This window comes from Paenibacillus phoenicis, assembly GCF_034718895.1.
In the GTDB taxonomy this organism is placed as follows: Bacteria; Bacillota; Bacilli; order Paenibacillales; family Paenibacillaceae; genus Fontibacillus; species Fontibacillus phoenicis.
On the sequence record NZ_JAYERP010000001.1, the window covers coordinates 3,252,843 to 3,368,185 of the forward strand.

Below are 115,343 nucleotides of genomic sequence, written 5' to 3' on the forward strand. Positions count from 1 at the left end.
CGCTCGGCTTAACCGTTGTTGATCGCGTACATCTCCGATTAAGAAACGCAGTTGCCCCGCATATTCTTGTAACTCCTGTCCCATCTCAAACTGCTTGTATTCGTCGCGGCTAAAAATACGAATAACCGCCGGCTTTTCTTCCAGTAATCTTCTTGTTAGATGCGATCCGATCGTTCCTGTGCCGCCGGTAATAAGTATCTTCTTTCCTTCATACATCTTATTCATTCGATCCTCCCAGTAATGCCGTTCAAGTCTCCAGCCAGCGTCTCCAATCGTTCAATAGAGTCGCTTAGCAAGCTTTTCAGTTCAGGTCCAAAGGCTAGAAGTTGATCCACCAGTTCGCCTAAATGGGCGACAATCAGTTCTGCTTTCGCCAAGGGATTTTGGGCCTCGACAATCGCTGGAACATGCTTCATATAGCTATTTACAAAATGAGACGTGCCGAATGAATAAAATAAGAAACTCTCATTGGCAGTAATGACTTGCCAACGCTCATTTACTCTAACTAGCCCCCGACTGACGGAATTAAGATTTCGATAGTTTCGCTCTCTTTCCAGTTTTTGAACCTCTTTGCGAAGATCTCGAAGCAGTTTTTCTAATTTCTCAGCTTCCTGCAAGATTCGTCTAAGCTTATCCATCATAGATTGTAGAAGTTCCCATTGTTCCGATTCCGTTCTGGCTTGCATCAGCTGACGAATATCCAGATCCATGTCTGGTAATCCCATCATTTCCTTGGATATAACATCCATCGGGATCCAGTCAGTTCCTTCGATTACCGCCCCACCACGTGAAGAGTTAATGACCCTAATCCCTTTCAGTTCCAGCGCTTTGATGTTCATCTCGATATTTTTCCTTGTGAGGGTCATCACTGGGGTACTGCGATTTTTCCCACCATGCACGTTGTCAACCCAGTCATTGGCCACTTTCAGAGCGTTACTTTTCGTCGCCTCAGACAGGTGATTTACCCCTGCGCTATAAAACTTTCCTTCGGGATAAGACAGATCTTGACCAATCATGATAATCTGTTTAGCACCCAAATAATTGGCCAATTGTAAAGCTGTTCCCGTTACCGAAGCTGTCGCTCGAAATCTCGGCACCCCTTGATCCCTGTAAAGATACTCGCTTACCGGGTCTTCTACAAAGGTGGCAAAAGCCAAATCGTTGTGATAAGAATCAAGCACTTCAAAATAAGTCTGTGTAATAAACACAAGCGGAGATCTCGTACTATCTACCCTGCGAAAAACCAATGAGTTCGCACGACCGCCGTCCATCGTTACGACCAGATCCGGATCAATTTCAAAATGCTGAAGCGCTTGAATACTGGATCCTGCTGCAATAATAAAACACTTCTTCTTTAAATCCTTCAGATAATGCACGTCGATTTCAAGCGAAGGTCCCGAACCAACGATAACGACATTTCCGCCTTTCAGGACATTTTTGAGCGATAATACTGATGGGTACTTTACAGTAAACGGAATATTACGGAGTATATTCTCAAGCCAGGTTTTCTGGAACTTCTCAAAAGTTTGGTTATTCGATAAATCATTAATGACAGATTCCTGGACTTTTTCTCTTAACGACTTTAACTTATCTGGGTGCAGCCGCTGGTAAACAGGTGGAGCAACGATAGAAAGTTCCCCTGACATCGTTTTGGTGATCGTCTCTGCGAGTTCCGCCAGGATCAGTTCATGGTCACCTACTGCCATCAATTTGATTTTGTCATCAGAGAGTAAAGTTTGGAGATTTCGATGACGAAGCAATGCATTAAATGCTTGGACATCCGGTTCAAGAACGGTAATCCGCTTGACCTCCTGACTTCCAAGCAGCGCCTCAAGAAAATATCCCATGCCGATCCCAAACAGAAGAACCTGATCCGTAAGGGTGCCGTTGTTTGACAAATTCGTTATCCACTTCTCAGCTTCGATCTCCGGATCATATTTACTGTGTAAGTAATTTACTGTCTCGCCCCTTTGTACTTTCAAATTGGGCATCCCGTTTGCAGTTGGGACTACTTCATATGAGGAATCCATTGCGTCGTTTAAAACGGCATTCAACAGATTGGGGTACATTTCCTTAAGATAGATCAGATTCTGTTCAAACATATTCACGATAATCCACTCATTTTATTGCGGTTTTGGAATTGTTGCAATGCAGGCACCACTTCATATTGCAGTAAATCACTTACGCCAGTAAAGTCATTGTTTTCAACGGCTTCCATGATTTCTTGCAGAAGCTTCTCTAATGTACTCAACGTAGACGTTAGGAAATCCGGACTCGCATGATACTCAGCCATGGCATACAATTCACGGTCAAATTGCATAGACTTCACAATCCACTGAAATCCCTCCAGCAATTGTCCAAAAAGTGGCTGGTTTTCGAGTGTCAGTCCACCATACAATTGATCAGCTACGTCTAATGCCCCCGGCACAAATCTCTCCAAATATTCGTCAAGAGCTTGTTCCGTGTCTTGAATGCTCTCCATCGCCGAAAGCGTATGGATATTCACCTCTTTGACTTCTTGAATATTCTGTACGATATATAATTCATAGGCCTCATAAATCGCCTTTCCGTTCACTTCAACAAAGTGAATCAGTCTCCGATCCTGATAGATTCGACTAGTGGAGCTTTTCCACCATTGTTCAATCTCATCAAGGTTATTCTCGATCCAATCTACCTGTTGCCCGTCTACGGCCACTTTCATTTTGCCACGTCCTCACCTGTAATCTAATATACCTAGTATATCGGATAAAAGCCGGAGGGAATGTATAGAGAATAAAAGGCAAAAGGCCCCCAAATAATGGGAGCCTTTTATGATTCTTCTGATAATTAGCCCAACAGACGCAATACTGCTTGAGGTGCAGAATTGGCTTGAGCCAGCATTGCAGTACCAGCTTGTACAAGAATTTGGTTTTTCGTGAACGCCGTCATTTCTGTAGCCATATCAGCGTCGCGAATCCGGGATTCGGAAGCGGACAGGTTCTCAACCATTACGCCCAGGTTGTTAACCGTATGCTCCAGACGATTTTGCACGGCACCAAACGTTGCACGTTGCGTGGACACTTGGCTAATCGCACTCTTAATCAGAGCAATTGTTGTATTTGCTGCAGTAGCAGTGGAAACGCTCAAGCTGTCAAGACCCAAATCGCTAGGTTTCATGCCAGCCAAGCTTACGGAAATCGACGTATTAGCATCGGAACCAATTTGGAAAGTTACGCTACCGGAAGCCTTCAACAGATCAATACCGTTGAAGTTAACTGTAGCAGCGATGTTACTGATTTCACCAATCAGTTCGTTAACTTCCAATTGAATCTTCGCACGGTCCGTAGCATCGTAAGTTCCGTTCGCTGCTTGGTTAGCCAGCGTGTTGATCCGTTGCAGCATGGAGTGTACTTCAGTCAAAGCACCTTCAGCCGTTTGGATCAAGGAAATGCCGTCTTGAGCGTTGCGTTGCGCTTGCGTCAAACCGTTAATTTGGAAACGCATTTTCTCGGAGATTGCCAAGCCAGCAGCATCGTCCGCAGCACGGTTGATCCGGTAACCGGAAGACAATTTTTCCATTGTCTTGCCCATTTGCGTGTTGTTGAAGTTCAGGTTGCGGTTAGCGTTCAACGCGCCAACGTTGGTGTTAATAAACATTCCCATCTTAAATCATCCTCCATGATTGGTTTGTATTGGCTACATCCTTGTGGCCTAATCATTATATCGGCAGGTAAGAAATACAACTTTATACCTAAAATAAATTATTTTTTCTCATCGAAATAGTAAGCATGACTTCCCCTGCGGTCCATTCCATAATACGCATTCATCAGCTTCTGCTGATCTTTGACTGTTTTCAAGCCTGTTCCTGCTTCACCAACGCTTTGCTGCAGCTTGTTATCGACCTCTCTTAAGCCAATGGCGATTCTCCTAATTAAATCTTGAAGGTAGCCGTCCGAATCCTTTAACTCCTCGGGCTCCGGTTGTTTCAAGCGATCAATTTGAGCACGAATTTCATCCCACCGGGCGGACAATTGCAAAAAAGAGTCAGCGATATGCTCCCATGAATCGCCCGATGACAGCAAATCGCACTGCGCATTGGTGCAAGCAAGCAGTTCCTCGTACAATTCCCGTCTTCCCGCCTGATCTGAAACTCCGTTCCTACCCAAGGCTGACCTCCTTACCGATTTGCTCCCATGCCGACTTCAACTCGTTTAAATGTCCAATGATTTCTTCGATGTAATCCGGATTTTTTTTGATATTCGCTTGAATCAGGCGATCGATAATATATAAATAGAGATTTTTTAAGTTACGAGCCAGTTCTCCTCCTTCTTTCTCGTTCAGAGAGCTGATTAACTCGTATAGAATGGCTTGGGTTTTCTGAATATATTGGTTAGTCTCTTTAACATCGCCACTTTGAATCGCCCTCTGAGCACGCATTGCATATTGCACGGCCCCATTGTAGAGCATGAGAATCAGACGGTGCGGGGAGGCTGTCTCATATTTGTTTTTCTGATAACTCTGGTAGGCGGCCATATTTTGAGAAGCCATAAATCATTCATCTCCTATTGGAAACTAATTAAAAACTAATTTTACTTATTATGAAGAAGACGACATAAGCGCACTCAGTTGACCAGACAACCAGCTTTGCTGGCTTTGAAGTTTGGACATAGCCACCTCAAGTTGTGAAAATTGTTTATTTAAAGCTTCTTCTTTTAAGGAAAGTCTAACACTCATACTTTCCATTTGCTCCGTAATAAAATCAATATCACTTTGGAGTCCTTCCATTTTGATAGCTATAAGACCGTTGCTGCTCGTCCAGCCATAAAGTCGGTCTTTAGCTATGGTCCCCAATCCATTCTCCCCTTGAAACAACTCGGCGACAGCTTCAGGATTTTCAGCCAGCTTTTTCTTGAATTTATCTTTATCAAAGCTAAGTTCGCCGGTCATTAAGGAGGCAGAAGTGACCCCTTTATCGATTTCCAAGCCAATATCGCTTAATAGCTTTAAATTGTCGCTGCTCCCTATTACACTGTTCACGATATCATACAATTCACTTTGAAGATCTCGAAGGGTCGAATCCCCTTGCAAATTCGTTTTGAAATTGGTATAGGAGCCGTCCGAGCCTTTCGTATTTTCAATTTTCTTCGTATTTTCGCGAATCAATTTGACTACATCGTTGTACGCTTTAACAAAATCGTCAACCTTCGATGCCAACTTATCCGTGTCTTGCTTCACTTCGACATTTACGGTGCTGTTCTCTGCCAGTAATTGCAAGGTTACACCGGGAATGGCGTTGGCTACTGTATTACTCGTACTCGTTACACTTAGGTTGTTGACTTCCAAAATGGCCGGTTGGGCAGCAACTTTCTCCCACATTTTAAAGCTTCCGGTACCGCTGATATCGACCGTTTTACCGGTTTCTTTAGCGGTAATCACCAGGCTCTTGACTCCTTCTGATCTTTGAACAACCGAAGCTTGAACATCCCCGAATTGCTTATTAATTTGACTAGCAATGAGGGACAGCGCTTCGCTGTATGTCTTCCCAGTGAAGTCGTCATCATTTAACGTAATCGATTGGCCGCCAATCTTGATCGACTTGGCCTCCGCCAAAGCGGCCGAAGTAAATTCAATATCTTCTCCATTGGCATCGGTAACCTGCATCCCGGCGGTTGCATTCACCTGTTGCTTCGCCAGTTGGATAACCTTCACGGAATAACTGCCGTTAATGGCGTTTTCGCCGCCGGTAGCCGTCAACTTGGTTGAATCGGAGCTTGTGGCGCTGCTGACATTAAATGCACCAAGGTCGGAGAGCGCTGTGGCTGCGTCCCGCAACGTTTTGAGTTTTAAATTTATATTGTTAAATATCGTTTTATTATTGGTTATTGTCGATTTTTTAGTTTCCAAATTGGTGTAAGGAACCCGTTCCAGTTTCATTAATTGTGTAATCAGCGTAGATGTATCCAAACCGGAAGCCAAACCCGTTAAACTTACTCCCATGATAAGCTCTCCTTCCCGCTAACCTATATTTTCTCGTCCATAAACATGCCGATCATTTCTTTCATCTTAATCGACAAGTCGATTAGAAATTCCGGAGGCAGGCTGGTGACAACCTCTTTCGTTTTGGCATCAAGCACCTCAACATACAGCTGTTCCGCCTCTTCATTGTACTTAAACTTAAGTTCTTTGCCAGAAGAAGCAATAGACTCGTTAAGCTTTTTGACTTGTTCCATCATTTTTTCTTGTTGTTCTTCGGAAATCGACTTTGCCCGTTGATCTTGAATGTTAGCACTATTTTGGGCCAAAGAAGGTGATGCCTTGGCGATTCCCATCTCGCTAAATCTCTTGGTGTCTTGTAAATTAAACTCAGTTCGGTTGATATTCATAGAGCCCACCTACTTTCAAAATTCACATTTTAAAATTTTTCAGCAGGTTCAGGATTTGCTCTTGCTGCAGGTGACTGGTTTGCTCCTTCGCTGCCAAATTTTCAGCGACGATCCCCTGGTATAGTTCCTTCCTTAGGATCGATACCTCTTTAGGGGCTAAAAAGCCTATTTTGATTTGATCCCCTTCGATGCCTAAAATTTGGATTTGAATTTCATCCCCGATCATAACCGTTTCTCCGACTTTTCTTCTGAGAACCAGCATTACTTCCCCTCCTTAACTTGAAGAGGGTGACGAATCGGGAATTCTTGATCTTTAATCACATACTGGCATCCCTTTCTGGAGTGAGGGGCCAACAAAACAGGGGCCATCAAGTTGACATACAGGTTCTCCTCTTGAATGTTGACAATCAACATCACGCCTACATCCTCAGGCGACGAAATTTCCATTAAACTAATGATGTCCTCCGGGATGCGGAAACTGTAGTTTTCAACAACTTCATGGGAGGGAAGCAGAATAAAGCTCACTTGATCTTGCAAAGCATGCAATACATAGAATGGGGTATCCTTCATTGGAAACAAAGCGTACTGCTTAATTTCCGTTAACCCCAATATGCCTGGTTCGAACGAATATATTTGCTCTTCTTCGACTTCAAGCAATCCGTATGCTTGACTTTGGATTTGCATCATTTAGGAAGAGCTCCTCTCGGATTAACATGGATTTCGGGGGGATAAATTCGAAAGTCGATCACAACGCCGTGCTTGGGAAGAGCGTCGATCGTCAGTTCCTTTTGGCCGTTTCGCATATACCGTTCAAAAGCGATTTGCCCAAACACATTCTTCTCGCCCGATTGAATCCGTGCGATTCGGTCGCCTTCCCTCGCCTTTGACGAAATGTTCTCCAGGATGGCGCGTTGATTCTCTTGATTCAGCTCCTTTAATAAGGAACTGGGGCGTTTAAGCCCCAAATCTTCATATACGCCGGTCCAGTCCGTCTCCATTTCAGGCGGGGTTAGGTGAATCGTAAGTTCCGCCGGCCTGTACTTCCCCCAATCGGCTGGCAAATCGGAACCGATCGCTCTCATGTTATCCCCCCTAAAGGTAAATCTTTATCTTAAAAAGTCTACCAACGAGATTTGCATAATTCTCGCACCTGTCGATAAAGCAGCCTGCAGAACATTTTCCTTCATTTTCAGGTCCGTGATCGCTTCCGCAAAATCAACATCAGCCACATTCGAACGTTGCTCCCGCAAGCTCACTTGATCATCTTGAATCCGGTTGATCATTAGATCAAAGCGGTTCATGCGGGCCCCGACTTCGGCCCAGCTTACATTCAAACGGTCTACGGAAGCATCAATTCGATTCACGCTCTCTTGAATGCCGTCAACGTCGTCCCCCTCAAGCGCTGTTGCTAAATCATTTAGCACTTGAAAGACATTATCCGGGGTGTTGGCATTTCCAAACACAACTTCACCCGTGATACTAACGGGGATCTTCACCGATGGGCTAACGTTAAGATAAAACAAGCCAGGATCGGTTGTTGCAGAAGCAGCCCCGCCCACAGTATAAGGGGCTTGATCCGTTTTCTGTCCGTTAAAAAGATATCTACCGTTAAAGGTGCTGTTCCCAATCGTAACCATCTGCTCATAGAGCTGTCTGATCTCAGAAGCAATCGTCCTGCGCTGCTGGTTATCCAATGTCCCGTTGGCACCTTGAAGCGCCAAGGTCCGGGCGCGTTTCAACACATCGCTTGCTTGCTGAAACAAAGAATCCATCGTTTTCAGGATTTCCGTCCCGGTCTGTGCGTTCAGCAGGAACTCCTCGCTCCGCGCCAAATCCGTATCATACCGCATCTGATAACCAACGCCGATCGGGTCATCGCTAGGTTTGCTGATTTTTTGGCCGGTGGCCAACTGTTGTTGGCCGGTCGTTAGCGATGAATTGATATTTCGTAAATTCTTTAGCAGCTGCAAGTTCTGCATCATGCCTGTTACTCGCATTGGTCGAACCTCCTCATTCTCACCTTAGACCGTTATCGGGACTATAGTCCGACGCGTCCCATCGAATTGATGACGCGATCCAACATCTCGTCCACCACCGTCATATTCCGGGCGGCTGCATTATAAGCTTGCTGGAAGCGAATCATATCGGCCAATTCTTCGTCCATGGAAACTCCGCTTACGGATTGACGCAAAATTTGTAAATTATCGGTCATCGTTTGTTCGTTCTCATAATTGCGCTCGGTATTGCTGGCCCGGATCCCCAAATCGGCCGTCAAAGCCCGGAAGTAGTCGTCCGTCGTACCTTCGGAAAGCGAGGTGAGCGCGTCAGGGAACTTGAAGATCGCATCTCTTAAGCCCGCGATCGCATTCGCAATGTCGCTGTTCCCCCGAATCGTCGTATTTACGCCGTTGATCACCTCGTATTGCGAGGAAGCCGCTATTTTATTCGTATCTGCTAGAATGTCGGGATTGACTTTAATATCATCAATGGAGAACGTTCCACTGTCGGATACAAAGAAAGGAATTCCAGTAGAGCTTGGCTTCGTTAAGGAGTAGCCCAGTTGATGTAATCCATTAAACCCTTTGACCATGACATCCATGGAAGAAGTAATCTTGGAGCCGGCCGGGATCACCGTACCTGCGGCTACGGTGCCCATCCCATCAACTGTAACATCATTTAACGCTACAATATCTGAGGACGTAACGTATCCGTTGCTTAAGGTAACTTTGATATCCCCAGTCACCAGGGTGCTGACTAAACCATTTAATTGGTTGCGGATCAAGTCCGTCTCCTGCAGGGATTTGACATATCCGTTTAATTGTCCCGCCGTAGCTGTGTTCGCATTAGCTGCGGTCAGCGGCGTAACAGTGTCACCCGTCAGTACGTTAACCCCCGCCGAGGTGATGTTCACCATCCCATTCTCGTCTTCGGTGTATTGAACATCCACAATCGTCGACAATTGATCCAACAGCAAATCCCGCTGGTCACGATAATCGTTGGCATGATCCCCAAAGCTCTCATTGTCGCGGATCAGCACGTTCAGCCGAGCAATATTATCGAGAATATTGTTGGCCTCCAGCACTTTCTTATCGATATTCGTGTTTATATCATTTCTCAAGTTGTTCAAGGATTCACTAATATGCTTTAACGTATCGACCAGGTTACTGGCCGCGCCAGCGACAGCTACGCGGGCACTCAGCAAGGAAGGATCCCGGTTCAAGGTCTCCCACGAATTCCAGAAATCGTCCATAACAGCGCTAAGCCCGTTACCTGAAGGTTCATTAATGATATTTTGAATCGCGGTCATGCTCGAATTAAGAACTTCCCATGACCCGAGCATCTGATTTTCCCGACGGAATTGCGTGTCCAAGAAAGTGTCTCTCACCCGCGTAATGCTCGTATACTCAACCCCGGTCCCCAATTGTCCAGGCTGTGCACTTTTCGTCATGCCCATTGCCCAAATCGGATTGGCTTCCGTCAGATTCACCCGTTGGCGTGTATATCCTTCGGTGTTCGCGTTGGCAATGTTATGCCCTAGCGTCTGCATGGACACCGTATTTACAAAAAGCGCTCGTTTACTCGTTTCTATCCCATGAAAAGTAGAGGTCATCTTTTATTCCCCTTTACCCTTGCGAATGATTATGCCTTCGTATCAAACATGCTTCTTGCCGATGCTTTCTTATCTTGAGCCAATGGAGGGGAGTACGTCGTGCCTTCGTCTTCGCCGCCAATCATCAAATTCAAGGAGAAATCAATAAAAGAGAGCGATTGTTGAATTAGTTGCTGATTCAGATCGTTTACCCGTTTCAGTTCCATCAGGCGCTCACCAAGCTTCCGTCTAGCCTCATCCAGCATACGCTTCTCTTCCGGATCAAACACGAGCCGGAGAAGCTCCGATACTGTTAATTCCAGCTGAGATCGGATGCCTTTGCTTTGCAGGAAAGTCTGTGCGGATGCAAACAGTTGTTTTTCCTGTTCTTCGATGGCCTTCACCAATTTCGATTCTCGGGACATCACGCGAACCAGTTCTTCATAACTTCGCCCTAATATGGATTGCTTCTTCAATTCCATGACTTCAAGCAATTCGGCGTGAAGATCATCCATCTGCTTCAGAATTTCGATGAGTGGCTGAACTGACATACTAACCTCCTATTTCTCGTTCAGAAAAGACTTGAAGTAAGGGACAAGCTTGTCGGCGAGCTTGCGTGCTTCCACCTGATAGGTTCCTGCGGAAACTTGCGCCTTTAACTCTTCAATCCGCTCGGCCCGCTCGGGATCGATTCCGACCTCCTGCGCTTTCAAGAGTTCCTTGGCTTCCGCCGAAATCGAGACCTCATCCTTGCGGCGAGCTTTGTTATCTGTATCTTTACGTTGCGAATCAATCTGGCGTTGATAGTTATTGATGGCTCCAACCCGTCCAGTTTCATTGATTTTCATAGGGCTTCACCTTCCTTCCAAATAGAAAAAGCCGATAATCTTTACTAAGTTTATCGGCGGCACTGAAATTATTTTTAATAGCGAAGCATTGGATGTTTAAGAATATTATGCCAAAGAATCACGGTTTTAGTCATTGGGGACTACGGAATTTGTCGATGGCGCTGTAAGCCCCACTTCCGCTCTTTTCTCCCGATTCGTTTCTTCTGGAAGTGTCCTCTTTCAGGGCGGAGTTCAAATCCCGAGTCAGCCGGGCACGGCATGAATCGCACATATTCCCGTCACGAATCAAGACACCGCACACTTCGCAAGGATACATCATATTTGGGTTATTGGCGATCGAAATGCGCCCCTCTTTGATGAACTTGGTAATTTGCCGAATGGATACGCCCGTCGCTTCATGAACCTCTTGGATCGTCGCAGACTTCTCCTCACGCAGATACTTCAGGCACTTCTCGTACTCTGCTTCAATATCTTTAATGCAAGAAGGACAAATGTCTCTGAAATTTTTAGCAAACAGTTTCCCGCAGCGTGGACAATTTCCAAGCTCCATCCCCATGCGCTTACAGTCCTTTCTTGAAAACATCATTTGATGTTAGATTACCTTATGACTAGGTCATTCGTCTATAACTTTATCAACAATTTTGAAGAATTTTGTAAAAATTTAGGGTTAGGAACGTGCCCAGGTCAAGCAATAAATTTCGATCCGTTTCCCGATTTGTCCCCCCAATGCGTGCAATACACGAGAGCAGGCCTCCAACGTACTCCCCGTCGTATAGACATCATCGACGAGAAGAATACGTATCGGCTCGGGTGTAGGTTCAGTTAGAGTTCGGGAAAAAGGATCTAGTCCTGCCGCTTGAAAACGCGGGAGTTTCTTCTCTGCAACTTGCGGCATTGTTTGTAACCTTGGCGGATAGGAATCATCCCATGAAACCGCGCCAAACCAAGATGACGCCCAGGAAGAAGTTGAGTTGCGATTCGATTTAACCTCGTTTACTGCAGCCAACAACTTGTCCGCAGCGTGGGCGGTAAGTTGAAATGCATCATGCAAATCATGCAGACGTTCCCAGCGGGTCTTAAAGCTTTGCTTCTCGGTATGACGGGTGCGTTCCAGCAGGTTCAGCAAAGGAATACGCCCAGCGGACGCAGCGCCGTAGGCCAGCCGGGCCGCTTGATTGAACCCCCGTTCCTGCATGCGGTTGTGGCTGACCGGTACAGCCGTCACGGCATGGAACCGGAAAGGGATCCCATTGCGGTTACCAGTTGAAACGGCTTCGTTGATTTCTTTGACCATACGCCGATACGCCATTCCCGTCATCCGGGCAAGAACCGTACCATACGCTTCATTGCCCCGATACTTGTATTGGGCAAGCCACTCCCGCATTAATGGGCTATATATAACCGCGCTTCGGTTCATGACAAAACTGCGGGGCGCTTGTCCCGTCCGGGTGCAGTCCGGGCAGCCCATCGGCCGGCCGCAGATTTGGCAGCGGGGGCTTTTGATCCAGGGGATCGAGAGATAGCAGGACAAGCAGATTTCCGGGTAACCTCGGACGCGTTCGGAAATTGTTTTGCCGCAGGTTAAGCAGGGAATCGCGGGCGGTGCAAGCAATTGCTGCAGCGGAGAAAGCAAGCCCGTCCAGGAAAAAGTGCGTCCCTCATGAAGCCAGCCCGTCCCCGAGGACAAGGAGTTCGAGGTGAAGTCATCCGCAGAATGGACTCCATTCGCCGTTTCCGAGACCTTCCTCGTCGCAGCAAAAGCTTCTCCGTTCGCCTGTTCAAGGCAAGCTTTGCCCCCTAGCCGCTCATAAGGATTTCGCTTAGGACATGGGGATGTTTTCACGCGACTCCAATTTCGGCTCCGCATCCGGAACCCGCCGCTTGCAACGCTCTGGGATGACTTCATCATATTATTGAACCTCCTTTACCTTTATAAAGCCGTTTTTGTAAGCAGCCGCGTTCATCATTCGGATTTGCCGAATCGCGTCACGCTGCGACTTGGTCCACGCCGGTGCGGCAAACACAACCTTCCCGTTCGGATCGTCCTTGGAGCGGCCAGCTCTCCCTGCCATTTGGACCAAAGAGGCTTCATCAAACAATTCGCTGTCCGCATCCACTATGTATACATCGCTTTTGGGTACGGTGACGCCGCGCTCTAGTATCGTTGTCGTCACCAGCATGCGAATTCGTCCTTCCCGGAAGGCGAGCACTTTCTCGCTCCGGTCCGGATCTATGGAAGAGGTCCCCTCAATGGGGAGCCCAGGAAAATAAGTGCGTAAAAGTTCGGTAAAAGCCGCAATCTGGCGAATTCGGGTGACGAAGATAAAGATCTGCGCCCCGCGCTGAACGGAATGCTGCAGAGGGTGAAGCAGAGCAGGGGGCAGAAAGCTGCGGCGGAGGCAAACCTCCACGCTCGCCATGGCGATTCTTTCAGGAACTGGTAACGGGTAGCCGTGATATCTTGCCGGCACTTTAGCGTGTGGCAGCCGGCCCGCCCGGATCTCTCTCCGCATTCGCGCGGGCGGCGTTGCTGACAGGAAAATAAAGCGGCCCTCCGGTTTGCAAGCGGCCTCCGCCGCAAAATTTAACATCGGATCATTGTGATAAGGGAATGCATCCAGCTCGTCGATCACGACCAAATCAAACGCCTGGTAAAACCGCAGCAGCTGATGGGTTGTAGCCAATATCAACCGAGCTTCCTCCCATCGCTGCGGGCTTCCGCCATATAAGACAGCCATCGGCTCCTCGGGAAAAGCCTTCGCCACCCGCGGCGCCAACTCCAGCACGACATCACGGCGCGGCGTTGCGACCAGCACCCGGCCGCCGCTATCCAATGCATAGCGCAGCAGAGGGAAGATCATTTCGGTTTTGCCGGCGCCGGTTACGGCCCAGAGTAGGAAGCGTGGCGGACGGGACCTGGTTTCCGTCCGGCGCAAGGGGGAACGCCGCGAGGCCAGAAGAAGAGCCGGCCTTCCGTGAGCCGTTGCTGCCACTGGCCGCTGCGGAGCCGCTTCCTGCGCTTGCGCCAGGAAGCGCAGCGCCTGCCCCGCCGCGCTGCGCTGGGCGGGGCTCAGCCCCCACCGGTCCAGCAGGGACCCGGTGGGGGCCAGGCCCGCGGCCGTGCCGCCTCCGGCATGCGGCGGCACGGCGCCCGCGCTGCTGCCGCGCAGCAGCAGCGCGCAGGAGCGGCTGCGCCCGAGCGCGAGGCACGCCTCGCAGTAGGCGCAGCCGCGGGAGCCGCACGACCCGCAGGGCGTGCGGCGATGCACCCCGCTGCCGCAGCGCCGGCAGCGGGGGGTTCGGGCCCGGCGCCAACGCGGGCCCGGATCTTGGCGGGCGGAGGCCACGCCCGCCGTGAGCTGCACGCGCCCTTGCAGGTGCGCGTGCTGGAGGGCGGAACGCCAGACCGGGGCAAGGCCCGGCAGGCGTTCCGCCAGCAGCTGCTGGAGCTCCGCCTCCAGCAGCGAGCGGCCCACCAGCGCAGCGGCAAGGCGCTGCGCCGCATCGGCGAGCTCAGCCATCTCGCTACCCGATCCCCCGCGCCGAGAGTCATGCTCGTCGTCCCACTCCCTCACGGTCGGCCCGCCTACTCCATCCATCTGCATGGAGTATTGCCCCTGATCGCACACCTCCGCTTTAGCACCCAAACCTCTATTAATGCTCGATAAGGCTCTTTTTCCCGTGGCCCCGACCTTTTTCTCCATCCACATTCCCGTCCTCATCTCCCTTTCCGTATCCTTTTCTAATTCCAATGTGTCCTCAATCCGTCCCGTCAACCTCATTCCCATCCTGGGATCCCCGCTATTCCCGCTATGTATAAACATCCGTCCCCATGCCGTGACTTGGCCATCCTTCACCAGCCACCCCCGGTGCCGACCTACCAGGGCACCCTCATCTAACGGCTCAGCCGGATGAATCAGCCTAGCCTCCGCTTTGATTTCCTCCTGCAAGGTCCGCATCAAAAAATGATCCCATTCCCGCTTTGCCCACCGATCCATCTCACTGAACGCCTTGAAGGAATCTCTAGCCTCAACCGCCCAACCGAACGGTAACCCTTCCGATAATAAATAGATTGCGTGCGCCTCCCTATCTATCCACCACAACAAGTCAACGTGCAAATCCAAACTCGCACGAAGCTGCCATCCTGACTTAGTGCGTACGGCATACAGACTCCCTCTCACAATTTCCACCGTCCTCCTAATTTCTAACATCTTTATCCATATTTCAACAGTTTTCGGATAATTCCTCTTTTTCTGATCTTAGTTTTTTTCAATTTCAAAATTTCTCCGTTGCTTCGACTTCTTTCACCAAAATCCTCACACCTCATGTCGCATCTTGTACTCTATTAAGCGCCCATATTGAGGTACCCTAATGACCCCGAGATACCTATCGCCCCACAATAGAATTGGCTTCACGTAACGGAACTGAGTGACCTTATTTGCCTATTTCCCGGCTATTTCCCGGGATAACGGAACCTACAGACCTTATCCGGCCAAAAAGAAGGTAAAACTCCCACACATGATGCAAATAAGGTCTCCTCGTTCCGTTAAAATCCCCATTCTTGCAATCCCAGGCAAATAACGCCTCTGAGTTCCGTTAGAACGGCCACCACTTCGAGCCCAGGTGCACATTGCACTTCGCATATACCAGTTAGCTCATGTCTTCTAGGCACTGCTCGTAGCCCTCATTCTCAGTCGTGCTCATTACCCCCAACCAAGCCGCCTCACACCGCTGACCACCACCGTCCACCTCCAATGCCACTTTCTGATTTTCCTATTACAACCTCTTGTTACTGCTCTGCCTCCCACTTCCCGTCACCTTATTTACTCACCTTCACACCCAACCTCCTCAATCCCCCCCAACCGCATCCTTCTCTCCATCCACATCAATCTGGACCTCAGAGCTCCCCGCCGCCCCATCTCGCCTAAAAATGCAAAAAAGCACACTCCTCGGCTACTCGCCATAAAGAGTGTGCTTCACACTTTAACCTGCGCATTGCTGTGCGCCTGCCTGGTCATATGTTGTTGTCCTTCCTGCAGCCACTGTCGTTCTTGAGTTCCGGAACCATCGATTCCAGACAGGGGATTACACGTGGACATATGGAATTTTGTCCGCCTCCCGCGGTACGCGAAGGTCGATGCAGACCGGCGCGTCCTCGGCCACCATGGCCGCATGCGCTTCCACATCCTCTTGCTGCACCACCGCCAAACCGATGACGGTGAGCTCTATCCCGCCTTGCTTTTCGAGCTTACGCAAGATCGCCAGCGTATCGTCCTGCGAGCTTTCGTCCAACACCGTTACCTGCAGGGATAAACCACGCAGCCGCGCATACCACGAGAGCGCCCGCAAATACCATTCCATTTGGTTCTCATGATTGCTCGTCACCAAAATATAATGAATCGCGCGATCCTTCCGTTTTCCCTGCCGAACCATTCCGTGCAAAACATGGACCAACGCCGCAGCCAAGCCGTAGCTGAGAAGGATCCAGCCAATATAAGAAACCACCGTACCCACCTCCCTTATAGCGACAATATATGCCGCCGCCAAGAGGTCGGTTACTGGGCTCGCACGGAAGGAGCCGCAGAGCAAGGTATATCAACAAATCCGTTAGCCTTCCACCAACTATGTATATTGGCCGGTGCCGTTCGTTCGAGAGGCGTTAATGATGCAACCGGGACACCAAATGCTGCCCAGACTCCGGATGTAACGGCAACATCGCCTCACTTTTCAAGATCATGAATAAAATGGTAACCCCGGCCGCAAAGAGCCTCCCGCCCGAATCCCGCCAAGCCCTTCAAAACCAGCCACGGGACGGTTAGGCAATTTCGAGTGACCCAGCCCAGCTATCTTATAGGGTTACCCAGCCGAACTTAATCGCATTAATAACCGCTTGGGTGCGATCATCGACGTCCATTTTTTGCAAAATACTGCTGACATGATTCTTAACCGTCTTCTCACTAATAAACAAATGTTCGCCAATCATCTTGTTGCTGCGGCCTTCCGCCATCAAGCGAAGCACTTCGGCCTCCCGGCGGGTCAGCGGGTTGTCGTCGCCGGCTACGAATTTCACGCCTGCTTCGCGGATCGCGGTATCCTCGGCAATCGCTCCCGTTTCGCTCAGGTATTCCATCCGGCGCAGCTGCTGAATCAATTTGCCCGTCACCTTCGGGTGAATGAACGCATTGCCCTCTGCCACCGTGCGAATCGCATTGATCAGGGACTCCGCCTCCATATCCTTGAGCAGGTAACCCGTCGCACCTTTGCGCAGCGTTTCAAAAACATAACTCTCATCGTCATGAATCGACAGGATGATGACCTTCACATCCGGCAGCGCCTCGCGCAGCTCGGCTGTAGCATCCACGCCGTTCAACAATGGCATATTAATGTCCATCAGTACGATTTCCGGCTGAAGCTGCAAGCAGCTTTCCAGCACCTGGGCGCCGTCGCCGCATTCGCCAACGACTTCGATGTCTTCCTCCATATTCAAAATCCGCTTCAGACCCTCACGAAATAACTGGTGATCGTCCGCCAGGAGAACTTTAATCACTTGTCTGGTTCCACTAGTAAGACTATCCATCCTGGTACTCCTTTCTCTTATCTGAGTTGGTTGGGATATGAATGATGATTTTCGTGCCCAAGTTGGCCGCCGATTCAATTTCCATCCGGCCTTCGAGCAGCTCCACTCTCTCCCGCATGCCAATCAATCCAAAGTGCGTATGCTCTTTCGTCTTCTGTTCCAGTTGGTCCACTTTGAAGCCTAACCCGTTATCTGTTACCACAATACGGATCATTTGTGCCTGGTACGTGATTTCAACGCCCACATAAGTTGGAAAAGCATGCTTCGCCGCATTGGTCAGCGCTTCCTGTACCAGCCGGAAGATCGCTGCCTCCATCGGAGAGGACAACCGGTGCTCTTTGCCCCGGGTTTCAAAGGTTGCTCTGATTTTCGTTTTTTCTTCGTAGTCATGTACATACTTCCGCAGCGTCGGAATCAATCCCAGATCATCCAAAGCCATCGGCCGCAGGTTGAAAATAACCTTCCGCATCTCTTCCAAACTCGAGCGGACCTGCGCTTTCAAATCTACTATTTCGTCCTGCACTAGTTTAAATTCCTGCTTAGCAAGCATTCTTTCTACAATTTCCGTCCTTAGCACTAGATTCGCCAGAAGCTGGGCAGGACCGTCGTGAATCTCGCGGGAGATACGTTTTCGTTCCTCTTCCTGAGCCAAAATAATCTTCAATCCGATCAACTGACGGTTCTTCGCAGATTCCAAAATCCGGGTCACTTGTCCTAATTCACCGGAAAAATACTCCAGCACGACACTCATCTGCGAGCTGATCGTTTCGGCGCGCTCCACCGACTTCTCCACGTTACGTGCACGCTTCTGCAGTTCATCGCGGCGAGCCTTCAGATACATTTCCTTCTCCCGGTAAATGAGCAGGTCGAGCTGGAGCTGGGTTGCTTTTTCATAGGCTTGCTTAATATCTTCTTCAGTATAACGCACGAAGTCCCGGCTGACTTCCGTCAGCCGGATGCGGGATTTTCGGTAGTTGACCTCAAGTTGATCAACCTTCTCTACCGTTTCCGCCGTTTCCTTCATGACATTCTGCAGCTCGTTGTTGAGCGTCTTCAGCTCATTCCGGGCTGAATCTAGTATTTCCAGGATCTGCAGCTTGCTATTTTCCAATACGCTTACGGCGTTATTAATAACGCGATCTATGGCATCCGCTTGAAAATCCACACAATCCTTCTCCGTTTCTTAGTCCGTATAGTCCCAGACTAATCATATCATGATTCGAGGGTAATGGATTTGGTTTTCTTCTCCCAATTTACGCCAATTCCAAGCTGTTCGGAGACCAAACGTAATGGGACTAAAGTCCTTCCGTTAACAATAATTGGAGAAACCTCCGCTTTGGAAGAGACCCCGTTAAGCAAAAATGTCTTCTGCCCCACCGTCAGCTCCAATACCGTAGCACCGCGGGTTACCGTGATTTTTTTGGCTGCCCCGTTCCAAGCTGCGTTCCCGCCAAAGACGTCCAGCACGTACTTGATCGGCACGTAGGTCGTGTTGTCTTTGAGCAATGGCGCAACTTCCAGGTTTTGCTGCTTCCCGTTTACCGTCATCGACTTCTGGCCGATTACCATCACTGCCTTCGCGCTTGGGAAATCTTGGTTGCTGCCGCCGGATGCAGGAGCCGTAAACCGTACATTGTCAAAAGATACGCTGCCTGTCAGCGCCCGTTCGTCCTGGCCTTCTTCGACGTTTACGACATAAAGCCGCTTCAGCTTTGCCGGGAATTTGATGTTACCCGCGGTCAGATCCGCCGTCAGCGTCTTCCAACCGGTGTAATCCATCGGACGCGCGAGGTCGATGTAAACTGGCTTGCCGTCCGCGTCAGACAACTCGGCGCGCACCCAGTTCAGACTCGCATCGCCTAGCACATCCACCGTCAAGGTCGTTGCGTTGTCCGGGATCGCTCTGCCGCTCGTGCCGTTAAATTGGGCATAAGCAAACTTGCTGCCGGAACCGCCGGTCAGATCGTAATCTAGCTTCAACACCTTGGAGTTGGCGCGCTCGCCGGTTCCTTGCACAATGCTTACCGATCCTTTCGCTTCAGCCGGAAGACCGGTGAAGGAAATCGGGTAGGCGACGTTTTCGAAGCTTTCCCAGATCGTTTCGGTGGAAGCAGACAGCACGACCGGTGTTCCGTTAAAGCCGTCATAGGATGGCGTCGCATACGCAAACTTCGCCCCATTGTTCACGGATTGGACTGTCAGCACGCCGCCTTGTACGCTGGCTTTCATACCGCTGAACGTCCATTTCACCGATTCCGCTGGAACGTCAACCGTACGTCCATCCTTCAGCTTGGCGGTTACGGCGACCGTTACGCTGGTTCCTGCTTGCAGCGGAGCAAACGTTGTGCCCGGCGTCAGGCTTTCCAGATCCGTGCCGCCCAGCACCTTCACGTCCATGCTGGTTTTGGCTTGCCCGCTGGTGGCGGTAATTTTGGCGGTGCCCGCCTTCACGCCTTTAAAGCCGCTGCCGGTCCATACCACGTTGCCGTTGCTGGCTTGCCACGAAGCTTGGATGCCGCTCGTATCGATCGGATTGTAGTACGTATCATATCCTTTCAAAGCGTACGGCACAGTTTGCCCGATGAACAACGTGGAGGAGCCGCTGACTTTGAGACCAAGCAGCGAACCTTGCGGTGCCGTCGTAAATACGCCAAGCCCGTTGGCAACCGCACGTTGCCCCGCCGCCCCATTGGACGTCGTAAAAGTGAGCTGCGGTGTCGTTTCTGCCAGCGGCCGCGTGACCATCGTTGTGGAGCCGCCGCCGTCCAGGTTCAAGCCTTTCCAGACACCGATTCCCGTCATGAAGCCTTGCAGCTCCTTCAAGGTGAGGCCGGTGCTGTTGCTGTTTTTCTCGGCGGTAATGATATAGGCCGTTTTCCCGTCTTTGGAGTAACCTACTGCGGTCCGTGCCACGGCGCTGCCTCCGCTGATCGATGTCGTTGAACGGGTAAACGCCGATGCTTTGCCTTGGTCGACCAATAGCGTGTGGCCGCCAATCATCATTTTCAGATCCGCCGGGTCTACGAGTTGCCCGTCAGTCAAAGATTGCAGCTGATAGACTGTATCCACGCGCTGACCGACTTGCAGGTGAGTAGCTACATAGTCCGCCGCCGTGCCATGCGCACGCAAAATATACCCATCCGCCGGCACCGGTCCCGGAATCGCCGCTTTGATGGAGATCTGTGTAATCACGCCTCCTTGCACCAAAACCTCAGTTGGCGTCGTTGCGCTGGCCGCTGGACGTTCCTCCGCTTTCCAGGCACTCGTATAAATAAACATCTTGTTCACGTGGCTATAGGCCTTGTCCGGCTCAGTCATATAGGATTCCTGGTTGATGCCCGCAAGCGGGAACGTCGAACCGTCCTCGGCGAACACCGTACCGCTGAAGCCAAAACGGTCGATCAGCGGGGTCCCGTCATTGCGCACGGCAAAAGCATACATCCCCTGCAGCTGAGCCGGGCTGGTAACAACGGTCCCTTTCGACACCGCCGGTCCCATCGGAACGCCTTGGCCGCCGGTCGCAAAGAAATCACCGTTCACCCCGGCGACAGCCCCGGTTTCCTTGACCATCCCTTCCACGCTTTGTCTCGTCGTTACTTGTCCCCCTTTGCCGGTCATCACGTCCAGCTGGACGTAAGGATTCGTCAAATCCACCTCAATTACATCGGTCAGCACCTTCACCGGTTTGCCCGACCGGGTCACCGTGTACTCGTATTTCACAAGCTTGGCCCCCGACGTGATCATTTCTTCGCTAAGCTTCACCGTTTGGCTTGCTGCTGCTTCCGCAGTCAAAGCCGGTCCCGCGATCGGTCCAATGCCAATCACAGGCTGAATCCATATCAATCCCGCCAGCGTGACAAGTGCGATGCGTTTGCCGCTCTTTGCCACCAGGTGGGCCAACTTCGAGTTTTGACGTTCGACAACTTCCAGATCCATATTCACTTGGATTTGGTTTGTTCCGGTTTCGTCTCTTCTGACTACCATTTTGTTAGACAACTCTCCCATCTGTTCATGCTTCTAACGCGCTTCTATAAAGCTAGTCCCTTATTAATAGACTACTTTTAAGCCGAAAAGTTACGAAATTTAGCAAGATTGTTAAAGGAACCTATCAATTTCTTTAACTTTTGTGGAATATCTATGTGGGTAATGTGGATATTGGGGATAAATTCTGTGGAAAACTAGGATAACTTTTGTTCGTTCCTCTTATCGCATGTGCTTAACTTCTGTGGATAATGTGGATTTGGTAGATAACTTGTGAGCAAAACTTTCCCCGAAGGAAGGCCTCGCTCCGCCTTGCTCAACTCCGAACACCGCACTTATGCACATACGCACTTACTCACAAACACATTTACAATCTGCACGCCCCTTCTCGCACCTTTTTTGCACGATTATCCCTTTCGTTCAGAAAAGAGAGTTCGAGATTCGGTTACCGTGGGAGAGCCGATACATCCCATTTTAACAGTTGCTAGGGGATCTTCTACTGAACAGCTCTATCCGCCCTCCTCCACAACCTGATGCAACGGGATAATCCTCGCAAGAGATCTGGCCGCCTACATTCCCCTCCTAAGTCAAAAAAATCCCGACACCAGGGCTCCTCCCCTAGTGCCGGGAAACATTGTAGATTTAAATGTAGTTCAGTTTATCCAGAACTCGTTTCAGCATGACCGCCGCTTGCGCACGTGTCGCATTCCCCTGCGGCTGGAACGTATTTGTCGTTACGCCCTGAATGATGCCTTCCTTCACGGCTTTGGCCACCGTTTCCTTGGACTGGATCTTGGCCGCGTCCTTGAACTTCGTTAGCGTTGCCGTGCTCGCACCGTTCATCGACGTATTGTAGCCAGCGTATTCCATCGCCCGCACCATCATCAGCGCCATTTGCTCCCGCGTGATGTTGCTGTTCGGCTTAAACGTGCCGTCGGCATTGCCATTGATAATCCCAGCCTTCGCCGCCGCCCCGATATACGCCGCCGTCGTTCCGGAAGAAACGTCCGGGAAGCGGCGGGCACTTGCCTCATCCCCGGCCAGCCCCAGCCCTTTCGCGATGAAGACGGCGAACTCCGCGCGGGTGATGTTTTTGTTTGGTTCGAAGTTCGTGCCAGAGTTAGATCTAGGTTCAACAATGAGCTTGTTTGCAAGTTCAAGGATGTCATTTTTAGCCCAGTGTGTGGTCGTATCGCTAAAATAGCTGTAACCCAATGCAGGACCGATCGTCGTATTTCCCGTGATCGTTCCGTCAAACAATAGATTCGCTCCGCTGCTTGTCACTTTGGATGGAACATGGCTCAAAGCACCCGATGTCGTATCATACTGGACCAAGGAAGCTTGGGCTGCTGCCGAAGCTTGCCCCGCCGCCCGGTAATGCAGTTGTCCGGTAAAATCCAAGCTTCCACTGCTTTGAGCGCCTGAAGCGTTCGTTGCAGACACCGAGATTTGGATAGGGTCAGCAATAGATGAGATGTTGATACCTGCTGCTGTCGTCGGTCTTGGCAATTGGTTCTTCGATACCGGCTCCAATTGGATGAACAGGTTAGCGCTATTGATCGAGCTCACCATTAAGCTTTGGTATAGCTCAGAGAACGGGATTTTCTCAATGGGAAGTTCAAACAGCGTGCTTCCGTATCTCACCGCCAAAGAACCCGTTTTGCCGCTATTATAATATTCCATAAAGCCTGACATCGGAATGACTACCTGAGCAGCCTTCTCCGTTGATGGAACTTCAAATACAAGCATTCGGTTGCTTACATTACTGTTGCTAAAATATTTTAAAGTTTCGGCAACCTTCGCACTATCCAACGTGTATTTATTTACGATGGTGCCATTGGTCAACCGGCTGCTGCTAGTTGTTGCCGAATTGGTCCCTAGCACGTATCCGCTCTTCCCAAAGTCGGAAGTGCTCAATGCAGTAAGGTAGGATGGGACCCCATTAGTTGTACCCGTACTTGTTTCCGTATCCGTCAGATTTTGCAAAGTCAAATCGCTGAAGCCCTTAACTTTAGTACCCGTCGATTGATATAAAGGGGTTGCCCCTTCCATATAGGACAGCTTCACCGTTTGAGACTTCGTCACCGGAGAGCTCAGCTTGATCGTTAAGGTATCTCCGCTGATCGAAGCGCTTTGAATCGTCCGGTTGTTCAAATCTACCGCGACATAGAACTGCGAAATGGATAGATTCGAAATCGGCATTAAGCCTCCATTAAACGTCACCGTAATCGTATCTCCCCGCACGATAGCGGAGCGAATCCCTTCCATCACCAATCCATATGATACAGGTTGCAGATCGATATAACCGGCTAAGTTGCCGTTCAGATCGGCGGTTCCTCCTATACCAGAAACGTAAGACAACGTGACGTTTTGCGTCTGTGTAAAAGAGGAGGCTAACGTCAAAATCACTTGATTATCTTTGATCTCGACATTGGTGACGTAAACAGGTGAATTGTTAACCAATACTGAGAACTGGCTCTTCAACGGGAGACTGGTTGGACTCAAGGCCTCGTTATAGGTTAAGACAATCTTATTCCCGGATCCTTCGATACTCTTAATTTCTGGTGGTTTGGTATCATAACTATTTCGTACATAATAGTCACTAAAAGCTGCAATATTCTGCCCTCGGCTGTCTTGCAACGGATACGAGCCTGGTGAATATGATACCTTCACAACCTCACCATTGGATACACTGCTGGATAAATACAGCGTGACAATACTTCCACTTTGCGAAATACTTTTGATCCCTTTGGAGCGCCCATCTGCGGTGACGGAGAACTGTCGGTAAGCATTACTCGAAACGCTTTTTAAGTCATCTGAGAAATACAGAGTTAAGGTGCTACCGCTAACAAAACCCTCACTAGGCTTGGGCAGTACAGAATTAATGCTGTTTGTTACCTCTTTGGAAAAAGTCGCCGCATTATTACCTGCCACATCACGGATCGGACGAACGCTATTCCCCGAATAGCTGATCATGATCTTCTGACCAACCGCAACCCCGGTCTCTAAAGTAACATATACGCTGTCTCCGGATACATGCGCAGAAGACAATCTCCGCGTTTCGCCGTTCACTGTCACACTAAAACTGGAAGTCAGCAAGCTGACTGAGGAGTCCAGCGCCTCGTTATATTGCAAACGAATCGTAGAATTGCTGTACATCGTTGCACTTTGTAATACGGGAGCGGTCTTGTCCGCTGATACAGTTTGGAACGTCCAGCTTGTAACACCACTGATTCCCGGGTAGTTGGCTCCAGTTGCATAATCCGAAATTGCCCCGTTCGCAATGTCCACATAATAAGTTGAAGCCTCTTGTAACTTCGGATCTGGTTTGATAATGACTTGCTTGTTGTCCGAAGATAAGGAGACATCAGCTCCCACTTGGGTTGCAGATCCTTGTTTATACAGTTTAATGCCAGAGGCATTATTTAGTTGAATCGTCCGATTAAACTTGATCGTTGGTGTAACAGTAACCGCATTGTTTGTACTCCGGTCGGCCGGAGAGAAAGTCGGAACCAATGTGGTCGACGACGAGCTCCCTGTCGTAAAGCTCCAGTTACGGGCTGTCGTAAGTATATTGTGATCGCTGTCTTCAAATAGGCCAGCTGGCACCTTTACCGTATAACTGGTGTTATAGGACAGAGTAGGGAGAGTAAGCGTGATATTACTTGTTCCTCCACCACTAACGTCAGCCGATGTGACGCTATATTCCTTCACAAGAGTTCCGGACGCGTTGTTTAACTCCAATCGAATGCTTCCTGCGATCGGATACACCGGACGTGTAAAGTTAAGTTGAATCGTTCCCGTAACAGGAACTCCGGTCGCATTGTTTGCAGGTACCGTACTGCTCCAGGCAACTGGTGTGCCCTGTACATTAAAGTACCAATCCGATGCACTGCTGATCCCTGCAAAAGGGTGGTCATCGATGTCTTTAAACGCCCCTGAGTCGATTAAGATATAATAGCGTTCCCCTGCAGTAAGCTTGTTCACCGTGAAGGAAGCTGTAGACCCTGAAACGGTAACTTCCGGTTGGCTTACTGCAATCGTAGCAATCGATTGGTTGTTTGAAGCTCTTTTGACATAAATATTGCCTGTTCCTTTTAAGATCGCCTTATCGAAAGTAATACTTAATAGAGTAGATGTTCCACTTACGGTCTGCCCTTTCCCAGGTGACAAAGACACAGGTAAATAGGTCGGATTCGTACTCCCCGCAGCCGATAGAGTGGTGAAGGACAGATTGATTGCCTCAGATACGTTGGTCGAATCGTTGGCATCCACAAAAATGCCTGCGTCTCCTGTGATTTGATACGTTGTATTATAATCAAGCGGGGTTGGCAAATTAATATCGTAGCGGCTGATCGCAAAACTTTGCGGGGTGATCACTTCCGTAGCAATCACTGTGGAATCTGCCGAGTTCCGAACTTCAATCGTCCCCCCTGCCATCTTCACATCCCGACCAAACTCCAATTGGACCTGGCTGGTATCAACCGAAACACCCTTTGCTCCATTTAATGGTTGCTTCAGGCTCACTTGAAATGTTCCGGCAGCCTGTGCCCCCATCATGCCATACATCAAGTTGACGAGCAAAACCACAACAAGACCAATGGATAGTTTTCTACCTAGGCTAGTTCGCTTCATTCTGGTAATCTTCCCCTTTCATGCAATACGAGAGCGATGTATCTGCATTTAGCCGCAAGGCCTCGATGTGCCCATACCTATATCTATTAACGGCAAAAAGGGGTCCCAACTTTAGCCATCTTCCAAAACGAATCTGGGCAAATAAAAACGGGTGCCTGTCTCTTAGAAGACAGATACCCGTTAGTTAATCTTATGAATTACAGCCCTGCTTGCGCCTTCAACAACTCGGCCTTGTCCACTCTTTCCCAAGGCAGATCGATGTCCGTACGGCCAAAATGACCATATGCGGCGGTTTGACGGTAAATTGGGCGACGCAGATCCAGCATGCGGATAATTCCGGCCGGGCGAAGGTCGAAGTTCTCACGCACGAGCTCCACCAGCTTCTCTTCCGGCACTTTACCGGTTCCATACGTATCGACGTTGATGGATACCGGGTTGGCAACCCCAATCGCATACGCCAGCTGAATTTCGACCTTGTCGGCCAGCCCTGCAGCAACCAGGTTTTTCGCTACGTAACGAGCGGCATACGCTGCGGAACGGTCTACCTTTGTCGGGTCTTTCCCCGAGAATGCTCCGCCGCCATGACGGGCATAACCGCCATACGTATCCACAATGATTTTGCGCCCGGTTAAGCCGGCATCCCCTTGAGGTCCGCCAATGACGAAACGACCCGTCGGGTTAATAAAATATTTCGTATCCCCGTCCAGCAACTCCGCTGGTACGACAGGGAGAATCACATGCTCCTTAATATCTCTCTGGATTTGCTCCAAAGTAATTTCCTCGGCATGCTGTGTCGATACGACAATCGTGTCTACGCGTTTTGGCTTGCCGTCAATATATTCAATCGTCACCTGGGTTTTACCGTCGGGACGAAGATAGTCAAGCGTACCGTCTTTACGCACTTCGGAGAGGCGGCGTGCAATCCGATGCGAAAGAGCAATCGGAAGCGGCATCAGCTCCGGCGTTTCGTTTGTGGCAAACCCGAACATTAAACCCTGGTCACCAGCCCCGATATTTTCCGTCTCTTTATCAACTTGAGCCTGATCGCGACTTTCCAGTGCGGCGTTTACGCCTTGCGCGATATCCGCCGACTGTTCGTTCAGAGACGTCAACACGGCGCAAGTACTGTAGTCAAAGCCATATTTGGCACGAGTATAACCGATCTCCTTAACCGTCTTACGAACGATTGCCGGAATATCAACATACTCGGATTTCGTACTGATCTCCCCGATTACCAGCACCAACCCGGTGGCTACAGACACTTCACAGGCTACCCGAGCATAAGGGTCATTTGCCAAAAAAGCATCAAGTACCGCGTCGGAAATTTGGTCACAAATTTTATCCGGGTGCCCTTCAGTGACAGACTCGGAAGTAAATAGGTGTCGCCCTTGTACGGACATAGTTTCAACCTCCCTTGGATAGTATGGCTATAGCCTGTCTATCCAATACAATATAAAGCCCAATCAAAAAATGAACCTTTCCCAAATCGGAAAAGGTTGGATTAACATCCTCAAAGGAAATAGTATCGCATTTGCCAAGTCATGTCAAAATAATTCATGACTTTTGTGGAATAATTTATAGGATAAAGTTCCGTTCAGCATGGGCGATGAGGCGTTTCGTAATTTCTCCGCCGACAGAGCCGTTTTCGCGGGAAGTTAAATGTCCCCAGCTTCCGCCATGGCTTTGCCCGCCGCCAAGAGCACCCAATTCACCGGCGAATTCTGTATCCGCTCCCGCTCCTGTCGCTCCATACCCTACGGGCAAACCAAACTCAGCGGCGATTTCATATTTCCATTGCTGCAAGACTTGACGACTTTCCGGTACGATTTTCCGATTGCCTCTTGCCATAATCCAGACACCTCCTGAGAAATTGGTTTCAGGAGTAGCATAGCCTCACTTTACCTCCATTACGCTCAGGAAGTATTGTCTGTACTGCCCAATCCTGCCATATGGCAACCGGGGCGCCTGCGGACTATTTAATTTGGTACCCGCCCCGTACCATGACCGTTAGGTTGTGAGTATCGCCTTCTTGAACTTGAATCCCTCGGCCTTCTCTTGGGAAAGACAACAGATGGTTATTCGTAACTGTTCCACCGTTCGGAATATCCTTCCCGTCAGTGAGGTCTGCGACACCATTAGCATCCGCACTATATACTACAGCTTTACCTGCGCGAACAATAAACTCCGCCCCTGCAGAGGCAATAAGGATCTTGCCTGGTTTGACTTCCACGATTTTAATTCCTTCGTTGCTGGAACTGCTGTCAGAATCTCCAGCGGAAGGTGCGCTTGGTGAACTGGATCCTCCATTCCCAAGAGCTTGCTGAATGGCTTGATCCACATAGCTCTTCGTAACCACGGGATCATCTGCAGTTCCTGGCGTCGTCCCTGCCCCTTCCGCCTGCATATTCAGCAGCGATCCTGCCCAAACACTGCCGCCAATCAATACCACCGCCGTTGCTATTTTCCAACCCGTCTTCATCATGTTCCTCCTCTATGACTCTGTTATTGTCTATGATAGAGGTTTTGGTAGAAAGGAACAAGCCCAAATCCGGAGGGATTTGGGCTTGTTATCTATTCATCAATCAAAGATAAATAGTAGAAACCTTGACTGCCTAGTTTGACCTTCTGTCCTTGGAATAAATCATAGACGTTTAAGTAGAACGAGCCGGAAGACTTCCCTTCAAATGTAGAATCATTGATGCTAAAAGAAACTGTTCCACCTGAAGTCAGCTTCAGGTCCTTCTCAGGAGAATATTCCTGCTCAAAAGTTCTTCCCGTGCTAGTATCTACAATTTCGAACAAATACTTATGCTCGAATTCGCCGATCGCGTAGTCTAAACTTCTTGTCAAATTGTAATCAAACTGAACATTTACGGAGGAAGAACCGGTAAGGTTGGCACCCACGCTCTTCACTGTCAAATTATACGGCGGTATGTTTAATGCTGTTAACGTATTACTTACAGTCGGTTGAGAAACCGCCAAGGCAAACGATGCAGCATTAACATAACCGGTTGGTTGCTCCTTAACCGGGGTTAGTTTCCCGTCAGTAATACCTTCACCAACAATTAGTTTCATATCACTTGATGGTGTGGTTTTTGGAATTTTTGCCCACAAGGAGACAATACTCTTCTCTTCCGGACCTACAGATGTATCGATCTGACTCACGGTTGCTTTATAGACTTGTCCATTGGCACTTTCATAGGACCCTGCCAATTGGGAAAGATCAAGTTGATGATCCTCCAAGTTTTTAGATTCTAGTTCAGTATAAATTAAATCGTAAGAAGTACCGCCGTAAACAAAAGATCGAAGCACTCTTAGCTCCTGTTCACGACCAGATGTTTCAATTTTATAGGAATGTCCACTTTTAATTTCAGGCAGATCCGGTAGAGACCCTGTACTACTAAATTGTATCCACTGTGAAGTTGCAGATTCACCCAACTTTTCTAGAAGAGAGATCTGCAGTTGACTAAAATCAAGATAACTTGGTACTTTTGAAACTATATATACATCCGTCGACATGCCTGCTCCAAGTAATCCTACCGTTTGTGTCGAAATCAGCTGAGTGGCTGATGTCAATTTCGCAGCATCCACTTTGATTTGTGCCGTTAATTCCGGCAATAGTACCGTTTTATATCCGGTATTATCAATCGTAATCTTCGCAGATACAAGGTCTCCATCGCTCCATGGCAATCGTTGAATTGATGATAATGTCACTCCCAAAATGCCATTGCTTGTCTGAACGAATTGTTTCTGTCCGATCATATTTTGTAATGCCTGCATTTGTGGAAGAGCAAAAATGCCAACCGGATAACTAAATGTATCTGTTGTATTTTCGGCTGCAGGCAAATTCATAAACAGTTGTGGATTACTTGGACTAACGCCAGAAGGTATGGTAACGTGCAAGTTAAGATACTTCTCTTCCAAGGGCTGCAAAACTAAAGAATCCAATGCTTGAGTTGTGATCGGCAACCGATAACCATCCGATGTTTGCACTTCAAATTGATATTTCGGAACGGTTACAGTAGTACCTGTCGTATTTCTCAACTTAAATCGAATCGTTAAGTCGTGCTCATCGAAGCTTTGCAATAGTGTTGAGCTATTTACACTAACCGCAATTTTCCCACTTCCCAAGGAAATATATTTCTCTATATTTGCTTGTACAGCCGCGTTCTTAGTTGATACGGCTGGAAGCTGCAGCGTAGCAATCGGTAATGTCAGTTTTGTCGTTTCATCTTCCTGTACTATTTGGAGCTCTGCACCTGCTATTTTAATACTTTTTGGAATTTCGGCCATTAGGTTTAGTGTTTTATTGGCTTGAGGCTGAATTTTGTAATCACTGCTAGTAGTATCGGCAGACAGTGGATAGCTAGCTCCGTTCGAAGCCTTAATTACAAACTTTACTTTCGGATCTTCGAAAACCTTATAACCTATATTCTGAACATCGACTCCTACATTTAGATAGTTGTAATCTCCCAAGGTATATTGGGCAACTTGACCGATCTTAACTTTTATGGGTGTATCGAAAACCTTTAAAGTCTTAGACTGACCTGTTGGCGTGGAGGTTAAGTATGCAACAGGTACTTTGAATTGTCCCTTTAAGCTTTCATAATTCGTTTGGCTAAAATCCCACTTAATGACCTGAAAAACGAGATCACTGATCTTTGTGGTACTCCCCACTTTAGCCACATAAGTCAATGTTGTTGAAGAACCTGCAGATAACTTCTTCTTTTCTTTATCTTTGGTCATAAGGAAAGTGCTGTATGTCGTGCCACTCGTCGTCTTCACTTTAGACCAGTAATCAAGCAAATCTAACGTCTTATCATCTTTATTTGTGATTGTGAGTGTGTAGGTAAGTATACTTTCTTCATCAAGGGTTAAAATATTAACATCCGTTAATCGAACGGTACTTTTCGTTGCTATTTTTATAGGGTTCAAATTAGCTAACGTATGTACAGTAGCTGGTGTTTGCTTTGTCGTTGTTGCCTTGGTAGTGCTTGTACTTGCAGCCATTGCTCCCGTGGCGTTGGAAGAAAGCAATAATAAGCCAAGCGCCGCGGCGGTCACTGGTAACTTCTTCAATGTTTACCCTCCCATGCAGAAAAGTTCTTACTAATTATAACGATTATGTATGGAAAATGTTTCGCTCTTCACAACAATATTCTTGTTATAGAAAGTTAAAGATACAAAACATAAAACAATCCAATAAAAAATAAAAAGCTGGTAAGGATTAATCCTTACCAGCTTAGGTTAAGAAGTTACTTATGGCTGTACAATGAGGGAACCACGGAATGTGTTAGATCCGGACACTACATTGCTGCCAGAAGCATCAGTAATGAATCTTGCACTTGGGTTGATACGAACTTCGATTGTTTTTCCAACAGGGATGCTAGTAATTGCACCACCAGTTGCACCAGGTGTCACAACAACTTCAACAACACCAGCACTTGTTTCATTTACGATGAAGTCGATACCAGCTTTAGCTGTCTTACCGTCGACTTTAACATCAAAGTCGTAAACGCCGTTTGCACCAAGGACAATGTCCTCAGAGAAGTATACGATTTGAGTAACCGAAGTACCATCATAAACAGCATTTCTGTCAACATTTTTCAGTTCAGGTTTAATTCCGTCTACAACGGTCTGAGTCTCATTCGCAATAACTTTAGCTCCAGCTGGAGTTGTCAGGTTTTTGTTAGCCAAAACAGTTACTGTTACAGGTACACCTTCATAAGTTCCGTCTGCATCCAGTTTATTTTTGTCAGACAGAGTGAGCACTACAGCATCATCGTCAACTTGAGCAGATACAACAGACAATACTTTAGATCCTGCTTCTACTTTGAATTCACTGGTCGAAACCGCACCAGATTGCAAAGTAGCATTGAAGTCAACTTCGATTTTGTTAGTAGCCGTTGCCTTAGGAGCATCACCAAGAGTCAGGGTAGTCGCAGAACCAACTTCTGCATCTGCAAACAGCCCAGACAAAGTTTTGCCACCTTCGCTCTTAACGTTGGATACACGCACTGCTTTAATATCATCAATATTGACGCTCGAAGGGAAGACGATAACTACAGACTTGCCATCCGAAGTGAAGGACATGCTTGCACCGCTAGGAAGAGTTTTCCATTCGCCGCCATTCACAGTTACGCTACCATCTGCGTTAGTCGTTGCAGTAGCACTTGCACCGTAGTAGTACAGGTAATTAGCTTTATCTGTAGCACTAGCACCCATTTTCTTGTCGAATGTAACTACCAATCTGTGAGCCGTAGTCGATTTGTTTACAGCTTGAAGATGTGGAGCACTTACTTCCCCAACTTTGATTGTTGCAGTGTAAGGCACAATTACATTCTTCAAAGTAGTGTCGTCAGCTACATTGGAAATTGTAAGTGTATAAGTTTCGTTTTCATCCAGATCATCATACAAGAAGACCGTTACAACTTTTCCTGTGGAATCCAAAGTAGCTTCCTTATAAGTGGAAACTTCTTCACCTTTAGAATTCTTGATTACATAGTTAGCAGAATCTTCTGCTGTATCTGCATCAAGAACTTTCGTGAATTTGATTTTCAAAGTATCCGCAGAATTGTCATCCAGTTTTGCACTTACAACTTCTGGACGAGTTTGATCAACAACAGGGTTTACAGTGATGCTGGAATCTTTAGCAATTACATTGCCAGAATAGTCAGCAACATCGTTCACGTAAACACTTGTGGAATAAACCAGTTTGTTGTCGCCAGTGAAGTGGAATTTGTATGTGTCATCGGAAACTTGTTCAAATGTATCAGCAGTTCTTTGAGTTGTACCTTGTTTCCAATATACGTTACCTGCTGCTACCGTCGATGGATCAATTGCTTCACTGAATTTCAATGTTACATATTCAAACGATGCGGACTCTACGCTTGCAATTGTAGGAGCAGTAGTGTCTTCTACAACATTGAATTTCAGCTCAGTTTCGATATTAGCCAATCCAGAGTAATCTTTCACATTGCTTACTTTAATAGTGTGTTCACCATTAGCAAGCGTAGTGTATTGCTTCAAGATTACGGAAGAGCCAGAAACGTCAACTGTACCAACAGCAGTTACACCATCGATCGTGAAGCTGTTAGCATCAGTAGCTTTCACAACCGGCTCACTGAATGTGATTTTAATTGCTTTGTTCCCTAATGCTTGAGCGGATTCAGCTACTGGAAGAGCAGCGTCAACTGGAGTGAAAGCAACTTCATCAGCAGTGATTACAGCGCTACCTGCACGAACATTAGTAACAGTCAATTTGTATTCTTTTTGGTTAGTCATACCAGCATCAGTACCAGCCGCATCTTCAACAGTCAAAGTAACGACTTTTTTGTCAGAAGACAAGGAAGCACCGATGACATCAACAGCACGACCTTCATCAGATTCGATTTCATAGTTGTCTGCATCTTCAGCTGTAGCAGCATCAACTTCACCATCGAAAGCAACTTTTACTTCACGAAGGTTATCAGCTTTAACACTTTCAACTTTAGTTGCAGTTGTCACAACATAAGTAACAGTGTATTTCAACACTTTACCGTCAGCTGTAGTGTACTCCAGCTCAGTTGCTTTGTTAGGCTCAAGAGCTTTTTCCAAAGTTACTTCAACAGTTTCGCCGTTCGACAGCGTCAGTTTAACGTGAGTAGCGTCGATAGCTTCTGCTTTCGTTACTTTGAATTGAGCAGCTTCATAAATCGCATAAGCTGCTACAACCGCTTGGGAGCGAGTTGCTTGAGCTTGGTAGTTGATGCCTTCAGCGAGGTAACCAGCGTTAACAGCTGCTGCTACATAACCTTTAGCCCATTCGGACGCAGTGTTGTTAGCGTCAGCAGGAACTTCCAGTTTCAGAGCAGTTACCAGAACTTTAGCCAGTTCTTGTACAGTTACTGCGCCGTTCGGATCGAACAGTTTTTTAACTGCGTCTTTACCATTGAGGATGCCAGCTTGTGTAGCAGCTTCAATGTAAGGACGGCCCCAGTGGTTCGCATAGTTCTTATCGTTGTAAGAAGTAGCGTCAACTGGTTCCAGGCTCAGGGAGTTAACGATGATTTTCGCGAGTTCAGCGCGAGTCAACGTTCTTTCCAAGTGGGACAGGCCGTCTGGGAAGCCAGATACGATACCTGCTTCTTTCAGAGCGTTAAATTGTTGCTCTGGAGTCAGTTTGGCATCAGCACCGAATGCTACGGAAGCAAACATGGAGAATGCCATTGCTGTAGACAAAGCTACGGACAAAATTTTCTTCATAACCTTTTTTTCTCCTCCTTGATTAACTATCACATGAGAATTTTCTTTAAATGAATAGCTCGTGTTACTCATTAGCCATTGCACCCCCTTTCCAGAGCTTGAGCAGGTTTCCTATAAATTAGGTCTGCAGCAGAACTGCAGAAACTTGTAAACGAGAATGAATAGAATGTAGAAATAGACTAGTTTCCTAATCCTACCTAAACATTATACAATGGGTCCCCAGAGCCGTAAAGCTAATTTTTCTAATAGATAGACAAGTTTCCCTATGAGGGAGACCTTGCCATGTCTAAAACAGTCGCCATTGCCAATGCTCTACATCTTAAACGCAGCAGGTTTCAAAAAGTTGCGGGGGATTTAAAAAAAATTGCGAGATTGTAACTTTTTCTAAGATTCCCCTGTGTTACGCCTTTTTTACTCCCTTACCGCCTGACGGAAATTAGTATAACATGCCGAAATATGTCAGTCATTAAGCAACTTTTCCCATTTTCGCGCTATCTCCATTGTATGTGAGCGCACGACAAATAAGACGTCCAATTTTGGACGCCTTATGGGTAAATCTCGTACCCAAGCGGCCGCAAGTTACCTTACTCTCATGGCCAATTGGATAATACGAGCCCGCATTTGCGGATCGGTATTCAGTTTCTCATACATCTCGTCGATGGCTTTTTTGTTATCTTTGTATGTCTTCTCATGCTTCATCGTGTTATGAGACCATTCAATCAGTTCGTTTTCGGCTGCACGCAGCTCGGTGAATGCGTCATGGAAGCCCGTCTCAATTACAAGGCTCTCCATAACCTCTTGGGTTACTTCTTGAAGCTTAGCCGTTTCTTCAATGCGCTTCTCCAATACTTTGGATCTATCCTCAAATTTGCGCTTAGCTTTGGAATAACCCAACTGCGGTTTCGATAGGATCGGTTTCATCTGTTCAAGTTCACCCTTTTGCATAATGTCTATTACTCTGCTTATTTTAACGTAAAGCTCTGGAAAACACAAAAAGATGTAATTGGAAAAAAGAAGCGGCCAAAGTTGATCTTTGGCCGCTCCTTGCCTGTCACGAACTTAGCTAAGATTTTTCGGGAAGAGACTCGTGCTCTTCTTCAGCATCTCTACCGTGATTTTACCGGCTTCTGCACGAGTCATGAAGCCTTTCGGGTTAAAGCTGTATACCGGCTTCTTCTGACCCGGAAGCGTACTTGGCGATCCCGTCATAATCTTCGCGGAATTCACCGCTTGAATTGCTGGACGGGCATAGACGTCGATGCTGCCGGAGTCCACGAAGGCTTTGGCCAGCGTCGCATTTAGCTTCTCATCGTTGACAGCCAGCTTGAGCTTCAGCGCTCTTGCGATCATTACGGCTGCTTGTTCACGGGTGATCGGCATGTAAGGTGAGAACGTCCCTTCAGAGGTTCCTGTTACAATACCGGCCCTTGCCGCCGTTTCAATATATTCATAGCTCCAGGTTTCGGTTCGTGCATTTGGACCAACATCCTGGAAGGAGGACTTGTTGTAATCCCCGTCTTTCGGATAATTCAGAGGAATATTTAATCCCTTGACGAGCAATGTGGCAAATTCGCCGCGGCTGATGCGGTCATCTGTCCCGAAGCTGTCGCCAAACAGATTCGTCATAATCCCCTTCGCATACAAAGCATTCAGAATATTACGCGCCCACGGATGATTGGTGATATCCGAGTAGCCCCTCTTCATCTTCATAACCATATAATAACCAAAATCATCAAATGGCACGGTAATCGTATGGTTCTTCGTATTGACTTCCCCGCCGATGTTCTCCCAGATGCCTTTATCTGTGAAACGGAACACCGTGATGGTCGTTCCCGCTTCATCCACCACGTTTTTGTCGTAAGCCAACGTCAATTCCCCGCGTTGGGATGGAATGACCTTACGGTCCGAAGGGAACATCGTGAAGTATCCTTCAAGCGAATAAGGTGCTAGACCGTTGGTAGCTTTTTGCGTTCCATCTGCAGATTCACCCACCCCACCGCTAATCCAGTACACATGGGAGATCGGTGTGAAGTTATTTCTGCGTTCCGGTTGAGAGAACTTACCGCTCAACTCGATAGGGATATGAATTTCTGGATTCCCTTCCGGATTTGGTCTTTGGCCTTCGATATAGTTCCCGTAATCGTCCCGTTTGCCCACAATCCCATAGACAGGGTCAGCAATACCAAACAAGAGCTTCGTATCCGGGTAATACTGAATGGCATTTAACCCCGGATTTGCGGATTGCATGATGGTTCCTTTCGGGAAAGTCAGCTGAACAGTTTTATTAAAGACAGTATACTTGTTAGAAACCTTCTCAACCATGTACTGGCTGTCGATATCCACAGCCGACGTATAATAAACCTCAATCGTATCTGTGAAGCTGGTATCGGCTCTTTCGATCGTGATTTTGATCTTTGTCGCCTTATCCGGTTTTAACCCCACATAGTCATAGACAAAACGATCCTCTTTCCCCGTTTCTTGACGAGGAGTTGCTTCATCTTTGTCAATCAGAACTCTAGTCGCGCCTTCGGCTTCAATATCAAAATGGATAAAGTTCTTATTGACGACGTATTGATCTCCCACTGTAGGTTGCGGCGAAATCAAACGATACGCTTCAACCGTACGAATAATCTCCAGCCGTTTGCTCGACCGTGAACCTGTGCTGTTTACGAGCTCCAGATTGAAGACATAGCTTCCAGGTACATCAATATCGAGATTATAAACTTGAACAACAAAGTCCTTCTCACTACCTACGAAACTGTAGTACCCTGTCTTCTGACCATTACCGAAATCGTAAGTAAAGTCATTTGAGGTATTTCCTGTAGCCTGATTGCTTTCTAAGTTAAATGTAAATAGCAATTGAGAACCGAAATAAACGTTGGCTCTAGTCGCGCCAGCTCCCCGCATAACTAAGTTAGCGCCTTTTTTGTTCGTCGTATAATTCTGGTTGGCCGCGTCATACGTAAAATCCGTTGAAGGCTTGAACAACGTATTGATCGTTTGATCGAACAGTTGCTGATCCTCAGGATCAACCGTACCAGATACCGGGAACGATATTCTGTTATAGAGATCCACTGTAGGCAACAGGGCTGGATTGAGCGTGGATGCCGGCATGAAAGAAGTAATGGTTGCGCCATTCTCATCCACGATATAAATCAACATTTCCCCTGTAACATAACGGGCGTTGCCGTTTCCGTCTCTAGAGGTGCCGTAGAAGGTAATGCGATTCTCCCCATAATATAATGGCCCGTCAGGTCCAATATCTAACTGGAGGGAAAAATTAAGTGTCCCCGTTTCCCAAACTAAGTCGTCATTTTTCCCGCTGACTCCATTGATTGTAAATTGGGCATCCTCTTTATTAAAATTCTCGAAACCAAGATACTGCCCTTTCAGCGTCAATTTCAGCGTATCCGGATCTTTGGAGTTTACAGTATAAGTTTGCCCATAGATTAGATTCGTAAACGAAATCTTGCTCATGGTGATGTATGAAATCGTTGCATCCTTATTTTCACCCGCCACATACCAGAAACGCACCCGTTGTTGGCCCGTCGAGAAGTTGCTAATTTTATAAATTTTTTGGTTTGCGGCAAGGTTAATGGCAGTAGGTGCTACCGGATCGATCGTCAGCTTCTTGCTGCCTAGCGGCAAATAATCTGCGTTAAGATCGACCGTTGGTGCTGAACTACTCTCAACAAGAATGTAGAATGTGCCGGAGGTTACAGTAGCCCCATCCAGGTTTACTTGCGAAAAATCAGAAATGTCACGAGTCTCTGTACTCGTTATATCAGCGTCAGTAAGCGTCGGCAAATAGGAGAGCTTCGTGATTACCGACTCACCTTGCAAATATTTATACGAGATGTTCTTCGTTGTCGTAAAGCGCGGTGTTGCATCGCTGCCATATTGAACTCTCAAGCTAAATTGATTCGTGCCATTGGCCGGTGTCGGAAGATCAATCATAAAGGTAACCAGACGATACTCTGGGTCACCGTTCGCGTCGGGAATAAGTACATCCTGACCTTCTTCTGTATCTACAGTACCGTCAGCACTAACAGCCTTCATCTTCAATACCTTGAAGGTAGCCGCTGTATAAGGGTCCGCTGGGTCAGCCGTTGATGGCTTCACCCAAACCTTCCCGACTCCTGTGCCGCTAGTCGTATCCCCAAAAGTCCCCTCATCCGGATTAAACGGGATCAAGACTTGTCCAATAAACTTCGGTGTACCTGCCAAAGATTCTGTAATGGTTGGAGTGATGCCTAGAACGTTAACTGCTTTGCTTCCAGCGTTTCCGGAATACACATAGGCTCCAGTAATTTGTTCCGTATCGCTGAAGAGATAAATGGTACGTTCCAATTTCACCGTGTCTGCTCCATTGGTGAGTACAATCTCTAGGTTGTTGACCCCAGGAGACAAGGTCTGTCCTGAAGCATAGAACTTCCCTGTCACATCATCATAAGGTAACGTATCGGTTTTCTTCCCGTTCACAGACAAAGTAATCTTCGTTACATTTCTAGCAGTACCTTCAAGTGACAGCGCACTTACATTGGTGACGACCGGAGTTCCCTCATTCAGGTATTTCGCGGCTGGCCCACCTTCGTACATCTTCAGTTCTTGAAGATAAGGCACCTCATCGTAGAGCACGTAGAAAGACTCAGACTGGGTTACGCCAACCTGTACCCCTGAGAGCGTGATCTTGTTAAATCCAGGGAACAATTTCAAGTCCCGGACAATAAACTTCTGGCCGGAAGCATCTGTAGAATCCAGAGAAACGCTCGAATAATACACGTTGTTTGCATCCGGTACCCAGTTGAAATGTTCATTGCCATCTGCATCCTTGACTGGAACAGCATTTAATCGTTCAACTTTAACCGTCATGCTATTCGATGAAACCTTCGCGAATGTCCCGGTAAAGGTCAACAAGCCTTGGTTGTATTGGTAAACATTATTCCGGTTAATCTGTTCCTTCCCCGTCACATTGTATTCCGTCACCAAACGGAATGTATTTCTTAGTGCCGGATCGCTTGGGATAAAGAATGTCGGCGATACCGAATCCGCCGCTTTCGCCACAGGCGCCAGTCCTGCCGGGAGCAACGTAAAGACTAAAGACAGCAGGGTCAGCCATATAAACGGCTTCTTCAAGCGTTGCATGGATTAATCTCTCCTTTGTCATGTAGTGTGTGTTGATGTCCCCGTCAAAGTTCTGCAGGGACTGCCCAAAAGCGTCACTTACATATGTTATCGGTCGAAAGTTGGAAGAATTTTAGGAAAACTTGAAAGAGAATCCAACGAAAATCCTGGGGCACAAAAAGATGCCGTTTCGGCGTGGCTTGCTCCGGCATAGATCGCTCTTAGATTATCCCGTTCGCTCAGTCTGCCTTTCAGGAATAGTAACCTTCCTCCTCAGCGCACTGCCTCGGCAACCCTCATCCGTCTCGCTAACGGACCGTAATGACCTTATTCGTCGATTTCCCACTCATTTCCCGTCCTAACGGACTACAGAGACCTTATTGAGCTCATTCTGACGTAAAACTTCCGAAGCAGCACGAAATAAGGTCTCCACGGTCCGTTAGAATCCAATTGGCAGCAATCAAGCGCAATTAACGGCTCTGGAGTCCGCTAGATCAGGGGGACTATAAGAGGTGCAGAGCGGTTGAAGGTGCTTCGGGCCGAACAGGGAGGGTACCCGGCTGAATCAAGCACAAAAAAACAACCCCTGCGGCTCATCACCGCCAGGGGTTGTCCTAGTACAAGTAAAGAAATGCATAATTGCCCTGCATTTAGGAATGCTATTATTTCGTACCGCGCTCCTCCGACACCTTCATGCGAAGGCGGGCGAGGAAGTCGAGCACGGGGCGCTTCGTCTTGCCGATCAGGCCGATGACCTCGGCACCGATTTGCAGGAAGAAGACCATCACGCAGATGACGACAAACGTCACCCAGTTTGCATTGTACATTGCGGCCGACGATTGGATCACGGCCAGCACACCGAAGAAAGCGGCGATGCCGTAAATGATCAGCACCGTCTGGCGGTGGCTGAATCCGAGCTCGCGCAGGCAATGGTGCAAGTGCCCCTTGTCCGGCGAGAAGATCGGCTTCTTCTGCATCCAGCGGCGCACGATGGCGAACATCGTGTCCGAGAGCGGCACGCCGATCAGGATCAGCGGCGTCAGGAACGACACAATCGCAATCTGCTTAAAGCCGAGCAGCGACAACAGCGCTAAGCTAAAGCCCAGGAACAGGGCGCCCGAGTCGCCCATGAAGATTTTGGCCGGGTGGAAGTTAAAGTACAGGAATCCGATAATGCTGCCGAGAAGCAACAAGCAGAGCAGGGCCACCATCACATTGCCCATCAGGAACGCCATAACCGCAATCGTCCCGATCGCAATGGCAGAGACCCCTGCAGCCAATCCGTCCAATCCGTCGATCAGGTTAATGGCATTCGTCACGCCAACGATCCACAGAATGGTGAACGGAATGGCCACCCACGTCTCCACTGCAGCATACGTGTGAAACGGAATATTCGCAAACTCAATCCGGATATCGAACACGAACACGACCACGCAGGCCGTCGCAATTTGAATCAGAAATTTCAGTTTCGCCGGCAAATCGAAGCGATCGTCCAAAGCGCCCAGCAATACGGTAATCGTTCCGCCTACCAGGAAAGCTTTGATGAAGTTCACTTCGCGTACCGTGAATACGTCAGGTAAGAATGGAAGAAGCAGAAAAAACGCGATGACAAAAGATAAAAATATCCCTAAACCACCGAGTCTCGGCATAATTCGTGTATGCACTTTGCGCGCATTGGGCACATCCACGGCGCCGACCTTAACAGCGAATTTCTTTACGAGCGGCGTTAGGCCCAAAGCCAAGCCAAGTGAAACGATAAACCCGATGATATAGATCATCAACATTCAATTTCGACCTCCAATTGTTCTGCACCGGAATGATTATACTCCGATTAAGGAGAAACACCAACCCCGCATTTGCGCAAAAAATCACAGTAATTCATGGAAATCGAGACTTTTAGCCCATTTTCGTAAGGTTTTCTTTCTCCCGCAGCACGCGTACGGCGAATTTCGGCAGCGCCAGCATTCTGCGGAAGCGGGTAGGTTCCTTCAACAACCGGTACAGCCATTCCAGCCGAAGCTTCCGGAAGGCCATCGGAGCTCGTTTGGTTCGCCCGGAAATCACGTCGAAGCTGCCGCCGACGCCCATCATGACAGGGACGCGCAGGACGTCTTTGTATTTGGCGATCCAAGGCTCCTGCGTGTCTGCCCCCCGTGCAACAAACAGCAGATCAGGCGCGGCTTTGACGATTTCATCGATCACTTCTTGGTCTTGATTCGGACCGAAGTAGCCGTCGCGATATCCCACGATCGTCGTCCCGGGATATTGCAAGGCCAATCGGCGAGCCGTTTCCTTCACGACGTCCGGCGCTGCACCAAGCAGGTACACCTTCCAGCTGCGGCGTTCCCCTTGCTTCATCAATTCGTGCAGCAGCTCGTACCCCGGCACGCGTTCTGTCACCGGATCACCGCCTTTTTGCGCGGCCCAGACCAGGCCCGTTCCGTCCGGCACAATCAATTCGGCGGTTCTCATCATCGCTTTATATTCCGGATTCTCAATCGCCGCCATCATCATGATCGGATTGGCCGTAATCACATGATGCGGCGTCTTGGCGGTGACCACATCCGTCAAATAGGCGACTGTCTCCTTCATCCCCCATTTGCAGACGGGAACGCCAAAGACCGAAACCGTCGGGATACCTTCCTTGATCATCGTCATCACCTGTTCACCCATCACTTTCGTAAAAATTCAACGATCCGCCGCGCGGGCACCCTTGCTTCCCGCTTCAGTTCCGCGATTTGCGCGGCGTGGGTCTTGCGCCACGTCCCGGCTTCCTGCAGGAGGCGCTCCCCTTCCGCGGCCAAGATCCGCGGATCCAGCTCCTCCGCGGTCCCGACCGGGACGCTTCCGATGCGACCTAAGAAATGGTCGATCTTCGGGTCATACGAGACGCCGAGCAGCGGGACGTTCTGCGAGGCGGCGTAGATCAAGCTGTGCAGCCGCATGCCGATCAGCAGGCTGCACTGGCTGACCTCCCGCAGCATATCCTGCGGGTGCTCCGCCTCTGGCGCGATGCTCACGGTGCAGCCGCGTTCCGCCACATTTCCCAGCCGTTCCATCACGAAACGTGAAGCTTCGTCGTCGCCAGGGAAATGGAAGGGCAGGAAGCGGATATGCACCGGCTTGCGGCGGCAGAGCAGCGAGAGCCCCTCGGCCAGCTGCGTGAGATCGGTTCGCGATGGGTTCCAGAAGCGAACCGATACGCCAACGACCGGCAGCTCGGAAGCGGACTCGCCTTCCTCGCGGTGCCCTTCCGAGGAGCGATCCGCAGGCTCCCGAAGCGTCAGCCCCATCACGGGGTCGGGCACGACCTGGATGGCGTCCTTACCGCGCAGCCCCATGTCCCGGAGCAGGCTGGCCGATTCCGCATCGCGCACGGAAATATAGTCGCAGCGCCGGAACACCGAAGCGATCAAAGGCCGGAACAGCTTGCGGTTCACTGGTCCGATGCCCTGAGCATACACGAAGGTCGGCTTGCCGAGCCATTGCGCCAGCTTGATGATACCCAGATAATACGGGATTGACTTGATCCCCGTCGCATCCTGCAGCAAGCTGCCGCCTCCGCTGATCAATCCGTCGCTGCTCTTTATAGCCTTCCTTACCTCTCCGAGTTTCATCCGGTGTACAGCTTCCACACCATACGTGCGGCTTGTCCACTCCGGATCGATGGACAGCACAACCGGCTTAATGTCCACGCCCGAGGTAAGTCCTTCTTCTTCCAACGCGGTCAGGATGGATTGAAGCACCGCTTCATCCCCGCTGTTGCGAAACCCGTAATACCCCGACAGAACTATGGTTTTAGTAGTCGTGGCGACCATTTATCCCAGCACCTTTCAATGATTTGCCAAACCAGAACGGCAATCAAACCAATCACAAGACCAAGTCCGAGACCCAGAACATCGCGGATCAACGAAAGCACGGCCGGCGTGTGAATATGTGCGAACGTGTCGACCATCGACAATTGGCCCATCACCGCGATAATCATCGCGAACATCGCCCAGCGATAGCGAAACGCGGCAAACAGACCAACGATAAAGAGCGGATGCGCCAGCAAAAATTCTTTGTTCCGCGGCCGAACACCAAATGTGTTCTCCAGGAAAGAACGGAAGGCCGCTTCACCCGGAAGCAACGTTCCAGAATTCCCAGTACGGGACAGGTAGTACAGCGCCGCCACTCCAAGTACAGCAGCAACGACTACCCAAAGCACCGTAATCCGCATGCTAAGCCATTTGCGCAATTCCTCCCAAACCGAGTTCCCCCGATATAAGAAGACATATACGGCGATCAGCAGGATTGGCGCCAAATGCAGCAGGCTGACGCCACGGAATTGATTCAGCACCAGGCTGTACGTAATGTTGTTCAAGAGCGCGATCACGAACGGTACAGCGAATAGGGACAGCAACGATGTTTTGATATACAACACAATCGTATGGGTCAGCCGCCGTCCGCCCGAGAGATTCGGATGCTTCTCTTGAAGCTCCTGCACCTTGCGGATCGCCAATACCATCGCAATTGTCGGCGCGCTGATGGCTACGAACAGAGCCAAGGCTTGCTCAAGCAAGACCGGCTTCAGCACGTACAGTCCAGCCGAACCTACCAGGCCGAGCACAAAAGCTGCCAGTGTAAGCGACGGCAGGAAGCAGGAAATCAGCAACGCTACAAACGCTACGCCTCCAAGGACAACCAGCGCTTTCAGGTATCTCTGCCAGCTAGCGTCGTGAATCGTGAAAGCCTCAGCTTGTCCCAGCTCAAATCCGTTGTTTTCGATCCGCTTCATTGCATTCCCCGGAGCTTGCAGCGAACCAATCAGATTATCGATGGGATTCGTAATCGACGCTTTCGCCACGTCCTTGGAAGCAGAAGCGTTGAGATAAACCATCCGGATGTTCCGGTCTTTGGTCGCCAGAACGAACCGGTCGGCCAGCGTCATCTTATCCTGGGAAGCCTCCGCATCCGACAAGGAATGCAGGCGCACCACGTTATAATCGATCAGGTAAGCCAGTTTGTTAAAGCCTTTTTGCGGAGCCTTCAAATTTTCGATGGCCGCGATGCCGATGTTGTATTTTTTCAGCAAATCCGCAAAGCCCTGCAAACTATGCTTCGTCTGATCCTCGTTAAAGCCTTTCACCGCTTCGCCGTCGAACAGAATGCGATTTACCCCGTTTTCAGCGAAAAAGGCCAGCAGTTGATCCATCTCTTCCTGATCATAAGGGATATTGTCCGAAAGCCGCGGCAAAATCGTAAAGCCTTTCTCCCGCAGCATGTAAAACGCAATCGGATCTAGCGGCATCGGCTTCATCATCGCTTCTTCCATGCCCATACCGATAGCGAGCCCGCCATGATCTTGATACTGCCAGTTTGCCACCGGCACGTCCAGCTTGCGGAATGCCGCTTCGATCATCGGCTTCAACTGCGCTTCGTTCTCCGCACTTGTAAACGCCAGGTAGGTGTAATTGCCGCTATTCGTCACGACGGCACCGTTCAGCTTCGCAACTTCCAGCGAACTAAATACCATAATCCGGCGCGCTTTTACCAATTCGTCCAGCGTGCTTTCAAACATCGCCATGGTGCCCACGCCAGCTTCTTTCAGACGGTCCAGCTGCTCATCCATATACGCCTGGGGATTCGCCTGATACGATGCGATATCCAACAATCCTCGATAATTAAAGACGAACTCCACTTTGTTTGCGGAGGATTCCGTTTGAACCCGCTGCGCGATCACCGGCACAGAAGCCAGGATTCCGACAATCACCAAAACCCACAACAATTTTCGGGAAGCGTTATTCCACCGCTGCCAACTTCGAATCACTAAGGTACCTCCTCAAAAATGCATGAATCCACATCTGTTATTTGTTTCCCCAACCTGCTTGCCGATTATTGATCGACGCGGGCAAGAACGTCTTCTTGAATCCGGTTCAGACGCGACTTGGCATCTTCCGCAGATGTGCCGCAAACGCCAAAATAGAATTTGATCTTCGGTTCCGTACCCGAAGGGCGCAGACAGAACCACGAACCGTCATCCAGCAAAAACTTCAGCACGTTCTCCTTCGGCAATCCGTCCAGGCCATGCGAGTAATCGAGTACTTCGGATACACGCACGCCCCCAACTTCCTGCGGCGGGTTGCTGCGGAAGGCTTCCATCAACGCCCCGATTTGGGCCAGGCCGTCCTTGCCTTTTAACGTACGGGAAGCTAACGTTTCGCGGTAATAGCCGAACTGTTGGTACAGCTCCTCCAACACGTCGATCAAGGTCTTTCCTTGGCGTTTGTAATACGCTGCCGCTTCGCAGATCAACATCGAGGCTACGACGGCATCCTTATCGCGCGCATAGTTGCCTGCCAGATATCCGTAGCTTTCCTCATAACCGAACAAATAAGTATACTCGCCGGAAGCTTCAAATTCGTTCATCTTCTCACCGATATATTTGAAGCCGGTCAGCGTGTTAAACACCACAGCCCCATAGTGGCGGGCAATCGCAGCGCCAAATTCGCTGGTTACAATCGTCTTGACAACCGCGCCGTTGTTCGGAAGCTTTCCTCTTTCCTTCATTTGACTCAATACATAATGAACGAGCAAGGAGCCCGATTGGTTACCGGTAAGAATTTCATATTCGCCGTCCCGCGTGCGCACAACGGCCCCCATTCGGTCAGCATCAGGGTCTGTACCGATCAAGATATCCGCGCCCACTTGCTTGCCGAGCTCGATAGCCATCGTGAACGCTTCCCGTTCTTCTGGGTTCGGGGACTTCACCGTTGGAAAATCACCATCCGGCATTTCCTGTTCCTTCACAATATGCACTTGGGTAAAACCAAGCTTCTCCAAAGCACGGCGAACCGGAAGGTTCCCTGTCCCATGCAGCGGCGTAAAGACAACCACCAGATCTTTAGCTGCTCCGGAAGTCATGAGCTCGCGATTGACACTGGTGTTCGCCACTGTATCCGCAAAGGCTTCATCCTCGTCGGCGCCCAGCCATACGAGCAATCCCTTCGCTTCTGCTTCTTCGCGGCTTAACCGTTTGACTTGGGCGAAGGAAGCGACCTTCTGAATGCGAGCAATAACCTGCTCCGCTTCATGCGGAACGAGCTGGCCGCCCGTCGAGTTATATACTTTATAGCCGTTGTACTCCGGCGGGTTATGACTTGCTGTGATGACGATACCCCCGGTGGCCTTCTGAGCGCGTACAGAGTAGGAGAGCTGCGGCGTTGGGCGCAACGATGGGAACAGCTTGGCCACGATGCCGTTGCCGGCCAGCACCAAAGCAGCTTCCAGCGCAAACTCCGGCGAGAAGTGACGGCAATCATGCGCAATGACGACCGAAGGTGCCCCGGCTTGGCCCGCATGCGCTTCCAGAATATATTCGGCAAACCCTTGCGAAGCACGGGCTACCGTATAACGGTTCATGCGGTTGCTCCCCGCGCCGATCACACCGCGCAACCCGCCTGTCCCAAACTCCAGGTCACGATAGAAACGGTCCTCGAGTTCGGCTGGGTTATTTTCCAAATCACGCAATTCCTGTTTGGTTGCTTCATCAATCGTTGGGTCCTGCAGCCAGCTCGCCAGCTTCTCACGGACGGCATTACTGATTTCAGTCATGATAGGTTCTCCTCCTTAGTGATTACGATTACGCCCGATTAAGACAAGGCGAACATGATGTCTCCCTCGGCAACAATTTTATCGTCCACTTTCGCAATGGCATGGCCTTTACCGATGGAGCCCTTCATCCGGGTCACTTCGACCTCCAAGCGCAGCGTATCTCCCGGGACCACTTGCCCGCGGAAGCGGAATCCATCCAGTCCAGCCAAGAAGCCGATCTTCCCGCGGTTCTCCTCGACGTTAAGGATCGCAACGGCGCCGACCTGCGCGAGCGCTTCCGTAATCAGTACGCCAGGCATTACAGGGTATCCCGGAAAATGCCCGGTAAAGAACGGCTCATTCATCGTGACGTTCTTGATCCCGACGGCGCGTTTGCCTTCTTCCAGCTCAATAATGCGGTCCACCAGCAAAAACGGAGGACGGTGCGGCAGGATTTCCTGAATTTGGTTCGTGTTCAACATATGTAAGTCTCCTTTCGGTTTATGGCATGAGTTTCGGATCGTGCGCATCCCAACTTGAATAAAAATGCGGGTATCCGGTCACACTGTAGTTATCCTTCGCCTCTGCAGAAGCGAAGGTTAAGATAAGGGGCTTATCCGCAAACGACCTTCCGGTCGATTACGGATATAGCCCTTTTGACGGTTTTCCCCACCTAAGTCCCCCATCATTATACATTTTTCGCCTACAAAAAGAAAACTCCCGTCAGCCGAGAGTTTGTGGACATTTTTGTTATTTTCGTTCTGTTTCTTCTATATATATAGAGGCGATCTGATTGGCCTTATGGAGCAAAGACCAGATCAAGTACATGCTTCCAAGTTGCCCAGTTCCAAATATCGGACATATCCTGTTTGCCGAACACGACATACCCTACGACCATACCTGCCGCCAGAGCTGCGACAAGAACGAGCAACACAAGCACGATCTTCAGGATGACGATCCAGGCCGGCCGTTTGCTCACCGGTTGACTGTCTTCACTCATGAAGCATCCCACCTATCCGCGCAAGTTGTTGGCTAGACCCATCATCGTTTCACCCGAGGTTAGCGCACGAGCTGTCAATTGGTAGGCGCGCTGCACCTGGAGCATTTCCGCCATCGCTTCCGTTAAATCTACGTTAGAGGCTTCCAGCGCCCCTTGGCGCAGGCTGGCCCGCTGTTCCTGCGGGAGCGACAAGTTATCCACCATCGCTTCGGCAGGGTCAAGACCCGCTGCTAGAACAAAGAGGTTCCCGTCCTTCTGAACGAGTGCATCCGGCCGCTCCGCCGTCAACAACGCGATTCGTCCCACTTCCGTTGTGCCTTCCCCATTGGTTGCCAGGATATTCCCTTCAGCGTCAATGCTAAGCTTGGCATCGGACGGGAACGTGATCGGTTCACCTTCAGCGTTTAAGACCACATACCCTAGTTGATTCACCAAGAAGGCTGACTCGGCATCATCCGGATCCGGTTGAATGTGAAAATCCCCGCCCCGGGTATAGGCAACGACACCTTCCGGCGTCAACACACTAAACATCGCATTGCCTTGAATGGCCAAATCCGTCAAATTGCCGGTCGCTTGAATCGAGCCCTGAGCATAATTGACGGTGACCTGCGACATTCTGGAGCCAAAACCAAGGGTGAATCCAGACGGTGTAGCCCGGCCCGGCAGATTCAGATCGGAAGTCTGGTTCTGCACCCGGGTCAGCGTGTCTTCAAAGTTGGCTTCTTTTCGTTTATACCCTACTGTGTTCGCATTGGCGATATTATCGGCCAGCAAGTCCAAACGCTGTTGAATGCCGCTCATCGATACCATCGCGCTGATGACGGTGTTATTCATGCCGCACCTCCTGTATTAAGCAAAAGCAACCGCACATGATCATTGTACTTTGCCAATTTCATTAACCGCTTTATCCAAGCTTCTATCATAATATTGAATGATTTTTTGGTTGGATTCATAAGCTCGTTGCGCAGCCAGCAAATCCACCATGGATTGGGCGGTATCGACATTGGATACCTCAAGATAGCCTTGGCGTACCACAGCCCCATCCGCTCCAGCCACCAGCTCACGTACTCCCGCCGCCTCTTCATCCGCAACCCGGAAGACGCCGTTGCCTTCACGGACAAGCTGGTAAGGCTGTTCTACCACTGTAATTCCCAAGGCACCCAGATTCACCAGGGCACCGGTATTATCCACTGCCGTTAAATTTCCGGCTTCATCGCTGGACAACGTGTCCACGGACAAGCCTGCATTCAGGATGATCGGATTGCCGTCAGCGTCCAGCACCCGATAACCGGTGGACGTTCTCAGCTCTCCCGCCGCATTCACCGTGAAGCTGCCGTCCCGGGTATATCGTACATTCCCCTCGTTATCCGCAACGGCGAAAAAGGCCTGCGGCTGATAAATCACTTCGCCGTCCTCTGTGACGAATTTACCGGAAGCGTCAAACGCATAAGGCTCACCCGTTGCCGGGTCATTCAAGCTAAGCTGCGAGATCAAGGCAAAATCGGTATTCTTTCCGGTTTCCTTCAAATCCCCTTGCGTAAACGCCGGCAAGCTCTCTTCCGCAAACACCCCGGTTACCAGCTTCCCGATTTGCTTGTTGTTCCCGGACTGCTTGTCCCCCATCAAGGAAATCAGCATTTCGGGAAAAGAGCGCGCTACGGTATTCACCGACTTGTAGCCCGGTGTGTTGAGATTGGCGATATTCTGCGTAACTGTATCATGCCGCCGTTGCTCGGCGATCATACCGGATGCTGCGGTATAGAGACCTCTTAGCATGACTTACCTCCAGACGCTATGTATTCTAAATGCCCTATTCCTCGGGCAATTCATTCCTTCTTTATATTATCGGACGATTAGAACTTTCTTCTTAGCACCTTGTCCAAATTATCGAGCATAATCCCCGTACCCTTTACCACACAGTGCATCGGATCTTCCGCAATGAGCACCGGTACGTGAAGCTCTTCGGCAAGCAGCTCGTCCAACCCGTTCAGCAGAGCGCCTCCTCCGGTCAAAATCACGCCGCGGTCAATGATGTCGGCGGACAATTCCGGCGGAGTGCGCTCCAGCACCGATTTGGCGGTGGCAACAATGGAGGATACCGGATCAGCCAGGGCCTCCTGGATTTCTTTCGCCGTGATCGTCACGGTCAGCGGCAGTCCGGACACCATGTCCCGTCCGCGGATATCCATCTCCGCCTGCCGTCCGTTCGGGTGCACCGTTCCGATTCCAATTTTGATATCCTCTGCTGTCCGTTCCCCGATCAACAGCTTGTACTTCGTTTTAATATATTTAATGATGGCAGCATCAAACTTGTCCCCAGCGACTTTAAGTGACGAGGCCGTGACGATGTCTCCCATGGAGAGCACCGCCACATCCGTCGTCCCGCCGCCGATATCGACAACCATGTTGCCGCTCGGTTCGAAAATATCCATGCCAGCCCCAATTGCAGCCGCTTTAGGTTCTTCTTCTAAATACACTTCTTTGGCGCCGCTGTGTTCGGCGGCTTCGCGAATCGATTTCTGCTCGACCGACGTAATGTTCGTTGGCGCGCAGATCAGAATTCTCGGATGGCTGTACCAGCTTCGCCCGCCCACCCGGTCAATAAAATACTTCAACATCGTTTCCGTAATTTCAAAATCGGCAATGACTCCGTCCTTCAAGGGACGAATTGCAGTGATATTTCCAGGCGTACGACCTACCATCCGTCTAGCTTCCTCACCGACGGCCAGTACCCGTTTCCCGTCGCTGTCAATGGCGACAACGGAAGGTTCGTCAAGTACGACTCCCTTCCCCTTGATATGAATTAGCACATTGGCCGTGCCTAAATCAATCCCAATATCCTTGCCCATCATTCGATCCCCCAAAGCGTATTTTTGTAAATCACGGAAAGGACGTAGCGGTCCTACCTCATGTGATATGGCAGAAGCGTCCCGCTGACTAGGTGTTGTTTATCGACAAAAGTCGAAGAATATCGCGAAATTTCGGGATAAATGGATGAAAATCCACATCATCTTATACCATATTTAAAAATACCATACTTTAGGGGATTGATTCAATGATTATCGTTCGATGAGTGAACTAAATAAATTCATTACTCATTAATTAACGGAGCTAATCACCTCACGTTTGGATTGACCTTTTTTCTTATACTTGATCTTCGTTGCTTCACCGCCGCGCAAGTGTCTAATCGATTTGTGATATTCGAGAATGTGCTTCACCTGATCCGCTAAATCCGGATTAATCTCCGGCAAACGTTCGGTTAAATCCTTGTGCACCGTGCTTTTCGAAACGCCGAATTCCTTGGCGATCGTCCGAACTGTGTGCCGTGTCTCCACGATGCACCGTCCAATCTTTATCGTCCGTTCCTTGATGTAATCGTGCACGCTCCCGCCTCCCTCAACTCGAGATAGTTTGGTACATTATATGAGGGGCGGGCTTAGATATTCTTTGTTTCCAAGCGTGACAAGCCTTTGCGGGGCCTTTTATTTTACCGTTGGTTACTAAGGGAGTAGCTGCAGCTCGGTTGGACAAGTGAAGTGAAGTGCGTAAAACGGAGTAATGGAGTTACCATCTTCATGCTTCATAAAGGACTTTTTTGGCCTTATTTGGGCGTTCGAGCTTGATCTGCACGAGATAAGGACAAAATAGGCTCTTATTTGTCTCGATCCTCAGGAAAACAAGCCTTATGAGGCTTGGATCAAAAAAATAAGGCCAATATTTTCCCTTATTTACTCGGGAAGCCGGAATTTCCGGTAAATAAGGCCTTTTTGTACCCTTATTGCGAATGAGGACAAAAAAAAAAACGGAGAGCTCTTCGCTCTCCGTCAGGCCTGCTGCCGTAGTCCTCGATGTTTGGATCGGCTGGCAGTGCCTTACATGGGATGGATGGGTTATTGCAAAACGTTAGTTTTTCGGAAGTACGGATTCCGGATTCACCAGCTCGCCATTTTCATAAATTGCAAAATGGACGTGGTTGTCGAGATCCTTCTCCACTTCGTTGCGGCCGGCGCTGCCGATAATGTCGCCTTGCTTCACTTCGGCATCCTTCTTCACCTTAACTTCGCCTAAGCTTTCGTATACCGTCTTCAGGTTGTTAGCGTGCGTAATTTCCACCACGTACCCGAGGAGCGGCACTTCTTCAACCCGCGTCACTTTCCCGCTCATGGCAGCCGTGACTTCGAAAGGCTTACGGTCTTCGCGCGCCAAGTCGATCCCGGTGTTTGGCGTAAACGTATCGTTGTACTGCACCAGGGCGGCTTGATGTTCTTCGGCCGTGCCATCCTTCTCATAGAACGGCTTCACCACACTAACTTCGGCGGCATTCACTACCGGCCAAGCGAGATCTTCGGAGGAGGCGATGACTTCGGTTGCTTCTTCCTCTGTCGTTCCCTCTCCCGTTGCGGCTTCCTCTTCGCCAGACAGGTTTACGGTGTCGGTCACGCTGGCGGGGGTCGAGTCCATCGGCTTGTTGCTCGCATCCTGGTAGACCCACACTAAGGTTAGTATAATTGCCGCTGCCGCCACATACGCTGCCGGGTAAACCCATCTCTTTGACAATAATCTCTTCCACGCGGATACCGGCTTCACCGGTTCTCCCAGTCCCATTTTAGGAGATTCCTCGTGACTTGTTTTTTTCTGGTTTTCATTCATTTGCTCATCACCTCAGTAACCAGTGTTACCGGGGTGAACTCTTTTATACTTCGTCTATATACTTTTTTTTTCAGAAAAAAGAGAAACTTCGCATTCAAGCCACTACTTGAGAAAATGGGAGACCTGCTGAAACGAGATTCCCGTGTAGTAGTGTTTGAGGATTTGCGTGGTTGTATAACCCTCTTTCGCCATCCCGTTCGCTCCCCACTGGCTCATGCCAACGCCGTGGCCGTAGCCATAGGTGGTGATCTTCACGGTATCGCCGGCCACCGCCAGCGTAAACTGGCTGGAGCGAAGGTCCAGCTTCTCCCTAACTTCCCGGCCGGTGTACACCTTGTCGCCGATGCGAATTTCTTTCACCCGACGCCCGGTGGTCCAAGAGAGGATCTTAAACAGCTTGTCGGCACTCAGCTTCGACGCCGCCGCTTTGGCTTGGGCTTCCCCCTGATCCAGCGCAGCTAATGCGGTCTGCACCGGTTCCGGCACTTTCTGTCCCAGCTTGGCGTAAAGCTGGGTGAGCGGCATTTCCACGGTTTCGCGGTTGTTCGGATTGATCGCCGCATCCCATGGGCTAGGCACGCTGCGCAAATAAGGAATTTTCAGCGACCAATATTCCTCGGAGTTCTCCGTGTATCCGCCGCTGGAAGAGAAGAAGGAAGCGGTGATCGGCTGTCCGCGGAACGTCATGACGATTCCTGCGGTCTGCCGGACGGCTTGACGCAGCTTCTCCAGCTCTGCGCCCTTCCCCCGGCTTGGCCACTCTTCCAATTCCGCACGGGGGAGATAGACTTGATGTTCAATGGTGTCGTTGACATCCGCATCTTTGCTCCCGGTGCCTGAGGGTTCTCCAGCGGCCAGCCGCTGGACGATAAAGGTGCGCGCCGCGATGGCCTGCGCTTTGAGTGCCGCGAGCTCGAAGTCCGCCGGCATCTCGGCGGCGAGCACGCCGGTGACGTATTGCTCGAGCGGCACGGTCTCGACCACGCCGGTGCGCGTGAGATAGACGCGCACCGGCGGCCCGCCCGCGGCCGCCGCGTCAGCGGCGTCCGGCTGCGCGGGCGGAGCCTCAGCGCGAGCCGCGTCCTGCGGGCGCGGCTCCGCTGTCGGCGGCACGGCGGCAGACGGCGTCTGCGCCGCCGCCGGGTCGTGGCGCACGGCGGGCGCCTGCGCCGTGCGCCACGCGATCAGCGCTGGCAGCAGCAGCGCCAGCGCGATCAGCGCCGCCGCCACAGGGGCGGCGCCGGTGCCGGAACCATCTCCTGCCCAGGCGGGAGATGGTTCGGCCCGGCCGCGTGCGGACGCTTACGCGCACGCGGGTCTCCGGCGGCACTGCTCGCAGCGGTTGTGCCGCCAAAGGTACCCCGCGGGCACCCTCTATCCCAGCCCTCGCATATTCTGCATCTGCCGGCCTCTCGCTTCCCCCACTTCCTTGCTTCGCGACTCCTCCCTGCCCTCGTTCCTGCTTCAATTCAACTGCTTGTTCCGATTTTGGACGAACCTTCATCATGGATACGGGTGCCGACACTGTGGTTGTTTTCGCTTCGTCATGCCCTAAAGGGCTGATCGCTGCCTTATTGTCTATCTGAAGGTTGCTGCTTTCTTCTTGATTTTGCTTTACCTCTCGGCGAGGTGCCACATTGATTTTTACTGCCTGAGATCGTTCCTGCATCGATTGATTCCCCCCCGCCCTCATCATGCTGCCGTGCTAGCGAGCTAGTAACCTAGCTTTCTGCCCTTATATCGTTTGCCCGCTATACTTATAGATATGAGTTTTGAGGAATTGATAGAACACAAAAAAGGACCTGATTTCTCGGATCCTCTGCAAGTACTTCTATATTTATAGAAAAAGTCAACCTTGCCCTTCCATCTTGTTCAGAAACGGAGCCGTCTTCTTGTAGGTTTCGCCCCATTCCTTCATTTTCTGAATGATGGGAATCAGGGTTCTGCCGAATTCCGTTAAGGTGTACTCCACCTTCGGAGGCACCTGATGGTACACCTCGCGATGAACGACGCCATCTTCCTCCAGCTCGCGAAGCTACAGCGTCAGCATCCGTTGGGTAATCCCCGGGCAAATCCGGCGAAACTCGTTAAATCGAATGGGTACCAATTTCGCTGGATTTCGCGGAAGCAGCAGCTCTGCCCTTGACCGGGATTACCGCCTGGGAAGCGTTGTTCGATCGTTTAGGCTTCTCCAAAGACGCCGACCAGAATGCCGGAAAAACGCTCTTGATCATTGGCGCCGCCGGAGGAGTTGGTTCTATCGCGACGCAACTCGCCAAGCATGCCGGACTTACGGTGATCGGCACGGCTTCCCGTCCTGAATCGGTGAAATGGGTGAAGGAGCTTGGTGCCGATGAGGTCATCAATCACTTTGAACCTTTTGTTCCCCAACTCCAAGCGCTGGGGTATGAACATGTTGACTATATCTTTTGCTTGAATACCGCAGAAAAACACTGGAAGAACATGGGGGCGGCATCACCCTGTTGCAGCAGAAAAGCGTCTCCTTCGTGTATGAGCTGATGTTCACCCGCCTGATGTTCCATACAGAGGATATGATTGAGCAGCACCATCTGCTGAACGCTCTAGCTGATTTGATCGATCAAGGGGTGATCCGCACGACAGCTGCGGAAAAGCTATCCCCCATCAACGCCGCCAATCTCCGCAAAGCCCATGCGCTCATCGAGACCGGAAGAACGATTGGCAAAGTGGTGCTGGAGCATTTCAGCTAAAGAAAAAACCATGCCGACGGCATGGTTTATCTTACATCTATGAACTTCACCTTAAGCCCAAGAGGGCTGAATTTTCAATACCGGGATTTCCTCTTTGGCAGCAGCCGATACTTTCTCGGTTTCCGGAGCGGTCTCTTCGACCGAAATGCGCCAAATGTCCGCGCCCAGGCCGGACAGCTTCTCGGCCAAATCCACATATCCCCGGTCAATATGATGCGTACCGCTGACTTCTGTCGTCCCGTCCGCTGCCAGTCCTGCCAAGATCAGTGCCGCTCCGGCACGAAGGTCGGTGGCGCAAACCTTAGCTCCGCTGAGCTTATTGCTCCCGGAGATAATCGCGCTGCGTCCTTCCACCTTAATGTCGGCATTCATTAAACGGAACTGATCCACGTGCATAAAGCGGTTTTCAAATACCGTCTCGGTAATGACACTAGCCCCTTCGGATACGAGCAGCAACGCCATCATTTGCGCTTGCATATCGGTTGGGAAGCCCGGATACGGCAACGTTTTAACATCCACCGCTTTCAGCGGTTTGTCTGCAATCACACGTACTCCGTTCTCCTGTACTTCCACGGTAACGCCCATTTCCTCAAGCTTGGAAATGACCGGTCCCAAGTGATCGGCAATCGCACCTTCAACAAAGACGTTCCCACCGGTAATGGCCGCAGCGACCATAAACGTACCCGCCTCGATCCGGTCCGGGATCACCGTATGCTCGCATCCACGCAACCGTTCGACGCCTTCAATCCGAATCATGCCCGTTCCCGCTCCGCGGACAACGGCTCCCATACTGTTCAAGTAGTTCGCCAAATCAACGATTTCCGGCTCTTTGGCCGCATTTTCAATAATGGTCGTGCCTTCCGCCAAGGTTGCCGCCATCATAATGTTCTCCGTTGCACCTACGCTGGCAACGTCCAAATAAATCTTGGCTCCGCGGAGGCGGCCGTTCGTCTTGGCTTCGATAAACCCGTGGCCGAGGGTGATCTCTGCACCCATCGCTTCGAAGCCCTTCAGATGCTGGTCAATCGGTCTGGTCCCGATCGCGCAGCCACCCGGGAGGGAAATCCGGGTGAATCCCATTCTTGTTAACAACGGACCCATGACAAGAAAAGACGCCCGCATCTTTCGCACCCATTCATAAGGCGCCTCGCAAGAAGCGATTTGCCGCGCATCAACAGTAATGACCTCTCGGTCATAGGTAACGGCTGCTCCTAGCGACTCTAACACTTTATTAATGGTCATTACATCGTCAAGAGGGGGCGCATCGCGAATGACGCTGACTCCTTCTTCACCCAGTAAAGACGCTGCAATGATCGGTAGCACTGAATTTTTAGCACCGCTGACTTTTACGTTCCCGGCCAAAACATTGCCACCGCGGACGATAAATTTGCTCATCATGGTTCCCTCCGCGCGTTCATTTTCACTTTTTTTCCCGATTTGGAAAAAGATTTACCTGGTTCATTCCCTAAATTTCATCATATCACCGGTCATTTAAGGCACACAAGGCTCCAATCTTGTCGAAAAAGCGTGTTTTGGCACAGAAATCGCTTCTTGCCCCGATTATGGACATGCTCTCGAGTTGTAGTCCTTATTCACCATTGTTGACACAATGAAATGATGTTATTCGACAATTTCCTTCCTGATCTGTCTGTAGACGAACCCCACAAACACTCAGTTTAATGCTCAAAACATATACTTCAGCATTTGGGTATATTGCCAATAATCCATAATAAAAGCAGCTACGAATCGGCCTAGTACAATGGCGAGCAGCAGATGCAGCAGCTTGCCTTGCGGGCTCTTGGGGTGGCGAATGAATAGATCCAGCTTCAAATTCTGCAGGGCCAGCCACGACAGCACCACGCACGCCAAGGAGACGAGGATCGCTGTCAAGCCGTTTACCCCCACTGAAGACGCTACCTGATCGACGGGATTCATAATAAATCCTCCATCACGTTTATATTTATGCAGCAAGTACCTAAACGGTTAATTCTTCCCCATTAGACGCTGTCACATTGATCCAAGTTGCGTTAGGTTCGTATTTATATATCGGTTTCAATCCTGTAAAAATATAGACCTTATATATCATACTTGGCATCGCCGCAATAATCCAGCTTTTCTTTGTCATGCAAAGGCTTCCAACGGCATCTATTACCAAAATATCATTCTGACGTCATTCTGTAAGAAAAAACAGGCACCCCAAAGAGGTGCCCGTTATTTTGCAGTCTATTGCTGTTTGCGGTTGGTAACAACGTTAATCCGGGTGACCGCCCGCTGCAACGCGAGCTCTGCACGGCGATGATCGATACGATCCTGGTTGCTGCGATTCGCCAAACGGCGTTCCGCACGCTCACGTGCCGCGATGGCCCGCTCCAGATCGATCTCCTCCGGCAGCTCTGCGCTCTCGGCAAGTACGATCACCTTATCGCCCTGTACTTCGATAAATCCACCGTGTACGGCGATGTACGTCTCTTCCTTGCCGATTTTCGCAACCACCGGGGCAACTTGCAGCGGGGTCACGAGCGGGATATGGCCCTTCAAAACGCCAAATTCCCCTTCAACGCCGCGGACCGTCAAGCTGTCAACCTCTTTCGAGAACACCACATGCTCCGGCGTAACGATTTCCAATAAAAAGGTGCTCAAGTGTTATCCCTCCTGTTCGTGGGACAGTTCATTTCTGAAGCATCCGGATTCGGCTTCGAATTACAGCGTTTTGGCCTTTTCGACAGCTTCTTCAATCGTTCCTACGAACAGGAACGCTGCTTCCGGAAGATCGTCATGCTTGCCTTCCAAGATTTCTTTGAAGCTGCGGACCGTCTCGGCGATCGGTACATATTTCCCTTTAATTCCCGTAAACTGCTCAGCCACGTGGAATGGCTGCGACAGGAAGCGTTCGATTTTCCGGGCACGGGCAACGAGCGTTTTATCGTCGTCGGACAATTCATCCATACCGAGGATCGCGATAATATCCTGCAGTTCTTTATAACGAGCCAAGATTTGTTTTACGCCTTGGGCTACGGCATAGTGCTCTTCGCCTACGATTTCCGGCGTCAAAATCCGCGAGCTGGAAGCCAGCGGGTCTACGGCCGGGAAAATCCCTTTCTCGGAAATTTTCCGTTCCAGGTTCGTCGTTGCGTCCAAGTGAGCAAACGTTGTAGCTGGAGCCGGGTCGGTATAGTCGTCCGCAGGAACGTAAATCGCTTGAATCGAAGTAACGGAACCTTTCTTCGTCGAAGTGATCCGTTCTTGCAATTGACCCATTTCAGTTGCCAGCGTCGGCTGGTAACCTACTGCGGAAGGCATCCGTCCGAGCAACGCGGAAACCTCAGAACCCGCTTGCGTAAACCGGAAGATGTTGTCGATGAAGAGCAATACGTCGCGGCCTTCTTGGTCGCGGAAGTATTCTGCCATCGTCAGCCCCGTCAAGGCTACGCGCAAACGTGCACCTGGCGGTTCGTTCATTTGACCGAAGACCATCGCCGTTTTCTCGATAACGCCGGATTCCGTCATTTCCATGTAAAGGTCGTTCCCTTCACGGGTACGTTCCCCTACGCCGGCAAATACGGAGATCCCGCCGTGTTCTTGAGCGATGTTATGGATCAATTCCTGAATCGTAACGGTTTTACCTACGCCGGCACCACCGAACAAGCCGATTTTACCACCTTTGGCATACGGCGCCAGCAGGTCGATAACCTTGATCCCGGTTTCCAGCATTTCCGCCTGCGTCGACAAATCTTCGAACTTCGGCGGTTCGCGGTGGATTGGGTATCTCAATTCGCTGTTGGCTTCACCTTTGTTATCAATCGGCTCACCCAGCACGTTAAATACGCGGCTCAATGTCGCCGAACCGACTGGAACCGAAATCGGTGCTCCTAAGTCGATTGCTTCCGTACCGCGCACAAGGCCGTCTGTCGAGGCCATTGCGATACAACGAACGAGGTTATCGCCCAGATGATTGGAAGCTTCCAGAACCAAAGCAGACTGGCCGTCTTGCTTCTCAATTTTAATTGCGTTATAGATTTCCGGGAGTTGACCGCGCTCAAATTCGATGTCAACAACCGGACCCATTACGCTGACAACGCGTCCTTTGTTCATCTTCGTTTCCCTCCTAAAATTGCTGCCCGGAACGATCAGCCTTGTGCGTTAGCTCCGGCCACGATCTCCGTAATTTCTTGCGTAATCGCCGCTTGACGAGCGCGGTTGTACGTCAGGGTAAGTTCATTAATCATCTTCGTCGCGTTTTTGGTCGCGCTGCCCATTGCAGTCATTTTCGCACCAAGCTCACTGGCTTTACCGTCAAGAAGCGCACCAAAGATCAACGTTTCGGCATATTTCGGAAGAAGCACTTCTAATACGCCTTCCGGCGAAGGTTCATACTCATAGCTGCTGACCGGCGCTTCGCTCTCCACCGAATCAAAGGGGAGAAGGCGCTCCACGGTTGGCAGTTGGGTAATCGCATTGATGAACCGGTTATAGCAAACGTAAATTTCGTCGAATTGTTCAGTTTCGAAGCCTTGCACCGCTGCATAGGTCAACGACTTAATATCCGCAAATCTCGGAGAGTCCGAAAGCTCAGTCACTTCATGAACAACCGGATAATTGCGGCGTTTGAAATAATCTCTGCCTTTACGGCCGATAACAAACAGTTCGTATTCCGAAGCCGAGGCGTGGCGAGAACGGATCAGATCCGTCACTTTCCGCAAAATATTCGCGTTATATCCGCCAACCAAACCGCCGTCGGACGTAATCACGATATACGCGGTCCGCTTGACCGGACGCGACACGAGCATCGGGTGACTAACGCCTTGAGAGGCAGCCGCGATGCTGGATACTACCTCTTTCAGCTTCTCTGAGTATGGCCGAGCCGCTTGCGCTCTCTCCTGCGCTTTACGCAGTTTCGCCGAGGCTACCATTTCCATCGCTTTGGTGATTTGCCGGGTGTTCTGAACGCTTTTAATCTGACGCTTGATTTCGCGCATCCCTTTTGCCATGATTTCACCACCTTAAAGTTTTGGCGAAGCCAAAACTAACTTCGTAAGCATGAGCCTAACTTTGGCCTGACCAAAGTATTTTTTACACATAGGCGTAAACCGGCATTGCGCTTAGCCAAGGCCGGTTTGCCGCAAGAACATTCTTATGCCGTAGTCGCGAAACCGCGTTTGAATTGCTCGATTACTTCTTTCAGCTTCGTTTCGTTCTCTGGCGTCAGATCCTTGGTGTCGCGGATCGACTGCAGAACATCGTCATGCTGATTTTGGACAAAAGACAGGAATTCCGCTTCGAAGCGGCGCACGTCAGCCAGCGGGATATCATCCAGATACCCTTTGACTGCGGTATACAAGCTGATGACTTGTAGTTCAACCGCCAACGGTTGGTTAACGCCTTGCTTCAGGATTTCCATCATACGCGAACCACGGGTCAACCGAGCTTGCGTCGATTTGTCCAGATCAGAACCGAACTGGGAGAACGCTTGAAGCTCGCGGTATTGGGCCAGGTCCAGACGCAACGTACCGGCAACCTTCTTCATTGCCTTGATTTGCGCGGAACCGCCAACCCGGGATACGGAGATACCCACGTTAACCGCTGGACGTTGACCGGAGTAGAACAGGTCGGACTCCAGGAAGATCTGACCGTCGGTAATGGAAATAACGTTTGTTGGAATGTACGCCGATACGTCGGAAGCTTGCGTTTCGATAAACGGAAGCGCCGTGATCGAACCGCCGCCAAGCTCGTCGCTCAGTTTGGCTGCACGTTCCAGCAGACGGGAGTGCAAGTAGAAGACGTCACCCGGATACGCCTCACGGCCCGGAGGACGACGGAGCAGCAAGGAAAGTTCGCGGTAAGCAGCTGCTTGTTTCGACAAATCGTCATAAATAATCAGGACATGCTCGCCTTTGTACATGAAGTACTCAGCCATAGCTACCCCAGCATAAGGAGCAATGTACAGAAGCGGTGCCGGTTCCGAAGCGGAAGCCGATACCACGATCGTGTAATCCAGTGCACCGTGGCGACGAAGTGTTTCAACTACGCTAACAACGGTCGATTGCTTCTGACCGATCGCTACGTAAATACATTTCACGCCATTGCCTTTTTGGTTGATGATCGTATCGATGGCAATCGCCGTTTTACCGGTTTGACGGTCACCGATAATAAGCTCCCGTTGACCACGACCGATCGGAACCATCGAGTCGATCGCTTTAATCCCCGTTTGCATTGGTTCATGAACCGATTTCCGGTCGATAACGCCAGGAGCGTTATTTTCGACTGGACGGAATTCCGTCGTTTCAATCGGTCCTTTCCCGTCGATCGGTTGACCCAGCGGGTTCACAACGCGGCCCAGCATCGCTTCGCCGACAGGAACCTGCATGATTTGGCCGGTCCGTTTCACTTGATCGCCTTCGCGGATTTCGCTGTAAGGGCCGAGGATAACGACACCCACATTGCTCTCTTCCAGGTTCAGAGCAAGACCAAAAATGCCATTTTCAAACTCGAGCAGCTCGTTTGCCATCGCGTTCTCAAGTCCGTGAACACGGGCGATACCGTCACCAACTTGAATAACGGTGCCGACTTCAGCTACTTCGATTTCCGATTTATATTGTTCGATCTGACTTTTAATCAGTGTACTGATCTCTTCAGGTCTGATACTCAAGTGTTTCACCCCTATCTACAGTGCTTGTCTTCGAAAAGACTTTTCAAGCCGTTCCAATTTCCCGGCCAAGCTTCCATCGTACAACGTGTCGCCAATTCGTACTTTCATTCCGCCAAGCAACGATTTGTCGATCACGTTCTCGACGCGAATCTTCTTATTTAAGAGGGCGCCGAACTCCGCAGCAACCTGCTGCTTCTCCTCTTCGCTAAGCGGGTAAGTCGTTGTCACCAACGCATTGGCAAGTCCAAGCGCTTCGCTGGAAATGCTCACGTAAGCGTCTACCAGCTCCGGCAAGAGTCCGATTCTTCCGCGTTCTACCAGAAGCTTCACCGTCGAAACTACAGGTTTGGACAGTTTGCCTTCAATCGCATTGGAGATGGCTTCCCATTTCGCCGATTCCGTAATCTTCGGTGAGGCAAGAAAATGCTCAATATCCCCTGCCTGGAAAGCTGCCGCCAGTGCTTTCAACTCTTCTTCAACTTCCAGCGTCCGGCTTTCCGCCGCAGCGATCTCATACAATGCTTTGGCATACCGTTTTGCAGCTACGGTCTCGCGGCTCATGAGCGGCCACCGACCTCTTTAAGGTACTTGTCAACCAGTTCGCCTTGAACGCTGTCTTCGCTGACTTCTTTCTCGATCAGCTTGGATGCGATCTTCACCGACACAGCGCCCACTTCGCTGCGAAGTTGTTCCACCGCGCGGTTCTTCTCGTTCTGAATGTCGCGTACCGCTTCTTCCTTCAAGCGGGCCGCCTCGTTCTTGGCTTCCTCCAGCATTTGAGCGGCTTGCTTGCTGCTCGTCTGCTTGGATTGTTCAATAATTTCATACGCCTCTTTGCGTGCTTGCTGAAGGGCAGCTTTTTGCTCCTCCACATAAGCATTTGCCTGTTCACGTGTTTGCGCCGCTTCACTCAGCTGTTGCTGAACGAGTTCACGACGCTTCTCCATCACGGAAAACAGCGGACCAAATGCGTATTTGTTCAACAAGAAGTATAAAATCCCGATCGCAATCAATGCGAGGACGGTGTTTTCCCATACGAATTCCAAACTCAAGTCACTCCTTTCCGAAGCCTATCCGCATATCGCGTATCGCCCGCCCTGGGCTAAAAAGAAGGCGAGGACGTCTGTGGCCTTCCCCGCCATTTCTTTTCTAAAAATCTTATTAAGCCTGACCAAAGAACATAAATGCCAGGACCACGCCGATGATCGGAAGTACCTCGATCAAACCTACGCCGATAAACATCGTTGTTTGCAGAGTGGACTTCGCTTCAGGTTGACGAGCGATCCCTTCAACTGTTTTGCTGATAACCATACCGTTACCCAGCGCTGCGCCAAATGCGCCCAAACCTGCTACGATAGCTGCTGCTAATAATGCCATTGCTCCCATTTTGTATATCCTCCTTAAGTAAAATCAATTTTTATAGTTCAGTCAGGTTGAAGTCGTTCTCCAATCCGTAACTTGAAACTTAGACTAGCTTATGCGGGCTTCCAACACTGCCCGGTTAATGCTCTTCGTGACTTTCCAGGTTTTGCGAGATATAAACCATCATCAAGATGACAAAGACGAAAGCCTGGATAGCACCTACGAAAATACTGAATCCATCCCATACCATCAAGAGCGGAACGGAGAAGATCGCACCAACCACGCTTGCTTTGGCCAACGTCATAATGGTGGAGATCAGTACCTCGCCTGCGAAGATATTCGCGTAAAGACGAACGCCATGCGTTACCAGCTTCGAGAGCTGCTCAATCAAGTTAATTGGTAGAAACAAAGGATAGGGCTGAACGTAATGCTTAAAATAATTTCTCGTGTTTCTCACCATCCCCAAACCGTGGGACAATGTGAAGACGAGCAAGGCCAGACCCATCGTTACGCTGAGATCAGCTGTCGGCGATTTCCACCATGCCACCTCGGCGTGAGCTTCCTCACCCGGATGCTTCTCGTGCTCTTCCGCGAGCACCTTCGTAACCGAAGTGATTTCCTGACCGAAAATTTTCGCTTTCGCCGGATCATCATACTCCGTTACGACCCCAAACAGAAGCCCTAGCATGTTGGCGACAAAGATAAACATAATCATCGTCATGGCCAGGGAGAGAAAAGGTCTTCCCTTCTTCAGATCCATGGTGCTGGAGATCAAGTTCTGAACAAACTCAGCTGCCCACTCCATGAAATTCTGAAGCTTGCCGGGATTCTCTACGGATAGATTCCGAGTCGCTAGACGCGCGATGACGAACACGATGGTGCAGGTCACCACCAGCATCAAGATGATGGACAAGTCCAAATGCAGACCGCCCAACTCTATGACCGGAGCTTCATGCATGTTTTCTCACCCCCATTCCAAGTTGAAATGCTATCAAGCTTTAAGGCTTACGAGAAAAACGAATACCTATAAAAAGAAGAAAAAATTGCGCAAAAACCAGACTGCCGGCAACCGCATACACGTTTAGATGCTGCGGATATTTCATCGCGGCAAATACCGCTAGAACCGCCAGTGCTGCACGGGTCAGAAATCCCATGTTCAACCGCTTCGAACCGCCGTTAACCGCGGCATCCAGTACCTGCCGGACCTTGCGGCCTAAGTAAACCGCGTTAATCCAGCTTACTGCTGAGCCGAGCGCTATGCTAAGCATGATGCTTTGATACTCCGGCAATAAAGCGCCTCCCAGAAAACACAGGGCCAAGAAACCTAGGGTTCCGGCTGTCAGAGCGCGGTTGTATTTCGAGAGCTCATCCATCATTTCCTCCCACAACCGACTTAATCAGAGCGACAATGCCGATAATTCCCGCTGCAATGCCGATCAGAACCCCAAGGCCGATGCCCAGTCCATTCTTGAACCACAGCTTATCCAACCAGGCGCCAAGGAAGTAACCTCCCACAGCGCACACGGCAAAGTTCGTTCCTAAAGCGGTTACCACAGCGACAGCCTTCCATACGCTGTTGTTGTTTTTATCAGGTTTAATCGGGTCTTTCATCTCAAATCACCCTAATAATCCCAATTTATTTTACTAATTGTGAAGAGTTATTGTCAATTGAGGTTTTTTAGTGATTTAAAGCCATGAAATGCTAAATTTGCCCTTGCAATCCTGAATAAAACGCATACAGCGTACAGTAATACTGTATACTTTTTTGGGCTCGCGATCAAAACAAATTTTCGCTAGTTTGTGAACTTTCTGTGAAATTCCTCCGGACGATCCTTCAAAAATCCAAAATGGTGACAAATCGCATTGACAATTCTTTGAGATGCTTGTCCATCACCATACGGATTCGCTGCCCGGCTCATTGATTCGTATAGCTTCTGATCGCTAAGCAACGCCTTTGTCCGTTCATAAACCATCTCCTCATTTGTGCCGACCAACTCCAGCGTCCCCGCTTCGATCCCTTCGGGACGCTCCGTCGTATCGCGAAGCACCAGCACCGGAACACCAAAGGAAGGTGCTTCTTCCTGCAAACCGCCCGAATCCGTAAGTATCAAATGCGTATGAGGGTAGAAGTTGTGCAAATCCACCACATCTAATGGATCAATAAGTTTAATACGGGGATGATCGCCCAACGTTGCATAGGCCGGTTCCCTTACCGCAGGGCTGGGGTGAACCGGATACACGATGGCTACATCCTCAAACTCATCGGCAATTCTTCTTACGGCGCGGAAAATATTCAGATGCGGTTCGCCTTGCGACTCGCGGCGGTGCGCCGTCATGAGAATAAGCCGCTTTCCAGCGGCCCAGTCCAGCACAGAATTTGTGTAATTCGGCTGTACTGTATATTGAAACACATCCGTCACCGTGTTGCCTGTGACATATATAGCTGACTCCGGTTTATTTTCCTTACGTAAATTTCCAGCCGACCATTCCGTCGGAGCAAAATGAAGATCGGCCAAAACGCCGGTCAGCTGACGATTCATCTCTTCCGGATAAGGGGAAAGCTTGTTCCACGTCCGCAACCCGGCCTCGACATGCCCCACCTTAATTTGCTGCAGGAAAGCGGCGTAACTTGCCAAGAAAGTCGTTAAAGTATCGCCGTGTACAAGCACAATGTCGGGTTTGGCTTCCTTAAGGACGCCTTCCAATCCTTGCAATACACGAATCGTAATTTCGTTTAGCGTCTGGTTTGGCTTCATGACGTCCAGATCGTAATCCGGAACGATCTTAAAGACGTCCAGCACCTGATCAAGCATTTCGCGGTGCTGCGCCGTCACACACACCACCGATTCGATTTGTTCGGGATGCTTCTGCAATTCCAGAATCAGCGGCGCCATCTTAATCGCTTCGGGTCTGACGCCGAAGATCGTCATTACTTTAATCTTGCCCACCCTACTCAATTCCTTCCATATAGAGGTAATCAAAATAAGTTGTTGTCGTCTGCCTGTCTCGCAGCAACTAACTGTAAAAGCTACCGTTAATTTTGGGATATCCGGCATAAGTGCCTCGATTAGCTGTAAAAGCTACCGTTAATTTCGGCGCAATCCCGCATTTTCGCTGAGATCGGCCAAATTAGAGGTAGGATTTACTGTTATTTCTCTTCATTGCGCAAATAATAGAAAATTAACGGTACAATTTGCCGTTAAACCGGCCCTATGCCCTACGCCTTCGCCCCAACCATCTCCTAAGACGTTGGAGTTCCTATTCAGACGTTTGACTTACTTCGTGCCGTACAACCGGTCACCGGCATCGCCCAAGCCCGGAATGATATAGCCGTGTTCGTTCAGATGGCTGTCCAAAGCCGCTACATAAATGTCTACGTCCGGATGCTCATCATGCACCGCCTTAACCCCTTCCGGCGCGGCGATCAGGTTCATCATTTTGATCTGCGTGCAGCCGCGATTCTTCAACGCGGTGATCGCTGCAATAGCGGATCCCCCGGTGGCCAGCATCGGGTCGATGACGATCAGCTCGCGTTCCTGAACATCGGTAGGAAGCTTGATGTAATACTCAACCGGCTGCAGCGTATCCGGGTCACGGAACAGGCCGACATGTCCCACCTTTGCCGCAGGAAGCAGCTTCAACACTCCGTCAAGCATACCCAGCCCGGCGCGGAGAATCGGAATCAGCCCCAGCATCCGCCCAGAGATGACCTTCGACTCGGCCTCAGCGACCGGCGTCTGCACTTTGATCGACTCGAGCGGAATGTCCCGCGTAATTTCATAAGCCATCAACGTCGCCACCTCATCTACCAGTTCACGAAAATCCTTTGTGTTCGTGCGCATGTCGCGGATAAAAGTCAGTTTGTGTTGAATCAAAGGGTGATCACATACCACCAATTTTCTCATATTTCGTTCGTCCCTCCGGTTTTAATGCTAAGTCTTTACTTGCTTGTTCGTTCCCATTCTTCGAACGCTCCACAAATCTTGTCTATTATATCACTCCAAGATGGCATTTTCACCCTCAAGCCAACTTGTCAGAAAGCCGTCATAAAAACGTCACTCACCCCCATAAATAAGCCGTCTGACGCCCAAAAGCCCCACTTCTCCTCTCAGGCATTCTTGACAATTTGGAAAAAATTCTCACCCTTCCAATGCTGCCATTCCAGCCGGAAGATTCCCCACGTACCAGAAGTGAAACGCCAATAAGCCGGGAGCAGACGCTCCCGGCTTTGTTATGAGGCCTAACGGCCTGCCGTTGTCGTTGATCAAATTAATACTGCAAGTTCGGATACAGCGGGTACCGATCCGTTAATTCCGACACCTGTTTGCGTGCTTTATCCAGCACTGCTTCGTCCTTCGGCGATTTCAGCACGGCAGCGATGATCTGCCCGATTTCCTTCATCGCTTCCTCATCCATGCCGCGGGAAGTGGCAGCCGGCGTACCGATACGGATGCCGCTGGTGATGAATGGGCTGGTCGGGTCAAACGGAATCGCGTTTTTGTTCACCGTGATCCCAATCGAATCCAGCACATGCTCAGCGTCTTTCCCCGTGATGTTCAGGTTGCGCGTATCCACCAGCATCAGGTGGTTATCCGTGCCGCCGGACACGATGTTCAGGCCTTCGGCCATCAGCGTTTCCGCCAGGACCTTGGCGTTTTTCACGACGTTTTCGGCATAGGTTTTAAAAGAAGGCTGAAGCGCTTCGCCCAATGCAACTGCTTTAGAAGCAATCACATGCATCAGCGGGCCGCCTTGCGTCCCCGGGAATACCGCTTTGTCGATGGCAGCTGCCCATGGCTGTTTGCACAGAATCATCCCGCCGCGCGGTCCGCGCAGCGTCTTGTGGGTCGTTGTCGTCACAAAATGAGCATGCGGCACCGGGTTCGGATGCAAGCCTGCAGCCACAAGACCAGCGATATGCGCCATGTCGACCATGAACAGCGCACCTACGTCGCTTGCGATCGAAGCCAGCTTCTCGAAATCGATAATGCGCGGATAAGCGCTCGCCCCGGCAACGATCAGACGCGGACGATGTTTAAACGCTGCTTTGCGCACTTCATCGTAATCGATCAGGAACGTATCTTCTTGTACACCGTAAGCCACGAAATTATAGTACAAGCCGGAAGCGTTAACCGGGCTGCCGTGGGTCAAGTGGCCGCCATGCGCCAGGTTCATCCCCAACACGGTGTCACCGGTTTTGAGGGCAGCCAGGTAAACCGCAAGGTTCGCTTGCGCACCGGAATGCGGTTGAACGTTGGCGTGCTCAGCGCCAAACAGTTCTTTTGCGCGGTCGCGGGCGATATTTTCCACAATGTCCACACGTTCGCAGCCGCCATAATACCGTTTGCCCGGGTATCCTTCGGCGTATTTGTTCGTGAGTACGGATCCCATCGCTTCCATGACCGCCTCGCTGACGATGTTCTCGGAAGCGATCAGCTCAATGTTGTTGCGCTGACGCTTCAGCTCCAGATTCATGGCCTCCAGCACAGCCGGATCTTGCTTTCTCAAATTTTCCATCTTCCGTTATCCTCCTTAGAATCAAAGCCTATTCTTCATCGCAAAGCGTGGAATCCGAATCCGGCGGCAGCGTATAAACCGCCCGTTCCCCGCCGATCAGCTTCGGACGGGTCGTCGCTGCCGTAACGCGCGCTTGCCCAACCTGGCGCAGTGAAGGACGAAACGGCACAGCCACCCGCCGCAAATGCATGCCGATCAGCGTTTCGCCGATATCGATCCCGGCGTGGGCTTCCAGCGTTTCTGCCAAGCACGGGGCCGACAAACGCCTATAGGCTGCAGCGGCCATCGATCCGCCCGCCTTCGGCACGGGAACCGCAGCCACCTCCGTCAAGGAAAGCCGCTCCAGCACCGCCCGTTCGACCACCAGCGCACGGTTTAAATGCTCGCAGCATTGAAACGCGACGTCAAAGCCGTATTTGGCCCGAACCTGTTCGATCCCGGCCCACAGCTCGGCCGCGATGTCCTCAGCTCCGCTTGTGCCGATTCGTTTGCCCGCCACTTCACTGGTGCTGGCCCCGATGACCAGCAGCTTCCCCGGACCCAGATGAGCTGCAGCGGCCACTTCCTCCGCAATCGTTGCTACCTGTGTCCGCAGGGTTCCGAGCTTTTCACGTTCCATGTGATGCCAGCTCCTTTCTCCGTAAACCATAAAACATGTCACAAAGACTGTCCTTATTATATCAGAGAAAGGCGCACCGCAAACGGATGTCCGTCCGCTTCACTCAAAACCAACCAACAAAAAAAGAGCATAACGCAACTTACGTGCGTCGTGCTCTTTGCCCAGGCGACCGGCCGTATTCTCCGATGCTCCATCGTGGTTTGATCCACTCTTGTCGCCAGTTACATCGGAGCTAAAACTTCTGCTATTAGAATAAAGCATCCGCGAAGCAAATGCAACTGGTTTAATGCCCCTCGCCGCGCTCCAGCTTGGCGATCAGCTTCTCAAGCGCTGCGCTGATCTCCGCCGCCGTTCGGTCATAGTCCGCTCGCGAACCGCCAAACGGATCGGAAATATCGAAAGTGGGCAGCCGAAGATGCAGTTCATCCAGCCGCCGCTGCTGCTCCGCAGGCCACTCGTTCCCCAGCGCCCGCGCCAGCTCCCGGTCCGCCGCGAGGCGCCGGAACTCCTCCAAGGTAGCTAATATGGAGGCGTCTTCTTCAACGTATTCTTTTAATGTAAATATTTTATCGGCTGTCTCCGGAAATGAATGAATCACCTGGCGCTTATGCCCTTGCGTCAGCGTCAGAATCAGATCGGCCCACTCCGCCAGTTCGGCATAGAGAGGGGTAGATTCAAAAGTATCCTTAATCCCCCGGTCCCGTAGCACGGCTTCCGCATGACGGGAAATGGAGGCCCCTTTCATGGCGGCTACGCCAGCCGAGCGGACTTCCACGTCCAGCCCCCGGTCCCGCGCCAGCTTGCGCAGCATACCTTCGGCCATCGGGCTGCGGCAGGTATTTCCGGTACACACAAACAAGATGCGCATGCCCTTTCACCTCCATATTCAGCGGGAAGGCTTACCCGCGTTTGGACCTTATTTTATCACGAAAGGCCTCGGTTTCAAAAGATAAACAATAGTCCAAACGCCAGCAAGATCGCGCCGCCGGCCGCCTCCCCGTAATCGCCCAGCGAACGCCCCACCCCTCGCCCCATCGCCAGCCCGACCAAGGACATGATACCGCCAAAAAATCCAAAAGCCAGCACCGTCAGCAGCCAGTCTCCTTGGAACATGCCCAGCGACACGCCAACGGAAAACGAATCGATGCTGACGCTCAGCGAAAACAGCAGCACGCCTAACCAGGTCCGGTGGTTGATCGACTGTACACCGCTGCCTTTAACCGAGCTGACGATCATATGCGCGCCAAGCAGGAACAGGAGCCCGCCTGCCACGTATCGTGCCAAGCTTCCGAGCAGCGCGCCGACATACTGTCCCGCCGCGATCCCCAACAGAGGCATTAGCACGTGAAAGAGAGCCACCATCGTCCCGATACGGAACGCATCTTTCCGCCGGACTCCCTTCATCCCGATGCCGACGCCCAGCGATAAAGCATCCAGCCCCAGCGCAATCGCCATCAGCAGGATCGTCACCAGCTCTCCCAGCCGCTCATAAGCCTCTGTCATAACCGTTAGTCCCCTTTGTTCCGTCTTTTGTACAACCATATGCGGACAGGTCCCGGTTCATGACTTAAGGGGCACGTGGGGCTTTGGGTGAGAAGGGGGAATCGAGGGGCGCGGATCCCCCACCAACGTGGAATTAACGGTAAAAGATGGCGTTATTTTCTCAACATTTGGGGGAGATCGGACAATTAACGGTATTTTGTGTCGCTAATTCGCCCTCTAGTCGGCCGTTCTCCCGATATCCGCAAAAATAACACCACGATTTACCGCTATTTGCGCAAAACAAGGCCTTACCTCTAAAAATAACGCCAGTTTTTACCGCTAATCACTGCCAAAAGCGCCGAACGAGCCTCTACGGTACGAATCGTACTTAAGCTCGCCCTTTAGTTCAGCAGGTGAAGCGTTCATTCCACTAATCTTCCCAACCGCCGAACAAATCGATCTGACGCGGCGGAAGCTCGCGCGGCGATTGGCCCAGCAGGCCCATCATGTCTAGAGCGTTTGCCGCTGCATCTCCGCCGGAATTGTTGTTGAAGATCATACAAATCTCCTTCGTCCCTTGGCTGAACAACTGGTCCAACATTCCAACCCAGTCCTGCAACTCCTCCAGCGAATAGCGGTACAACGTACGAATCTCCCGCCAATTGGGTGCGCTGGCTTGACTCCAACCTGCGGCATTTCGCCCATGCATGCGGACGATCGTTAACTCGGGGTCAGTGGGTTCCAGCACCGTGGGAACCGAGCCTCGTCCGATCTGGGGCTCATCGCAAACGATATGGATCCAGCCCTCCTGGCGCATGAACTCCAATGTGCGCTCTCGGTTAGCGGGCGTGAACCAGCTTTGATGGCGAAACTCCAGCGCTAGCGGCAGGTTCCCCATCCATTTGCGGATCGCGCGCAGCTGCCGGACATGCTCCGCCGTGCAGTCGAACCAGGGCGGGAATTGGAACATCACGGCCTTGAGCCGGCCCGCCTCCACCACCGGGCGAATCGAATCCAGATACGCCTGGAACATGTCCCCCGGACCGCCAAACGGCGATTTCCCCCGGCTATGTCCGGTCATCCCTTGGTACGCTTTGATGATAAACGTGAAATCGGACGGCGTCTCCGCCAACCAGCGGCGATAGACCTCTTCCCCCAGTACGGCGTAAAACGAACTGTCCACCTCTACCACGTTAAAATACTTCGCGTACCAAGCGAGCTTGTCTTTGGCCGGCGTTCGGGCAGGGTATAAATCGTCATGATCGCCCCAGCCGGCCAGGCCGATGCGGATCATGACCTCACCCCCTGCCCTCTTCCGAATCTCCGCCGGCGTCAATCACCCGGTGACCGGCGGCTTTCAGCAGCCGGTTCATCACCGCCGAGCCGAGCCCTTCCTCGGGGCAGGCTTCGGCGAGGATATAGGTGACGCCGCATTCGTCGAAGCGGCGGAGCGCAGCGTAGAGACGGTGCGCCGCCGTCTCCAGCTCATCCTCGCGGCCGAGCGAGAGCGCGCAGTCGGCGCGGTAGGACGGGAGGCGCTCGTCGAAGGCGAGCACGCCCGTCTTCTCCCCGCGCGCCGTGGCCGCCGCGAGCTCGGCCCGGATGCGGTCCGCCACCCGGTCGGCGGACCCGCGCACAATATGCAACACGCCCTGCGGCGCATAGTGCGTGTACTTCATGCCCGGCGCGCGAGGCGCAGCCGCCGGGCCAGGGGCCGCTTCGCCGCCCGCCTTCGCCTTCGGCTGCAGGGCGGCGTCCAGCCGCACGCCCGCGCCAGCCACGCGGGCGAGCTGCTCCACCGTGATCCCGCCAGGGCGGAGCACGGTGACAACCCCGTCCCGGCCGGCTTCCACGACCGTCGACTCTAGGCCCACCCCGGTGGGCCCGCCGTCGACGATGCCGTCAATGCGGCCGGACAAGTCCTCGCCCACGTGGCTCGCCAGCGTGGGGCTCGGACGGCCAGACCGGTTGGCGCTAGGCGCCGCCACTGGGCACGCCGCTGCGGCGATCAGCCGCAGCGCCACGTCGTGGGCGGGCATACGCACGCCCACGGTGGACAACCCCGCCGTCACGCGCGGTGAGACGGCGCCTTCGGACACGGGCAGCACCAGCGTGAGCGGCCCGGGCCAAAACGCCTCCATGAGCCGCCGTGCCGTCTCGTTCACTTCCGTGACGAGTCCGTCCAGCTGGCTCACGTCGGCGATGTGCACGATGAGCGGATTATCGGACGGGCGGCCCTTAGCGGCAAAAATCGCCTCCACCGCCGCCGTATTCCGCGCATCCGCGCCAAGCCCATACACCGTCTCCGTCGGGAACGCCACCGTCCCGCCGGAGGCTAGTACAGCGGCGGCTTCTTTCAGCGCCGCCGCTTCCTCCGCATCCACATCATCCGGCACTCCAGCCCCAGCTCCAGTTCCAGGCTGGACATGCCACCAACGTGTCGTTTTGGAGGCCACTTCTTTTAAAGCAGGAAGATCCCCGCTGTGTTCCGCTTGATTTGGTTTCATAGATTCCTGTCGGCTCATTCTCGTTCATCCCAAACTGTTCAATAATATATTCTACTATTATACCCGAACCCAGCCATGCGCATAGCCGCAAAAAAACCGCCCGGCATCCCCGAACGGTTAAACAGTTCTCAATATATAAATCATTAAGCAAATAGACTAACAATCCAGTTCCAGAGCTTCACCAGCATATCCCACAGGAAGAAACGCACTTCCGTCTCCTCCGGTTCAACCTGAACGGCATCTCCCGCAGCCCCGGCAGCCGAGGCCTTTGCTGTTGCAGTGGTTACCGCCCCCGCGTCCTTAGCCAACGCGTCCCCGCTCCCGGCGTCGATGAAGCAAAGCGGCGGAAACAACACACACCACCAGTTTTTCCCTTTCCCCTCGCCCAGCGTCACGCGCAGCGCTTCGTAGTCGCCCGCTGGATAAACGGCACCGCCGTACATTTTGGTCGGAAACGGCACGGTGCCGAGCTCAACTTGATAGTCGTAGTTTTTGCCATATTGCTTAAGCGTTTGACCAACTTGCTCCTCGATAGCCGGCAGATGCTCGCGGATCACCTGGCGCGCTTCCTCCAGACTCTGCGGATTCTCCAGCTGTGCAACCCAGCCGTTCATTTGCTCAACGACAGCATCGCGAACACGACGTTTGACGAGTTGATCCGCAGCTCCATCCGAATTTGCAAGAATGCGCAGCCGAATCGATTCCTGCGGAATCTGAGAAATCACCGCTTGCGACCCCGCCGCCGCGGCTGTATCAACCATTTGTCCTTCCCAGGACATCATCAACATAACAATCGAAAAAAAGATAAGTGCGATTTTCTTACGGGAAAATGAACGTCTACCCATGATTCCTTGCTCCTAACCAAACCGGTATTTCAGCCGCTGATGTCTATCAGTATGTCCGGTTAAGAGACTTCTAAACCTAGGAATCTAGTAAAAATGTTATCCCCGATTTTCCGACTGGCGTTTAGATCTGAGCAAGGCATAACGCGACGTAGGTGCCGACGAAGCCACAGGGGGCTTCTCTTCTTCCTTCTCTTGCCCGTAGATCCGGATGCTCATCGCCACGCCGATGCTCGCCATATTAATCAGCAGCGAGGTACCGCCATAGCTGATGAAGGGCAAAGTAATCCCTGTCAAGGGCATGAGACCAATGAACATGCCGATATTTTCAAAAATCTGATACAACAGCATCGCCACAATCCCCACGATTAAGTACGGCCCGCTGGTTTCGCGGGTCTCAAGCGAGATCAGAATGAGCCGGTGAATCAGTACAAAATACAACAGCAGCAACGCCGAGCTCCCGATAAAACCAAACTCCTCAGCGATCACCACAAAGATCGAATCCGAGTAGGTGAGCGGTACCCGTTCCGACTGCACCGTCTCCCCTTTCATGTACCCTTCCCCGGTCATGCCCCCGGAGGCAATCGCCAGCTTGGCGTTCCGAGTGTGGTAGGAGGCGTCTTCGGACGCTTTCTCCGGCATAAGCCACGGATCGATCCGGTTGATCCAGTGCTCCCGGCCGATATCTACAAAGAAGTTATACACCTGATCATGATACGCTTTGTACGCCGTGATGCCTCCGATCACCGAACCGGCGAAGATCGCAAGCGCGATCAGCGCATGCCAATATTTAATATTCCCAATCCATAACATGCCCGCCAAAATCACGACATAGCTGAGCGCATTTCCTAAGTCATTTTGAGCCATTACCGCAACAAACGGGATAAAGGTCAGCAAGCAGATCGGCACAACGTCCCGCCAGAAAGCCAACCGAAGTTTGCGCTTGCGCAGCAGCATAAACCCAAGAAAAAGAACCAGCAGCAGCTTAAAAAACTCCGCCGGCTGAAAGCTCTGATTAATGACCGGAATCGTCAACCAACCAGTTGCGTTATAGTAGGTATTGCCAATGAACATCACGACGATCAACAGCCCGAAGCCAAACAGGTACAAGTAAGGCGCATATTTGACAAGCAGCCGATAGTCGAGAATCGAAACTCCAAAAAAGGCAACAAACCCCAGCGCATAGTAAACAAGCATGCGAAGGTGATAACCATGATATTGGGTGTTTGACGTAGCGCTGTACAACACCGCGATGCTGATGGCCATGAGCAGCAGCAGGATCACGACGATGGAGTAATCGATTTTTTTCAGTTTGCTCAGCATGAACATCCTCTTTTCTTGATCTAGAAACCCCGTACCTTTACTTTAAAAGAAACCCGGCCCAACTACAAATGAGCCCTTCGACCCAAATAACGGGTCACAGCGTCAAAAGGTTACCTTTTTAGACTTACTTTGCCCCGCGGCGGCATTTCTCACGTCTCCTCCTGCCCTTTTGCACCTTCTCGCCTCCTCTTTGTATCATTATCCCTTTCGTTCAGAAAGGAGGATTCTTTCTCGCTCCTCTTAGCCCAATTATCCCTTTCGCTCAGAAATGAGGAGTCCAAACATTTTTTTCTTCGTCCATTGTTACGCGTTGTTTTCCTCGTCGTCATTATTGTTACGCGTCCCCCAACGATCTGATGCAACGGGATAATCCATAAAAAGAGGGCGCAGATAGACACATTTGCCACAAAAGCTCGACGCACACGCTGGCGCACAGGTTAAACCGGCTCCAGCACCAATCTGGCTCTTATATTGTACCCCTATGTACATTTCTGGCACCTTTTTGCATGATTATCCCTTTCGTTCAGATAGGAGAGATTTTCCTCGCCTCGCTTTGTACCATTATCCCTTTTCTTCAGAAAGGAGGACTCTTCCTTACGCCTCTCTGCACGATTATCCCTCTCGTTCAGAAAGAGGAAGCGAACCTTTTTTCCTCGCAGCCTCTATTGTTTCACGTCCCCAACGATCTGATGCAACGGGATAATCCTTAAAAAGAGGGCGGCGGATAGACATGTCGCAAAAAAATGAGCGCCGACGCGTGCGCCGGCGCCCAAGTGGGGTCGGGATAAGAAAGGGAATGGAGGGGGGAGCAGGTTATACGGGAGTGATCAAGGTGATCGTCCCCGTCACTGCCGTCAGCGCATAAATACCGATCGTTTGAATGTTACTCAGCTGAACGGAAAATGTGCTGCCTTGCGTTACAGTCTGGATAAAGTCGGGTGCGTTATACCGGGTAATCCGGAGTTCGACGTTACCCACTGTAGCCTGAACCGTTACGATCCCGGTTGGGCCCAGCGGGTCGGCGGCCACGAAATACCCTTGGCCGACGCCGGCAGCTTGCGCGTACGGAAACGTCAAAGTAAACGCCATGTGATATCTCCCTCCTTTCGGCTTGAGATACCACATTCTATGAAACTATCCTTCCAAAATCAGCGGCTTTTGGTTGAGGAGATTCACCCATTTTCATAGAATCAGCGGAAGAGGGTAACGCCCGGGTGCGGCCGCCATCACGTCGCAACGTTGCGGCAAAGAGGATTACCCTCGTGCGATCCCCAGCACGTGGCGGTCGATGCCGGCGAGATCGGGGACGGTCACGATCTCGTCCCAATGGCCGGCGGCGCGGAGCAGGGCCGCGACGTCGGCCGCTTGGCCTTGGCCGAGCTCGAAGCCGATGAGGCGAGGCGGCCGCGGCAGCAGCGCGAGCTGCGCCATCATGGTCCGGTAGGGCGCGAGCCCGTCCGGACCGCCATCCAGCGCGCCGCGCGGCTCATAGTCCCGCACCTCTGGCTGCAGGTGCGGGATGTCCTCCGCCGGTATATACGGCGGATTCGACACCACGATGTCCAGCGGCTCGCCGGCAAAAGGTTCAAGCAGGTCCCCCTGCTTGAATGTCACCGCGAGGCCGAGCCGCCGGACATTGTCCTGCGCCACCGTCAGGGCGTCCGGCGAGATATCGCTCGCCGCGACGCGCCATGCTGGGCGCAGGTGGGCCAGGGCTGCGGCAATCGCGCCGCTGCCCGTGCCGATGTCGGCGGCGTACGGCGCGCCGCCGGGCCACAGCGCATCGCCTTCCAACGCGATGCGCTCCACCAGCAGCTCCGTTTCTGGGCGGGGGATCAGTACCGCCGGATTGACCCGGAAGGTCAATCCGTAGAACTCCTGCTCCCCGATAATATACTGCGCTGGCTCACCCGCCGCTTTGCGGCGGATCACCGCTTCCCAGGCGTCCCGCTTGTCCGCCGGGAACGGGTCACGCAGCGCGGCCAAATACGCCGCGCCCGTCAGGCCCAGCACATGGCGGAGCAGCAGCTCCGCATTCGACCCGGGCTCCCGCACGCCCGCCGCCGCTAAAAAAGAAGAAGCCTCTTTACGGGCTTCCCATATCGTCATTGCACCGGACATCCGGTATCCTTCATTGTGCAACACGTTATTCTCCTTTTTCCATCAGTTCAGCTTGCTCAGCAATCGTCAACGCCGATACGATCTCTTCCAGCTCGCCGTTCATCACCTGATCCAGCTTATGCAGGGTCAGGCCGATCCGGTGGTCGGTTACCCGGCTTTGCGGGAAGTTGTAAGTCCGGATCCGTTCGCTGCGGTCCCCAGTACCCACCTTGCTTTTCCGTTCGCCGGCGTATTTCGCTTCCTCTTCCTGACGCTTCATATCATAGATCCGGGCACGCAGTACCTGTAGTGCCTTCTCTTTGTTGGAGTTCTGCGATTTGCCGTCTTGGCAAGTGGCCACGATACCGGTCGGGATGTGGGTAACCCGCACGGCGGATTTGGTCGTGTTAACCGATTGGCCGCCCGCGCCGCTCGAGCAGAAAGTATCAACACGGATATCCTTATCCAAAATCTCGATATCCACTTCCTCAACCTCCGGCAACACCGCAACCGTCGAGGTCGATGTATGAATCCGTCCGCCGGATTCCGTCGCCGGAATGCGCTGCACGCGATGCGCGCCGCTCTCGTATTTCAGCTTGCTGTAAGCGCCCTTGCCGTTAATCATAAAGATAACCTCTTTGAATCCGCCCAGGTCGCTTTCGTTCATATCCATCACTTCGACGCGCCAGCCTTGAGAATCGGCATACCGTGTGTACATCCGGTACAAGTCGGCAGCAAACAGAGCCGCTTCGTCTCCTCCGGCCGCGCCGCGAATTTCCACGATTACGTTTTTATCGTCATTCGGGTCCTTCGGCAGCAACAAAATGCGAATTTTTTCTTCCAAAGCCTGCTGGCGCGCGGTCAGTTCCTCGATTTCCATCTTCACCATTTCGCGCATTTCATCATCCAGCTTCTCGGCCTGCATCGCTTTGGCCGCTTCCAGCTCTCCGATTACATTCTTATATTCGGTGTACGCCTCATAAGCCGGCTGTAAATCCGATTGTTCTTTGGAGTAATCCCGCAGTCGTTTCGAGTCGTTCGCCACGTCTGGATCGCAAAGCAGCTCACTTAACTTCTCGTAACGGTCAGCCAAGGATTGTAGTCGGTCCAACAAGGGATATCACCTCTCTTCATTCGATCACAAGATCTTATAAAAAGCCGCTTATCCACTAATTATTATTTCAGGGATAGACGACTTTTTATTATATCATGGAGGTCATGTTTTGGCTAGATCACATTCGCCCAGACCTCCAACTTCCAATTAGGAACTTTCCACCTCAAAAAAAGACGCCGCAAGGGCGCCTTTTCATGAAATGGATGAAACGCCGCTTCCTAGATGTCAAGCGGGCGGCTGCCCTCCCCTAACCCATCCGCGCCGGGCTTCGTAAAGCCTGCCGGCGAGCGAAGGGCAGCGATTTGTTCGATCAGCGACTGCTCCAGCTTTGCGTTCCAATTCCGGACCATGCCAGGCAGCAAGCAAGCATCGACAATGACCCATACGGTCAGCGCCAACCCAAACAATATGACGGGGATAAGCAAAAACAGGGAGTAGCTCGTATCGGGCGAATCCACGCTTTCAATCGCCGACGCAATGGCAAACCCAAAGTAAAGCCCAATCGCCAGGATGAATAAACACAGCTGTATAACCCCGCTGGCGATCCGCTTCAAGTAGAAACGATGCACGCCCAAATGACCGGCCAGCAGCATCAGATATGCCAGGCCCAGCGATTTTTCGCGCTTATTCATTTCTGAATTCAGGAGCAGCAGCTCGCTTGTGGTCAGATCGCTTTTGGTCAACATGATTAGATCGGATACTCCGGAGATCTGCCGCGGTCATAGAAAATCCGGTCGATAATCCGGTTCTCCACCTCGGCGTTATGACGTTTCACCCAAGTGTGCACCAGGAAAGCGTCCACAATCCACCAGATCCCGGTAACGATCAGCCCAACCACCGTCAGGGACAAGATCAACTGGGTCACGGCCGTTCCGATTTTCCCCATGTAAAAGCGATGTCCCCCAACAATACCAAGGAAATACCATAGTATGTAAGCCACAATCATGTTTTTCCCCTGGCTTTTCACCTCGGATTCCAGCAGCAGCAATTCCCGGGTATCCAACTGGGACTTGCGGTGCAAGGCATAATCCATACTCATTACAAAAACTCCCCCTAAATGTAAGAATGAATCAAACTTGAATTAAGTATACAAACTCAAATCTATGAAAACAATGCAATTTTCTCCCATATATTCATTTTCTATTATGAAGGTATACCGTACACTCCCTCGTGAATCACTTACTATTCGAAAGTAAAAAAATGCAAATAAAAAAACTGCCCCAGGGTTCGCATAAATTCTGCGCCCCTGAGGCAGTGATCCTTCGCTGTTACTCGAGTTGCACTATACGTTAAAGCGGAAATGCATGATATCGCCGTCCTGGACGACGTAGTCTTTCCCTTCCAGCCGCAGCTGGCCGCGTTCGCGCGCCGCGCTCATCGAACCGGCAGCAACGAGGTCTTCATAAGAGACAACCTCCGCACGGATAAAACCGCGCTCGAAATCGGAGTGAATCACGCCGGCGGCTTGCGGCGCTTTCGTGCCTTTGCGGATCGTCCAGGCGCGAACTTCTTGAACGCCAGCCGTGAAATACGTATACAGGCCAAGCAGACGGTATGCTGCCTGGATTAAGCGATCCAAACCGGAAGCGTTCAGACCAAGCTCCTCCAGGAACATCTTCTTGTCTTCGCCTTCCAACTCCGCGATCTCCGCCTCCACCTTGGCGCTGATCGGAACGACTTCGGCGCCTTCAGCCGCAGCAAATTCTTTGACCTGCTGCACAAAAGGATTGTTGTCCGCATCGCTTACGCCATCCTCGCTAACGTTAGCAGCATACAGCACCGGCTTCAACGTCAGCAGGTGCAAATCGCGCACGATCAACTTCTCTTCGTCCGTCAGCTCTACGCTGCGCGCCGGCTGATCGTTATACAGCGCCTCCTTGATCCGTTCCAGGACCTCAACTTCCTGTGCGTATTGCTTGTTGCCGCCCTTCATATTTTTCTTGGCGCGTTCGATCCGTTTCTCCACGCTCTCCACGTCAGCCAAGATCAATTCCAGGTTAATCGTTTGGATGTCGCTGATCGGGTTGATTTTGCCGTCCACGTGCGTAATGTTCTCGTCCTCGAAGCAGCGAACCACGTGAACGATCGCGTCCACCTCGCGGATATGGGCCAAGAACTTGTTGCCAAGTCCCTCCCCCTTGCTCGCACCGCGGACCAACCCGGCGATATCCACAAATTCAAAAGCTGTCGGAACCGTCCGATTCGGAACCACCAGTTCGGTCAGCTTGTCGAGCCGCTCGTCCGGCACTTCCACGACGCCGACGTTCGGATCGATCGTACAAAACGGATAGTTGGCGGATTCCGCCCCCGCCTGGGTTATCGCGTTAAACAGTGTGGACTTCCCCACGTTCGGCAAACCCACAATGCCTGCTTTCAAAGCCATATCATTGACAACTCCTCATTCGTGTAATTGCTCAACTTCCTTCAACCATAGTAACGATACGCCGGGAATATTTCAAGGATAACGCTCCAAGGTTTTGAACATCTGTATGTCCGTGACCGTGTAACCCATCTTTTGATACAAACGAAACGCCCGCTGGTTATGTCCGAACACATGAAGGCCAATCCTATTCAACCCCAATTCGCGCACCTTTTCCTCCAGCGCGGTCATCGCCGCTTGGCCGTAACCTTGGCCCTGGAATTCATCATAGATCAAGATATCGAGGATAAAAGCTACCGGACCTTTTTCCTGCTCCAGCACATTAAACCAAAGATGGCCCACAGGCGTTTGCTGTTCTTTCTCCTTCACACTGAACAGATAGGCCCCCTCCGTCTCCAAATCATCCGAACCCTAATTCACTCACGATCATCTATCCAAACGGATACCAAAAGCCTTGAAGCAAGCTTTGCTTCAGACCTACGCCGGTCGCCAGCAACACGACGCACAGCAGCGCGATCAGCTTATCGCTTCCCGTCATGACGGTGCCCATGTACCAGGTTCGCCGCGGCTTCGTGCCGAATCCGCGCAGGTCCATGGCATCGGACACCGATTCGATCCGCTGCAGCGAAGATTGCAGCAGCGGCACAACCGCCTGCGTTAAATTCCGCGCCCGTTGCAGCAGTGTGCCATCGCCGCGGGAGATGCCGAGCCCGCGCATCTGCAGCGCATTGAGAATCGTGCGGAATTCCTTTGTCAAATCGGGAATGTAGCGAAAAGCAATGCTGACCGCATATGCCAGCTTGTAAGGCACGCCTAACTTGTTTAAGCTGGCTGCAAAACGGCTGGGGTGCGTCGTAAAGATAAATAGCAGCGTGATCGGCAGCAGCGTGAGATATTTCAGCGACAGCGTCAACACGTAAAACAACGTTTCTGCATTAATCGTATCATAGCCCAGCGGGATGAACGGCGTATCACTTCCGGTTAGCGTCGTGCCGAAGCGAGGCGTAATCAGCAGAATAAAAATGCTGTTAATCACAGTAAAAACCATCAGAGCCCAAAACAAAAGCGCCATTTTTCGGAAAGGAACCCGGGCGAGCAGCAGCATCGTAACCCCGCCGGCCAGCATGACGACAAATACACGCAAATCCATGAACAGGAAGGTAACGACAGTCCAGGTCAAGAGCAGGATCAGCTTAACGGCGGCATCCATCCGATGAAAGAAAGATTCCCCGGCAACGTATAATCCGCTCGTTTGGTTCATGCTCGTTTCACCTTCTTTTCCGCTGCGATAAAAGCTTCCACAAAGCGTGAAGGCGAGGTGAGCCCCTGAGCCTTCGCGAAGCGGGCCAGACTCGTCTCCCGCAGGTTGGCCCTAGCGGTTAGATCTCCATCTGCGAGAATCCGTGCCACCGTATCCTCTGCGATAATCCGGCCCCCGGCCATCACCGCTGCCCGATCCGCATATTCCAACGCCAAATGCATATCGTGCGTGATGAACAAGAACGCCATTCCCTCCGCGGCCAGCCGGGCAATAAATTCCATAAATTCGGTATAATGCCGATAATCCTGTCCCGCCGTCGGCTCGTCCAAGATCATGAGCTTCGGCTGAAGCGCCAGGATGGCCGCGATGCTCAGCCGCTTCTTCTGCCCGAAGCTCAGCGCGGAAACCGGCCAGTTGCGGTACGGGTACAGCCCGCAAATCCGCAGCGCCTCATCCGCCCGCCGCCCTCGCTCAGGTTCGGGTACACCGCGTGCCGCGAGGCCAATTCGAACCTCGTCCCGCACGATGTGCTGGGTCAGCATGTGATGCGGGTGTTGCATCACATAGCCGATCGCTTCGCCGCGTCGGCGAATCGACCAGTCATTGATCACCTCGCCGGACAGGCGCATCTCGCCCTTACTCGGCTTAAGCAAGCCGGTGATCAACCCTGACAGCGTCGATTTGCCAGCCCCGTTGCTGCCAAGCAGAGCCACAGTCTCACCTGCACGGACGGTCAGCGAGACGTCCTCCACCGCATTCGTGCCCGGCTCGTAGGCAAACGACACACCCCGCAACTCAAGCAGCGGCTCTCCGACGCCGCCCCGTACAACCAGCGGAACCGAAGCCGCCCAGCTCTCGAGCCGCTCCCGCAGTTGAGGCTCACTCCCACCCGTCCGCTGTCTGTCATCCTTCATCCGCTCACTGTCGTCCTGCTCGTTCCCTTCACCCTTACCATCCAGCATCACCACATGTTCTTGGAGCCGTAATGCCGCCGGGTCAGTCAAGCCGGTGAAGTTCGACAACGACAGCCCCGCATGACACAGCGCGTCCAAGTACAGCGGCTGGCGCAGGCCGTACTGAGGGAGGATCCCCGCAGCGAGCAGCTCGTCCGGCATGCCAATCGCCGTGATCTCCCCCTCGTTCATGACAATGACGCGGTCGATATGCTCCAGCAGCACATCCTCGGCGCGATGCTCGATAAGGATGACCGTTTTTCCTTGGTTGCGGTGAATCTCGTCAATCAGCCGCATCGCTTTGGCGCCGCTGGCTGGGTCCAAATTCGCGAGCGGCTCGTCAAACAGCAAAATATCCGCTTGCGTCGACAATACACCGGCCAGCGATACCTGCTGTTTTTGCCCGCCGGAAAGCTCATGAGGTCCCCGGGCTTCAAAGGCTCGCATGCCCACCAGATCCAGCGCCGAAAAAACAGCCTCCTTCATCACATCCTGCGGAGTCGCCTCGTTTTCCAGTTGGAACGCCACATCCTCGCCAACCGTCTGACCAACGAACTGGGCATCCGGATTTTGCAGGATCGTACCGACCCGGCGGCTGCGCTCGAAGATCGTCATCGCCGAAGCATCTTGGCCTTCCAGCAGCAGCTGCCCCGAAATTTCACCGCCGTATGAAAAGGGAATTAGCCCATTGATACAATGGGCTAACGTCGACTTGCCGGAGCCGCTGGGGCCGGCGATCCATATTTTCTCCCCGCGTGCGATCTCTAAGTGGATGTTCTTTAGCGTAGGTTCGCTTTGATTTTTGTACCGAAAACTGAAATGTCGGAAAGTTATGACAGGCTGCATTTTTTCAGTAAACTCCTATCTATCCACGCTTAAATTCGAGTTGCTGCGGTTGCGTCTCACATAAGCCAGCACCGCCGGTAATCCCAGAATGAGAAACACGGCTAAGTTGGCCAGCCCAGCGGAAATGACCTGAACCAAAATTTTATCGTTGGGTTCCCCCATCACGAAGATATCAAAATACCCGGAAAACGCCAGGGAAACGAAGATCCCCACAATCCCATACACCACAAACCAGGCCACGTGGTTCTTCTTCATCTGCCCTTCCTGAGCGTTGAAATCCTTAGCCAAATAAATCAGGCCCATAAACGCCGCAGTAATGCCTGAGCCAAGTGCCCAGCCCCACCAAACGGTGCCGCTTGTAATCAAATCGTTGATCACGTGTCCGATAAATCCGGCGATAAAGCCAACAACCGGCCCAAACAACGCACCGAAAATCGCCAGCAAAGCGATCGCCGGCCGAAGCTGCGTATCCGGCGCAATCGGGATGCCAATCCAACTGGTCGCTCCATAGAGCGCAGCGCCAATCCCGATGGTTACCACCGTTCTCGTGCTCCACTTCCACAATGAAGGTTTCATATCCATCTCCCTCTCCTTTACATCAAAGCCCGCAACAAACCCAGGTTTGCAGCAGATATGTATTTACCGGTCGCCGTTTCCCTATCGAAGGAAGATGTCAGGTTGCCGTCACGCAGACCGGTGTTTCCTTCAATATAATAGGGATTCCGTCCGATTGCAACAAATTCTTACTAGATTAGTTGGAATTATGAAACGGGATGATGGAATATGATCTTGGACGATTTGAAACATGACGGGCCAGCTCCGTTCAGCGGACGCCCCCTGCCTGGGCCGACCTCTCACCATTATCCCTCTGAATCAGCCAGAGGGGAGCAAACAACTTCAGGAAGGGAACGCTCATCACGGAACATCAGATTCGTTCTTTTGATACCATTCACTGGTCGGGCCGGTCGGGTTGCGGGTTTTAACCTTGGTTCCCATGTTCCTGGCGTCCCTGACAGAAAGGGATAATTACGTAAAAAGCCCCCAAAGATACCCCACACGGTTCAAATCGGAACCCCATGGGATAAGTAATCCCCTACCAACTTCTAGCTGAATGAGAGGGATACCTGAATAAGGGGGATAATCCATTAAAACGGCCGATCGGCCAACATCCCTTTCCTCAAGGTCGCGATGCACCCCCACTACTCGCGGCGCACGAGCCGCGATGTGTTCCGCAGCGCCGGAATGCTCCCGGCGCCGATGCCGAACATGGCAGTGCGGAGCTCCAGCTCAACGCGCTCCAGAAGCGCGTCCAGCTGCTCCTCCGACTGCACTGCCGGTTCGAGCAGCGCCCGGCCGAACCCGGCCAGGTCCGCACCAAGCGCCAGCGCTTTGGCAGCGTCCACGCCGGTGTTCAGGCCGCCGCTGCCAATCAGGGCGGCGTCGGGCACCGCCGCCCGCACCTCGCGGATGCATTCGGCGGTGGGGATTCCCCAATCCGCGAATGCCTCCGCGGCCGCGCGGCGCACGGGGTCGCTGCCGCGGAACTTCTCGACCTGGCTCCACGAGGTGCCGCCGGCGCCTGCGACGTCGATGAAGGCGACGCCTGCTTCGCGCAGCCGTTTTGCCGTAGCGCCGTCGATGCCCCAGCCGACCTCCTTTACGCCAACTGGAATCGGCAGCTCTCGGCACACCTCCTCGATCCGCCGCAGCAGTCCGCCGAAGTTCGTATCTCCCTCCGGCTGGAACACCTCCTGCAGGCTGTTCAGATGCAGCACCAGCATGTCCGCTCCGGCGATCTCCACCGCCCGCTTGCAATCCTCCGGCCCGTAGCCGTAATTGAGCTGCACCGCGCCTAAGTTGGCGATGATCGGGATGGTCGGCGCAAACCGACGCACGGCAAACGTATGCGCTAGCTCGTCCCGCTCAACGGCGGCCCGGACCGAGCCGACGCCCATGGCCCAACCGCGCCGCTCCGCCGCTTCGGCTAGGCGCGCATTGATCTCGCCGGCCAGCCGGCTGCCGCCGGTCATCGAGCTGATCAGGAGCGGCGTTCGCAACGATGCGCCGAGAAACGCCGTCTTTAGGCTGATCTCGGCGAAATCCAGCTCTGGCAAGGCGTTATGGCGAAAGCGGTATTTTTCAAAGCCGTTCAGGATGCCCTCCGCATTCACTTGCTCCTCCAGACAGAGCCGGATATGCTCGGTTTTGCGTTCCGATGTGGGTTCCATGCCGTACACTCTCCTTTTCCGCGAAATACACAGGGATTACCCCTGTTACAACAGCGGAGATAATAGCCGGGCCGCGGATTCCGCCAGACGTACCGGGATTTTCTTATTCATAAATTCGTCCTTGTCGATCAGCTTCGCCGACAGAAGATCGCGTTCGAAATTGTTGACAACCTTAGTTACGCTTTCGTTTTGCACCAGGAGTGCGTTCACCTCAAAATTCAAATGGAAGCTGCGCATATCCATGTTCGCTGTTCCGATCGTGGCTACTTCCCCGTCAACGATCAGCAGCTTGGAATGCAGAAAGCCTTTTTCGTATTCGAAGATTTTCACCCCAACCTCCAGCAGCGATGGGAAGTACGAATGGGATGCCAGGAACGGCAGCCATTTGTCCGGTCTGGCCGGGAACAGGATACGCACGTCGATCCCCGATAAGCCGGCCACGCGCAGCGCGGTCAGGATATCCTCATCCGGAATAAAGTACGGCGTCGCCAGCCATACCGACTTCTTCGCTGATGTGATCATCGCAAAGAAGATGTTCTTGAGCGTCCGGCTTTCGTTGTCAGGCCCGCTTGGCACGATCTGCACCGCGCCGCTGCAGCCCTGCTCCAGCTCAGGAGACAGGTAGGCGAGATCCATAATTTTCTCCCCGGTGACGTACTGCCAGTCTTGCAGGAAAATGATTTGCAACGACCGGACCGCCTCCCCTTTAACCAGCATGTGGGTATCTCGCCAGAAGCCGTACGTCTTGCTGCGGCTCAAATATTCGTCGCCGACGTTGAGACCGCCGATAAATCCAGTATTGCCGTCGATCACGACGATCTTGCGGTGGTTGCGATAATTCACCCGGCTCGACAAAGACAAAAAACGCATCGGCCCGTAAATCCCAACCTTCACTCCTGCAGCGCGCAGCTCCGCGATAAACGATTTGGGCAAGCCGATGCTGCCTACCGCGTCAAACATAAAACGGACCTCAACCCCGGCCCGTGCCTTTTCTATCAGCGTTTTCTGAATTTCCCGTCCGATGTCGTCGGCACGGTAGATATAGTATTCCATATGGATATGATGCTTGGCTTTCTTTAGCTCGCGCAGCAGGTTCGTAAACGTCTCTTCCCCGTTGGTCAACACGTACGTGCGGGTTGCCATTGAGAATGGCGTGCGAGCCAGCCGCTGGGACAGATGCAGCAAGCGCTGTTGACTGGGACTAAACTGCGACAAATCCCGAGGCAGCGGGTGAGCGCTGCGGTCGATCCGCTCATAGCTGAGGCGATCCTGCTCCGCTTTTTTATCGAATTTACGCCGCTTGAAGTAATTTTGGCCCAGCAGAAAATAAAGCACCAGCCCGACGACCGGCAGCAAAGCAAGCACGAGAATCCAGGCCACCGTGCTGGAAGGATTGCGGTTCTCCATAAAAATGGCGAAGCCGATCGTAATGACGGTCAGCGTTTGGAAGATACTAACGAGCGTACCCCCAAATTTACCGAAGACGCCAAATCCAAAATAATAGAAAGCAAATAATATTGCGGCGATGATAATGATTTGAAGTCCCCGTCTCATGTTATACTCCCTCTTTACCTATTGATGCATGTGATTATATTCTACATGAACGCTCGAATTCTTCCTACTGGTGGGAGGAAAAATGTACATACGCTCATTTGTATCCGCCTGGGCTTTATACTATAATCGATAATGACCATGGAGTCAGAACGAGAACCCATGAGTCAGAGGAAGGGGGTTCAGTTTTTATTTGTCTCATCCATCCATCGACAAAAAGAAGCTGATTTTACGTGCGGCCATGCAGCTATTTTCGACCAAGGGCTCGTCCGCCACGTCGATGCAGGAGATCGCCGAAGCTTGCGGGATGTCCAAGGGCAGTCTCTACCTTCACTTTAAATCGAAAGAGGAACTGGAGCAGAGCTTGTTCGACTACTGCTACCAGATGCTGCTTGACCATCTGACGCAGGTGGAACTGCAGCAGGGATTGACGCCAAGAGAGAAACTGTGGCGCCAGATCATTGTCATGCTCGAACTGGTGCTTGAGCTGCGTGAATTCTTGATCATGCAGTTTCAGGACTGGCACAAAAACGGTACGCCCTACAAAGAACCTGCTTCGGTCAAGGCGCACAATTCCAAGCTGTTACGTCACGGGAAGAACAAGCTGGAGGCCATCTACGGGCCGATGATCGAGCCGTACACGGGCGATCTGTTAACGATCGCTTACGGCATGGTCGGCATGTACATCCGGTTACTGTTCGAGCCCCATGTTTCCGCCTCGCCGGAACAGATGGCGAGCCACTTGATGGATCTGCTCGACTTGGCAGCCCAACATCAGTTAAGCAACCGTCCTGAGCCGTTGATTTCTGAAGAAGCGTTGCGGCTCATGACCGAAGGGGCTCCAGGCAGCCTGGATTTGCAGCAGCATCCGATCATCGCAGTCAAACGCCTCCGTGATCACCTTAGTGCCATCACCGATGCAGACAGACAGCAGGAAGCGCTGGAAACCCTGCAAATTCTGGAGCGTGAAATTTTGGAGCTTCGTCCGCGCCGCGCCATTATTAAGGGCATGCTGGCCAATTTGGCCGCCATCCCGGAGCTGGCTCAGCATTCTGCTGATTTAAAGCAGCTGCTGCAGGTTTATATCCAGCACACGTAAATGAGGAAGTACTCATAGGAAAGAGAGGAGCAGAAACCCGCATATGAAGAGTATCATCCAGTTTTCCCTGCGCAATAAGTTCGCGATTTGGCTTCTGACGGTCATCGTGACTGCCATGGGATTGTACAGCGGTCTAACGATGAAGCAGGAGACCATTCCAAACATTAACGTGCCTTACCTTAGCGTAACCGCGGTCTATCCAGGCGCTGCGCCGGAAGGCGTAGTCGAGGAGATCACCAAGCCGCTGGAAACGCGGCTGCATAATGTCGACGGTGTAAAGACAATTACCTCCACTTCGATGGAGAACGCTGCCTCGCTCATTATTGAATTTGATTACGACACCAACTTGGACAATGCCACCGCGGCGGTTCGCGAGGCATTAAACGATGTGCAGCTTCCGGATGATGCCCAGAAGCCGCAGATCACCCGGTTTAGTCTGAATTCCATGCCGGTCGTTTCCCTCAGCTTGTCGGATAAGGAATCCGGCAGTCTCGAAGATTTGACCCGGATTACGGAGAACGACATCAAACCTGTGCTCGAGGATTTGGACGGCGTCGCTTCCGTGCAAATCGCCGGCCAGTTCGTCCGTGAGGTCAGTTTGAAATTTGACGAAGCCAAGCTGAAGGAGCTCGGCCTGACGGAAGATACCGTAAAAGGAATCGTGCAAGGTTCCGCGCTCCGCGTGCCGCTGGGGTTGTTTAGCCTTGAGGAATCCGAGAAGGCCGTCGTTGTTGACGGGAACATCACAACCGTAGATGATTTGAAAAACTTAGCTATTCCGATCGTACCTAGCTCTGCTGGCGCCAATGCCGCAGGAGGTATGGCTGCGGCTAGTGGCGCTGGTACAGCGGCTGGTACTGCTGCTGGCGCAGCTGGTGGTGCGGATGCGGCTGGCGGCGCAGGCAGCGCAGGTGCGGCTGGCGGTGCGGGTGCAGCAGCCGGCGCTAACGCTGGAGGAGCGATGGGAGCTGTTCCAACCGGCCTCCCGACCGTCAAACTTGGCGACATCGCTGACATCGAAACAGTTGGTAAAGCCGAATCGATCTCCCGGACCAATGGGGAGGAATCGATCGGCATTCAGATCGTCAAATCCAACGATGCCAACACCGTTGACGTTGTCAACGAGGTCAAGGAAGCCGCCAAAGAGCTGAGCAAGCAATACGACCATATCAACTTTACGGTCCTGCTGGACCAAGGTCAGCCGATCACCGACTCGGTGAACACGATGCTGTCCAAAGCGTTGTTTGGCGCCTTGTTCGCCGTGTTGATCATCCTGATCTTCCTGCGTAACATTCGTTCGACGATCATTTCCATTATCTCGATCCCGTTATCGCTGCTGATCGCCATTTTGGCTTTGAAGCAGATGGATATTACACTGAACATGATGACGCTGGGTGCCATGACCGTTGCCATCGGCCGCGTGGTCGACGACTCAATCGTCGTCATCGAGAACATTTACCGGCGCTTGTCCCTGACGGGCGAGAAGCTAAAGGGAAGCAAGCTGATTATCGAAGCAACACGGGAGATGTTCATCCCGATTATGTCCTCGACGATCGTCACGATCGCCGTGTTCCTGCCGCTCGCTTTCGTCAGCGGGATGGTCGGGGAATTGTTCCAGCCGTTTGCGCTCACGATGGTCTTCTCGCTGCTGGCGTCGCTGCTGGTCGCCATTACCCTCGTACCAGCGCTGGCGCATACGCTGTTCCGCAAAGGTCTTAACAAGAAGCATGACCACGATGAGAAGCCAAGAGGCATGGCCCGCGGCTATCGCCGCATCCTAGAATGGTCGCTGTCCCATAAGCTGATCACCTTCGGACTTGCGGTCGTCCTGCTGATCGGCAGCTTGTTCTTGTACCCGCTGGTCGGCGTCAGCTTCCTGCCGGAACAAGAGGATAAATATGTGATGGTTACCTACTCCCCTGAACCCGGAGCTCGACTGGAGGATGTGGAAAGGGATATGCTGCAAGTTGAGAAATATATCCTGGAGCAGCCGAACGTCGATCGAATGCAATATTCCGTTGGCGGCGACAATCCGCTGGGGATGGGTTCCTCGAACTCAGCTTTGTTCTATATCGCCTATGATCCAGATACCAAACAATTTAACGATGTCAAAGAAAAGCTGATCGAAGGCCTGCGGACCGAGCTTCCGAAGGGTGAATGGAACGATATGTCCGAGCTCATGACCGGCGGTCTGGGCGGCAGCACGCTAAGCGTTAATGTCTTTGGAGACGAGCTGGAGCAGATCAAGCCGGTATCGGATCAAATCCTCTCCCTGATTCAAGAGGATACGAAGAACTTTGAAAAAGGCGACACCAGCCTATCCAAAACCTATGAGCAATACACTTTGGTTGCGGATCAACAGAAGTTGAGCTCCCTTGGCTTGACGCCGGGCCAACTGGCAATGAAGCTGAGCCCGGTTCGGGAACGTCCGGTTCTGACCGAGGTCGCCATCGACGGCAAGAAATACAATGTATATATTGAAGCCGACAGCGAGACTTATCACAGCATTACCGATATCGAAAATGCAACGCTGACTTCGCCGCTGGGCATTCAAGTCCCGATCAAGGACGTGGCGAAGGTGGAAAAAGGCACCTCCCCGGATTCCATCATGCGGATCGACGGGAAGATGGTCGTTGAAGTCAGCGCAAAAATCACCTCTACCGACGTACAAAAGGCATCGACCAGCCTGCAGGAGAAAATCGACAAGCTGGATCTGCCGGACGGCGTTACCGTCAAATTCGGCGGCGTCACCGAACAAATCAACGATACGTTTGGCCAGCTCGGCCTCGCCATGTTGGCGGCCATCGCCATCGTCTATTTTGTTCTCGTCGTCACCTTCGGCGGAGGCTTGGCTCCATTTACGATTCTCTTCTCCCTGCCGTTCATCGTGATCGGTGCCATGGTAGGCCTTCTGATCGGCGGAGAGACACTAAACGTCTCGGCATTGATGGGCGTGCTCATGCTCATCGGGATCGTCGTGACCAACGCGATTGTCTTGATTGACCGTGTCATCCATAAGGAACGCGAAGGCTTGTCCACCCGCGAAGCCTTGCTCGAAGCGGGAACAACCCGGCTTCGTCCGATTCTGATGACCGCCTTGGCGACGATCGGCGCACTGCTGCCGCTGGTCTTCGGCTGGGAACGCAGCGCAGGGATTATCTCGCGCGGCCTCGGCATCACCGTCATCGGCGGTTTGATCAGCTCGACGCTGCTCACGCTGGTCATCGTGCCAATCGTCTACGAATTCCTGATGAAGTTCCGTCGCCGCGATATGTCGGCCAAGGAACTCGATTAAAACAGCACAAGGACGACGTAGGGAAATATATCCTGCGTCGTCTTTTCCCATTTAGCGCGCCCCATCGAATAGCCGCATCCAATTCCGGCTGTAACGCTGATGACGAACGTTATTTGGGCAAATCTGACTAAGTTGAGATTCTAACGACGATGAGCAACGCTATTGCGGTCAAAACTACAGTTTTCGGCCACGAAATGAGAGAATAAGCGCTGTCCCAAGCGTTAGAATCTCAATACGGCGATTTTGGCCCAAATAAGACCTGTGGCAAGCGTTAGAATTCATATCCTGGCCAGGCAACAAAAAGGACCCCACCCCGCGATCTGCGGAGGTTGAGGTCCTTTTTCTATCCCATCACCGGATGCTGACTTTCCCGCCAGGCTCGAAGCTGCGACAAATCTTGAACCAGGAATTCATCCAGCAATTCAGCCAATCCGATAAAGAGCGGACTTTGCGTGGCTTGCATCAGCTCTTGGGCAAACGGCTGCGCCCACTTCAGCAAATGCTCCTCCAGGAAGTGGATCTGCACATCCGCCAGTTCCAGGCAGCTTTGCTGCAGATTGGCTTTCGCCAGCATGCCTTCCGCGAGCACGGCCATAAATTCCAGCTCCAGTGCGATATGGTCGTCGCGCTCCCCGTTTAATTTATTGAATACGATCGCATTATCCATATATAATTTGCGGACTTGGGCGATACAAGCCAAAGCGCCGCCACCTTCATGGCGACTGCGGAACAAGCTTTCACAGGACGGAATGATCGCCTCCCGCCCCGAAAACAAGCGCTCGTACTCCTTCGCTTCTTGATGGCAGACACTGCGAAACATTGCTTCGGGAATGCTCTCCAGATAGGCAATCAGTCTACGCCCCCCCTTGCTGGTCCCTGCCTTCGGGTACTGCGCTACCTTACGGCGCCACTGAGCAATCAAGGACATCCGCGGCGGGCGGCTCAGAAAATCCATTAATAGTTGATATACCATCCCGCGAGTTTCCAACCACTCAACCTGCTCCTGCGTATAGACCAAAGGTTTGAACAGCATTGCCATCCAAATTCATCTCCCTCAAAACGACATCGTAAATCAAACTTGCCATGCCATGATATGAAAAAAAAGATGACTCCCTTCATCATGCGGGAAATCATCTCGAAAGCATATACCGACACATGATTAAGGGGGATCACGTATCGCTCACTTGTATTATACCTCTCATTGTAAGCGCTTTAATGTGATCTTTATTACACTTTACTTTCATTGTATCGTTGTCCGATACAGAATATACTTGAACAGTGTGTGTCAACGCATTGACCCCTAGATGAATATATATTAAATTTGAAACACCTGAAGAGAAAAGGAGGCGTACACATGGAGCAGCTGCTTGATTCCTTTGGGCGAAAACATGATTACCTGCGCATCTCCGTCACTGACCGATGCAATTTGCGCTGCGTCTATTGCATGCCCGCCGAAGGAATGGTGTTTCAACCGCATGAGGAAATCATGAGCTACGAGGAAATTGCCGAGACAGTATCGGCGCTTACTCCGATGGGCCTCCGCAAAATTCGGCTTACCGGCGGCGAACCGCTGGTGCGCAAAGATTTAGAACAACTTGTTGCCATGCTCTCCAGCATTCCGGGCATTGAAGATATTGCACTAACGACGAACGGCATGTTTCTTGCGAAAAAAGCGGAGCTGCTGAAGCAAGCGGGATTAAAACGGGTGAACATCAGTCTGGATTCACTGCGTCAGGACCGCTTCGCGATGATTACCCGCGGCGGTGAGGTGGAGAAGGTGCTGGAAGGCATTCAGGCCGCCGTCGAGGTCGGTTTTGAGCCGATTAAGCTCAACGTGGTCCTGATGAAAGGAATCAATGAGGATGAAATCCGCGATTTTATCGCGTTAACGTTAGATCAGCCGCTGCATGTTCGCTTTATCGAATATATGCCGATTGGCAGTGCCAGCGACACCTGGCGTAAAACCTACCTGCCTCTGACGGCCGTGGAAGACGTCTGCCGGGAAGCGGGCTGGGAAGTGGAAGGCGTCGAAGGTCCGCGCGGTAACGGTCCTGCCGAAAGCCGCCGCGTTGCGGGTGCCGCCGGAACGTTTGGGCTAATTCATCCGGTCAGCGAGCATTTCTGCGACAGCTGCAACCGGCTGCGCTTGACCGCTGACGGACATATCAAGGCCTGCCTGTATTGGTCGGATGAGCTGCACGTGCGCCCCTATGCCGCAGCCGGCGACCATGAAGGCATCCGCTCCCTGTTCCTGAAGGCGCTGGGAGCCAAGCCGAAGAACCATGAAATGGCGCTGGCTTTGGAGCGTAAGCAACAAAGCCATACGCCAACCGCCCGCCGGATGTCCCAGATCGGCGGCTAAACCCCAGAGCGGCCCGACGCTAACCAAGTCCGGGCCTGCTCATAGTCCTCCGGCTTGTTCATATTAAACGTGCACCACTCCAAGGGGAGGCCCGAAGCGTTGGCGAGGGCCTCCCCTTCGATATATTCGGTGCACAGCGTCTCGGTCCAAGCCGTCATTTTGAGGCGGCCTGCCCGCAGCCGTGCTTCCAAGCCTGGAAGCACGCTGCGCCGATAGGCCGCCAGCAGCGGATGGGCCCGCCCCTCCGTGCGGGCCAGGATCGCCTCGGCCGCTGCGAAGCCGCCCGGGGCGTCTGCTGCCATGCCGCTTGCCCGGTCAACCCGAGCCGCCGTTTCCTCCGCCGCCTCCGCCCGCTCCAGCAAAGCGCGGAACAGGCCGCGATTCGCGAACGGCGTATCGCAAGCGACCGCGAGGTTCCAGCGGGTCGTCGAGCTCTCCAACCCGGCATGCAACCCAGCCAGCGGTCCGGCCCCCGGATAACGGTCGGTCACGACTTCTTTGCCGAACCGTTCATAAACCGCCTTCGTCCCCCCTGCGATCACGATTCTTGAAGCCACTGTCTCCAGCTCTCGAATCAACCGTTCCAACACCGTTAAGCCGCCAAGCTCAAGCAGCGCCTTATCGCTGCCCATCCGGCTGGATCTTCCACCGGCTAAAATGATGGCGGTTGTGTTCATCAGTTTTCCCCCAATGCATAAATTATGGTAAAACCAAAAAAACTTGGTTTGTATCCCCTTTCACCTGTGTGTTACATTGGGATCATAGTCACAAGCTTCCCGCCTGTGACCATATGGACCCGGATAGAAAGGAATGGCTCGTTTGCAGGAAAAAAGACGATATTCGTCCTTTTCGTTGTTGCCGTTAGGTCTGCTTAACTTTTTTATTTACGGAACCTTGGTCATTTTCACTGCCTTTTTTCAATTATATTTACAGGACATCGGGATGGACAAGCTGGAGATTGGCAGCCTGATGGCCATCGGTCCCTTCATTTCTTTGGTGGCCCACCCGTTCTGGAAATCCCTGGGCGACCAAAGGCAGAATCCACGTGCCATCCTGCTAGCCATGCTGCTGGGCTTACTTATCATGGGACATCTCGTGTTTACGGTCAACACCTTTTCGATGTTGTACGTGACGATGATTCTGCTATATTTTTTCCTAAGCCCGCTGCTCTCGCAAAGCAATACCTTGACTCTCGGCTATATCGCAGAAACGCCGAAGCAATTCAGAACGTACCGCATTTGGGGCTCGCTCGGGTGGACGTTCATCGCGCTGGCCGCCGGACCCATCATCGATGCCGTCGGCCACGAGGGAAGCTCGCTGCTGTTTAGCGTAACGTTGATGCTGGCGATCGGTGCTACCCTGTTGCTGCCCACCATTCGCCAAGCGTCTCAAACCCCTTGGCTGAAGGGAGGGGAGCTGCGCCTGGCGCTAAAGAACAAGTACCTGCTGGTGTTCGTCCTCTTTAGCATGCTGGTAGCAATCCCTAATGCAATCAACACCATCTTTATGCCGCTGTTTATGATCGATCTCGGCGGAACGCGGTTGGCGGTCGGCGGTGCCGTGTTCTTATCGACCGTTTTTGAATTTCTCGCATTGATCCTGCTGGACCGCTTGATAAAGCGAAAATTATCCTATTTGCTCGCTTGCATCACCGTCGTCAGCCTGTTGTTTGCGATTCGCTGGGATTTGATGTCTGAAGCGACACTCCCGGTGCACATCTTGCTCATTCAACTGCTGCACTCCGTAACGTTTGGCGGATTCTTCTACGTCGGAACCAAGCTGATCGCTCTGCTGTTGCCGCGGCCGCTGAGATCAGCGGGACAAGCGGTCTATACCTTTGCTGCCAGCGGCCTTGCCTGCGTGATTGCGGGCTTCTGGGGCGGCTGGATATTTCAAAATTTCGGTCCGGTGGTGATGTACCGGTCCGGCGTCGCGTTAACACTAATCGGTGCGCTTGGGTTCGCCGCGATGTGGTATCAAATCCGCCATCACGGCTATTCGCCGGCAATGGACGATCTACATGATGAACCATAACAACCGGCCAGCTATATGCGCTGCCTGCCGATCTTACGAAATACGAAAGAAAACAATGCCGGATACCGTAACGCCCTCGCTCCCAAACGAGGTGACGCCGGTTGAGGGCATTGTTTTCTTTATTGCATCTCCATTGTAAAATATGAAATGCATTCCATAGCAACATCCTTTTTGATTTCATACAGGGAAGGAGCGGTTTGCCATGCCGAACATCAAACAGATCGCAGAAGCCGCCGGCGTCTCGGTCACAACCGTGTCCCGGGTACTGAACGGCCACCCCTACGTCAGTTCAGCCAAGCGGGAGGCGGTTGAAGAAGCCATTCGCCGGCTCAACTATTCGCGGAACATGAACGCCGTCCATTTGATTAAAGGTATGACGCAAACCATCGGCGTGATCCTGCCGAACATCAACCATTACTATTTTGCCAGGATCATGGAAGGCGTCGCCAAACAGGCGTTGAAAAACAACTACCAGCTGATGCTGTGCCAGACCGGCTACCGCCCGAACGAGGAACGCAAGGTGCTGGAGATGCTTCGCAACAAGCAGATGGACGGGTTGATCATCTGTTCACGAGCCCTGTCCCTCCGCGATATCGAAGTCTTTGCCGACTACGGTCCGATCGCGTTATGCGAGCGGGTGAGCGGCCGCAACCTCTCCTCGGTGTATATCGATCACTATGCCAGCTTTCAAACCGCGATCCGTTATCTCTGGGAAAAAGGGAAACGCCGCATCGCGTTTACAATCTACCGCCGTAACAGCCCCAGCAGCCGCAGCCGTCTGAAGGCTTACACTGATACCCTGGCGGCCTTGGGCGGGCAAGCCCGGGAGGATTGGGTGCTGGACGGCTACCTCGATTGGGAGGATGGCGCGGCGCTGGTGGACCGGCTGCTCGCGATGAACGAGCGCCCGGACGCCTTGCTCATCACCGGTGACCAAGTCGCCGCGGGGTTTATCCTCTCCGCACGCCTTCGCGGGATCGAGGTGCCGGGCGATTTCGCCGTCATCGGCTTCGATAACCAGCCGATCTCCAGCTTGCTTGGGATTACGACGATTGATAACCGGTTGTCGGAGATCGGAGAACGGGCGTTTTCCATCGTCCACGCGCAAATTTCTGGCGGCGAAGGCCAACCCGTCTCGGAGGAGCTTAGCTTTCAGTTTATCGAGCGAAGCTCGGTGTGAAACAGAAAAAAGGAGCCAGCAGAGATCTGCAAGGCTCCTTTTTGTACGCAGGGTTCTGCCGCCGTTAATGGCTTAGGCCTTCGGCAATTGGAACGAGCTTTTCAGCGACACGATACGGTTAAACACCGGTTGACCCGGCTTCGAATATTTCGTATCCACGTTAAAATACCCGTGCCGGAAGAATTGGAATTTATCCTGCGGCTTGGCATCCTTCATGTTAGGCTCTATGAATCCGTGAGCAATCGTCAGCGAGTTCGGGTTGATGAGATCGAGGAACGATTTCTCCTCGGCAGCTTCAGCGGCCGGTTCCGCAGCATCGCGCAGCTCCTCATCAACCAGGCCCTCCACCGTTTCCTCCAACGCCACGTCTGCCGTCTTCTCCGCTTCCTCTTCCAGGATCAGCGGTTCGTACAACCGGAATTCGGCAGGTACCGCTTGAGTAGCCTCCACCCAGTGGATGGTGCCTTTCACTTTACGGCCGGTGAAGCCGGTGCCGCTCTTCGTTTCCGGATCATACGTGCAGTGGATCTCCACCACATTGCCGTCCGCATCCTTGATCACATCGTTGCATTTCACGAAGTAAGCATTTTTCAGACGGACTTCGTTGCCCGGGAACAAACGGAAATATTTGCTCGGCGGATTCTCCATGAAGTCGTCCCGTTCGATGTATATCTCCCGCGAGAACGGAATTTTACGGCTGCCCATGTCCGGATTTTCAGGATTGTTCTCCGCATCCAGCCATTCGATTTGTCCTTCTGGATAGTTGGTGATCACAACCTTCAGCGGGTCCAGCACCGCCATCGTCCGCGGAGCTTTCAATTTCAAATCCTCGCGGATAAAATGCTCCAGCATTTTCGGATCCACGTTCCCGAAATTTTTGGAAATCCCGGTTTCGTAGACGAACGCTTTGATCGCTTCCGGTGTATAGCCGCGGCGGCGCAGACCGGAAATCGTCGGCATCCGCGGATCGTCCCAACCGTCAACGATGCCTTCATCCACCAGCTTTTTCAGCTTCCGCTTGCTGGTCACCGTTTGCGTCAAATTCAACCGGCCAAATTCGTATTGACGGGACACGTGCGGCATTTCCGTTTCGGCGATCGTCCAATCATAGAACGGGCGTTGATCCTCAAACTCGGTCGAGCATAAGGAATGGGTTATGCCCTCGATCGCATCCTCCAACGGATGAGCAAACGTGTACATCGGATAAATACACCATTTGTCGCCGGTGTTATGATGGGTTGCATGCACGATCCGGTAAATGACAGGGTCACGCAGGTTGATGTTCGGCGACGCCATATCGATTTTCGCACGCAGCACCTTTTCCCCATCCTTAAACTCACCGTTCCGCATCCGTTCGAACAGGTCAAGGTTTTCCTCAACCGATCGGTCGCGATATGGGCTGTTTTTCCCCGGCTCGGTGAGCGTTCCGCGCATCTCGCGAATTTGGTCCGCACTGAGATCATCAACGTAAGCTTTGCCTTTCTTGATCAGCAGCACGGCACGATTATACATCTCTTCAAAATAATCCGACGCAAAATGCAGCTCTTCCCACTCGAAGCCCAGCCATTTCACGTCTTCCTTAATCGAGTTGACGTACTCTACATCTTCTTTAACCGGGTTGGTGTCGTCAAACCGCAGGTGTGTCCGTCCGCCGAACTCGTCCGCCAACGCGAAGTTGATCCAGATCGCTTTGGCGTGTCCGATATGTAGGTAACCGTTTGGTTCCGGCGGGAACCGCGTAACTACGGTTTTCACCTTGCCGGATTTCAAATCTTCCGAAATGATGTTTTTAATAAAATTGGGAGGGGTGAAGTTGTTTTCCACGGGTATCAACCTTTCCATTCGAGTTCTTCCCCGAATTTTCTTCTTCTAAATATACCGATATCTTCCGAATAGTTCAATGCCTTAAGTACTAACGGACGCTTCACGCGCCGCGCTTGAATCGGGACTTCATCGGCTAAACCTTTCTCCACATTAATATATCGTCAACATACGTTCCGTTAATCAAAAATTCTTCAACAAGCCGGCCCTGTTCCACAAACCCGCAGTTTTTGTAAAAAGCGATGGCCCCTGGATTGCTGGCGAGCACGCGCAGCGACAACTTACGCACGCCCCGCTCGGCCGCCAACTTCACCAAGGCATCCATCAGCACCCGCCCTATGCCCTGCCGCTGGTACTTCGGATGGATCGCGATGTTCAGCTCAAGCACATGTTGGTTGCTGGGCAGCGGGGTCGGCGGCTTAAAACCGATATAGCCGCAGATCTCCTCGCCAATCCCAGCCACAATCTGGCTTCCCGGCGGGCAGCTCTGCAAATACTGCTCCCTCGACTCCCATTCCATTTTTTCCGCTGGCGTGTTGTTATAATCCCAGGTGATCTTGTCAATTTCTATTAAAGCGGCCGCATCACGCATTTCCGATAGACGCGTCCAGATTTCACGGTGATTCATGAACTTCATCCTTTCTACTACTCACTCAGCCAAACCCGACAGCTGCGGTCCACTCTCCCGGTTCACAGCGGCATGCACCAAGAAGGATACCACCGATAGCGCCGCAATGCCCACTGCCAGCCAAGCGACCGGCGTAAGTCCGTTCCAGTCAAACAGCATGCCCATCGCATAAGGTCCAGCAACGCGGCCAGCCGCTCCCATCCCGCCAACCAAACCGAGGTAAAACGGCGCCGCCTTCCCTGTCCGGTCAGAGATAAACGACGGAATCGCCGGAGAGATCAGCATTTCGCCGAAGGTGGTGAGCACCATTGCCGCAACCATGCTCGGGTACGTATGAAAGCTTAAGATTGTAGCGTAACCCAGCATGTAGAATATGGCACTCGCCGTCATTTGGGCTTGCGGGGAACCGGCAAAGGTCCGCTTTATCCATAAAGTAAAAGGTTGCCCCACAAAAATCAATAAACCGTTCAGCGTCCAGAGAATACTATAATTCCACTCCGGCATGCCTTGGGAGATGATATACGGCGATACGCCGTTGTTCCAAATACAGTTCCCGAGCCAGAGAAAAAACGACCCCACGCCCATAAACAGGTAAACAGGATACCAGCGTATCAGCGTCCAGACGCTTTGTCCTTCCACCGTTTTTTTGCGCTTCTGCACTTGCAGCTCGCCTTGAGTTTTTTGAACTTTGTTCAAATAAAACCAAAAAAACAAGGCAAACCCCGCCGATGTGAGTCCATTCAAAATAAAACTGAGGTCATACGATATCTGTGCCAAAAACCCGCTGATCGCCGTCCCCAAAGCCACACCAATATTGTTGGCGACGTAAATGACATTAAACAGTTCCCCGCGCTGCTCGGCAAAACGAAAGCCGATAAACGCTTGGATGGCCGGCATCGTCGTGGCATTAAAAAAACCAACCAGCAGCATCAGCAGCATAAACAAATGCCAATTCCCGCTTCCGTAGGGCAGCAGCATCAGGAATAGTGCCGTCAAAGCAAGACCGCCAACGATCAAGCGCTTGACGCCTAAACGATGGTACAGCGCTCCGCCCAGCAGCTGACCTGCAATCCCGCCGACGGACATGACGAGGATAACCAGACCGGCATCTGTCACTGTCCGCCCCAGCACTTTAAACACGAACATCGTGACCAAAGGCCACATCAACGAACCGCCGGCCGAGCTGATCAAGCTTGCGATTAAAAACACCTTGACTTCCCGCGGATAAGACTGCAGCCATCTCATCGTTATTCCCCCTCTGCTGCAACAGTTACATATATACAAAAAAGGAGGGCCACCAGGGCCCCCCACGATCAAATCAGATGGTTCGGCAAATTTTGCTTGTACAACGCCCAGATTATAATAGTATCGCCTAAAAGCGCAACTCAGGCAAGTACATATCTATCGGCGCTTAACATCCACCACGGTGGAAAAGAATACCGCTCCGCCGCCCATATCAGCCAACCGGTCTGGGGTTAAGGCGTTCGCGCGCGTACGCTTCCCGTCCTCCTGCTGCCACCATAACCCTTGGCTGACCACCGTGCCCGGCAGCATCTTGTCGGTGACGGACGCCGTAACGTCGTAGCTGCCGCGGTCATTCCACACCGTCACTTCGTCCCCATCAGCAATCCCGCGCGCAGCGGCATCGTCCGGATGAATTTGCAACACCGGACCTTTCTCCAGCGCCTTTAACTTCTCCACATTCCCAAACGTTGAGTTGAGGAAGCTGTGGTTTGGCGGGGAGATAAACATCAGCGGATACGGCGTGTCCTTGCCGGGACGGCGCTCACCGTCATAGCCTTCCACCAGCGGCACATACGTTGGTAACGGCGGTAGTCCTGCCCGCTCCAGCGTGGCGGAATACAGCTCGATCTTCCGCGACGGGGTCGGCAGATGGTCGAGCCAGGTTCGCTGCGGTTCCATGTTCAGCTTCACGAACCGCTGCTCCTTCAGCTTCTCCAGCGTCACGCCTTCCAGATACGGATTATGCTTGAAATCCAAAGCCTGCCGGATCATATCCTCTTCCGTGTCGCGGAACGCATCGTCGTCAAACCCCATCGCGGCCGCCAACAGCTTAAACGTTTCGACGTTGCTTTTGCTTTCGCCCCGGGGAGCGATCACCGGCTCTTGAAGCTGGATATAATGATGCCAGTAAGAACCGTACAAGTCCGTATTTTCAAAAGAGGACGTCGCCGGCAACACAATATCCGCGTATTTGGTCGTGTCCGTCAAAAAGAGATCATGCACCACGGTGAACAGGTCCTCCCGTAGAAGACCTTGCTCCACCTTCCCTGTATCCGGGGCTACAACCGCCGGATTGGCGCAGTAGACATACAAGGCGCGGATCGGCGGATCAAGCGTCAACAAGACGTCACCCAGCTGGTTCATGCTGACCGTACGCGCGCCCGGGTTGGGCCGCAGATCGGGGCGCTCGAGCGCGGTCGCGTTCATCTTGCTGTAAGCGCCGTTGGATTTGTAGGCGCCGCCCCCCGGCACGAGCCACTGGCCGGTTAACGCCGGCAGGCAGCTGATCGTGCGGACCGTCATCCCGCCATTGTCGTGATGCTGCAGGCCGTTGCCGATATGAATGTAGGCGGGCGAAGTTTCGCCATACAGAACGGCCAGCTTCACGATCGACTCGGCCGGTACGCCGGTGATCGCCGCCACACGCTCCGGCGTGTACTGCTTCACGTGCTCACGCAGCTCGGCATGGCCAACCGTATAGCGTTCCAAGAACGCTTCGTTCACCAGGCCACGTTCGAACAGCACGTGCATCATCCCAAGCGCCAACGCTGCGTCCGTGCCCGGATAAAGCGGGATAAACCAGTCGGCCCGCTGTCCTGTCCGGTTGCGGTGCACGTCGATGACGACGAGCTGTGCTCCCTGTTTGCGGGCTTTTTCGATCAGGGCAATCTGGTGCATGTTGGTGCTAACGAGGTTGCCGCCCCACACGATGATCAGCTTGGCCTTGACCGTCTCTTCCGGGCTCGTCCCGCCGCCAAATCCCATCGTATATCTCCATCCCGCAGTGCCCGCGGAATTGCATATGCCTTGTTGCAGCTGCGTCGCGCCCAAACGGTTGAAGAACCGCCGGTCCATCCCATCGACGCTCAAGATCCCCATATTGCCGTAAAAACTGTACGGCAGGATCGACTCCGACCCATACTCCCGGATCAATCCCTTATAACGATCCGCGATCTCTTGGATCGCTTCATCCCAGGTGATGCGTTCAAACTTCCCTTCCCCCTTGCGTCCAACGCGTTTCAGGGGATACAGCACCCGTTCGGGATGGTAGACCCGCTCCGCCATATTGCGGACCTTGTTGCAGATCGCGCCTTGCGTAATCGGGTGATCGGGGTTGCCGGTCACCTTGACGATTTTTCCATTCTCTTTATGAAGCAGCAAGCTGCACGTATCGGGACAATCCAGCGGACAAACCGCAGGAAACACCCCGTTAGGTTCATGGATCATGTTCCACCCCTCCTGTCTGTAGCCTATTGTAAGAATAAACGTCCCCGCCGTAAACCCCAAGACGGGAATTTCCTTATGGCGGGATGGTGTAATGCGAAATGGCGAGGTGGTAGGATGGTCAAGATGACGGATGGCCGGATGGCAGGTTGGCAGGGCCGGGGGCCGATGCCGGAGTGTGGGGGTGTTCCGCACACCTCTTTACACGATTATCCCCTTCGTTCAGGTGTATAACTTTGATTAATAATCCATCTTTACAAGTATCCCTTTCGTTCAGATATCCGTATTTGATTAGATATCCATCTTAGGTCGGTATCCATTTTGATCAGGTATCCGCTTTCTTCAGGTATCTTTTCGGGAGGTAGAGATTCGAAGGAAGGGGCGGTTGATGAGAGTTAATGAGGTTAATAAAGATATGAAGGATGATGAGGGTAACTTTCTAGCCCATAGCTGATCGGCTGGTTTGCTGGTTAGCTGGTTTGCTGCTAGTCGAGGCTCACTTTTATCCTTACAAATTCTTTCTGATTCATCGGGATAATGGTGTAAAAAGCGCTCCGGCAGACAGCAAACCCAGCCCAGCCCAACCAAACCGGTTTATCCGTGTTCTCTCGCCGCTACAGATGACGTAGCCAACTCAGTAACCTGTGCGTCTTTGGACCCTTTATCCTTCAGAAAAGCAGTCCAATACGCCGAAGCCACGAAGATGGCCCCGCCGGTCAAATTCCCCAGCCATACCGGCACAAAGTTACCCAAGTATTCGCCCCAGGAGTAATACCCTTCAAAGATCGCTGCGGGAATCAGGAACATATTCGCAACAACGTGCTGGAAGCCGATCGCGACAAAGGCCATCGTTGGGAACCAGATGCCCAAGATTTTACCGCTCATATTGTCTGCACCATAAGACAGCCAAACCGCCAAAGCAACCAGCCAGTTGCAGCCGATCCCGGACACAAACGCTTGCAGGAAGCTGTCGTCCAGCTTATGACCGGCCATATCGACCAGCTTCTCAAGATAAGGTCCGCTGGCTGTTAAGCCAACCACATGCCCGAAAAAATAAGCAACGAACAAAGCGCCAACGAAATTGCTCAAAGTGATGAGGACGAGATTTTTGCACACGTCACCAGTGGAAATCCGCCCCGCCATCCGTGCTAACGGCACAGCCATCATATTGCCGGTCAACAGCTCACCGCCCGCCAGCAGCACGAGGATCAGCCCGATCGGGAAAACCGCAGCCCCAATGAAATTGGCGATACTGCCCCATTCCGCCGGAGCGCTGCTGATCACGCGAATATCAAGAAGGAAGCCAAGCGCGATAAACGCCCCGCCCAAAAAACCAAGAATCAATACGGTAAGCAGCGGATAATGTGCTTTTTTGACGCCATATTCCACGGATACTTCGGCAATTTGCGCAGGTTTTGAATAAGCCATGATCCTGTCTCCTTTATATGTCACTTCTAAACGACACTTCACAGGTCATTCGTCGTTATTAAGACGTGTTTATTGTAGCGTGCGAGTCTACCTCGAAAAAATAACATAGATCACGTTAACGTTTTCACAAAGCCGGTGTTGCATCATGAACACAAAAGACCCCTTCCGGAGCAATCCCGGAAAGGGTCTTTAACCTACACGTTAACCGTGCATTTACTTGGATGGTGCGGCGATCCCGTCCAATATTAACTGCCATACGGCATCGAAATCTGCATCAATCCCTTCATTCGTCCATTGGCGGAAGTGCGCAGGATGATGAAAGTGCAGGAACGCCAGAAAGATGGCTCTTGCGGCTTCCTTTGGCTCCAGCGCTTTGAATTCTCCCGCACGAATGAACTCGCTGATATTTTTTTCTTAGGCGTGAACAGTTTCCCGCTTCGGAACTTCCGGCAGCACCTCTAAGCCTGCGCTGTTCAAGAAATTCCACGGCTTGTTGTAATGAGGTTGGAAGAAGAAATCAACGAAAGCGAGCTCTTCCATTTTCATTCCGTTTTGGATGCATACCGAAATCGTGTTGATCGACTGAGTCAGATCCACCTTCGACATGATTTGTGCACCCAGGATCCGGCGAGTATTTTTCTCATAGACCACCTTCAGCATGACCGGCTCATGGGTTGGCATAAATTCCGGTCGGTAGTTGTCGGTGATGAGTACCGCCTCTGCATCCAAACCGGCGTCCTTGGCCGCTGCTAAAGTTAAACCGGTCCCGGCGATGTTATCCTCGTAAATTTTAATCCCCGAAGTGCCTTGGGTACCCATATACTTCACGGTTGGCGCAACCAAATTTCGCGCTACCAACGTCCCCATGCGAACGGCGTTGGTTGCCAGCGGGATATAGGCATGCTTGCCTGTCGGGTTATAGAAGACGGCGCAGCTGTCGCCTGCCGCATACACATCCGGCTTCGAGGTGCGCATATATTCGTCCACAATGATCGCGCCGTTGTCCAGCATGTCGACCTGACCTTTTAACAGCTCCGTGTTAGGACGGAACCCAATGCACATGATCACCAGGTCTGCAGCGTATGTGCCTTTATCGGTGATGACTTTCGTTACTTTGCCGTTCTCGCCTTCAAAGCGCGTGACCTTTTGGCCTAAAGCCAGCTCGATGCCGTGTTCGCGGAGCGATTGTTCGATCTTGTCCGTGTACTCCGGATCGAGGTATTTGCTCAAAATACGGTCCTCCGCATCGATCAACGTAACTTGCTTCCCATTAAGCTGGAACGCTTCAACCAGCTCCACGCCGATGTAGCCTGCGCCGACAACAACGATATGTTTGGCTTGCTGCGCTTTTTCGATGATGGTGTTGGAGTGGTTATAGTTCTTCGAAAGCAAAATATTCTCCAGATCACTGCCCTCAAATTTCGGTACGATCGGCCACGACCCCGTCGTGACAATCAGCTTGTCGAAGCGATCTTCAAACACTTCGCCCGTCTCCAGGTTCCGGGCTTGAAGGACTTTCGCATCCGTATCTACCGATACGACTTCGTGCCGCATCTTTGTATTTACACCCAGCTCAGCCAATTGCTGCGGCGAGGAATAGAACAGCCCCTGAGGATCCTTAACCATCCCTCCGACATAAAGAGCGATGCCGCACGACAAGAACGAGATATTGTCGTTCCGTTCATATACGGTAATTTCCGCATCCGGGTAAAGTTTGGCCGTATTAACGATCGCCGCCGTGCCTGCATGGGTACATCCGATAACTGCTACTTTCATGATTTCTTCCTCCTCCATAATCAATACCTGTTTGATTGTGTATAGCTAATTTCTTAACTTGTGAAAATCGTCACTTATAAAACTCGAGTTGTTGTGAAATATTTCACTTCATGGTTCTTATTATAGTGTGACTTTTTTCACATTGCAAGAGGGAAAAGAAAGTAAAATTTCTCAATTTAAAATATCCGAAAGGCCCCTATGGCTCCTTCTCGCGCGCCTCTTTGCACGATTATCCCTTTGGTTCAGAATTGGGGAACCCTTATCAGACTTCCCTTCGATTTGGGATATTAAGCTGGAAGGTTGAGGGATCGGAAAAAAGAAAAGCACTTAGACAACTCCTGAAGCCTCTTCAGGATCGCCAAGTGCTCGTTATTCATATTGCGTATGTAGAAACCAACAACCGCGCGCATCCTTACCCCTGCGATAGCCGTCTCTTTATTGCGCTTGAGCCGCAGCAAGCTGCTGACGGATCTCGGCGTATTTGGCCTCCCGCTCCGGCTTGGTGAGCTTGGGACATCCGTAACAGTAGCCATGGCCGGTGTCCGTCCGATAGGCTAAGCAACAAGTTGGTTTCATCGGCGATTTCTCGCCTGGCCGATAAGGATCATCCAGCAACACTTCCTTGATCCGATACGGATTGCGCTTTAGGCCAAATACCTCGGCTGGCAGCTCCTTCACGAACTCGTACTCCTCCAGAAGCCGAGAACGCAAGGTTTCCTCCTCCAGACGCCCGGCGATGGCATGGACGTAATATTGCACGCCTAACGGCAGCTGCCCCCACAGCTGCGCAACCGGCAGCTTCGAGACTGCAGCAATATTTTCCATGACTGGTCGCAGCACTTCGCCATAAAAACGGGTCAGCTCGCGGGTCTGCCAGGACAGACGGTCACCGGTTGGCCAAGGCTGTTCAGCCTTATCGTTCAGCACAAAATAAACCCAAGGGAATCCGTTGACCATCACGAGTTGCAGGGTGAGATTTTCGAGCGAAAAATGCAGCTTGCCCGAGGCCACCGACCCCATGTAGTGCAGCGCTGCACACACCACCCGCCAGCTCGTAGCGAAATAGGTTGCGGATACTTGAAGATCAAGCCCCTTAATTTTCTCCTGGTAGATTTCCAAAAAAGCCACCAGCTGCCCGCGATCCAACAGCATCTCAGCGGGCATCGTGAAAAAGGCATCCGTCCGCTGCTCTGTTACAATCGCCAATTGCTGCTCCAGCAGCTGATAATTGATGTTCATCTTTGGTTCCCCCACTACAGGAACGAGACGACTTTGGGCGAAACCTCTTCCGGTCCATCATTTTTGCCCTTGCGTACTTTGCCTTCGGCTGCAGCCCGGTACAGCTCATAAGGGAGGCACAGCGGTACGCCACTCCGCGGATCGGTCACGATATCCGCCTCGATGCCAAACACGTCGCGCAGCACTTTGGAGGTCACAACCTCTTCCGGTGTACCGGAAGCGACGGCCTGGCCTTGCTTGATCGCAATCATGTAATGCGCGTAACGAGCGGCATGATTCAAATCATGGACAACCATTACAATCGTCCGGTTGGATGTGGCATTCAGCTCTTCAAGCAGTTGAAGCACTTCCAACTGATGGGCCATATCCAGGAACGTCGTAGGTTCGTCGAGGAACAGGATATCCGTCTCCTGCGCCAGCGCCATGGCGATCCAGGCCCGCTGCCGTTGACCGCCGGACAGATGCTCTAAGGCCCGGTCACTGAACTCGGTCATGCGGGTGGCTTCGATCGCCCACTCCACAATTTTCCGGTCCTCGGCCTTCAGACCTCCAAACCCCTTCTGATGCGGAAAACGCCCGTACGATACAAGCTCATAGACCGTTAATCCTTCCGGGGCGGTTGGGTTTTGCGGAAGAATCGCCAGCTGCTTGGCTACTTCCCGCGTCGACTGCTTATGGATCGATTTGCCGTTCAGCAGCACGCTGCCGGACTTCGGCTGAAGGATCCGAGCCATCGTTTTCAGGACCGTTGATTTACCGGAGCCGTTCGCGCCAACCAACGCCGTGATTTTCCCCTCGGGAATCGAAATGTTTAAGTCTTCGACAATCAGACGATCCTCATAGGCAATGTCTAGATGCGAAGTTTTTAAGGAAACCATGGCACTCATCCTTTCCGTGTCCAACTGAATAAACCCACCAATGTATCATTGTAAAAAGAGTCTATATCACGACTTCATCTTAGATTCATAAAAACTTCATCTTCTTAAAGATACTGATAATCATTATCAGGTGTCAACTGTTAATTTTATTAGGTTCCTTCGCTGGATGGAAAATCTAAAAAAGACGCCCGCAGGCGTCTTTCCTGGATGAGCTCATGATCTCGAAAAATCCCATGAAATCACTGGCCCGAAACCGGGACGGCATCATAGTATTCTTCCAACGTAATGCCGCGTTTGCCGATGTCGGCCGCGATTTCTTTCCCTACATAACGCAGGTGCCATGGCTCATATTTGTAGCCGGTAATGTCTTCCTTCCCTTTCGGATAACGAATGATAAAGCCGTATTCGGTGGCATGATCCGCCAGCCAGGCCGCTTCCTTCGTGTCACCGAAGCAGCTTTCCGCTGCGCATTTGCCATCGCTGCCTGATACGTCGATCGCCAGACCCGTCTCATGCTCGCTGTGGCCCGGAACCGCGCTGTACGTCTTCGCGACTTCCTCGCCGTCCTTCTCCACGTAACGGTTAAACAGCGCCGTTTGGGTCTTATGTGAACGGTACGCCGACACGCCGGCCAGATAGATACCGTCTTTCTCGGCTCCAGCGAACAGCTCCTCGAGCGCCTTTGCCGCCTCTTTGCGCATCATGCGTTTTTCGATTTTTTCTTTGAATGTAAACCGGACGTCGGGATAGACCAGATCCTTCGGCTCGTAATCCTCCGGTAAAGCAAATTGCTTGTTGATCAGCACCGCCACGCTGTACGGATCCCCCATCGCTGCGCGGTCCCCTCCGCTGCTGTCGCTGGAACCGTCAGGGGCCTGTGCCGAATCGCTGGAATCCCCGTTCCCGGTAATGCCGCCGTTTGCTGCGTTATTGCCTTCCGTAGCTTGGTCGTCCATGGTGTCGGTGTCGTTGGCGGCATTGTCCCCCGCACCGTTATTTGCGCCGGCGGCCGTGTTCGTGCTGTTCTGTGCCGGTGTCTGCGGAGCGTCGGCCGCTTGTTTGCCGCAGCCTGCGATTAATACCGCTGTTAACAACAGCGCCATCGCCGCAGTCACCACGCCTTTCTTGCTGTTCATCCTGGTTCCTCCCTGTGGCGGTGCCTGGATTGACGTTTCTCAGGCACCTGTTGTGTATTCTACTATCCTTTTAACGTTAACGGATGGAGTGCGTAAGAAGTTACATGGAAATTCGAGGGCGCCGGCTACCGCCCCCGGCGCCCTCGCCCTCCGCCGCGGCCGCTCTGCCCGCGGCGGCCCGGCCCACGGCGGCCCGGCCCTGGCGCGCGCGAGGCGCCCCCGGCGGCGCCGCTCTTCTCATATCGCTGCCGCTCCAGCTTGCGGCCGATGCCCCGCTCGATCAGGCGCAGCGCCTCCATATCCTTCGGCGCGGCGAACGTCACGGCCACGCCCTTCTCCCCGGCGCGGCCCGTCCGCCCGATGCGGTGGATGTAGCTGTCCACATCGTGCGGAATGTCGTAGTTGAAGACGTGGGTGACCCCTTCCACGTCGATCCCGCGCGCCGCGACGTCCGTCGCGACCAGCAGCTCCAGCTTCGCGCTGCGGAACGCGCGCATCACCTGCTCGCGCTTCGCCTGCGATAAGTCGCCGTGCAGTTCGTCCGACTGGAAGCCCGCGGCCTGCAGCGCTTCATTCAGCGTGCTGGCCCGGCGCTTCGTGCGGCAGAAGATCACGGCCAGATAGGGACGCTGGCTGCGGATCGACTCGATCAGCGCGCTCTGCTTGGTGCGGTCCGTGCATTCCACCAGGATCTGCCGGATGCTGTCCAGCGTCACGCGCGAGGTTTCGGCGATCTGGATGTCGCGCGGCTTGTCCATATACGTTTTTGCCAAGCGCTTCACATTGCCCGGCATCGTTGCCGAGAACAACATCGTTTGGCGGCTGCGCGGAACGAGCGACAGAATCTCCTCCACCTCAGCCAAAAAGCCCATATGCAGCATCTGGTCCGCTTCATCGAGCACCAAGTAGCGAACGGCGCCCAGCGTCAGCGAGCCCCGCCGCAAATGATCCAGCAGCCGGCCCGGCGTGCCGATGACCAGCTGTGCACCATTTTTCAGCTTGCGCAGCTGCCGCTCCACGTCCTGACCGCCGTAGGCAGCCAGGACGGAGAGGCCTTCCATCGCCTCCGCCAGCTTGCGGGCCTCCGCAGTAATTTGAATCGCCAGCTCCCGCGTCGGGGTAATGATCAGCGCCTGCGCCTCAGGGCGCTCCGGGCGGATCTTCTCCAAAATAGGCAGCAGAAACGCCAGCGTCTTGCCCGTGCCGGTCTGCGCCTGCACGATCGCGTCCTCGCCCGACTGCAGCACAGGGATCGCTGCCGCCTGCACCGGCGTCGGGTTCACGATGCCTTGTCCCTGCAGCTTGCGAACCAGGAGGGGCGATACATTTAAACTCTCAAAAGTTGTCAACAGGTTTCACCTCATCTTCTTCAGCTTCCCTATTGTAACACATCCTTAGAACCTTCCCGACCGGAAGATCGAGTAAAGCAGCCACAAGAACATCAGCGTCGCGACCACAAAGCCGATTTCGATTGCCGGAATGTTCCAAAGCAAAGTCGGCATCCGCGAAAGGGAAGAGCCGATGATGAGGCCAACCATAATGATGCTGAAGGCCAGCAATACGATGCTAAACGACAAGCGATTGCTGATCTGGTCCAGCTTACGGAGCAGCTGCTCCATCTCCGGTACGTTCATATCCATCTTCAGCTTGCCGCGAGCTAGTGCGCTCGACAGATTGCGGATCTGCTGCGGAAGATCCACAAGCGAATCCGCCAGCTCGTAAGCTTCGTCAAACAGCTTCTTGCCAAGCCGGCGCGCGGCATATTTCTCACGCATCAGCTTGCGCCCGAAAGGCTCCGCTAAATCCAGAATGCGAAGGTCCGGGTCGAGCGCCAACGCCACCCCTTCGACGGTGAGCAGCGCTTTGCCCAGCAGCAAGAGGTCAGCGGGCAGCACGACGTGATGCTTCTGGGCCGTTGCAAACAGATCCTGTAACGCCTGACCGATCTGGATCTCTGCGAACGGGATATCATAGTAGCGCTCACGAAGCCGATCCAGGTCCATGCGCAGTCCGGCCGTATCGGCATCGTCTCCGACAAGGCCCATGCGCAGAATCGCCCGCACCATCCCCTCCGTGCTGCGCCGCATCAAGGCGATCACCAGCGAGGACAGATGATCCTTCATCTCCTCGCTAAGCCGCCCCACCATACCGAAGTCGATGAAGGCGAGCTCCCCTTTGCTGGTCACCAGCAGGTTGCCGGGATGGGGGTCCGCATGGAAAAAGCCCCCCTCAAAGATTTGCCTAAGCAGCGCATTCACCAGCCGCTCCGCCAGATCCTTACGGTCGTACCCCAGCGCATCAATCCCCAGCAGACGGTTGAGATGCTGCCCCTCCACGAATTCCATCGTTAACACGCGGGAGGTCGTGAGTGGCCAATGGACCGCCGGGATATATATTCCTTCATCCGCCTTGAATTGCCGGCGAATCCGCTCCATGTTCCGGCCCTCGAAGCCGTAATCCAGCTCCGCGCGGATCGAGCGGGCGAACTCTTCGACCATTTGGGGAATTTGATACCGGGATACCCAGGACCAGCGTTTGTTCGCCAGCGTCGTCAGATGCTGCAGGATGTCGAGATCCATCTCGATCACCGGGGCGATGCCGGGCCGCTGGATTTTGATTGCGACCGGCTCTCCTGTTATGAGGCGGGCCCGATGCACCTGGCCAATCGAAGCTGCCGCGAGCGGCGTCTCGTCGAAGCTCTGGAACAGCCCCGCCAGCGGCTGTTCCAGCTCCGCTTCCAAAATGGCGCGAGCCTCCTCCGCCGGAAACGGCGGCACCTGGTCCTGCAGCTTGACGAGCTCTTGGATGATCGCCTCCGGCAGCAAATCCGAGCGCGTGCTGGCCAATTGGCCGACCTTCACGAAAGTTGGGCCCAGCTCCTCCAGCACGAGCCGAATTCGCTCGGCCAAGGTCCGCGAACCGCGCTCGCCGGTGTGCTGCGGCCGCGAAGGCAACCGGATCAGCCGGGCCAAGCCGATCTCCTCGGCCAAATAGCCAAAGCCATGGCGCCCAAGCGCCATGGCGATTTCACGATAACGGCCGGTATGTCGAACGAAGCTGCTCATTGCTTTAAGGCTGCTGCAGCTCGGCGAGCTGAATTTCCAGCTCCGCTACCCGCCGTGTCAACTCCTCTACCTCTTTTGCCGTGGCCAAGCCCATGTTCTGCAACGCGGACCGAACCTGCTCATTCACCAGCTCTTTGAACTTGCTTTGCTCTTCGCTGCCGCGTTCAATCAGCTTCTCCACCAGCTGTTTTGATTCGGAAGGGGCCAGCTCTCCGCGTTTTACCAAATCATCGACGATGCTTTCGATCTTCTCCTTGCTCATGATCGTCAAACCCCAACCCAGCGAAATCGCTTTTTTCAGTAAATCGCTCATTGCCCATCATCCTTTCATTTGAGGTTTGTAGTACCTATACCTATCATTACCCAATTTAGGCTCGTTGTTCATCTCCGCCGCTTGGGGCTGCAAAGAGCGGTTCGGCTTCACCCGCATAATAACGGGCCAACTCAACCATCATGCTGCCCATCCGTTCTTCCTTGGGAGCCAGCACCCGGGGCACCCCGGCTTCGTATAGACCGGCTGCCGTCACTTTGCCCACAGCCACCGCTAATACCGGGCCTTTCAGCACCTCCAGCAAAGCGTCAAGTTGCCCCTGACGCTCCGCGTGCTCCATCAGAAAGCGCACCTGCGGTCCGCTTGTAAACGTCACAGCATCAATTTCCCCGGCCAAAATATCGCTCAACAACTTCTCTAACTCCGCTTCGGGAGGCGCAATATGCTTGTAGGGCAGCAACTGGCGGCAGCTCGCCCCTTGCTCCTCTAACCAAGCGACCAGGCGGGGCGCCGGATCACCGTGCAGCTGCAACAACACGCTCGCTCCGCGCAATTCATGTTGCGCTAACCCGCGAATGAGGCCTTCCGTACTGCCGTCATCGTCGCGGACGATCGGGGTTAGCCCCCGTTTTTTCAGAGCGTTAACCGTCTTGTAGCCCCGAGCGGCAATGTTCTCCTCTCGAAGGCGCTCCAACAATTGATCGGCGACGCCCATATCCTGGGCCATATCGAACAGCGCATCCAACCCCATCCCCGTCGTAAAAATCGACCAATCCGGCGGATGCTCCACCCAATCGACAATACCGCTTCGCAACGCCTGATCGTCGAGCAACACGGTTCCCTGTGCCGGACGGTACAGCGGGATACCTCCCATGTTCTCAACCAGCTTGCCTAGTTCCTCTGCCCGACGGGGCCCGGTCAACGCAACTCTTTTCCCTTCCAGTCTCCGTGCCATCGTATACCTCCCAGGTTTATCCTATTAACTACCTTCAGCTTATACGACGGAGAAAGCGAAGTAAATTGCCATTTCGGCGATCGGCCGTTAGCCTGCCTTCGGTTCCGGTTTATTTCGGCGTGGTCGCAGCACCGCAAAGAACAGGATCGGAAAGACAAGGTAAAAGATGAAGCCGATCAACGGAAGCACGAAGTTAAAGTGAAAGAGCTGCAGCGCATTTTTAAAGAACCAGACGGAGCAGGCAAAGGCCAGCGCGCCGGCGGGAGCTGTCATCAGCCGGCCGGACAGCTTGGGGACGACGATTTGCAAGGTGTAACACAGCACATAGAGATCGAATGCGATCTTACTCAAGGCCGTCGGATACCAGAAACCCAAAAGCAGCAAATCGAAGCGGTCGATAAAATCGGTGATCTGAATTTGACGGATCATCTCGTAACTGGGGTGAATCAATCTTTCGACCAAAGGGATCCCCAAAACCATCTGCGTTATCAGCAACAGTACCACCATCAAGACGGTGCCTATGACCAAGCTGACGTAGCCTGCAATTGCCTTGTAGTATTTACCGGAAATCACGAGCGGAAGCACCAGAATTTCAGCCTGATAGGGGAAGACATACCAGGTTCCCTCCATAATCCCAGACCAATCCGGTGAGAAATAAGGTACTAA

At 52.1% G+C, this 115,343-nt stretch carries 99 protein-coding genes, 3 pseudogenes and 1 riboswitch (2 of these 103 cut by a window edge); of the genes and pseudogenes, 6 read left to right on the forward strand and 96 right to left on the reverse strand.

What is annotated here, in order from left to right; all coding sequences use genetic code 11:
• From U9M73_RS15475 to U9M73_RS15695, 45 genes and pseudogenes are all read right to left on the reverse strand, one after another.
• Positions 1–225, reverse strand: the start of a protein-coding gene (locus tag U9M73_RS15475; RefSeq protein WP_009225349.1) for a UDP-N-acetylglucosamine 4,6-dehydratase family protein. 780 nt of this gene lie to the left of the window's left edge; only the first 225 of its 1,005 coding nucleotides appear in the window; it begins with the start codon at positions 223–225; its stop codon lies beyond the left edge, outside the window.
• On the reverse strand, positions 222–2,102 hold the full coding sequence (locus U9M73_RS15480; RefSeq protein ID WP_323079144.1) for a motility associated factor glycosyltransferase family protein: 1,881 nt from the start codon (positions 2,100–2,102) through the stop codon (positions 222–224). Before U9M73_RS15480 ends, U9M73_RS15475 begins: the two co-directional genes overlap by 4 nt.
• 2 nt (positions 2,103–2,104) lie before the next feature.
• Positions 2,105–2,701, reverse strand: coding sequence for a DUF8042 domain-containing protein (locus U9M73_RS15485; protein WP_323077936.1), 597 nt, complete (start codon positions 2,699–2,701; stop codon positions 2,105–2,107).
• Positions 2,702–2,826: 125 nt separating this feature from the next.
• Positions 2,827–3,642, reverse strand: a complete 816-nt coding sequence (locus tag U9M73_RS15490) for a flagellin N-terminal helical domain-containing protein (protein WP_323077937.1) — start codon at positions 3,640–3,642, stop codon at positions 2,827–2,829.
• A gap of 98 nt (positions 3,643–3,740) precedes the next feature.
• Positions 3,741–4,145, reverse strand: coding sequence for a hypothetical protein (locus U9M73_RS15495; RefSeq protein ID WP_323077938.1), 405 nt, complete (start codon positions 4,143–4,145; stop codon positions 3,741–3,743).
• Complete coding sequence (fliS, locus tag U9M73_RS15500) at positions 4,138–4,527, reverse strand: flagellar export chaperone FliS (protein WP_323077939.1); 390 nt, start codon at positions 4,525–4,527, stop codon at positions 4,138–4,140. Before fliS ends, U9M73_RS15495 begins: the two co-directional genes overlap by 8 nt.
• Before the next feature lie 48 nt (positions 4,528–4,575).
• The gene (gene fliD / locus U9M73_RS15505; RefSeq protein ID WP_323077940.1) at positions 4,576–5,976 is read right to left on the reverse strand and encodes a flagellar filament capping protein FliD; all 1,401 of its coding nucleotides are present in this window, start codon (positions 5,974–5,976) and stop codon (positions 4,576–4,578) included.
• A 23-nt stretch (positions 5,977–5,999) separates the two neighbouring features.
• A complete protein-coding gene (locus U9M73_RS15510; protein WP_050769760.1) occupies positions 6,000–6,362 on the reverse strand; it encodes a flagellar protein FlaG in 363 nt (120 codons plus the stop codon).
• A 22-nt stretch (positions 6,363–6,384) separates the two neighbouring features.
• Positions 6,385–6,624 carry a carbon storage regulator CsrA gene (gene csrA, locus U9M73_RS15515; protein WP_009225341.1) on the reverse strand — a complete coding sequence of 80 codons (240 nt, stop codon included), beginning with the start codon at positions 6,622–6,624 and terminating at the stop codon, positions 6,385–6,387.
• A complete protein-coding gene (gene fliW, locus U9M73_RS15520; RefSeq protein ID WP_009225340.1) occupies positions 6,624–7,049 on the reverse strand; it encodes a flagellar assembly protein FliW in 426 nt (141 codons plus the stop codon). Before fliW ends, csrA begins: the two co-directional genes overlap by 1 nt.
• Positions 7,046–7,444 carry a DUF6470 family protein gene (locus U9M73_RS15525; protein ID WP_323077941.1) on the reverse strand — a complete coding sequence of 133 codons (399 nt, stop codon included), beginning with the start codon at positions 7,442–7,444 and terminating at the stop codon, positions 7,046–7,048. The genes fliW and U9M73_RS15525 overlap by 4 nt, the downstream gene beginning before the upstream one ends.
• A 24-nt stretch (positions 7,445–7,468) precedes the next feature.
• Positions 7,469–8,359, reverse strand: coding sequence for a flagellar hook-associated protein FlgL (flgL, locus tag U9M73_RS15530; RefSeq protein ID WP_323077942.1), 891 nt, complete (start codon positions 8,357–8,359; stop codon positions 7,469–7,471).
• 41 nt (positions 8,360–8,400) lie between these two features.
• On the reverse strand, positions 8,401–9,972 hold the full coding sequence (gene flgK / locus U9M73_RS15535) for a flagellar hook-associated protein FlgK (RefSeq protein ID WP_323077944.1): 1,572 nt from the start codon (positions 9,970–9,972) through the stop codon (positions 8,401–8,403).
• 29 nt (positions 9,973–10,001) lie between these two features.
• Positions 10,002–10,502 (reverse strand): flagellar protein FlgN, encoded by a 501-nt coding sequence (locus U9M73_RS15540; RefSeq protein WP_009225336.1) that lies wholly within the window; start codon positions 10,500–10,502, stop codon positions 10,002–10,004.
• Between the two features lie 9 nt (positions 10,503–10,511).
• Complete coding sequence (gene flgM / locus U9M73_RS15545; protein ID WP_009225335.1) at positions 10,512–10,799, reverse strand: flagellar biosynthesis anti-sigma factor FlgM; 288 nt, start codon at positions 10,797–10,799, stop codon at positions 10,512–10,514.
• 130 nt (positions 10,800–10,929) lie between these two features.
• The gene (locus tag U9M73_RS15550) at positions 10,930–11,349 is read right to left on the reverse strand and encodes a TIGR03826 family flagellar region protein (protein ID WP_036645386.1); all 420 of its coding nucleotides are present in this window, start codon (positions 11,347–11,349) and stop codon (positions 10,930–10,932) included.
• 117 nt (positions 11,350–11,466) lie between these two features.
• Positions 11,467–12,708: a ComFC family protein gene (locus U9M73_RS15555; protein ID WP_323077948.1), complete on the reverse strand. Its 1,242-nt coding sequence runs from the start codon at positions 12,706–12,708 to the stop codon at positions 11,467–11,469.
• A 1-nt stretch (position 12,709) separates the two neighbouring features.
• Complete coding sequence (locus tag U9M73_RS15560) at positions 12,710–14,797, reverse strand: ATP-dependent helicase ComFA (protein WP_323077950.1); 2,088 nt, start codon at positions 14,795–14,797, stop codon at positions 12,710–12,712.
• Between the two features lie 1,087 nt (positions 14,798–15,884).
• The gene (locus tag U9M73_RS15565; RefSeq protein WP_260071903.1) at positions 15,885–16,304 is read right to left on the reverse strand and encodes a hypothetical protein; all 420 of its coding nucleotides are present in this window, start codon (positions 16,302–16,304) and stop codon (positions 15,885–15,887) included.
• 343 nt (positions 16,305–16,647) lie between these two features.
• Positions 16,648–17,376, reverse strand: coding sequence for a response regulator (locus tag U9M73_RS15570; RefSeq protein ID WP_009225330.1), 729 nt, complete (start codon positions 17,374–17,376; stop codon positions 16,648–16,650).
• A complete protein-coding gene (locus U9M73_RS15575; protein ID WP_323077954.1) occupies positions 17,369–18,541 on the reverse strand; it encodes a sensor histidine kinase in 1,173 nt (390 codons plus the stop codon). Before U9M73_RS15575 ends, U9M73_RS15570 begins: the two co-directional genes overlap by 8 nt.
• Positions 18,542–18,588: 47 nt before the next feature.
• The gene (locus U9M73_RS15580; RefSeq protein WP_323077956.1) at positions 18,589–21,360 is read right to left on the reverse strand and encodes a stalk domain-containing protein; all 2,772 of its coding nucleotides are present in this window, start codon (positions 21,358–21,360) and stop codon (positions 18,589–18,591) included.
• A 639-nt stretch (positions 21,361–21,999) separates the two neighbouring features.
• Complete coding sequence (locus tag U9M73_RS15585; RefSeq protein WP_323077958.1) at positions 22,000–25,992, reverse strand: Ig-like domain-containing protein; 3,993 nt, start codon at positions 25,990–25,992, stop codon at positions 22,000–22,002.
• A 197-nt stretch (positions 25,993–26,189) separates the two neighbouring features.
• Positions 26,190–27,392 carry a methionine adenosyltransferase gene (gene metK / locus U9M73_RS15590; protein WP_009223768.1) on the reverse strand — a complete coding sequence of 401 codons (1,203 nt, stop codon included), beginning with the start codon at positions 27,390–27,392 and terminating at the stop codon, positions 26,190–26,192.
• 175 nt (positions 27,393–27,567) lie between these two features.
• Positions 27,568–27,840, reverse strand: a complete 273-nt coding sequence (locus U9M73_RS15595) for an alpha/beta-type small acid-soluble spore protein (protein WP_009223767.1) — start codon at positions 27,838–27,840, stop codon at positions 27,568–27,570.
• Between the two features lie 124 nt (positions 27,841–27,964).
• Positions 27,965–28,471 (reverse strand): hypothetical protein, encoded by a 507-nt coding sequence (locus U9M73_RS15600; protein WP_323077963.1) that lies wholly within the window; start codon positions 28,469–28,471, stop codon positions 27,965–27,967.
• 92 nt (positions 28,472–28,563) lie between these two features.
• Positions 28,564–31,071: a hypothetical protein gene (locus tag U9M73_RS15605; RefSeq protein ID WP_323077967.1), complete on the reverse strand. Its 2,508-nt coding sequence runs from the start codon at positions 31,069–31,071 to the stop codon at positions 28,564–28,566.
• 180 nt (positions 31,072–31,251) lie between these two features.
• Positions 31,252–34,308 (reverse strand): Ig-like domain-containing domain, encoded by a 3,057-nt coding sequence (locus U9M73_RS15610; protein ID WP_323077969.1) that lies wholly within the window; start codon positions 34,306–34,308, stop codon positions 31,252–31,254.
• A 507-nt stretch (positions 34,309–34,815) separates the two neighbouring features.
• Entirely contained in the window at positions 34,816–35,157 is a 342-nt protein-coding gene (locus U9M73_RS15615) for a hypothetical protein (RefSeq protein WP_028538158.1), read from the reverse strand.
• A 138-nt stretch (positions 35,158–35,295) separates the two neighbouring features.
• Positions 35,296–39,381 (reverse strand): S-layer homology domain-containing protein, encoded by a 4,086-nt coding sequence (locus U9M73_RS15620; RefSeq protein WP_323077974.1) that lies wholly within the window; start codon positions 39,379–39,381, stop codon positions 35,296–35,298.
• 641 nt (positions 39,382–40,022) lie between these two features.
• Entirely contained in the window at positions 40,023–41,144 is a 1,122-nt protein-coding gene (locus U9M73_RS15625; RefSeq protein WP_260071700.1) for a glycosyltransferase family 4 protein, read from the reverse strand.
• A gap of 112 nt (positions 41,145–41,256) precedes the next feature.
• Positions 41,257–42,018: a WecB/TagA/CpsF family glycosyltransferase gene (locus U9M73_RS15630; RefSeq protein ID WP_260071701.1), complete on the reverse strand. Its 762-nt coding sequence runs from the start codon at positions 42,016–42,018 to the stop codon at positions 41,257–41,259.
• Between the two features lie 14 nt (positions 42,019–42,032).
• The gene (csaB, locus tag U9M73_RS15635) at positions 42,033–43,178 is read right to left on the reverse strand and encodes a polysaccharide pyruvyl transferase CsaB (protein WP_323077978.1); all 1,146 of its coding nucleotides are present in this window, start codon (positions 43,176–43,178) and stop codon (positions 42,033–42,035) included.
• Complete coding sequence (locus tag U9M73_RS15640; RefSeq protein WP_323077980.1) at positions 43,151–45,169, reverse strand: DUF5693 family protein; 2,019 nt, start codon at positions 45,167–45,169, stop codon at positions 43,151–43,153. Before U9M73_RS15640 ends, csaB begins: the two co-directional genes overlap by 28 nt.
• A gap of 65 nt (positions 45,170–45,234) precedes the next feature.
• Positions 45,235–46,953 carry a phospho-sugar mutase gene (locus U9M73_RS15645; RefSeq protein WP_260071704.1) on the reverse strand — a complete coding sequence of 573 codons (1,719 nt, stop codon included), beginning with the start codon at positions 46,951–46,953 and terminating at the stop codon, positions 45,235–45,237.
• Positions 46,954–46,991: 38 nt separating this feature from the next.
• Entirely contained in the window at positions 46,992–47,414 is a 423-nt protein-coding gene (fabZ, locus tag U9M73_RS15650) for a 3-hydroxyacyl-ACP dehydratase FabZ (RefSeq protein ID WP_009223756.1), read from the reverse strand.
• A 317-nt stretch (positions 47,415–47,731) separates the two neighbouring features.
• Positions 47,732–47,932 (reverse strand): DNA-directed RNA polymerase subunit beta, encoded by a 201-nt coding sequence (locus U9M73_RS15655; protein ID WP_036644212.1) that lies wholly within the window; start codon positions 47,930–47,932, stop codon positions 47,732–47,734.
• A 12-nt stretch (positions 47,933–47,944) separates the two neighbouring features.
• The gene (locus tag U9M73_RS15660) at positions 47,945–48,766 is read right to left on the reverse strand and encodes a flagellar hook-basal body protein (protein WP_323077985.1); all 822 of its coding nucleotides are present in this window, start codon (positions 48,764–48,766) and stop codon (positions 47,945–47,947) included.
• A 39-nt stretch (positions 48,767–48,805) separates the two neighbouring features.
• Positions 48,806–49,708 carry a flagellar hook-basal body protein gene (locus U9M73_RS15665; RefSeq protein ID WP_323077986.1) on the reverse strand — a complete coding sequence of 301 codons (903 nt, stop codon included), beginning with the start codon at positions 49,706–49,708 and terminating at the stop codon, positions 48,806–48,808.
• 77 nt (positions 49,709–49,785) lie between these two features.
• Positions 49,786–50,784, reverse strand: coding sequence for a rod shape-determining protein (mreB, locus tag U9M73_RS15670; RefSeq protein WP_009223752.1), 999 nt, complete (start codon positions 50,782–50,784; stop codon positions 49,786–49,788).
• A gap of 246 nt (positions 50,785–51,030) precedes the next feature.
• Positions 51,031–51,315, reverse strand: a complete 285-nt coding sequence (gene spoIIID, locus U9M73_RS15675) for a sporulation transcriptional regulator SpoIIID (protein WP_009223751.1) — start codon at positions 51,313–51,315, stop codon at positions 51,031–51,033.
• A 520-nt stretch (positions 51,316–51,835) separates the two neighbouring features.
• Positions 51,836–52,582, reverse strand: coding sequence for a M23 family metallopeptidase (locus U9M73_RS15680; RefSeq protein ID WP_009223750.1), 747 nt, complete (start codon positions 52,580–52,582; stop codon positions 51,836–51,838).
• Between the two features lie 102 nt (positions 52,583–52,684).
• Complete coding sequence (gene spoIID, locus U9M73_RS15685) at positions 52,685–53,737, reverse strand: stage II sporulation protein D (protein ID WP_323077994.1); 1,053 nt, start codon at positions 53,735–53,737, stop codon at positions 52,685–52,687.
• Positions 53,649–54,251, reverse strand: coding sequence for a hypothetical protein (locus U9M73_RS15690; protein ID WP_323077995.1), 603 nt, complete (start codon positions 54,249–54,251; stop codon positions 53,649–53,651). The genes spoIID and U9M73_RS15690 overlap by 89 nt, the downstream gene beginning before the upstream one ends.
• 180 nt (positions 54,252–54,431) lie before the next feature.
• Positions 54,432–54,677 (reverse strand): annotated as a pseudogene (locus U9M73_RS15695) (winged helix-turn-helix transcriptional regulator); the annotation flags it as partial.
• An 8-nt stretch (positions 54,678–54,685) separates the two neighbouring features.
• Between U9M73_RS15695 and U9M73_RS15700 the strand changes: the two are divergent.
• Positions 54,686–55,311: pseudogene (locus U9M73_RS15700) on the forward strand (zinc-binding alcohol dehydrogenase family protein); the annotation flags it as partial.
• Between the two features lie 51 nt (positions 55,312–55,362).
• On the opposite strand, the gene murA reads toward U9M73_RS15700, so the two are convergent.
• From murA to cls, 34 genes are all read right to left on the reverse strand, one after another.
• Positions 55,363–56,706 carry a UDP-N-acetylglucosamine 1-carboxyvinyltransferase gene (murA, locus tag U9M73_RS15705; protein ID WP_036644207.1) on the reverse strand — a complete coding sequence of 448 codons (1,344 nt, stop codon included), beginning with the start codon at positions 56,704–56,706 and terminating at the stop codon, positions 55,363–55,365.
• A gap of 288 nt (positions 56,707–56,994) precedes the next feature.
• A complete protein-coding gene (locus tag U9M73_RS15710; RefSeq protein WP_016314167.1) occupies positions 56,995–57,246 on the reverse strand; it encodes a DUF1146 family protein in 252 nt (83 codons plus the stop codon).
• A gap of 288 nt (positions 57,247–57,534) precedes the next feature.
• Entirely contained in the window at positions 57,535–57,951 is a 417-nt protein-coding gene (locus U9M73_RS15715) for a F0F1 ATP synthase subunit epsilon (protein WP_016314168.1), read from the reverse strand.
• Positions 57,952–58,011: 60 nt separating this feature from the next.
• The gene (gene atpD, locus U9M73_RS15720; RefSeq protein ID WP_009223744.1) at positions 58,012–59,403 is read right to left on the reverse strand and encodes a F0F1 ATP synthase subunit beta; all 1,392 of its coding nucleotides are present in this window, start codon (positions 59,401–59,403) and stop codon (positions 58,012–58,014) included.
• Between the two features lie 35 nt (positions 59,404–59,438).
• On the reverse strand, positions 59,439–60,299 hold the full coding sequence (gene atpG / locus U9M73_RS15725; RefSeq protein ID WP_016314170.1) for an ATP synthase F1 subunit gamma: 861 nt from the start codon (positions 60,297–60,299) through the stop codon (positions 59,439–59,441).
• 143 nt (positions 60,300–60,442) lie between these two features.
• A complete protein-coding gene (gene atpA, locus U9M73_RS15730) occupies positions 60,443–61,957 on the reverse strand; it encodes a F0F1 ATP synthase subunit alpha (protein WP_016314171.1) in 1,515 nt (504 codons plus the stop codon).
• 15 nt (positions 61,958–61,972) lie between these two features.
• A complete protein-coding gene (locus U9M73_RS15735; protein ID WP_009223741.1) occupies positions 61,973–62,518 on the reverse strand; it encodes a F0F1 ATP synthase subunit delta in 546 nt (181 codons plus the stop codon).
• Positions 62,515–63,003, reverse strand: a complete 489-nt coding sequence (gene atpF / locus U9M73_RS15740; RefSeq protein WP_009223740.1) for a F0F1 ATP synthase subunit B — start codon at positions 63,001–63,003, stop codon at positions 62,515–62,517. Before atpF ends, U9M73_RS15735 begins: the two co-directional genes overlap by 4 nt.
• 115 nt (positions 63,004–63,118) lie before the next feature.
• Entirely contained in the window at positions 63,119–63,343 is a 225-nt protein-coding gene (gene atpE, locus U9M73_RS15745; protein ID WP_009223739.1) for a F0F1 ATP synthase subunit C, read from the reverse strand.
• A 115-nt stretch (positions 63,344–63,458) separates the two neighbouring features.
• A complete protein-coding gene (atpB, locus tag U9M73_RS15750; protein ID WP_009223738.1) occupies positions 63,459–64,277 on the reverse strand; it encodes a F0F1 ATP synthase subunit A in 819 nt (272 codons plus the stop codon).
• A gap of 40 nt (positions 64,278–64,317) precedes the next feature.
• Positions 64,318–64,692, reverse strand: coding sequence for an ATP synthase subunit I (locus U9M73_RS15755; RefSeq protein ID WP_323078000.1), 375 nt, complete (start codon positions 64,690–64,692; stop codon positions 64,318–64,320).
• The gene (locus U9M73_RS15760; protein WP_260071015.1) at positions 64,685–64,930 is read right to left on the reverse strand and encodes an AtpZ/AtpI family protein; all 246 of its coding nucleotides are present in this window, start codon (positions 64,928–64,930) and stop codon (positions 64,685–64,687) included. Before U9M73_RS15760 ends, U9M73_RS15755 begins: the two co-directional genes overlap by 8 nt.
• A 182-nt stretch (positions 64,931–65,112) precedes the next feature.
• A complete protein-coding gene (gene wecB, locus U9M73_RS15765) occupies positions 65,113–66,267 on the reverse strand; it encodes a non-hydrolyzing UDP-N-acetylglucosamine 2-epimerase (RefSeq protein WP_311202277.1) in 1,155 nt (384 codons plus the stop codon).
• A 327-nt stretch (positions 66,268–66,594) separates the two neighbouring features.
• Complete coding sequence (upp, locus tag U9M73_RS15770; protein WP_260071016.1) at positions 66,595–67,224, reverse strand: uracil phosphoribosyltransferase; 630 nt, start codon at positions 67,222–67,224, stop codon at positions 66,595–66,597.
• A 364-nt stretch (positions 67,225–67,588) separates the two neighbouring features.
• Positions 67,589–68,836, reverse strand: coding sequence for a serine hydroxymethyltransferase (gene glyA / locus U9M73_RS15775; protein ID WP_009223733.1), 1,248 nt, complete (start codon positions 68,834–68,836; stop codon positions 67,589–67,591).
• 28 nt (positions 68,837–68,864) lie between these two features.
• Positions 68,865–69,455 (reverse strand): TIGR01440 family protein, encoded by a 591-nt coding sequence (locus U9M73_RS15780; protein ID WP_009223732.1) that lies wholly within the window; start codon positions 69,453–69,455, stop codon positions 68,865–68,867.
• A gap of 152 nt (positions 69,456–69,607) precedes the next feature.
• Positions 69,608–69,690, reverse strand: a riboswitch (ZMP/ZTP riboswitch).
• Positions 69,691–69,738: 48 nt separating this feature from the next.
• Positions 69,739–70,323, reverse strand: coding sequence for a low molecular weight protein arginine phosphatase (locus tag U9M73_RS15785; protein WP_323078004.1), 585 nt, complete (start codon positions 70,321–70,323; stop codon positions 69,739–69,741).
• 74 nt (positions 70,324–70,397) lie between these two features.
• Positions 70,398–70,958 (reverse strand): manganese efflux pump MntP, encoded by a 561-nt coding sequence (locus U9M73_RS15790; RefSeq protein ID WP_323078005.1) that lies wholly within the window; start codon positions 70,956–70,958, stop codon positions 70,398–70,400.
• Positions 70,959–71,367: 409 nt separating this feature from the next.
• Positions 71,368–72,231, reverse strand: a complete 864-nt coding sequence (locus tag U9M73_RS15795; protein WP_009223729.1) for a DUF72 domain-containing protein — start codon at positions 72,229–72,231, stop codon at positions 71,368–71,370.
• A gap of 4 nt (positions 72,232–72,235) precedes the next feature.
• Positions 72,236–73,444, reverse strand: coding sequence for an L-threonylcarbamoyladenylate synthase (locus U9M73_RS15800; protein WP_407673941.1), 1,209 nt, complete (start codon positions 73,442–73,444; stop codon positions 72,236–72,238).
• Between the two features lie 143 nt (positions 73,445–73,587).
• Positions 73,588–74,289 carry a stage II sporulation protein R gene (spoIIR, locus tag U9M73_RS15805; RefSeq protein WP_028538178.1) on the reverse strand — a complete coding sequence of 234 codons (702 nt, stop codon included), beginning with the start codon at positions 74,287–74,289 and terminating at the stop codon, positions 73,588–73,590.
• Positions 74,290–74,385: 96 nt separating this feature from the next.
• Positions 74,386–75,609 (reverse strand): FtsW/RodA/SpoVE family cell cycle protein, encoded by a 1,224-nt coding sequence (locus tag U9M73_RS15810; RefSeq protein WP_260071021.1) that lies wholly within the window; start codon positions 75,607–75,609, stop codon positions 74,386–74,388.
• An 813-nt stretch (positions 75,610–76,422) separates the two neighbouring features.
• Positions 76,423–76,698, reverse strand: a complete 276-nt coding sequence (locus U9M73_RS15815; protein WP_157273313.1) for a hypothetical protein — start codon at positions 76,696–76,698, stop codon at positions 76,423–76,425.
• 165 nt (positions 76,699–76,863) lie between these two features.
• The gene (prmC, locus tag U9M73_RS15820; protein ID WP_260071047.1) at positions 76,864–77,730 is read right to left on the reverse strand and encodes a peptide chain release factor N(5)-glutamine methyltransferase; all 867 of its coding nucleotides are present in this window, start codon (positions 77,728–77,730) and stop codon (positions 76,864–76,866) included.
• 25 nt (positions 77,731–77,755) lie between these two features.
• Positions 77,756–78,823 (reverse strand): peptide chain release factor 1, encoded by a 1,068-nt coding sequence (prfA, locus tag U9M73_RS15825; RefSeq protein WP_009223721.1) that lies wholly within the window; start codon positions 78,821–78,823, stop codon positions 77,756–77,758.
• Positions 78,824–79,041: 218 nt separating this feature from the next.
• A complete protein-coding gene (locus tag U9M73_RS15830) occupies positions 79,042–79,509 on the reverse strand; it encodes a TM2 domain-containing protein (RefSeq protein WP_260071023.1) in 468 nt (155 codons plus the stop codon).
• 2 nt (positions 79,510–79,511) lie between these two features.
• Positions 79,512–79,856 carry a TM2 domain-containing protein gene (locus U9M73_RS15835; protein ID WP_397376618.1) on the reverse strand — a complete coding sequence of 115 codons (345 nt, stop codon included), beginning with the start codon at positions 79,854–79,856 and terminating at the stop codon, positions 79,512–79,514.
• 249 nt (positions 79,857–80,105) lie between these two features.
• The gene (ychF, locus tag U9M73_RS15840; RefSeq protein WP_009223719.1) at positions 80,106–81,206 is read right to left on the reverse strand and encodes a redox-regulated ATPase YchF; all 1,101 of its coding nucleotides are present in this window, start codon (positions 81,204–81,206) and stop codon (positions 80,106–80,108) included.
• Between the two features lie 72 nt (positions 81,207–81,278).
• On the reverse strand, positions 81,279–81,602 hold the full coding sequence (locus U9M73_RS15845) for a GNAT family N-acetyltransferase (RefSeq protein WP_009223718.1): 324 nt from the start codon (positions 81,600–81,602) through the stop codon (positions 81,279–81,281).
• Positions 81,603–81,633: 31 nt separating this feature from the next.
• The gene (locus U9M73_RS15850) at positions 81,634–82,464 is read right to left on the reverse strand and encodes an energy-coupling factor transporter transmembrane component T family protein (RefSeq protein WP_009223717.1); all 831 of its coding nucleotides are present in this window, start codon (positions 82,462–82,464) and stop codon (positions 81,634–81,636) included.
• The gene (locus U9M73_RS15855) at positions 82,461–84,263 is read right to left on the reverse strand and encodes an ABC transporter ATP-binding protein (protein ID WP_323078012.1); all 1,803 of its coding nucleotides are present in this window, start codon (positions 84,261–84,263) and stop codon (positions 82,461–82,463) included. Before U9M73_RS15855 ends, U9M73_RS15850 begins: the two co-directional genes overlap by 4 nt.
• 15 nt (positions 84,264–84,278) lie before the next feature.
• The gene (locus tag U9M73_RS15860) at positions 84,279–84,839 is read right to left on the reverse strand and encodes an ECF-type riboflavin transporter substrate-binding protein (RefSeq protein ID WP_311202278.1); all 561 of its coding nucleotides are present in this window, start codon (positions 84,837–84,839) and stop codon (positions 84,279–84,281) included.
• A 623-nt stretch (positions 84,840–85,462) separates the two neighbouring features.
• On the reverse strand, positions 85,463–86,491 hold the full coding sequence (gene fni / locus U9M73_RS15865; RefSeq protein ID WP_260071028.1) for a type 2 isopentenyl-diphosphate Delta-isomerase: 1,029 nt from the start codon (positions 86,489–86,491) through the stop codon (positions 85,463–85,465).
• A 45-nt stretch (positions 86,492–86,536) separates the two neighbouring features.
• Positions 86,537–88,045, reverse strand: a complete 1,509-nt coding sequence (gene cls / locus U9M73_RS15870; protein ID WP_009223712.1) for a cardiolipin synthase — start codon at positions 88,043–88,045, stop codon at positions 86,537–86,539.
• Between the two features lie 190 nt (positions 88,046–88,235).
• Here cls and U9M73_RS15875 point away from each other — a divergent pair, with 190 nt between their 5' ends.
• Both U9M73_RS15875 and U9M73_RS15880 read left to right on the forward strand, forming a co-directional pair.
• The gene (locus tag U9M73_RS15875) at positions 88,236–89,141 is read left to right on the forward strand and encodes a TetR/AcrR family transcriptional regulator (RefSeq protein WP_009223711.1); all 906 of its coding nucleotides are present in this window, start codon (positions 88,236–88,238) and stop codon (positions 89,139–89,141) included.
• A 43-nt stretch (positions 89,142–89,184) separates the two neighbouring features.
• Positions 89,185–92,436, forward strand: coding sequence for an efflux RND transporter permease subunit (locus U9M73_RS15880; protein WP_323078014.1), 3,252 nt, complete (start codon positions 89,185–89,187; stop codon positions 92,434–92,436).
• A gap of 343 nt (positions 92,437–92,779) precedes the next feature.
• Here U9M73_RS15880 and U9M73_RS15885 read toward each other — a convergent pair whose 3' ends face one another.
• Positions 92,780–93,475, reverse strand: a complete 696-nt coding sequence (locus U9M73_RS15885) for a TorD/DmsD family molecular chaperone (RefSeq protein WP_323078016.1) — start codon at positions 93,473–93,475, stop codon at positions 92,780–92,782.
• A gap of 315 nt (positions 93,476–93,790) precedes the next feature.
• On the opposite strand from U9M73_RS15885, the gene moaA reads away from it, so the two are divergent.
• Positions 93,791–94,798: a GTP 3',8-cyclase MoaA gene (moaA, locus tag U9M73_RS15890; RefSeq protein WP_323078018.1), complete on the forward strand. Its 1,008-nt coding sequence runs from the start codon at positions 93,791–93,793 to the stop codon at positions 94,796–94,798.
• Here moaA and mobA read toward each other — a convergent pair.
• Positions 94,795–95,475, reverse strand: coding sequence for a molybdenum cofactor guanylyltransferase (mobA, locus tag U9M73_RS15895; protein ID WP_050769692.1), 681 nt, complete (start codon positions 95,473–95,475; stop codon positions 94,795–94,797). The genes moaA and mobA overlap by 4 nt on opposite strands.
• 133 nt (positions 95,476–95,608) lie before the next feature.
• Between mobA and U9M73_RS15900 the strand changes: the two genes are divergently transcribed.
• Together U9M73_RS15900 and U9M73_RS15905 are read left to right on the forward strand one after the other, a co-directional pair.
• Complete coding sequence (locus tag U9M73_RS15900) at positions 95,609–96,832, forward strand: MFS transporter (RefSeq protein WP_323078020.1); 1,224 nt, start codon at positions 95,609–95,611, stop codon at positions 96,830–96,832.
• Between the two features lie 202 nt (positions 96,833–97,034).
• Positions 97,035–98,012 (forward strand): LacI family DNA-binding transcriptional regulator, encoded by a 978-nt coding sequence (locus tag U9M73_RS15905; RefSeq protein ID WP_009223706.1) that lies wholly within the window; start codon positions 97,035–97,037, stop codon positions 98,010–98,012.
• Positions 98,013–98,084: 72 nt separating this feature from the next.
• Here U9M73_RS15905 and U9M73_RS15910 read toward each other — a convergent pair whose 3' ends face one another.
• The 15 genes and pseudogenes from U9M73_RS15910 to U9M73_RS15975 form a co-directional block, all read right to left on the reverse strand.
• Positions 98,085–99,854 carry a glutamine--tRNA ligase/YqeY domain fusion protein gene (locus U9M73_RS15910; RefSeq protein WP_009223705.1) on the reverse strand — a complete coding sequence of 590 codons (1,770 nt, stop codon included), beginning with the start codon at positions 99,852–99,854 and terminating at the stop codon, positions 98,085–98,087.
• 115 nt (positions 99,855–99,969) lie between these two features.
• The gene (locus U9M73_RS15915) at positions 99,970–100,461 is read right to left on the reverse strand and encodes a GNAT family N-acetyltransferase (protein ID WP_260071035.1); all 492 of its coding nucleotides are present in this window, start codon (positions 100,459–100,461) and stop codon (positions 99,970–99,972) included.
• A gap of 21 nt (positions 100,462–100,482) precedes the next feature.
• The gene (locus U9M73_RS15920; RefSeq protein WP_260071036.1) at positions 100,483–101,706 is read right to left on the reverse strand and encodes an MFS transporter; all 1,224 of its coding nucleotides are present in this window, start codon (positions 101,704–101,706) and stop codon (positions 100,483–100,485) included.
• A gap of 156 nt (positions 101,707–101,862) precedes the next feature.
• The gene (locus tag U9M73_RS15925) at positions 101,863–103,932 is read right to left on the reverse strand and encodes a molybdopterin-containing oxidoreductase family protein (protein WP_323078021.1); all 2,070 of its coding nucleotides are present in this window, start codon (positions 103,930–103,932) and stop codon (positions 101,863–101,865) included.
• Positions 103,933–104,523: 591 nt separating this feature from the next.
• Positions 104,524–105,357: a formate/nitrite transporter family protein gene (locus U9M73_RS15930; RefSeq protein WP_009223701.1), complete on the reverse strand. Its 834-nt coding sequence runs from the start codon at positions 105,355–105,357 to the stop codon at positions 104,524–104,526.
• 213 nt (positions 105,358–105,570) lie between these two features.
• The gene (locus tag U9M73_RS22220; RefSeq protein WP_407673983.1) at positions 105,571–105,762 is read right to left on the reverse strand and encodes a hypothetical protein; all 192 of its coding nucleotides are present in this window, start codon (positions 105,760–105,762) and stop codon (positions 105,571–105,573) included.
• Positions 105,763–105,771: 9 nt separating this feature from the next.
• Positions 105,772–107,133, reverse strand: coding sequence for an FAD-dependent oxidoreductase (locus U9M73_RS15935; protein WP_009223700.1), 1,362 nt, complete (start codon positions 107,131–107,133; stop codon positions 105,772–105,774).
• 435 nt (positions 107,134–107,568) lie between these two features.
• Positions 107,569–108,372, reverse strand: coding sequence for a hypothetical protein (locus U9M73_RS15940; RefSeq protein ID WP_009223699.1), 804 nt, complete (start codon positions 108,370–108,372; stop codon positions 107,569–107,571).
• 14 nt (positions 108,373–108,386) lie between these two features.
• Positions 108,387–109,250 (reverse strand): ABC transporter ATP-binding protein, encoded by an 864-nt coding sequence (locus tag U9M73_RS15945; protein WP_009223698.1) that lies wholly within the window; start codon positions 109,248–109,250, stop codon positions 108,387–108,389.
• 239 nt (positions 109,251–109,489) lie between these two features.
• Entirely contained in the window at positions 109,490–110,386 is an 897-nt protein-coding gene (locus U9M73_RS15950; RefSeq protein WP_009223697.1) for a M15 family metallopeptidase, read from the reverse strand.
• A 128-nt stretch (positions 110,387–110,514) separates the two neighbouring features.
• Positions 110,515–111,735, reverse strand: a pseudogene (locus U9M73_RS15955) (DEAD/DEAH box helicase); the annotation flags it as partial.
• A gap of 45 nt (positions 111,736–111,780) precedes the next feature.
• A complete protein-coding gene (locus U9M73_RS15960; RefSeq protein WP_323078025.1) occupies positions 111,781–113,451 on the reverse strand; it encodes an ABC1 kinase family protein in 1,671 nt (556 codons plus the stop codon).
• A 4-nt stretch (positions 113,452–113,455) separates the two neighbouring features.
• Positions 113,456–113,764 (reverse strand): phasin family protein, encoded by a 309-nt coding sequence (locus tag U9M73_RS15965; RefSeq protein ID WP_009223694.1) that lies wholly within the window; start codon positions 113,762–113,764, stop codon positions 113,456–113,458.
• 55 nt (positions 113,765–113,819) lie between these two features.
• On the reverse strand, positions 113,820–114,677 hold the full coding sequence (locus U9M73_RS15970) for a uroporphyrinogen-III synthase (protein WP_009223693.1): 858 nt from the start codon (positions 114,675–114,677) through the stop codon (positions 113,820–113,822).
• Between the two features lie 87 nt (positions 114,678–114,764).
• On the reverse strand, positions 114,765–115,343 hold the 3' portion of the coding sequence (locus U9M73_RS15975; RefSeq protein ID WP_260071042.1) for a GerAB/ArcD/ProY family transporter. Its footprint extends 498 nt past the window's final position; 579 of the gene's 1,077 nt are visible here — the last part of the coding sequence; its start codon lies beyond the right edge, outside the window — the gene reads right to left on this strand; the stop codon is at positions 114,765–114,767.

What these genes read in the sequence shown, in the direction of transcription:
- U9M73_RS15480 (WP_323079144.1), bottom strand. Translation starts at nt 2,102, where the DNA reads ATGTTTGAACAGAATCTGATCTATCTTAAGGAAATGTACCCCAATCTG.
- U9M73_RS15485 (WP_323077936.1), bottom strand. Translation starts at nt 2,701, where the DNA reads ATGAAAGTGGCCGTAGACGGGCAACAGGTAGATTGGATCGAGAATAAC.
- U9M73_RS15490 (WP_323077937.1), bottom strand. Translation starts at nt 3,642, where the DNA reads ATGGGAATGTTTATTAACACCAACGTTGGCGCGTTGAACGCTAACCGC.
- fliS (WP_323077939.1), bottom strand. Translation starts at nt 4,527, where the DNA reads ATGGCTTCTCAAAATATGGCCGCCTACCAGAGTTATCAGAAAAACAAA.
- fliD (WP_323077940.1), bottom strand. Translation starts at nt 5,976, where the DNA reads ATGGGAGTAAGTTTAACGGGTTTGGCTTCCGGTTTGGATACATCTACG.
- U9M73_RS15510 (WP_050769760.1), bottom strand. Translation starts at nt 6,362, where the DNA reads ATGAATATCAACCGAACTGAGTTTAATTTACAAGACACCAAGAGATTT.
- csrA (WP_009225341.1), bottom strand. Translation starts at nt 6,624, where the DNA reads ATGCTGGTTCTCAGAAGAAAAGTCGGAGAAACGGTTATGATCGGGGAT.
- fliW (WP_009225340.1), bottom strand. Translation starts at nt 7,049, where the DNA reads ATGATGCAAATCCAAAGTCAAGCATACGGATTGCTTGAAGTCGAAGAA.
- U9M73_RS15525 (WP_323077941.1), bottom strand. Translation starts at nt 7,444, where the DNA reads ATGAGAGCGATCGGTTCCGATTTGCCAGCCGATTGGGGGAAGTACAGG.
- flgL (WP_323077942.1), bottom strand. Translation starts at nt 8,359, where the DNA reads ATGCGAGTAACAGGCATGATGCAGAACTTGCAGCTGCTAAAGAATTTA.
- flgK (WP_323077944.1), bottom strand. Translation starts at nt 9,972, where the DNA reads ATGACCTCTACTTTTCATGGGATAGAAACGAGTAAACGAGCGCTTTTT.
- U9M73_RS15540 (WP_009225336.1), bottom strand. Translation starts at nt 10,502, where the DNA reads ATGTCAGTTCAGCCACTCATCGAAATTCTGAAGCAGATGGATGATCTT.
- flgM (WP_009225335.1), bottom strand. Translation starts at nt 10,799, where the DNA reads ATGAAAATCAATGAAACTGGACGGGTTGGAGCCATCAATAACTATCAA.
- U9M73_RS15550 (WP_036645386.1), bottom strand. Translation starts at nt 11,349, where the DNA reads ATGGAGCTTGGAAATTGTCCACGCTGCGGGAAACTGTTTGCTAAAAAT.
- U9M73_RS15555 (WP_323077948.1), bottom strand. Translation starts at nt 12,708, where the DNA reads ATGATGAAGTCATCCCAGAGCGTTGCAAGCGGCGGGTTCCGGATGCGG.
- U9M73_RS15560 (WP_323077950.1), bottom strand. Translation starts at nt 14,797, where the DNA reads ATGGATCGGTGGGCAAAGCGGGAATGGGATCATTTTTTGATGCGGACC.
- U9M73_RS15570 (WP_009225330.1), bottom strand. Translation starts at nt 17,376, where the DNA reads ATGGATAGTCTTACTAGTGGAACCAGACAAGTGATTAAAGTTCTCCTG.
- U9M73_RS15580 (WP_323077956.1), bottom strand. Translation starts at nt 21,360, where the DNA reads ATGGTAGTCAGAAGAGACGAAACCGGAACAAACCAAATCCAAGTGAAT.
- U9M73_RS15585 (WP_323077958.1), bottom strand. Translation starts at nt 25,992, where the DNA reads ATGAAGCGAACTAGCCTAGGTAGAAAACTATCCATTGGTCTTGTTGTG.
- metK (WP_009223768.1), bottom strand. Translation starts at nt 27,392, where the DNA reads ATGTCCGTACAAGGGCGACACCTATTTACTTCCGAGTCTGTCACTGAA.
- U9M73_RS15595 (WP_009223767.1), bottom strand. Translation starts at nt 27,840, where the DNA reads ATGGCAAGAGGCAATCGGAAAATCGTACCGGAAAGTCGTCAAGTCTTG.
- U9M73_RS15600 (WP_323077963.1), bottom strand. Translation starts at nt 28,471, where the DNA reads ATGAAGACGGGTTGGAAAATAGCAACGGCGGTGGTATTGATTGGCGGC.
- U9M73_RS15610 (WP_323077969.1), bottom strand. Translation starts at nt 34,308, where the DNA reads ATGAGTAACACGAGCTATTCATTTAAAGAAAATTCTCATGTGATAGTT.
- U9M73_RS15615 (WP_028538158.1), bottom strand. Translation starts at nt 35,157, where the DNA reads ATGAAACCGATCCTATCGAAACCGCAGTTGGGTTATTCCAAAGCTAAG.
- U9M73_RS15620 (WP_323077974.1), bottom strand. Translation starts at nt 39,381, where the DNA reads ATGCAACGCTTGAAGAAGCCGTTTATATGGCTGACCCTGCTGTCTTTA.
- U9M73_RS15625 (WP_260071700.1), bottom strand. Translation starts at nt 41,144, where the DNA reads ATGTTGATGATCTATATCATCGGGTTTATCGTTTCACTTGGCTTGGCT.
- U9M73_RS15630 (WP_260071701.1), bottom strand. Translation starts at nt 42,018, where the DNA reads ATGACGATGATCAAGGAAGGTATCCCGACGGTTTCGGTCTTTGGCGTT.
- csaB (WP_323077978.1), bottom strand. Translation starts at nt 43,178, where the DNA reads ATGGTCGCCACGACTACTAAAACCATAGTTCTGTCGGGGTATTACGGG.
- U9M73_RS15645 (WP_260071704.1), bottom strand. Translation starts at nt 46,953, where the DNA reads ATGACTGAAATCAGTAATGCCGTCCGTGAGAAGCTGGCGAGCTGGCTG.
- fabZ (WP_009223756.1), bottom strand. Translation starts at nt 47,414, where the DNA reads ATGTTGAACACGAACCAAATTCAGGAAATCCTGCCGCACCGTCCTCCG.
- U9M73_RS15655 (WP_036644212.1), bottom strand. Translation starts at nt 47,932, where the DNA reads ATGAGTGAAGACAGTCAACCGGTGAGCAAACGGCCGGCCTGGATCGTC.
- U9M73_RS15660 (WP_323077985.1), bottom strand. Translation starts at nt 48,766, where the DNA reads ATGAATAACACCGTCATCAGCGCGATGGTATCGATGAGCGGCATTCAA.
- U9M73_RS15665 (WP_323077986.1), bottom strand. Translation starts at nt 49,708, where the DNA reads ATGCTAAGAGGTCTCTATACCGCAGCATCCGGTATGATCGCCGAGCAA.
- mreB (WP_009223752.1), bottom strand. Translation starts at nt 50,784, where the DNA reads ATGATGGGCAAGGATATTGGGATTGATTTAGGCACGGCCAATGTGCTA.
- U9M73_RS15680 (WP_009223750.1), bottom strand. Translation starts at nt 52,582, where the DNA reads ATGAATGAAAACCAGAAAAAAACAAGTCACGAGGAATCTCCTAAAATG.
- U9M73_RS15690 (WP_323077995.1), bottom strand. Translation starts at nt 54,251, where the DNA reads ATGCAGGAACGATCTCAGGCAGTAAAAATCAATGTGGCACCTCGCCGA.
- murA (WP_036644207.1), bottom strand. Translation starts at nt 56,706, where the DNA reads ATGAGCAAATTTATCGTCCGCGGTGGCAATGTTTTGGCCGGGAACGTA.
- U9M73_RS15710 (WP_016314167.1), bottom strand. Translation starts at nt 57,246, where the DNA reads ATGAATCCCGTCGATCAGGTAGCGTCTTCAGTGGGGGTAAACGGCTTG.
- atpD (WP_009223744.1), bottom strand. Translation starts at nt 59,403, where the DNA reads ATGAACAAAGGACGCGTTGTCAGCGTAATGGGTCCGGTTGTTGACATC.
- atpG (WP_016314170.1), bottom strand. Translation starts at nt 60,299, where the DNA reads ATGGCAAAAGGGATGCGCGAAATCAAGCGTCAGATTAAAAGCGTTCAG.
- U9M73_RS15735 (WP_009223741.1), bottom strand. Translation starts at nt 62,518, where the DNA reads ATGAGCCGCGAGACCGTAGCTGCAAAACGGTATGCCAAAGCATTGTAT.
- atpE (WP_009223739.1), bottom strand. Translation starts at nt 63,343, where the DNA reads ATGGGAGCAATGGCATTATTAGCAGCAGCTATCGTAGCAGGTTTGGGC.
- atpB (WP_009223738.1), bottom strand. Translation starts at nt 64,277, where the DNA reads ATGCATGAAGCTCCGGTCATAGAGTTGGGCGGTCTGCATTTGGACTTG.
- U9M73_RS15755 (WP_323078000.1), bottom strand. Translation starts at nt 64,692, where the DNA reads ATGGATGAGCTCTCGAAATACAACCGCGCTCTGACAGCCGGAACCCTA.
- U9M73_RS15760 (WP_260071015.1), bottom strand. Translation starts at nt 64,930, where the DNA reads ATGAAAGACCCGATTAAACCTGATAAAAACAACAACAGCGTATGGAAG.
- upp (WP_260071016.1), bottom strand. Translation starts at nt 67,224, where the DNA reads ATGAGAAAATTGGTGGTATGTGATCACCCTTTGATTCAACACAAACTG.
- glyA (WP_009223733.1), bottom strand. Translation starts at nt 68,836, where the DNA reads ATGGAAAATTTGAGAAAGCAAGATCCGGCTGTGCTGGAGGCCATGAAT.
- U9M73_RS15780 (WP_009223732.1), bottom strand. Translation starts at nt 69,455, where the DNA reads ATGGAACGTGAAAAGCTCGGAACCCTGCGGACACAGGTAGCAACGATT.
- U9M73_RS15785 (WP_323078004.1), bottom strand. Translation starts at nt 70,323, where the DNA reads ATGCGCATCTTGTTTGTGTGTACCGGAAATACCTGCCGCAGCCCGATG.
- U9M73_RS15790 (WP_323078005.1), bottom strand. Translation starts at nt 70,958, where the DNA reads ATGACAGAGGCTTATGAGCGGCTGGGAGAGCTGGTGACGATCCTGCTG.
- U9M73_RS15795 (WP_009223729.1), bottom strand. Translation starts at nt 72,231, where the DNA reads ATGATCCGCATCGGCCTGGCCGGCTGGGGCGATCATGACGATTTATAC.
- U9M73_RS15800 (WP_407673941.1), bottom strand. Translation starts at nt 73,444, where the DNA reads ATGAAACCAAATCAAGCGGAACACAGCGGGGATCTTCCTGCTTTAAAA.
- spoIIR (WP_028538178.1), bottom strand. Translation starts at nt 74,289, where the DNA reads ATGGGTAGACGTTCATTTTCCCGTAAGAAAATCGCACTTATCTTTTTT.
- U9M73_RS15810 (WP_260071021.1), bottom strand. Translation starts at nt 75,609, where the DNA reads ATGCTGAGCAAACTGAAAAAAATCGATTACTCCATCGTCGTGATCCTG.
- U9M73_RS15815 (WP_157273313.1), bottom strand. Translation starts at nt 76,698, where the DNA reads ATGGCGTTTACTTTGACGTTTCCGTACGCGCAAGCTGCCGGCGTCGGC.
- prmC (WP_260071047.1), bottom strand. Translation starts at nt 77,730, where the DNA reads ATGTCCGGTGCAATGACGATATGGGAAGCCCGTAAAGAGGCTTCTTCT.
- U9M73_RS15830 (WP_260071023.1), bottom strand. Translation starts at nt 79,509, where the DNA reads ATGTTGACCAAAAGCGATCTGACCACAAGCGAGCTGCTGCTCCTGAAT.
- U9M73_RS15835 (WP_397376618.1), bottom strand. Translation starts at nt 79,856, where the DNA reads ATGGATTATGCCTTGCACCGCAAGTCCCAGTTGGATACCCGGGAATTG.
- ychF (WP_009223719.1), bottom strand. Translation starts at nt 81,206, where the DNA reads ATGGCTTTGAAAGCAGGCATTGTGGGTTTGCCGAACGTGGGGAAGTCC.
- U9M73_RS15850 (WP_009223717.1), bottom strand. Translation starts at nt 82,464, where the DNA reads ATGAACCAAACGAGCGGATTATACGTTGCCGGGGAATCTTTCTTTCAT.
- U9M73_RS15855 (WP_323078012.1), bottom strand. Translation starts at nt 84,263, where the DNA reads ATGCAGCCTGTCATAACTTTCCGACATTTCAGTTTTCGGTACAAAAAT.
- U9M73_RS15860 (WP_311202278.1), bottom strand. Translation starts at nt 84,839, where the DNA reads ATGAAACCTTCATTGTGGAAGTGGAGCACGAGAACGGTGGTAACCATC.
- fni (WP_260071028.1), bottom strand. Translation starts at nt 86,491, where the DNA reads ATGGAACCCACATCGGAACGCAAAACCGAGCATATCCGGCTCTGTCTG.
- cls (WP_009223712.1), bottom strand. Translation starts at nt 88,045, where the DNA reads ATGAGACGGGGACTTCAAATCATTATCATCGCCGCAATATTATTTGCT.
- U9M73_RS15880 (WP_323078014.1), top strand. Translation starts at nt 89,185, where the DNA reads ATGAAGAGTATCATCCAGTTTTCCCTGCGCAATAAGTTCGCGATTTGG.
- U9M73_RS15885 (WP_323078016.1), bottom strand. Translation starts at nt 93,475, where the DNA reads ATGGCAATGCTGTTCAAACCTTTGGTCTATACGCAGGAGCAGGTTGAG.
- moaA (WP_323078018.1), top strand. Translation starts at nt 93,791, where the DNA reads ATGGAGCAGCTGCTTGATTCCTTTGGGCGAAAACATGATTACCTGCGC.
- mobA (WP_050769692.1), bottom strand. Translation starts at nt 95,475, where the DNA reads ATGAACACAACCGCCATCATTTTAGCCGGTGGAAGATCCAGCCGGATG.
- U9M73_RS15900 (WP_323078020.1), top strand. Translation starts at nt 95,609, where the DNA reads ATGGCTCGTTTGCAGGAAAAAAGACGATATTCGTCCTTTTCGTTGTTG.
- U9M73_RS15905 (WP_009223706.1), top strand. Translation starts at nt 97,035, where the DNA reads ATGCCGAACATCAAACAGATCGCAGAAGCCGCCGGCGTCTCGGTCACA.
- U9M73_RS15910 (WP_009223705.1), bottom strand. Translation starts at nt 99,854, where the DNA reads ATGGAAAGGTTGATACCCGTGGAAAACAACTTCACCCCTCCCAATTTT.
- U9M73_RS15915 (WP_260071035.1), bottom strand. Translation starts at nt 100,461, where the DNA reads ATGAATCACCGTGAAATCTGGACGCGTCTATCGGAAATGCGTGATGCG.
- U9M73_RS15920 (WP_260071036.1), bottom strand. Translation starts at nt 101,706, where the DNA reads ATGAGATGGCTGCAGTCTTATCCGCGGGAAGTCAAGGTGTTTTTAATC.
- U9M73_RS15925 (WP_323078021.1), bottom strand. Translation starts at nt 103,932, where the DNA reads ATGATCCATGAACCTAACGGGGTGTTTCCTGCGGTTTGTCCGCTGGAT.
- U9M73_RS15930 (WP_009223701.1), bottom strand. Translation starts at nt 105,357, where the DNA reads ATGGCTTATTCAAAACCTGCGCAAATTGCCGAAGTATCCGTGGAATAT.
- U9M73_RS15935 (WP_009223700.1), bottom strand. Translation starts at nt 107,133, where the DNA reads ATGAAAGTAGCAGTTATCGGATGTACCCATGCAGGCACGGCGGCGATC.
- U9M73_RS15940 (WP_009223699.1), bottom strand. Translation starts at nt 108,372, where the DNA reads ATGAACATCAATTATCAGCTGCTGGAGCAGCAATTGGCGATTGTAACA.
- U9M73_RS15945 (WP_009223698.1), bottom strand. Translation starts at nt 109,250, where the DNA reads ATGGTTTCCTTAAAAACTTCGCATCTAGACATTGCCTATGAGGATCGT.
- U9M73_RS15950 (WP_009223697.1), bottom strand. Translation starts at nt 110,386, where the DNA reads ATGAACAGCAAGAAAGGCGTGGTGACTGCGGCGATGGCGCTGTTGTTA.
- U9M73_RS15960 (WP_323078025.1), bottom strand. Translation starts at nt 113,451, where the DNA reads ATGAGCAGCTTCGTTCGACATACCGGCCGTTATCGTGAAATCGCCATG.
- U9M73_RS15965 (WP_009223694.1), bottom strand. Translation starts at nt 113,764, where the DNA reads ATGAGCGATTTACTGAAAAAAGCGATTTCGCTGGGTTGGGGTTTGACG.
- U9M73_RS15970 (WP_009223693.1), bottom strand. Translation starts at nt 114,677, where the DNA reads ATGGCACGGAGACTGGAAGGGAAAAGAGTTGCGTTGACCGGGCCCCGT.